At 57.6% G+C, this 81,983-nt stretch carries 85 protein-coding genes, 2 tRNA genes and 1 pseudogene (1 of these 88 running past the window's edge); 77 read left to right on the top strand and 11 right to left on the bottom strand.

The genetic code is table 11. From position 1 onward, the window contains the following. Positions 1 to 169: 169 nt before the first annotated feature. The 11 genes from H6A20_RS07090 (at position 170) to nspC (ending at position 10,668) form a co-directional block, all read left to right on the top strand. Positions 170 to 249: transfer RNA gene (locus H6A20_RS07090), tRNA-Leu, on the top strand. A 172-nt stretch (positions 250 to 421) separates the two neighbouring features. Next, entirely contained in the window at positions 422 to 832 is a 411-nt protein-coding gene (locus H6A20_RS07085; RefSeq protein WP_204906426.1) for a hypothetical protein, read from the top strand. A 28-nt stretch (positions 833 to 860) separates the two neighbouring features. Then, complete coding sequence (locus tag H6A20_RS07080) at positions 861 to 2,174, top strand: TrkH family potassium uptake protein (RefSeq protein ID WP_204906425.1); 1,314 nt, start codon at positions 861 to 863, stop codon at positions 2,172 to 2,174. Between the two features lie 15 nt (positions 2,175 to 2,189). Continuing rightward, positions 2,190 to 2,852: a potassium channel family protein gene (locus tag H6A20_RS07075; protein WP_204906424.1), complete on the top strand. Its 663-nt coding sequence runs from the start codon at positions 2,190 to 2,192 to the stop codon at positions 2,850 to 2,852. 24 nt (positions 2,853 to 2,876) lie between these two features. Then, the gene (locus H6A20_RS07070; protein WP_204906423.1) at positions 2,877 to 3,929 is read left to right on the top strand and encodes an inorganic phosphate transporter; all 1,053 of its coding nucleotides are present in this window, start codon (positions 2,877 to 2,879) and stop codon (positions 3,927 to 3,929) included. A 27-nt stretch (positions 3,930 to 3,956) separates the two neighbouring features. Beyond that, positions 3,957 to 4,580, top strand: a complete 624-nt coding sequence (locus H6A20_RS07065; RefSeq protein ID WP_204906422.1) for a DUF47 domain-containing protein — start codon at positions 3,957 to 3,959, stop codon at positions 4,578 to 4,580. Positions 4,581 to 5,069: 489 nt separating this feature from the next. Continuing rightward, positions 5,070 to 6,533: an aminotransferase class I/II-fold pyridoxal phosphate-dependent enzyme gene (locus H6A20_RS07060; RefSeq protein ID WP_204906421.1), complete on the top strand. Its 1,464-nt coding sequence runs from the start codon at positions 5,070 to 5,072 to the stop codon at positions 6,531 to 6,533. A 4-nt stretch (positions 6,534 to 6,537) separates the two neighbouring features. Continuing rightward, positions 6,538 to 7,389, top strand: a complete 852-nt coding sequence (gene speE / locus H6A20_RS07055; protein WP_204906420.1) for a polyamine aminopropyltransferase — start codon at positions 6,538 to 6,540, stop codon at positions 7,387 to 7,389. After that, complete coding sequence (gene speB, locus H6A20_RS07050; protein ID WP_204906419.1) at positions 7,379 to 8,239, top strand: agmatinase; 861 nt, start codon at positions 7,379 to 7,381, stop codon at positions 8,237 to 8,239. Before speE ends, speB begins: the two co-directional genes overlap by 11 nt. A 30-nt stretch (positions 8,240 to 8,269) precedes the next feature. Then, on the top strand, positions 8,270 to 9,472 hold the full coding sequence (locus tag H6A20_RS07045; protein ID WP_204906418.1) for a saccharopine dehydrogenase family protein: 1,203 nt from the start codon (positions 8,270 to 8,272) through the stop codon (positions 9,470 to 9,472). Positions 9,473 to 9,474: 2 nt separating this feature from the next. Beyond that, entirely contained in the window at positions 9,475 to 10,668 is a 1,194-nt protein-coding gene (gene nspC / locus H6A20_RS07040) for a carboxynorspermidine decarboxylase (protein WP_243426158.1), read from the top strand. Here nspC and H6A20_RS07035 read toward each other — a convergent pair. Next, the gene (locus tag H6A20_RS07035; RefSeq protein WP_204906417.1) at positions 10,663 to 11,907 is read right to left on the bottom strand and encodes a helix-turn-helix domain-containing protein; all 1,245 of its coding nucleotides are present in this window, start codon (positions 11,905 to 11,907) and stop codon (positions 10,663 to 10,665) included. The two genes, nspC and H6A20_RS07035, sit on opposite strands and share 6 nt — an antisense overlap. Before the next feature lie 279 nt (positions 11,908 to 12,186). Between H6A20_RS07035 and H6A20_RS07030 the strand changes: the two are divergent. The 7 genes and pseudogenes from H6A20_RS07030 to yfcE all read left to right on the top strand — a co-directional run. Next, positions 12,187 to 12,597 (top strand): annotated as a pseudogene (locus tag H6A20_RS07030) (cellulase family glycosylhydrolase); the annotation flags it as partial. A 34-nt stretch (positions 12,598 to 12,631) separates the two neighbouring features. Then, complete coding sequence (locus H6A20_RS07025) at positions 12,632 to 13,129, top strand: MFS transporter (protein WP_338106622.1); 498 nt, start codon at positions 12,632 to 12,634, stop codon at positions 13,127 to 13,129. 74 nt (positions 13,130 to 13,203) lie between these two features. Further along, positions 13,204 to 15,204: a beta-galactosidase gene (locus tag H6A20_RS07020; RefSeq protein WP_204906415.1), complete on the top strand. Its 2,001-nt coding sequence runs from the start codon at positions 13,204 to 13,206 to the stop codon at positions 15,202 to 15,204. A gap of 11 nt (positions 15,205 to 15,215) precedes the next feature. Beyond that, entirely contained in the window at positions 15,216 to 15,947 is a 732-nt protein-coding gene (locus H6A20_RS07015; protein WP_243426157.1) for a glycoside hydrolase, read from the top strand. A 436-nt stretch (positions 15,948 to 16,383) separates the two neighbouring features. Then, complete coding sequence (locus H6A20_RS13560) at positions 16,384 to 16,968, top strand: hypothetical protein (protein ID WP_243426156.1); 585 nt, start codon at positions 16,384 to 16,386, stop codon at positions 16,966 to 16,968. A 12-nt stretch (positions 16,969 to 16,980) separates the two neighbouring features. Further along, positions 16,981 to 17,295, top strand: coding sequence for a hypothetical protein (locus tag H6A20_RS13555; RefSeq protein WP_243426155.1), 315 nt, complete (start codon positions 16,981 to 16,983; stop codon positions 17,293 to 17,295). After that, positions 17,292 to 17,846 carry a phosphodiesterase gene (yfcE, locus tag H6A20_RS07005; RefSeq protein WP_204906414.1) on the top strand — a complete coding sequence of 185 codons (555 nt, stop codon included), beginning with the start codon at positions 17,292 to 17,294 and terminating at the stop codon, positions 17,844 to 17,846. Before H6A20_RS13555 ends, yfcE begins: the two co-directional genes overlap by 4 nt. A 59-nt stretch (positions 17,847 to 17,905) precedes the next feature. On the opposite strand, the gene H6A20_RS07000 is transcribed toward yfcE, so the two are convergent. Continuing rightward, positions 17,906 to 18,529, bottom strand: coding sequence for a YczE/YyaS/YitT family protein (locus tag H6A20_RS07000; RefSeq protein WP_204906413.1), 624 nt, complete (start codon positions 18,527 to 18,529; stop codon positions 17,906 to 17,908). Between the two features lie 144 nt (positions 18,530 to 18,673). Between H6A20_RS07000 and H6A20_RS06995 the strand changes: the two genes are divergently transcribed. From H6A20_RS06995 to H6A20_RS06895, 21 genes are all read left to right on the top strand, one after another. Then, entirely contained in the window at positions 18,674 to 19,642 is a 969-nt protein-coding gene (locus tag H6A20_RS06995) for a helix-turn-helix domain-containing protein (RefSeq protein ID WP_204906412.1), read from the top strand. After that, on the top strand, positions 19,635 to 20,360 hold the full coding sequence (locus tag H6A20_RS06990; RefSeq protein WP_204906411.1) for an ABC transporter ATP-binding protein: 726 nt from the start codon (positions 19,635 to 19,637) through the stop codon (positions 20,358 to 20,360). Before H6A20_RS06995 ends, H6A20_RS06990 begins: the two co-directional genes overlap by 8 nt. A gap of 33 nt (positions 20,361 to 20,393) precedes the next feature. Beyond that, a complete protein-coding gene (locus H6A20_RS06985; protein WP_204906410.1) occupies positions 20,394 to 21,326 on the top strand; it encodes a SufB/SufD family protein in 933 nt (310 codons plus the stop codon). A 21-nt stretch (positions 21,327 to 21,347) separates the two neighbouring features. Beyond that, positions 21,348 to 22,205 carry a hydroxyethylthiazole kinase gene (thiM, locus tag H6A20_RS06980; protein WP_204906409.1) on the top strand — a complete coding sequence of 286 codons (858 nt, stop codon included), beginning with the start codon at positions 21,348 to 21,350 and terminating at the stop codon, positions 22,203 to 22,205. After that, on the top strand, positions 22,192 to 22,821 hold the full coding sequence (thiE, locus tag H6A20_RS06975) for a thiamine phosphate synthase (protein WP_275952122.1): 630 nt from the start codon (positions 22,192 to 22,194) through the stop codon (positions 22,819 to 22,821). The genes thiM and thiE overlap by 14 nt, the downstream gene beginning before the upstream one ends. 13 nt (positions 22,822 to 22,834) lie before the next feature. Next, complete coding sequence (locus H6A20_RS06970) at positions 22,835 to 23,503, top strand: HAD family hydrolase (protein WP_204906408.1); 669 nt, start codon at positions 22,835 to 22,837, stop codon at positions 23,501 to 23,503. Further along, on the top strand, positions 23,500 to 24,297 hold the full coding sequence (gene thiD / locus H6A20_RS06965) for a bifunctional hydroxymethylpyrimidine kinase/phosphomethylpyrimidine kinase (RefSeq protein WP_204906407.1): 798 nt from the start codon (positions 23,500 to 23,502) through the stop codon (positions 24,295 to 24,297). The genes H6A20_RS06970 and thiD overlap by 4 nt, the downstream gene beginning before the upstream one ends. Before the next feature lie 153 nt (positions 24,298 to 24,450). After that, a complete protein-coding gene (locus H6A20_RS06960; RefSeq protein WP_204906406.1) occupies positions 24,451 to 24,762 on the top strand; it encodes a hypothetical protein in 312 nt (103 codons plus the stop codon). A gap of 3 nt (positions 24,763 to 24,765) precedes the next feature. Next, entirely contained in the window at positions 24,766 to 25,812 is a 1,047-nt protein-coding gene (locus tag H6A20_RS06955) for a V0D/AC39 family V-type ATPase subunit (RefSeq protein WP_204906405.1), read from the top strand. Then, the gene (locus H6A20_RS06950; RefSeq protein ID WP_204906404.1) at positions 25,809 to 27,743 is read left to right on the top strand and encodes a V-type ATP synthase subunit I; all 1,935 of its coding nucleotides are present in this window, start codon (positions 25,809 to 25,811) and stop codon (positions 27,741 to 27,743) included. Before H6A20_RS06955 ends, H6A20_RS06950 begins: the two co-directional genes overlap by 4 nt. A gap of 15 nt (positions 27,744 to 27,758) precedes the next feature. Further along, on the top strand, positions 27,759 to 28,196 hold the full coding sequence (locus H6A20_RS06945; protein WP_204906403.1) for an ATP synthase subunit C: 438 nt from the start codon (positions 27,759 to 27,761) through the stop codon (positions 28,194 to 28,196). Position 28,197: 1 nt separating this feature from the next. Then, the gene (locus H6A20_RS06940; RefSeq protein WP_204906402.1) at positions 28,198 to 28,506 is read left to right on the top strand and encodes a V-type ATP synthase subunit F; all 309 of its coding nucleotides are present in this window, start codon (positions 28,198 to 28,200) and stop codon (positions 28,504 to 28,506) included. 18 nt (positions 28,507 to 28,524) lie between these two features. Then, complete coding sequence (locus tag H6A20_RS06935; RefSeq protein WP_243426154.1) at positions 28,525 to 29,112, top strand: V-type ATP synthase subunit E; 588 nt, start codon at positions 28,525 to 28,527, stop codon at positions 29,110 to 29,112. Further along, positions 29,105 to 30,874, top strand: coding sequence for a V-type ATP synthase subunit A (locus H6A20_RS06930; RefSeq protein WP_338106621.1), 1,770 nt, complete (start codon positions 29,105 to 29,107; stop codon positions 30,872 to 30,874). Before H6A20_RS06935 ends, H6A20_RS06930 begins: the two co-directional genes overlap by 8 nt. An 18-nt stretch (positions 30,875 to 30,892) precedes the next feature. Next, on the top strand, positions 30,893 to 32,323 hold the full coding sequence (locus tag H6A20_RS06925; RefSeq protein WP_204906400.1) for a V-type ATP synthase subunit B: 1,431 nt from the start codon (positions 30,893 to 30,895) through the stop codon (positions 32,321 to 32,323). Positions 32,324 to 32,362: 39 nt separating this feature from the next. Next, positions 32,363 to 32,986 carry a V-type ATP synthase subunit D gene (locus tag H6A20_RS06920; protein ID WP_204906399.1) on the top strand — a complete coding sequence of 208 codons (624 nt, stop codon included), beginning with the start codon at positions 32,363 to 32,365 and terminating at the stop codon, positions 32,984 to 32,986. Between the two features lie 236 nt (positions 32,987 to 33,222). Then, on the top strand, positions 33,223 to 34,269 hold the full coding sequence (locus H6A20_RS06915) for a PD-(D/E)XK nuclease family transposase (RefSeq protein ID WP_204906398.1): 1,047 nt from the start codon (positions 33,223 to 33,225) through the stop codon (positions 34,267 to 34,269). 179 nt (positions 34,270 to 34,448) lie between these two features. Continuing rightward, positions 34,449 to 34,967, top strand: a complete 519-nt coding sequence (locus tag H6A20_RS06910; protein WP_204906397.1) for an RNA polymerase sigma factor — start codon at positions 34,449 to 34,451, stop codon at positions 34,965 to 34,967. Next, on the top strand, positions 34,964 to 35,785 hold the full coding sequence (locus tag H6A20_RS06905) for a hypothetical protein (protein WP_204906396.1): 822 nt from the start codon (positions 34,964 to 34,966) through the stop codon (positions 35,783 to 35,785). The genes H6A20_RS06910 and H6A20_RS06905 overlap by 4 nt, the downstream gene beginning before the upstream one ends. Further along, positions 35,770 to 36,660, top strand: a complete 891-nt coding sequence (locus H6A20_RS06900; RefSeq protein WP_204906395.1) for an ABC transporter ATP-binding protein — start codon at positions 35,770 to 35,772, stop codon at positions 36,658 to 36,660. The genes H6A20_RS06905 and H6A20_RS06900 overlap by 16 nt, the downstream gene beginning before the upstream one ends. Before the next feature lies 1 nt (position 36,661). Further along, a complete protein-coding gene (locus H6A20_RS06895; protein ID WP_204906394.1) occupies positions 36,662 to 37,933 on the top strand; it encodes an ABC transporter permease in 1,272 nt (423 codons plus the stop codon). Between the two features lie 3 nt (positions 37,934 to 37,936). On the opposite strand, the gene H6A20_RS06890 is transcribed toward H6A20_RS06895, so the two are convergent. Next, a complete protein-coding gene (locus tag H6A20_RS06890; RefSeq protein ID WP_204906393.1) occupies positions 37,937 to 38,845 on the bottom strand; it encodes a helix-turn-helix transcriptional regulator in 909 nt (302 codons plus the stop codon). A 149-nt stretch (positions 38,846 to 38,994) separates the two neighbouring features. Here H6A20_RS06890 and H6A20_RS06885 point away from each other — a divergent pair, with 149 nt between their 5' ends. From H6A20_RS06885 to H6A20_RS06830, 12 genes are all read left to right on the top strand, one after another. Further along, entirely contained in the window at positions 38,995 to 40,134 is a 1,140-nt protein-coding gene (locus tag H6A20_RS06885; RefSeq protein WP_204906392.1) for a Gfo/Idh/MocA family protein, read from the top strand. Between the two features lie 28 nt (positions 40,135 to 40,162). Continuing rightward, on the top strand, positions 40,163 to 41,164 hold the full coding sequence (locus tag H6A20_RS06880) for a sugar phosphate isomerase/epimerase family protein (RefSeq protein WP_204906391.1): 1,002 nt from the start codon (positions 40,163 to 40,165) through the stop codon (positions 41,162 to 41,164). A gap of 72 nt (positions 41,165 to 41,236) precedes the next feature. Beyond that, on the top strand, positions 41,237 to 42,271 hold the full coding sequence (locus tag H6A20_RS06875; protein WP_204906390.1) for a TIM barrel protein: 1,035 nt from the start codon (positions 41,237 to 41,239) through the stop codon (positions 42,269 to 42,271). A gap of 18 nt (positions 42,272 to 42,289) precedes the next feature. Beyond that, a complete protein-coding gene (locus H6A20_RS06870; protein ID WP_204906389.1) occupies positions 42,290 to 43,123 on the top strand; it encodes a class II fructose-bisphosphate aldolase in 834 nt (277 codons plus the stop codon). Positions 43,124 to 43,131: 8 nt separating this feature from the next. Continuing rightward, positions 43,132 to 44,190 carry a carbohydrate kinase family protein gene (locus tag H6A20_RS06865; protein ID WP_204906388.1) on the top strand — a complete coding sequence of 353 codons (1,059 nt, stop codon included), beginning with the start codon at positions 43,132 to 43,134 and terminating at the stop codon, positions 44,188 to 44,190. Between the two features lie 73 nt (positions 44,191 to 44,263). Next, the gene (locus H6A20_RS06860) at positions 44,264 to 44,767 is read left to right on the top strand and encodes a PH domain-containing protein (protein WP_204906387.1); all 504 of its coding nucleotides are present in this window, start codon (positions 44,264 to 44,266) and stop codon (positions 44,765 to 44,767) included. Then, on the top strand, positions 44,754 to 46,277 hold the full coding sequence (locus tag H6A20_RS06855; protein ID WP_204906386.1) for a PH domain-containing protein: 1,524 nt from the start codon (positions 44,754 to 44,756) through the stop codon (positions 46,275 to 46,277). The genes H6A20_RS06860 and H6A20_RS06855 overlap by 14 nt, the downstream gene beginning before the upstream one ends. Positions 46,278 to 46,529: 252 nt before the next feature. Continuing rightward, a complete protein-coding gene (locus tag H6A20_RS06850) occupies positions 46,530 to 48,311 on the top strand; it encodes an adenine deaminase (RefSeq protein WP_204906385.1) in 1,782 nt (593 codons plus the stop codon). Positions 48,312 to 48,326: 15 nt separating this feature from the next. After that, the gene (gene ade, locus H6A20_RS06845; RefSeq protein ID WP_204906384.1) at positions 48,327 to 50,057 is read left to right on the top strand and encodes an adenine deaminase; all 1,731 of its coding nucleotides are present in this window, start codon (positions 48,327 to 48,329) and stop codon (positions 50,055 to 50,057) included. Between the two features lie 26 nt (positions 50,058 to 50,083). Beyond that, positions 50,084 to 51,649 carry a xanthine/uracil/vitamin C permease gene (locus H6A20_RS06840; RefSeq protein WP_204906383.1) on the top strand — a complete coding sequence of 522 codons (1,566 nt, stop codon included), beginning with the start codon at positions 50,084 to 50,086 and terminating at the stop codon, positions 51,647 to 51,649. 145 nt (positions 51,650 to 51,794) lie between these two features. Continuing rightward, complete coding sequence (locus tag H6A20_RS06835; protein WP_204906382.1) at positions 51,795 to 52,058, top strand: hypothetical protein; 264 nt, start codon at positions 51,795 to 51,797, stop codon at positions 52,056 to 52,058. Positions 52,059 to 52,074: 16 nt separating this feature from the next. Beyond that, on the top strand, positions 52,075 to 52,236 hold the full coding sequence (locus tag H6A20_RS06830; protein WP_204906381.1) for a hypothetical protein: 162 nt from the start codon (positions 52,075 to 52,077) through the stop codon (positions 52,234 to 52,236). 95 nt (positions 52,237 to 52,331) lie between these two features. On the opposite strand, the gene nagB is transcribed toward H6A20_RS06830, so the two are convergent. The 3 genes from nagB to H6A20_RS06815 all read right to left on the bottom strand — a co-directional run bounded on the left by nagB (position 52,332) and on the right by H6A20_RS06815 (position 54,643). Then, on the bottom strand, positions 52,332 to 53,057 hold the full coding sequence (gene nagB, locus H6A20_RS06825; protein WP_204906380.1) for a glucosamine-6-phosphate deaminase: 726 nt from the start codon (positions 53,055 to 53,057) through the stop codon (positions 52,332 to 52,334). Between the two features lie 44 nt (positions 53,058 to 53,101). Then, the gene (locus H6A20_RS06820; protein WP_204906379.1) at positions 53,102 to 53,707 is read right to left on the bottom strand and encodes a carbohydrate-binding family 9-like protein; all 606 of its coding nucleotides are present in this window, start codon (positions 53,705 to 53,707) and stop codon (positions 53,102 to 53,104) included. A 75-nt stretch (positions 53,708 to 53,782) separates the two neighbouring features. Then, the gene (locus tag H6A20_RS06815; protein WP_204906378.1) at positions 53,783 to 54,643 is read right to left on the bottom strand and encodes a class I SAM-dependent methyltransferase; all 861 of its coding nucleotides are present in this window, start codon (positions 54,641 to 54,643) and stop codon (positions 53,783 to 53,785) included. A 152-nt stretch (positions 54,644 to 54,795) separates the two neighbouring features. On the opposite strand from H6A20_RS06815, the gene yedF reads away from it, so the two are divergent. The 10 genes from yedF (at position 54,796) to H6A20_RS06765 (ending at position 64,279) form a co-directional block, all read left to right on the top strand. Next, a complete protein-coding gene (gene yedF, locus H6A20_RS06810; protein ID WP_204906377.1) occupies positions 54,796 to 55,401 on the top strand; it encodes a sulfurtransferase-like selenium metabolism protein YedF in 606 nt (201 codons plus the stop codon). 16 nt (positions 55,402 to 55,417) lie between these two features. Next, entirely contained in the window at positions 55,418 to 56,458 is a 1,041-nt protein-coding gene (gene selD, locus H6A20_RS06805; RefSeq protein ID WP_204906376.1) for a selenide, water dikinase SelD, read from the top strand. 22 nt (positions 56,459 to 56,480) lie between these two features. Next, complete coding sequence (gene selA / locus H6A20_RS06800; RefSeq protein ID WP_204906375.1) at positions 56,481 to 57,887, top strand: L-seryl-tRNA(Sec) selenium transferase; 1,407 nt, start codon at positions 56,481 to 56,483, stop codon at positions 57,885 to 57,887. Further along, positions 57,884 to 59,797 carry a selenocysteine-specific translation elongation factor gene (selB, locus tag H6A20_RS06795; RefSeq protein ID WP_204906374.1) on the top strand — a complete coding sequence of 638 codons (1,914 nt, stop codon included), beginning with the start codon at positions 57,884 to 57,886 and terminating at the stop codon, positions 59,795 to 59,797. Before selA ends, selB begins: the two co-directional genes overlap by 4 nt. Next, positions 59,797 to 60,705 (top strand): selenium metabolism-associated LysR family transcriptional regulator, encoded by a 909-nt coding sequence (locus H6A20_RS06790; RefSeq protein WP_204906373.1) that lies wholly within the window; start codon positions 59,797 to 59,799, stop codon positions 60,703 to 60,705. The genes selB and H6A20_RS06790 overlap by 1 nt, the downstream gene beginning before the upstream one ends. 96 nt (positions 60,706 to 60,801) lie before the next feature. Next, positions 60,802 to 61,221, top strand: a complete 420-nt coding sequence (locus H6A20_RS06785) for a sugar transporter (RefSeq protein WP_204906372.1) — start codon at positions 60,802 to 60,804, stop codon at positions 61,219 to 61,221. A 256-nt stretch (positions 61,222 to 61,477) separates the two neighbouring features. Beyond that, the gene (locus H6A20_RS06780; RefSeq protein ID WP_204906371.1) at positions 61,478 to 62,620 is read left to right on the top strand and encodes an aminotransferase class V-fold PLP-dependent enzyme; all 1,143 of its coding nucleotides are present in this window, start codon (positions 61,478 to 61,480) and stop codon (positions 62,618 to 62,620) included. 77 nt (positions 62,621 to 62,697) lie between these two features. Next, entirely contained in the window at positions 62,698 to 63,801 is a 1,104-nt protein-coding gene (gene yedE, locus H6A20_RS06775; RefSeq protein WP_204906370.1) for a YedE family putative selenium transporter, read from the top strand. Between the two features lie 38 nt (positions 63,802 to 63,839). Further along, complete coding sequence (locus H6A20_RS06770; RefSeq protein ID WP_204906369.1) at positions 63,840 to 64,043, top strand: sulfurtransferase TusA family protein; 204 nt, start codon at positions 63,840 to 63,842, stop codon at positions 64,041 to 64,043. Beyond that, positions 64,043 to 64,279, top strand: a complete 237-nt coding sequence (locus H6A20_RS06765) for a putative Se/S carrier protein (RefSeq protein WP_204906368.1) — start codon at positions 64,043 to 64,045, stop codon at positions 64,277 to 64,279. The genes H6A20_RS06770 and H6A20_RS06765 overlap by 1 nt, the downstream gene beginning before the upstream one ends. A 105-nt stretch (positions 64,280 to 64,384) precedes the next feature. On the opposite strand, the gene H6A20_RS06760 is transcribed toward H6A20_RS06765, so the two are convergent. Both H6A20_RS06760 and H6A20_RS06755 read right to left on the bottom strand, forming a co-directional pair. After that, complete coding sequence (locus H6A20_RS06760; RefSeq protein ID WP_204906367.1) at positions 64,385 to 64,972, bottom strand: TetR/AcrR family transcriptional regulator; 588 nt, start codon at positions 64,970 to 64,972, stop codon at positions 64,385 to 64,387. Positions 64,973 to 65,065: 93 nt separating this feature from the next. Further along, positions 65,066 to 66,100: a proline racemase family protein gene (locus tag H6A20_RS06755; RefSeq protein ID WP_204906366.1), complete on the bottom strand. Its 1,035-nt coding sequence runs from the start codon at positions 66,098 to 66,100 to the stop codon at positions 65,066 to 65,068. Between the two features lie 301 nt (positions 66,101 to 66,401). On the opposite strand from H6A20_RS06755, the gene H6A20_RS06750 reads away from it, so the two are divergent. From H6A20_RS06750 to H6A20_RS06715, 8 genes are all read left to right on the top strand, one after another. Next, positions 66,402 to 66,499, top strand: a tRNA-Sec gene (locus H6A20_RS06750). A gap of 192 nt (positions 66,500 to 66,691) precedes the next feature. Then, a complete protein-coding gene (gene prdC, locus H6A20_RS06745) occupies positions 66,692 to 68,068 on the top strand; it encodes a proline reductase-associated electron transfer protein PrdC (RefSeq protein WP_420846594.1) in 1,377 nt (458 codons plus the stop codon). A gap of 220 nt (positions 68,069 to 68,288) precedes the next feature. Further along, positions 68,289 to 70,148: a D-proline reductase (dithiol) proprotein PrdA gene (prdA, locus tag H6A20_RS06740; protein WP_204906364.1), complete on the top strand. Its 1,860-nt coding sequence runs from the start codon at positions 68,289 to 68,291 to the stop codon at positions 70,146 to 70,148. Between the two features lie 15 nt (positions 70,149 to 70,163). After that, positions 70,164 to 70,466 carry a CBO2463/CBO2479 domain-containing protein gene (locus tag H6A20_RS06735; protein ID WP_204906363.1) on the top strand — a complete coding sequence of 101 codons (303 nt, stop codon included), beginning with the start codon at positions 70,164 to 70,166 and terminating at the stop codon, positions 70,464 to 70,466. Beyond that, positions 70,463 to 71,188 carry a D-proline reductase (dithiol) protein PrdB gene (prdB, locus tag H6A20_RS06730; protein ID WP_204906362.1) on the top strand — a complete coding sequence of 242 codons (726 nt, stop codon included), beginning with the start codon at positions 70,463 to 70,465 and terminating at the stop codon, positions 71,186 to 71,188. The genes H6A20_RS06735 and prdB overlap by 4 nt, the downstream gene beginning before the upstream one ends. A 118-nt stretch (positions 71,189 to 71,306) precedes the next feature. Beyond that, positions 71,307 to 72,077, top strand: a complete 771-nt coding sequence (gene prdD / locus H6A20_RS06725; protein WP_204906361.1) for a proline reductase cluster protein PrdD — start codon at positions 71,307 to 71,309, stop codon at positions 72,075 to 72,077. Between the two features lie 12 nt (positions 72,078 to 72,089). Beyond that, on the top strand, positions 72,090 to 72,566 hold the full coding sequence (locus H6A20_RS06720) for a glycine/sarcosine/betaine reductase component B subunit (RefSeq protein ID WP_204906360.1): 477 nt from the start codon (positions 72,090 to 72,092) through the stop codon (positions 72,564 to 72,566). 504 nt (positions 72,567 to 73,070) lie between these two features. Next, positions 73,071 to 73,718 (top strand): YcxB family protein, encoded by a 648-nt coding sequence (locus tag H6A20_RS06715; RefSeq protein ID WP_242842803.1) that lies wholly within the window; start codon positions 73,071 to 73,073, stop codon positions 73,716 to 73,718. 70 nt (positions 73,719 to 73,788) lie between these two features. On the opposite strand, the gene H6A20_RS06710 is transcribed toward H6A20_RS06715, so the two are convergent. The 3 genes from H6A20_RS06710 to H6A20_RS06700 form a co-directional block, all read right to left on the bottom strand. Then, positions 73,789 to 74,721, bottom strand: a complete 933-nt coding sequence (locus H6A20_RS06710; RefSeq protein WP_243426153.1) for a permease — start codon at positions 74,719 to 74,721, stop codon at positions 73,789 to 73,791. 200 nt (positions 74,722 to 74,921) lie between these two features. Continuing rightward, the gene (locus H6A20_RS06705; protein ID WP_204906359.1) at positions 74,922 to 76,295 is read right to left on the bottom strand and encodes a sodium-dependent transporter; all 1,374 of its coding nucleotides are present in this window, start codon (positions 76,293 to 76,295) and stop codon (positions 74,922 to 74,924) included. 223 nt (positions 76,296 to 76,518) lie between these two features. Next, positions 76,519 to 77,391, bottom strand: coding sequence for a LysR family transcriptional regulator (locus H6A20_RS06700; RefSeq protein WP_204906358.1), 873 nt, complete (start codon positions 77,389 to 77,391; stop codon positions 76,519 to 76,521). Positions 77,392 to 77,795: 404 nt separating this feature from the next. Between H6A20_RS06700 and rpsJ the strand changes: the two genes are divergently transcribed. From rpsJ to rpsC, 8 genes are all read left to right on the top strand, one after another. Then, positions 77,796 to 78,107, top strand: a complete 312-nt coding sequence (gene rpsJ / locus H6A20_RS06695; RefSeq protein ID WP_204906357.1) for a 30S ribosomal protein S10 — start codon at positions 77,796 to 77,798, stop codon at positions 78,105 to 78,107. 72 nt (positions 78,108 to 78,179) lie between these two features. Beyond that, on the top strand, positions 78,180 to 78,863 hold the full coding sequence (rplC, locus tag H6A20_RS06690; protein WP_204906356.1) for a 50S ribosomal protein L3: 684 nt from the start codon (positions 78,180 to 78,182) through the stop codon (positions 78,861 to 78,863). Between the two features lie 28 nt (positions 78,864 to 78,891). Further along, positions 78,892 to 79,512 (top strand): 50S ribosomal protein L4, encoded by a 621-nt coding sequence (gene rplD, locus H6A20_RS06685; RefSeq protein ID WP_087174179.1) that lies wholly within the window; start codon positions 78,892 to 78,894, stop codon positions 79,510 to 79,512. Beyond that, complete coding sequence (rplW, locus tag H6A20_RS06680) at positions 79,512 to 79,817, top strand: 50S ribosomal protein L23 (RefSeq protein ID WP_204906355.1); 306 nt, start codon at positions 79,512 to 79,514, stop codon at positions 79,815 to 79,817. The genes rplD and rplW overlap by 1 nt, the downstream gene beginning before the upstream one ends. 399 nt (positions 79,818 to 80,216) lie before the next feature. Next, the gene (rplB, locus tag H6A20_RS06675; protein WP_204906354.1) at positions 80,217 to 81,059 is read left to right on the top strand and encodes a 50S ribosomal protein L2; all 843 of its coding nucleotides are present in this window, start codon (positions 80,217 to 80,219) and stop codon (positions 81,057 to 81,059) included. Positions 81,060 to 81,084: 25 nt separating this feature from the next. Then, complete coding sequence (gene rpsS, locus H6A20_RS06670) at positions 81,085 to 81,366, top strand: 30S ribosomal protein S19 (RefSeq protein WP_204906353.1); 282 nt, start codon at positions 81,085 to 81,087, stop codon at positions 81,364 to 81,366. Positions 81,367 to 81,386: 20 nt separating this feature from the next. After that, positions 81,387 to 81,773, top strand: a complete 387-nt coding sequence (gene rplV / locus H6A20_RS06665; RefSeq protein ID WP_076780556.1) for a 50S ribosomal protein L22 — start codon at positions 81,387 to 81,389, stop codon at positions 81,771 to 81,773. A 10-nt stretch (positions 81,774 to 81,783) separates the two neighbouring features. Further along, positions 81,784 to 81,983, top strand: partial view of a 30S ribosomal protein S3 gene (rpsC, locus tag H6A20_RS06660; protein ID WP_204906352.1) — the 5' portion only. It continues 457 nt past the right edge of the window; the window shows 200 of its 657 coding nt (coding positions 1-200); it begins with the start codon at positions 81,784 to 81,786; its stop codon lies beyond the right edge, outside the window.

Below are 81,983 nucleotides of genomic sequence, written 5' to 3'. Positions count from 1 at the left end.
AATGTCTCACGAGGAGACGCGGAAGTACTGTAAAACAGGGCGTTGCGGGCATTTCGATACCTTGACTTTTAATCAAGTTGTCCGGGGTTCGAGCCCCCGCACGCTCATGCAAAAGAGTTCCGCACAGGAACTCTTTTCTGTTATAAAAGTCCTCCGTACGGACGACTGCGCGGATGTGGCGGAACTGGCAGACGCGCCAGACTTAGGATCTGGTACTCCGGTGTGCAGGTTCGATTCCTGTCATCCGCATAAAAAGCGGCAGAAAGCAACAGACAAGTGTGCTTTCCGCCGCTTTTTTTGTGGAATATTGCGAGCTTGACAGAGGGTATGATTAATGATATAAGAGTTAGTGTTAAATCAATGTAAACTGTTTCTTTTTTTAGAGAGGGCTGTAAAGATGCACAGCAAATCCAGAACATCCGTGTTGATCATAGCGGCTGCCATCACCTGCGTGGTACTGTCCTTTGGCCTGTTTTCCAGAGGGGAGCTTCTGGCGGCCGGCGCTGCCGGGAGCGGGCAGACTGTGTGCGGCATGGAGGGGAGCTCCAGGATCGACCTGCACGACGCGTACCCGGATGCGGGTATGAGGCAGGCGCCCCGCGGGACGAGGCTGTGCGGCGCGCGTCCCCTGAAGGCGGGAGCTGACAGGGAAGTGTGTCCGGTGTGGGCCTGGCTTGCCGGTGCCGCTGCCTTTTGGGCGCACTGCACCGGGAACGGGAACGGCCAGGCGGAGCATCCGCAGCGCTCTCATCCCGCGCGGTATCTGCGCGACCTTTTCACCCTGTACCGGAAAGACGGCAAGAAGAGAAGACTTGCCTTTGTGACGATCTGACATCATCTGCAGAAGACGGGAGAGAACTATGAAAAACAGAATAACTACTATAGGGTTTTTTAAGCGGCAGCCTGCGGGCAGACTGATCGCCCTCGGCTTCGCGGCTGTGATCCTTCTCGGGGCGGTGCTCCTGTGCCTTCCGGTGTCCGTGAAGGAGGGAGCCCACGTGTCCTTTATCGACGCGCTCTTCACATCCACGAGCGCTGTCTGTGTGACGGGGCTCATCGCCATCGACACGGCGGATCATTTCACAGCCTTCGGGCAGGGGCTGGTGGCGGTCCTCATTCAGATCGGCGGCCTGGGCGTGACGTCTGTGGGCGTGGGCCTGATGCTGGCGGCCGGCAGGCGCGTGAGCATCAAGACGCGGCTCCTTGTCAAGGAAGCCCTGAATGTGGACACGTACAAGGGGATCGTGCGCCTGATCCGGGCGGTGCTCTTCATGACGCTTCTTTTTGAGGCGGCGGGCGCCATCCTGAGCTACCCGGTGTTCAGCCGGGACCATGAACCGCTGCACGCGGTGGGGATCAGCCTGTTCCATTCCGTGGCTGCGTTCAACAACTCGGGATTCGACATCCTGGGAGGCCTGCGCAACCTGACCATCTACCAGGACAGCGTGCTCCTCAACCTGACCACGGCGGGCCTGATCATCTTCGGCGGCCTTGGCTTCCTGGTCATCCTGGATGTGGCAAAGAAGAAGAGCTTTAAAAAACTGGCGTTCCACTCCAAGGTGGTCATCTCCACCAGCATCGTGCTGACGGTTGCCGGCACGCTGCTTTTGAAGGGAACCGAGGACATTACATGGCTGGGGGCGTTTTTCCAGAGCGTGTCCGCCAGAACGGCGGGATTTTCCACCTACGCCATCGGCGATTTTACAAATGCGGGCCTGTTCGTCCTGTGCGTGCTCATGTTCATCGGCGCGTCGCCGGGATCCACCGGAGGCGGCATCAAGACGAGCACCTTCTTCGTGCTGCTGCAGGCGGCCAGAAGCGCGTGCGTGAAGCGCAATGCGAGCGCGTTCAAACGGGGCATATCCAGGGAAAATATTGCCAAGGCGAGCATGATCACGGTGCTGTCCATGACCGTGGTGTGTGTGGCGACCTTCCTTCTGTGCGTGCTGGAGCCGGACCGCACCTTTATCCAGGTGTTCTTTGAAGTGGTGTCCGCGTTCGGCACGGTGGGGCTGTCCACCGGCATCACGCCCACGTTAGGCGCGGCGGCCAAGATCGTGATCATCTGCGTCATGTATATCGGGAGACTGGGGGCGTTCACCCTGCTGACGATCTGGATCAGCCATCCGGAGCCGAAGCTGCGCTACTCAGAAGAAAATATCGCTATCGGATAGAGAGGAAACTATAATATGAAGAAAAAAGAGAAACTGACATACGGCGTTATCGGACTGGGGCGCTTCGGCAAAGCCCTGGCAGTGACGCTGGCGGAATCGGACAACGACGTGATCGTCATGGACCAGGAGGAGAGCACCATCCGGGAGATGCGCAATTATACGGACTATGCGTTCATTACAAGCGACCTGAGCATGGAGGCCCTGCGGGAGGCCGGGATCCACAACTGCGACGTGGTCATCGTATGCATCGGCGAGAAGGTGGACGTGAGCGTGCTCACCACCATGAGCGTCATCGAGATGGGTGTGCCCCGGGTGATCGCCAAGGCCCTGTCCCCGGAGCAGGGGGCGGTCCTTCGCAAGCTGGGGGCGGAGGTCGTATACCCGGAGCGGGATATGGCGCTGCGCCTTGGCAGAAGGCTCCTGTCGGGCAACTTCCTTGACTCCATCTCGCTGGACCACAGCGTGGAGATCCGGCAGATCCAGGTGCCGGAGAAGCTGACCGGGAAGACGGTGGAGCAGATCCAGCTTCGCCAGAAGCACGGCCTCAATATCATTGCCATTGAGAGCGGCATGGACACGACCATCGAAGTGCGGCCGGACTATCAGCTGAAGCGGGACGACATCCTGGTGGTGATCGGAAAGACCGGCAATATCAATATATTTGAGGAGAGCCTGTAAAGGCGGACAGGAGGAAACGATCGTATGGATGTATCATTCAGTTATTTCCTGGACGCCATGGCGGGCAGCCCGGTGCTTGTCATCACCCTGCTGCTGACGCTGGGGGTGATTTTTGTCAACGGGTGGACGGACGCGCCCAACGCCATCGCCACCTGTGTGACGACCAGGTGTCTGCCGGCCAGGACGGCGATCCTGATGAGCGCGGCCTTCAACTTCCTGGGCGTGTTCGTCATGACGCAGATCAACAGCTCGGTGGCTTCCACCATCAGCAATATGGTGGACTTCGGGGACAACACCCAGGAGGCGCTGGTGGCGCTGTGCGCCGCCCTCATCTCCATCGTCGTATACAGCGTGGCTGCTTCCGTGTTCGGGATCCCCACCAGTGAGAGCCACAGCCTGATCGCCGGCATATCCGGCGCAGCCATCGCCATCCAGGGCGGTGTCGGCGGCATCAACGGGGCGGAGTGGGTGAAGGTGCTCTACGGCCTTGTGCTCAGCCTTGCCCTCGGATTTATCACGGGATGGGTCATCTGCAGGCTCATCACCATCCTGTGCCGGAATATGGAGCGGCGCAGCGCCAACCGCTTCTTCGGCGGGGCCCAGATCGTGGGCGCGGCGGCCATGAGCTTCATGCACGGAGCCCAGGACGGCCAGAAGTTCATCGGCGTGCTCTTCCTTGGCATCGCATTCTGCAATGGCCAGAACTCGGTGTCCGGCATGGAGATCCCGGTATGGCTCATGCTCCTGTGCAGTATCGTCATGGGACTTGGCACGAGCGTGGGCGGCGAGAAGATCATCAAGTCCGTAGGCATGGACATGGTGAAGCTGGAGCGGTACCAGGGCTTTTCCGCGGACCTGGCAGGCGCCTTCTGCCTTCTTTTGTCCAGTGTGTTCGGCATCCCGGTGTCGACCACCCACACAAAGACAAGCGCCATCATGGGCGTGGGGGCGGTCAAGCGGATCACTGCCATCAACTTCAATGTCGTGAAGGACATGATGCTGACCTGGATCTTTACGTTCCCGGGGTGTGGCATCATCAGCTACGTGATGGCCAGGATCTTCATGGCTGTGTTTTAAAAATACATAGAAACAGGAGAATATATCATGTCGAAAAAACAGGATGCATTTTATTATGATAATTTTATCGCGTGTGCGGAACTTGCCGGGCAGGCGGCCCATTTCCTGAAGGAGAAGCTGACGGATTTTGATCCGGCGCAGATGGAGGAGAACATGGAGGCGATCCACCGGATCGAGCACGCGGCGGATGAGAAGAAACACCAGCTCACGGATGTGCTGGCAAAGGCCTTCATCACGCCCATCGAGCGGGAGGACATCGTGTCCCTGAGCTTTAACATTGACGAGCTGGCGGACAAGGCGGAGGAAGTCTTTATCCGCATCTACATGAACAATGTGCAGACGATCCGGCCGGACGCGCTGGATATGCTGGACATCGTCATCCGGTGTACGGAAGAGGTGTGCACGCTCATGCGGGAGTTCGCGGATTTCCGCCGCTCCAGAAAGCTGAACGAGAGCATCATCCGGATCAACTCCCTGGAGGAGCAGGCGGACAAGATCTATCTGGCCAGCATGCGCGCCCTCCACACGCAGTGCGACGACCTGCGGGAGGTCCTGGCGTGGCGGGAGATCTACACGTACCTGGAGAAATGCGCGGACGCCTGCGAGCACGTGGCGGACGTGGTGGAAGAGGTTGTCATGAAGAATTCCTAGGGAGTTTTTCAGCAGAGAGTTTTTCTGGAGAGATTTTTAAAAATATTTCTTGCATGTTTACAAAAAAAATGATATAAGTAAACACGTATGGAAAACAGATATGGCTTCCATGCAAATATTTTTCCGGCAGCAGGGAATGGCTGCCTTATTGATTGAGTTAGAAGCTCAAATTTTATAAGTTGGTTACTTTATAACCGGTGTGCGAAGAGGCACGCAAAACTTGTGAAACGGTCAATAAGAGTAGTAAAAGTAAAAATATTTGCTATATAGACTCTCAAAGGTCCCATATCTGTCCATAGTACAGCGAAGAGCGCGGCGAAAAGGCTGTGCCTGTCTGCGCCCGCGTCTGTGCGCCAGGAAAAAACAGAAATGATAAAACGCAAGTGGAAGAGCCCCTTCTGCCTGCGTTTTTTTGCGCTATAAGCCCGGCGGGGCGGGCCGCGCCCGCACAAGGCGGCCGCCTGCCGGGGAGAGAGGAGTTGCTGGAGGATGAAGAAGAGAACACAGAATGACGCGCCCATCTACGAGGCGCTGGAGGAGTTCCGGAGGATGCGGATCGTGCCCTTTGACGTGCCGGGACACAAGCGGGGGAGGGGGAACCCGGAGCTGGCCAGGCTGCTGGGGGAGAGGTGCGTCAGCATTGACGTCAATTCCATGAAGCCCCTGGACAACCTGTGCCACCCGGTCTCCGTGATCCGGGAGGCGGAGGAGCTGGCCGCGGAGGCCTTCGGGGCGGCCCACGCCTTTCTCGTGGTGGGGGGCACCACCTCGGCGGTCCAGAGCATGGCCCTGGCCTGCTGCAAGAAGGGGGACAAGATCATCATGCCAAGGAACGTCCACAGGAGCATCATCAACGCCCTGGTTCTGTGCGGAGCCAGGCCCGTGTACGTGAACCCGGACGTGGACCAGAACCTGGGGATCTCCCTGGGGATGAAGGTGGAGCAGGTGGAGCAGGCCATCCGGGACAACCCGGACGCGGTGGCCGTGTTCGTGAACAATCCCACCTACTACGGCATCTGCTCGGACCTTGCGACCATCGTGGAGGCGGCCCACAGCCGGGGCATGAAGGTGCTCGTGGACGAGGCCCACGGGACCCACTTCTACTTCGGGGAGGATTTCCCGGTCTCCGCCATGGCGGCGGGGGCGGACATGGCCTCCGTGAGCATGCACAAGTCCGGGGGCAGCCTGACCCAGAGTTCCCTCCTTCTTGTGGGGGAGGGGATGCACCCCGGCTACGTGCGCCAGATCATCAACCTGACCCAGACAACCAGCGCCTCCTACCTGCTCCTTGCAAGCCTGGACATCTCCAGGAGGAACCTGGCCCTGCGGGGGCGGGAGGCCTTCGCCAGGGTGGCGGACCTGGCCGGGTACGCCAGGGAGGAGATCAACCGGATCGGCGGCTACTACGCCTTCGGGGAGGAGCTGGTGAACCGGGACAGCATCTTCGCCTTTGACCCCACGAAGCTCTCCGTCCACACCCTGGAGATCGGGCTGGCGGGCATCGAGGTGTACGACATCCTGCGGGACGAGTACGACATCCAGATCGAGTTCGGGGATTTGGGGAACATGCTGGCCTACCTGTCCATCGGGGACAGGAAACAGGAGGTGGAGCGTCTCGTCAGCGCCCTGGCGGACATCAAGCGCCGATACCAGAAGGACAAGACGGGTATGCTCTCCCAGGAGTACATCCCGCCCCGGGTGGTGATGACGCCCCAGGAGTCCTTCTACGCGCCAAAGGAACAGCTCCCCATCCGGGAGGCGAAGGGCCGGATCTGCAGTGAGTTCGTCATGTGCTACCCGCCTGGCATCCCCATCCTGGCGCCGGGGGAGGAGATCACGGACGAGATCATCGAGTACATCCTCTACGCCAAGGAGAAGGGCTGCTCCATGACCGGGCCGGAGGATGAGAAGATCGAGAATTTGAACGTAGTGACGGAAGGGAAGGAGGAGTAGAGAGATGGAAATGTGGTTTTCGGACGAGCACACAGAGGATGTGAAGCTGTCCATCCGCATCAATGAGCAGCTCTTCAGCGCCCAGAGCGAGTTCCAGCGGATCGACGTGCTGGACTCCCGGGAGTTCGGACGCATCCTCGTGGCGGACGGGGATCTGATGCTGACGGAGAAGGACGAGTTCATCTACCACGAGATGATCACCCACGTGCCCATGGCGGTGCACCCCGATGTGAAGGACGTGCTGGTCATCGGCGGGGGAGACGGCGGAGTGGTGCGGGAGCTGATCAAGTACGAGGACATCCGCCACATCGACGTGGTGGAGATGGATCCCCTGCTTGTGGAGGTGTGCCGCAAGTACATCCCCCAGATCGCCTGCAGCTTGAACGACGAGAGGGTGGAGATCTTCCACGAGGACGGGCTGCGCTTTATCCGGTCAAAGACGGATAAGTACGACCTCATCATCATCGACTCGCCCAACCCCTTCGGGCCGGGGGAGGGGCTGTTCACAAAGGAGTTCTACGGGAACTGCTACAACGCCCTCCGGGAGGACGGCATCATGGTCAACCAGAACGAGAGCCCCTTCTACACGGAGGAGGCCTTCCAGTGCCAGCGGATGCACAAGCGGATCGTGGAGACCTTCCCCATCTGCCGGGTCTACCAGGCCCACCTGCCCTCCTACCCGTCCGGCCACTGGCTTTTCGGTTTCGCGTCGAAGAAGTACCATCCCCTGGAGGATCTGAACGGCGTGGCCTGGAAACTGAAGGGGATACGGACGAGATACTATGAACCGAGACTGCACGCGGGGGTGTTTGCCCTGCCTGTCTATGTGGAGGAGCTGCTGGAAGATGTTGAATAAAAATATTGTAGATTACATGGGATGTGACTGTACATACGAGGAGGCGGACATTGTCCTTTACGGGGCGCCCTTTGACTCCACCACCTCCTTCCGGCCGGGGACCCGCTTTGCCGGTGGCGCCATCCGGACGGACTCCTACGGGCTGGAGACTTACAGCCCTTACCAGGACAGAAGCCTGGAGGAGTGCCGGGTCTTTGACATGGGAGATTTGGAGCTGGCCATCGGAAGTTCGGAGAAGGTGCTGGATCAGATCGAGGAGACGGCCGGGGAGATCTTCCGGGACGGGAAGCTGCCCTTCCTCATCGGGGGAGAGCACCTGGTGACCCTGGGAAGTGTCCGGGCGGCGGCCCGGAAATATCCGGATCTTCACATCCTGCACTTTGACGCCCACACGGACCTGCGGGAGGATTACCTGGGGGTGGAGCTGTCCCACGCCTGCGTCCTTCGGCGGTGCTGGGAGCTGCTGGGGGATGGCCGCATCCACCAGTTCGGCATCCGCTCTGGGGAGAGGGCGGAGTTTGGCTGGGCCCGGGAGGGACACACGGATCTTCATCCTTTCACCCTGGAGGGGCTGGGGGAGACGCTGGAGGAGCTGAAGGGCGTCCCGGTGTACTTCACCGTGGACCTGGATGTGATGGACCCTTCCGTCTTTCCCGGGACGGGGACGCCGGAGCCGGGAGGCGTAAGTTATATGGAACTGCAGAGAGCCGTGACGGAAGTGTGCCGGAAGGCAGAGGTCATCGGGTGCGACGTGACGGAGCTCTGCCCGCCCTTTGACCCCACAGGGGCTTCCACGGCCGCGGCATGCAAGATCACAAGGGAGATGCTCATCGCCCTTGGAACAAAATAGAAAAGAGAGAAGAAAAGGAGGATATTAGAAATGGGAAAAGTACTGATCATCGGATGCGGAGGAGTGGCCAGCGTAGCTATCCAGAAATGCTGCCAGAACAGCGAGGTGTTTTCAGAGATCTGCATCGCCAGCCGCACCGTGTCCAAGTGTGACGCGCTGAAGGAGAAGCTGGAGGGAACTACAAAGACAAAGATCACCACCGCCCAGGTGGATGCGGACAATGTGGAGGAGCTGAAGGCGCTCATCAGAAAAGTGGAGCCGGAGGTGGTGCTGAACCTGGCTCTTCCCTACCAGGACCTTCACATCATGGACGCCTGCCTGGCCTGCGGCGTACACTATGTGGACACGGCCAACTACGAGCCCGAGGACACGGCAAAATTTGAGTACAAATGGCAGTGGGCCTACCGGGACGCCTACGAGAAGGCAGGCCTTACAGCCCTTCTTGGAAGCGGTTTTGACCCGGGAGTGACCAGTGTGTTCTCCGCCTATGCGCTGAAGCACTATTTTGACGAGATCAACTATATCGACATCCTGGACTGCAATGCGGGAGACCACGGCTATCCCTTTGCCACCAACTTCAACCCGGAGATCAACATCCGGGAGGTGTCCGCCAAGGGCTCCTACTGGGAGGACGGACACTGGGTGGAGACAGAGCCCATGGAGATCAAGCGGGTCTACAACTTCCCGGAGATCGGCCCGAAGGATATGTATCTTCTCCACCACGAGGAGATCGAGTCGCTGGCTCTCAATATCCCTGGCATCAAAAGGATCCGCTTCTTTATGACATTCGGGGAGAGCTATCTCACTCACCTGCGGTGCCTGGAGAATGTGGGGATGACCTCCATTGAACCCATTATGTTTGAGGGGAAAGAGATCGTGCCCCTGCAGTTCTTAAAGGCCGTGCTGCCGGATCCCTCCTCCCTGGGACCGCGGACAAAGGGAAAGACAAACATCGGCTGCATCTTTGTGGGAAAGAAGGATGGAAAAGAGAAGAAGATCTACATCTACAATACCTGTGATCACCAGGAGTGCTACAAAGAGGTGGGCTCCCAGGCAGTGGCTTACACCACAGGCGTGCCGGCCATGATCGGCGCCATGATGATCTTAAACGGCACATGGAGAAAGCCGGGCGTCTATAATATGGAAGAGTTTGACCCGGATCCGTTCATGGAAGCGCTGAACAAGTGGGGACTTCCCTGGAAGGTCAGCGAGGACCCGGAGCTGGTGGACTAGAGATGAGAGAGACAAGAGAAGAGCGCGCGCGGATGGGCGGCGCGGACCTGTCCACGCCCTGCTATGTGGTGAGGGAGAGGGCGCTAAGGGACAATCTGGAGCAGCTCGCCTCCCTGGCCCGGGAGACGGGGGCAAAGATCCTGCTGGCACAGAAGGCCTTCTCCATGTTCCGGGTCTATCCCCTGATCGGGCAGTACCTGGCGGGCACTGCGGCCAGCGGGCTCTACGAGGCCATGCTGGGGGCGGAGTGCATGGGGAAGGAGAACCACATCTTCTCCCCTGCCTACCGGCCGGAGGAGATGGAGGAGATCCTCTCCCTGTGCGACCACGTGATCCTCAACTCGCCGCAGCAGATCCGGCGCTACAAAGCGCAGATCCTGGCCGCGGGGCGAAGCCCGGGGCTCCGGGTCAACCCGCAGCACTCCACCCAGGAGGGACATGCCATCTACGATCCCTGCGCCCCCGGCTCCCGCCTTGGCACTACCCTGGCCCAGCTGGAGGCGGCCCTTGAGGAGACGCCGGACCTGCTGGAGGGGATCGAGGGACTCCACTTCCACACCCTCTGCGAGCAGGACGCGGACGCCCTGGCGGAGACGCTGGAGGCAGTGGAGGAGAAGTTCGGCAGATACATGAGGAATATGAAGTGGATCAATCTGGGCGGCGGCCACCACATCACCCGGCCCGGCTACCACCGGGAGACGCTGGCGCGGTGCATCCGCCATGTGCGGGAGACTTACGGGGCGGAGGTCTATCTGGAGCCGGGGGAGGCGGTGGCGCTGAACGCCGGCGTGCTCCTGACCCGGGTGCTGGAGATCATGCCCGGCGGGGGCGGCGTGCCCTGCGAAGGGAGCCACGCCATCCTGGACGCCTCCGCCGCCTGCCACATGCCGGACGTGCTGGAGATGCCCTACCGGCCGCCCCTCAAGGGCGGCGGCCTGCCCGGGGAGAAGCCCTTCACCTACCGCCTGGCAGGCCCCACCTGCCTGGCGGGGGACGTGATCGGGGACTACTCCTTTGACCGGCCTTTAGAGCCGGGGGACGTGCTGGAATTTCAGGATATGGCCATCTATTCTATGGTGAAGAACAATACCTTCAACGGCATGGCGCTGCCGGACATCGTCCTCGAGAGGGAGGACGGAAGTCTGGAGCTGGTGCGCAGATTTGGATACGAAGATTTTAAAGGCAGGCTGTCATAGGCCTGCCTTTTTTATGCGGAACTCCCGGACGCCGTACCGGTCCCGGTACTGCTTGAGGGTCAGGCCGGTGAGCCGCCTGAATGTCTTTCCCAGGTGGCTCTGGGAGGAGAAGCCCAGGTAGGCGGCGATCTCGCTGTAGGTGTAGGGGGAGTAGGTCAGCAGGTTCTTCGTCAGACCCACCTTCTCCTGGAGGATGAACTCCGTGATGGTGACGCCCTCGTGCTGATGGAAGATCTCCGACAGGTAATTCGCGTTCAGGTACAGCTCGTCCGCTATGTCCTGGATGCGGATTTTTTCATGCAGGTGTTTGAAAATGTAGTCCTTGCACTGGTCCACCCGGGGGTTCTGGTCCTTCCTTGGCCGCCCCGCCTTCTGGGAATTTAAGTCCGCCACCATCTCCGCGTACCTGAACTCGAACTGATGCATCATGTTGAGGAGCACCGCCGTGTCCGACTCCGCCTCGATACTCTGGATGAAGACGTCGCTCATGGAGAAGGAGATCTCGGGCAGCAGGCCGCCCCGGATGGCCGCGCGGCTGGCCAGGGTGATGACTACGATGGCCCGGTTGCGCATCTGGCGCACCTCGTCTTTGGCCAGCGTCCCGATCTTCCCGGTGTAGTCCTCCTGCAGGCTGCGGCGCAGCATGTCCACATCCCCCAGCTCGATGCTGGTGAACTCCCGCAGTTCCTGGTCGTAGGGATTGTGGGGCTGCTCCTGCTCCCTCCGGTCGAAGACGAGGGTGGAGTAGTCTTCCATGATCGCGTCCTCCATGGAGCTGTCCATGCAGTTGGCCGCGACCAGGTCGTCCAGGGAGAGAAAGCTGGTGTGCAGCAGGTTATAGACGAGAAGTACATGGGAGGTAAAGTCGGAGAACTCGCACTCCGGGGCGGCAGCCGCCGTCTCCTCCGGGGGATGCGGCTCGTCAATGTCCCGGTTCATGCGGACCGGGGAGGAGAAGCGGACCGGGCCGATGAGGAAGTCCTGCTCCGGCGAGGGGATATAGGCGTAGTACAACTTTCTACTGGCGGAGAAAAGAGCGGGCAGGGAGGGGGAGGAGCCGGTCTGTTCCCACTCGTCCAGAGCCCGGCACAGGATCTCCGCGGTCAGGAAAGTATCCTGCAGGTCCCGCCTCCCGCAGAAGACCTCGGGGGCGGTGCCCGGGCGGACGGGGTGGGGCCAGGTTTTTACAATGGTGTGAAGGCCGTAGGATACGTGGCGCATCAGGTAGGCAGTGTTCATCGTCTTCTCTCCTTTCTCCCCGGGCCGGGCATGAGAAAAGGTCCGGCAATGTAAGATTGACCCGGGTTGTAAGCTATGCTCCTATCATACCACGGAAGTTTTTCCGTGAAAAGTGTCAAAATGCCGAGAATAATAATATAAAATCCTCTGGCCGGGGGATAAAATAGGCGTCAGAAAGCAGCAGTAAAGAATGACTTCAAAAAAAAGAAAGAAAGGAAAGTGAAAGTCACGCAGGTAAAAGGAGTAAATCTTGGCAACTGGCTTGTCCTGGAGAAGTGGATGAGTCCCGGACTGTTCGAGGGAACGACGGCGGAGGATGAGCACAACCTCCCCCTCCAGCTCCCGAAGGAGGTGTACGAGGCGCGCATGAAGATGCACAGGGCCGAGTACATCACGGAGAGGGACTTTACAAGGATCAGATCCATCGGGATGAATGCAGTCCGCATCCCGGTTCCCTACTTCATCTTCGGGGACAGGGAGTCCTTCATCGGATGCATCGAAGAACTGGACAAGGCGTTCAACTGGGCGGAGAAGTACGGCCTTCAGATCCTCATCGACCTCCACACCGCGCCGGGCAGCCAGAACGGATTTGACAATGGCGGCGAGAGCGGCGTGTGCATCTGGTCCCAGGATCCGGACGAGGTAGAGTTTGAGCTCAGCGTCCTGGAGCGGCTGGCGCAGCGCTACGGCACAAGGAAAGGGCTGTGGGGCATCGAGATCATCAATGAGCCGGTGCTGGAGGACATGTGGGAAGAGAAACCTGTTCATGGTCGGAATGGTGATCGCGACAGTCGGCTTCGTGCTGTCCGGCGTGACGACAAACTATTCCCTGATCTGCGTGTCCTCCGTCATCAAGGGCATCGGATTTGGATGCGGCGGAGCCACCATGTTCGGCTGCCTGCAGGATGCAATCACCTACGGAGAGTGGTATAATGGATACGGCACAGCCGGTATGGGAAACGCCGCCTCCTCTTTCTGCATGAAGGTAGGCTCCGGCGTCGGCACAGCGGCTCTCGGATGGATCCTGGACGCCGGCGGCTTTGACGCTGCGCTGGAGGTACAGAGCGCGTCCGCACTTACTTCCATCACAGTCGCCTTTGCCTGGGTGCCGGTGATCACATCCGTGATCTGTGTCATCTGCATGGCTCTGTTCAACCTGGACAAGTACTATCCCCAGGTTGTGGCAGACCTGGAGCAGGGAAAACACAGGATGGACAAATAAGATAAAACAGTATTTAAGTGCAGAAGAAGGATGGCGTCTATGCGGCATCCTTCCTCTGGTATACAGGAGGACGTATGAACAGACAGGAACTGCTTTTGGGCGTGGCGTATTACCCGGAATATATGCCTTACGACCGGATAGACAAAGATTTTGACATGATGAGACAGGCCGGGATCAATGTGGTGCGCATTGCGGAGTCCACCTGGAGCACGCTGGAACCTGTGGAGGGGACCTTCGACTTTTTCTGCATCGACCGGGTGCTTGCGAAGGCGCAGGAGACAGGCATGCAGGTGATCGTGGGCACGCCCACCTACGCGGTGCCGGCCTGGCTCGTGCGGAAGGATCCGGATGTGCTGGTGACGACAAAGGAGGGCAGGGCTTTCTACGGCCACCGCCAGCTCATCAACATCCTGAACCCCACCTACCTGCGCTGCGGGGAGCGGGTGATCCGGGCTCTCATGGAGCACACGGCGGGGCATCCCCGGGTCATCGGTTTCCAGATCGACAATGAGACGAAGCACTACGGCAACGACGGGGAGGAGATGCAGCGGCGTTTCCGGGCGTACCTGCAGGAGAAATTCGGGAGTACGGAGGCGCTGAACAGAGCTTTCTATCTCCCCTTCTGGAGCAACTCCATCCACGACTGGGACGACCTGCCGGATATGCGGGGCTGCATCAACGGCGGCCTGGCCGGTGAGTACGAGGCCTTCAGGCGCACGCAGGCCGCGGAGTTTCTGGCCTGGCAGGCGCGGATCATCGAGGAGTACCGCCGCCCGGACCAGTTCATCACCCACAACTTTGACTTTGAGTGGAAGAAGTTCGGGGCGGACATCGCCCAGGACGGCCTGTCCTATGGCGTGCAGCCGGACATGAACCACTATGAGGCGTCCGCCTGCGTGGATCTGGCGGGGACGGATATCTACTTCCACACCCAGGACCGGCTGACCGGGGCGGAGGCCGCCTTCGGGGGCGACTCCATCCGCTGTCTGAAGGACGATAACTACCTGGTGCTGGAGAGCCAGGCCCAGGCTTTCAAGTACTGGACCCCCTACCCGGGGCAGCTTAAGCTCCACGCCTACAGCCATCTGGCCAGCGGCGCCCTGGGAGAACTCTTCTGGAACTGGCACTCCATCCACAACGGGTACGAGACCTACTGGCGGGGCGTCTTGAGCCACGACCTTTTGCCAAACCGGGCCTACGAGGAGATCGGCGTCATCGGCCGGGAGTGGCGGGAGCACGGCCGGGAGATGGCGGGGCTTGTCAAGAAGAACCGCATTGCCCTGCTCACGGACAACCGCTCCCTCACCGCCCTTACGTGGTTCCCCATTGACCGCGACGTAAGTTACAATGACGTGGTTCGCTGGATGTATGACAGCCTCTATGAGATGAACCTGGAGTGCGATGTGGTGGATGTCCACGCCCTGGAGGAGGACCGGTACGACATGATCGTAGTTCCCGCCCTCTACTGCGCACAGGAGGACCTGATCCGCCGGCTTAGGGCCTTCGCGCAGCGGGGCGGCGTGCTGGTGAGCTCTTTCCGCTCCTTTGTGGCGGACGGGTGCGCCAGCGTGTATCCGGACGCCCTGCCCCACGGCCTGACGGACTGCTTCGGCGTGACCTACAACGAATTTACTGAGCCGGGCAGGGCCTGCCTGCGGGGGGAGAAGCTCTCGTACTACATGGAACTGCTCAGGACTCAGGGTGCGGAGAGCCTGGCGGACTATGAACATCCCTACTGGGGGGCGTACGCGGCCGTCACCCGCAATGGTTTCGGGAAAGGCGCGGCCTACTATGTGGGATGCTATACATCCAAAGCGTTTTTAAAAGAGATATACAGACAGGCGGCCGGGGACGCCGGCATTCCGGTTCCCGCGCTGCAGTGGCCGGTGACGGTGCGGAGCGGACGGACGCCGGACGGGCGCACCCTGCACTTTTTCCTGCACTACAGTGAGGAGACGCGGCAGATCTCCTGCCCGTACCCCAGAGTGCGGGATGTCCTGACAGGGGAGGAACTGCGGGAAGGAGATGCGATCCGGCTGCATGACTGGGACGTGCGCGTCCTGGAGGAAAGATGAGGAGGAATTTTATGCGTTTATATATGACAGAAAGTCAGGAGAAACTCTATCCGGAGAAAAAAGAGGAGATGTTTTCTTTTATCCCGGATGACGGGACGGAGAACGAAGTGGTCAACCTCTATCCGTCCGTGACATACCAGACCATGGAGGGGTTCGGCGGGGCCGTCACCGACGCGGCCGGGTATGTGTTTTCCCGGATGGACGAGGACCAGCAGGAGGAGATGCTCTCCATGTATTTCGGGCCGGACGGCATGCACTACAATCGGGTGCGCCTGCACATGGACAGTTGTGATTTCGCCACCCGGCTCTACTCCGCCGTGGAGGACGAAGAGGACGGGGATCTTGCGTCCTTTGACTTCAGCTACACGGAGAAGTACATGATCCCCCTTCTTGAGGCCGCCCAGAAGAAGGCGGGCAGGAAGCTGAAGGTCATGCTCTCCGTCTGGTCCCCGCCGGCATTCATGAAGACGAACGGCAGCCGTCTGGGCGGCGGCTCCCTGAAGAAGGAGTATTATGGCTGGTGGGCCCGGTACCTGTGCCGGTATATCGAGGAATTTGAAAAGAGGGGGTACGAGGTGGAGCGCATGTCCCTTCAGAACGAGCCGGCCGCTGTGCAGACGTGGGATTCCTGCGTCTTTATGAACAAGTCTGACGAGAGGACGCCGGCGGTGATCCGCATGGATGGGGAGCTTTGCCGCATCTGCCTGGAGCCCCGGGCCATAGCAAGCTGCATCATACGATAACGGAAAAGGAGAGACCTGCTATGATTACAAATCCGATCATTCCCGGATTCAATCCGGATCCCTGCATCAGCACAGCGCGGGGCTCATCCTCTACTATGACAATATGAACTACATCAACCTGCGGAAATACTACAGTGAGACGCTGGGCGGCAGCGCCCCGTTTTTTCTTTTGGGAATTTCAGATGATAAATTTTATGTCGCATGTTCTTGCGGCGGCGGTGGAAGTGTGCTATGCTGTTTTCAGGCATTAATTTTCTTATACTTTCATGTGGCATATGCCGTGTCAAAGAAGAGCCGGGTCTGTCTCCGGCATTCCTGTCAGAAATCTTAATGCTTATTTTCACAATCAGAGTAAGCAGAGAGGTTTCAAAGGAAGGAGAGAAATGTTTCGGAATGTCTTCTGGGACCTCCTGCAAACAGTAAAGGAGGAGGGCCTGTGGAACAGAAGATAAGGCTGCAGTGGCATCCGGGATTTGTATCCGTTCTCAGGATAGAGCTGGAGAAGGAGCTTGGCCGGCTGGAAATCGAAGAAGAAGTCCAGTTGACGAAAAAGCCGTTGCAGATGGATGTACTGCTCATCAAAAAGAATGGAGAGGAACCAATCGAAAAGAATATTGGTCGCATTTTCAGGAAACACAACATCATCGAGTACAAATCGCCGGGAGACAGCCTGAGCGTCAATGATTTCTATAAAGTGTACGGCTATGCCTGTATCTACCAGTCTGATACGGATAAGGTGATGGAGATCCGGCCTCAGGAGATGACGCTGACCTTTGTGTGTAGCCGTTTTCCTAGAAAGCTGCTGAGTCATCTGGAGAAGGTGAGACGGATGAGCGTGAGGGAAGTGGAGAAGGGCATCTATTATCTGGAGGGAGATCCCATCCCCATGCAACTGATCATTGTGCCGCGGCTGTCAGCGAAAAATAACTATTGGCTGCAGCATCTGCGGAGCAATCTGCGAAGGGGCAGGGAGATCGAGGAACTGATGGAGCGGTATGAAAAGCACAGTCAGTCCCGGTAGTATCAGTCGGCGATGGATCTGATTGTCCGGGCCAACTGGGAGAACATGAAGGAGGAGAAGAATATGTGCGAAGCATTGCGGGAATTGTTTGCGGATGAGCTGCGTGAAACAAGAGAGAGGGGCGCGGCCGTCGGAGCCAGAAAGCAGATCATTTCTGTTGTGTGCAAGAAGCTGAGTAAAAACAAAGGGGTGTCTGAGATCGCAGAGGCTCTGGAGGAACCGAAGGAGAAGATCCGTCTCATCTGTGAGGCTGCTGCGGAGTATGCGCCGGATTACGATGTGGACAGGATCTATGACAAACTGACAGAAAGAGAGGAAAGACAATGAAGATACTGATCGCGTCAGACATTCACGGGAGCGCCTGGTACTGCCGGCGGCTCCTGGACAGATACCGGGAGGAAAAGCCGGATAAACTGCTGCTTCTGGGGGACATCCTCTATCACGGACCGAGGAATGACCTGCCAAGGGAGTATGCGCCAAAAGAAGTGCTGGCCATGCTGAATGCCGTGAAGGAGGAGATCCTGTGTGTGCGGGGGAACTGCGACACGGAGGTGGATCAGATGGTGCTGGAATTTCCCATTATGGCAGACTACTGCATTCTGTATGTGGGGGGAAGGATGATCTTTGCCACCCACGGGCATCAGTACAACATGGCGAACCCGCCCATGCTGAAGCAGGGCGATATCCTGCTGCACGGACATACCCATGTACCCGCGATGAAGAAGTTTGAGGGGAAATACTATCTCAATCCCGGCTCTGTGTCCATCCCGAAGGAAGACAGCGCCCCGGGATATATGATGCTGGAAGACGGCGTGTTCACATGGAAGAATGTGGAGACGGGATGTGCCTACCAGATGTGGGACGGTACGAGCGTCTAGGAAATGATAAAAAGTCCGGCGCGGTGAGGAAGAGTCACTGCAGCCGGACTTTTTTGAAGTCAGACAGTCTGCTTTTTTCCGTACCGGAGCGGCTCCGCCACGTGCCTGCGGAAGAAGGCGATGACCGGGCCCATGAAGAAGGCCGTGATCACCGTGCCGATCCCGACTGTGGCGCGGAGGGAAAAACCGATAGCCACGCAGATGAAATCCGTGCCGATCCGCAGATACTGAAAGGGAATGCGGGTGTGGGCGTCCAGATACAGCGCGACCGCATCGTAGGTGGAGACGCCCAGATCCGCCGTGAAGTAGAGGGCGGCTGCCAGGCTGGTGATCACGATGGCCGCCAGAAGGAACACAATCTTCAGAGCCAGCCCGGGATCCGGGAACAGCCTGTCGCACACCCAGCCGGAGAACTCCGCCACATACCCCAGCAGGAACAGGTTGATGAATGTGCCGAGGCCGATCTTTGTCCGGTCCATGAAAAACACGGCGACGAGGAGGATCAGATTCAGGATCATATAGAAGGTGCCGTATCCGATGGAGGTCAGGTTCCAAAGCCCGTGGGCAAGGACCTGGAAGGGGTCCATGCCGAAATCCGAGAAATTGAACATGCCGACGGCGATCCCGTTCAGCGTGATGCCAAAGACGGTCATGCAGATCCGTCTTGTTTTTTCGTCAGTCATTTGAAAATCACCTTTCTTCCCGCACCCCACTTGACATACCGGGTGCCTGTTTTATAATTATAATGCCGGTCAAAACCGGCGTCTGTCAGAAACAGACCATCTGATGTAATATTCGTACCATATAGAAAAGGGGAGGGAGCTTTTGTGGGGTATCTGTACAGGCAGGACCAGATCCTGGTGGACCAGAGCATGTATGAGCTGCAGAAGCACGGGACAAAAGAATTTCCCTTCCAGGTGTATCTCAATGATTTTTCCCGCTTCCGCGGACATCTGGAGGACTGGCACTGCCACTTAGAGATGGAGTTTACCGTTGCCCTGAAAGGAGAGTTTGAGTGCGGGATGAATGAGCGGCGCTGCAGGATACGGCCGGGCGAGGGCGTGTTCGTCAATTCCGGCGTCCTGCACATGCACCGCGCGCTCGGCAGATATGAGGACAGCGAGAGCATCTCGATCGTATTTCTGCCCCAGTTTGTCTCCGGAGGAACAGACAATCTGATCTTCCGCAAGTTTGTGGAACCTGTCATGCAGGACACGGGTCTTCGCGGCGAGCCCCTGCGCAGGGACGTCAGGTGGCAGGAGGATGCGCTGGACTGTCTTCTGGATATCTACCGGCTCAGCCGGAAGGACAGCTGGATCGCGGAGATGAAGATCCGGGACAGGATGTGCGAAGCGTGGGAGCTCCTTGTCGAGAACCGGCGGGAGGAGGGCGCGCGCAAAGAGACGGCCCCGGCAGATATGGTCTACGAGGAGAGGGCAAAACAGATCCTGCGCTATATACAGTCCCATTATCAGGAGGACATTTCGATAGAAGATATGGCGCGCCAGGTCCACATCAGCCGGACGGAATGCTTCCGGTGCTTCCAGAGGATCACAGGGAAAAGCCCCAAGAATTATCTGAACAGCTACCGGATCCGGCAGGCCATGCGCCGCCTGGAGACGACGCAGGACAGCGTGACGGATATCTGTTTTTCCTGCGGGTTCAATCATATGAGTTACTTTGTCAAACGGTTCCGGGAGAGCGTGGGCATGTCGCCCGGAAAATACAGGGACATGATGCGGGGGCGGGAAGATCTTCCCGCAACAGAAGCAGAGAAAGGAGAGCAGCATGCTTGAAGTAAAAAACCTGACTTTTAAAGTAAACGAGAACGGTGTGGAGAGAAGCATCGTAAAGGACATCAGCTTTTCCATGGAAAACGGCGAGATGCTTGTCATCACAGGGCCGAACGGGGGAGGGAAATCCACGCTGGCCAAGGTGCTGATGGGGATCGAGAAGGCGGATGCCGGACAGATCCTGCTGGACGGCGCGGACATCTCGGACTTTGACATCGACCACAGGGCCAAGGCAGGCATTGGATTTGCCTTCCAGCAGCCGCCCCGGTTCAAGGGGATGACGGTGGACCGCCTCCTTGGCCTGGCTGCGGGGGAGCACCTTCCGGAGCAGGAGGCCTGCCGGATGCTGAGCGCGGTGGGGCTCTGTGCAAAGGAGTACCTGAAAAGAGAGATCGACGGCACGCTCTCCGGCGGGGAAATGAAGCGCCTGGAGATCGCCACTGTACTGGCGAAGCCTCACAAACTGTGTATCTTCGACGAGCCGGAAGCGGGCATCGACCTGTGGAGCTTTTCCATGCTGATCCAGCAGTTTGAGCGGATCCACAGGAAAAAGGACCAGATGCTGATGCTGATCTCCCATCAGGAGCGCATCATCCGCATGGCGGACCGGATCATGGTCATCGACGACGGGAAGATCAAGCATATCGGGCCGCGGGAGGAGATCCTCCCCGCCCTTCTCACGGATGAACCGTCCTGCACATGTATGGACAGGGAACAGTAGGAAGACGGATGGAAGAGAAAGGAGCCGGTGAAGATGGCAGAGTTATTGGATCAGATCACAGAGCAGGTGCTCAGGCAGATTGACAGCAGCGCGGGATTTAAGCAGGAGGGCGCCTTCAACCTGCGGCAGAACGGCATTTCCCTGTGCCACGGGAACACGGAGCACATTAAGATAAAGAAAAAGGAAGATAAGCAGGGGATCGACGTCTACATCGACGGGGACACGAAGGGGGAGGAGGTCCACATCCCGGTCGTGGTGAGCGCGTCCGGCATGGTGGATATCGTCTACAATGACTTCTATATCGCCGACGGCGCGGACGTCACCATCGTGGCGGGCTGCGGGATCCACAACAGCGGCTGCAACGAGAGCCGCCATGACGGCATCCACGCCTTCCATGTGGGAAAGGGAGCCAATGTCCGCTATGAGGAGAAGCATTACGGCGAAGGGGAAGGGACCGGCGCCAGAGTGCTGAACCCGGTGACGAAGATCTACATGGAGGACGACGCGGTGTTCACCCTGGATACAGTCCAGATCAAAGGGGTGGACTCCACGGTGCGGGAGACGGAAGTGACCATGGGAGCCGGGGCAAAGCTCTATGTCGTGGAGAAGCTGATGACCCACGACAGCCAGACGGCAGAGTCCAACATGGCGGTGTACATGCAGGGCGAGGACAGCTCCGCCCAGATCATTTCCCGGTCTGTGGCCAAGGGACAGTCCACCCAGATCTTTCACCCCCGCGCGATCGGGGAGGCAAAGTGCCATGCCCACATCCAGTGCGATTCCATCATCATGGATGAGGCCCGGGTGCGCTCTATCCCGGAGATCGACGCACGGCATCTGGACGCAGCCATCATCCATGAGGCGGCCATCGGCAGGATCAACAATGAGCAGCTCATCAAGCTGCGCACCTTTGGCATGACGGAGGAGGAAGCAGAGAACGTGATCGTGGAGGCGTTCCTGAATTAGAGAAGGAAGAGGGAGAGCAGGATGAACGAGGCAGACAGAACAAAAGAAAGCGGGCTGCCCCTGGCGGAGCAGGCTGCCCGCCTCCTCGGAGAGCTGCAAAGGAAAAGGCCCCTTGTCCACTGTATCACCAACTATGTGACAGCCAACGACTGCGCCAATATCCTCCTGGCCATAGGGGCTTCCCCCATCATGGCGGACGACCCGGAAGAGACGGGGGAGATCGCGGCCGCGGCCCGCGCCCTTGTCCTCAACATGGGCACCCCCTCCAGGCGGAAGCTGGAGGCCATGGTCCGCGCCGGAAAGAGGGCCAACGAAAGGGGGATCCCGGTGATCCTGGACCCGGTGGGGGCGGGCGCTTCCGCCCTCCGCCGGGAGATGGCGGAGCGGCTCGTCCGGGAGGTCCGGGTGGACATCCTGCGGGGCAATGTGTCGGAAGTCTCCTTTGCGGCGGGGCTGTCTTCCCGCGAAAAGGGTGTGGATGTGTCCGAGGCGGACCGGGGGATCGACCGGACAGAGGCCGCCATGGCAGCGGCCAGGAGGCTTGGATGCACTGTGGCGGTGACCGGTGAGGTGGACGTGGTGACAGACGGAAGACGGACAGCCAGGATCCGGGGCGGCAGCTCCCTGATGGCCAGGGTGACCGGGACCGGCTGCATGACCAGCGCCCTTGCAGGGGCTTTTGCAGGAGCCGGAAGAGACAGGAAAGATGCCTTCCCCGCCGCCGTGGCCGCGCTGGCGTCCATGGGGATCGCCGGGGAGACGGCCTTTGAGAAGGCGGGGCACCTGGGATGCGGCAGCTTCCACATGGCCCTTTTGGACGCTGTGGGAGGCCTGAACGAAAAAACCATAAGGGAGAGAGCAGACATTGAAGAAGGATAAAACCGACTATACATTATATCTGTGCACAGACAGGGAGCTCATGAGCACGGACACGCTGGAGGAAGCGGTGGAGCAGGCGGTCCGGGGCGGCTGCACGGTGGTGCAGCTGCGGGAGAAGGACTGCACGTCCCTGGAATTTTACGAGACGGCGAAAAAGGTAAAGGAGATCACGGACCGCTATCAGGTCCCCCTCATCATCAACGACCGGGTGGACATCGCCCTGGCCGTCGGGGCGGACGGCGTCCACGTAGGGCAGGACGATCTCCCGGCGGGGGAAGTCCGGAGGATCCTGGGGCCGGATAAGATCGTGGGCGTCTCCGCCGGTTCTGTCGCAGAGGCCGTGAAGGCAGAGGAAGACGGAGCGGACTATCTGGGTGTGGGAGCCATGTACGCCACCAGCACCAAGGAAGATGCGGATGTTACATCCCGGGAGGAGCTTCTCCGGATCCGGGAGGCGGTGGATCTGCCCATCGTGGTCATCGGGGGGATCAACCGGAGCAATTACAGGAACTTTAAGGGCATCGGCGTGAACGGGCTGGCAGTGGTGTCCGCGGTGATCGCCGCGGACGATATCGAGGCGGCTGCCCGGGAGCTGTCAGAAGGGTTCCGGAGCTGAGAGAGGATGCGGGATGATACAATACAATGGAAAAATGTGGGAGGGAGCCGTCTTTGACCTGGACGGGACGATCCTCGATTCCATGTGGATCTGGGAGAGCGTGGACGGCCGGTTCCTCGCCAATCACGGACTTCCGGTGGAGGAGAGCTATCTGCGGGCCCTCGTCAACCTGAATTTCCCGCAGGCGGCAGCCTACACGAAGGAGCGGTACGCCATGGCCGAGAGCGAGGCGGCTATCATGGAGGAGTGGTTCGCCCTTGCAAAGGGCATGTACGCGCAGGAAGTAGGGCTTAAGCCCCACGCGGCGGAGTACCTGAAGTATCTGCACGATGCCGGGGTAAAGATCGCAGCGGCCACCTCCTCGGAGCGGGTGCTCTTTGAGGCGGCGCTGAAGCACAATGGGATATATGAGTATTTCCACGCCTTTGCCCTCTCGTCGGAGACGCCTCATGGAAAGGACACGCCGGAGGTGTACCATCTGGCGGCACAGCGGATCGGGACGCGGCCGGGGAACAGCATTGTGTTCGAGGACATTCTGAGAGGGATACGCAATGCGAGGCAGGCCGGGTTTTATACGGTGGCCGTGGAGGACGCCTCCGCGGCGCGGGAGAAGGAGCAGATCCGCGCGGCGGCGGACCTGTATATCAGGGACTACATAGAGATGAAGGAGATAGAAGGATGAAGTGTGTACTTACCATAGCCGGGAGCGACTGCAGCGGGGGAGCCGGCATCCAGGCTGATATTAAGACAATGCAGGCCAACGGGGTGTACGCTATGAGCGCGGTCACGGCCCTCACGGCCCAGAACACGACGGGTGTGTACGGGATCATGGAGGCGTCCCCGGAATTTCTCGAAAAGCAGCTGGACTGCGTGTTCTCCGATATTTTTCCGGACGCGGTGAAGATCGGCATGGTCTCCTCCGCCCCGCTGATCGGGGTGATCGCGGACAGCCTGAAGAAATGGAAGGCCCGGAACATCGTAGCGGACCCGGTCATGGTAGCCACCAGCGGCAGCCGGCTCCTGGAGCCGGAGGCGCAGGATGCCCTTGTGACGAAGCTTCTGCCCCTGGCGGATGTGATCACCCCCAACATCCCGGAGGCGGAAGTGCTGGCGGGACGGAAGATCACAGGGGAGAAGGAGATGGAGGAGGCGGCGCGCCAGCTTGGAGAGCGGTACAGAGGCGTGCTTGTCAAGGGCGGCCACCAGGTCAGCGACGCCAACGACCTTCTGTATTATGAAGGAAAACTGACCTGGCTGCGCGGGAAGAGGATCGACAATCCCAACACCCACGGGACAGGCTGCACCCTCTCCTCGGCCATTGCCAGCAACCTGGCAAAGGGCTTCCCCATGGAGGAGAGCATCCGCAGGGCAAAGGCCTACATCTCAGGCGCGCTTGGCGCGGGGCTTGACCTGGGACAGGGGAGCGGCCCCATGAACCACGGGTACGCGATCCCGGAGACGGACTTCACGAAATAGAGTCAATAAAAAATATCAAAAAGACGCTGATTTCAGACAAGATTTCAGCGTCTTTTTTTATGTGCCGAAATCTTACTTTAAACAATTGATTTTTTTGAAAAAAGGTGTATCATAAGAGTAAATTGGCATTTTCCTACAAAAAGGAGGCTTTTTATGGACTCTGTTATCAACAAATTGACTGAAATAGAGGATGCCGCATCTGCCATCGTCGAGCATGCACAGGAGCAGAAGGCTGTCCTCGACAGAGAGTACGAAGAGAAAAGAAAGGCCTTTGACGCGGAGCTGGAGGAGAAGACCCAGGCACAGATCCAGGCCATCCGGGACGGACTGGAGGAGGAGAAGGAGCGGCTTATGAAAGGGCAGGCGGACGGGAACGCAGGCCTGACGGCACAGCTCCGTCAGGAGTACGAGGCGAACCACACCAGGTATGCCAGGGAGATACTGGCCCGGATCACAGAGGTGTAGCCTATGGGGAATCTACTTGCTTACAGCGGGCTCACCACAAAGGTGCGGGCCATGGAGGCAAAGCTCCTGAAAGAGAAAGACTTTGAGGAGATCAGCGCCATGAAGAGCGTGCCGGAGATCGTCTCCTTCCTGATCGCGAACACGACGTACCGGAATGTGCTGGAGAACCTGGATCCGGAGCTGATCCACAGGGGAAACATCGAGAAGCTCCTGCAGTTGTCGCTCTTCCACGACTACACGAAGATCTACCGCTTCTGCAATCTGGAGCAGCGGAAGATGCTGCGGCTCTATCTGAAGCGGTACGAGGTGGACCTGATCAACTACTGCCTGCGCATTGTCATCAACCGCTACCGGGAGCCCTTTGATATCAACTACAAGAGGACCTTCTTCGACCGGTATTCCCAGGTCTCCATCGAGCGGATGATCCGCTGTCGGACGACAGATGAAGTGATCGAGAACCTGCGGGATACCGAGTACTACGATACGCTCAGGAAACTGCGGGATGGCCGGGCGGCGACCCTGTTCGACTATGACCTGGCCCTGAACCTGTACTACTTCACATCCATGTGGAGAGGGAGGAAGAAGGCGCTTCGGAAGAAGGAGCTGGAGATCTTTACGCGGGAATGCGGATCTAAGATCAACCTGCTGAATATCCAGTGGATCTACCGGGCGAAGAAATATTTCAGCCTGGAGCCGGCGGATATATACGCGCTGCTGATCCCGATCCACTATAAAATGAAGACAGACCTCATCCGCGAGATGGTGGAGGCCGGCTCCCTGGAGGAGTTCGGACAGGCGGTGGCGAAGACGTCGTATGCAAGGCACTATACCTTCGGGAGCGAGTATACCGTGGAGAAGATGTACGCGGACTGCCTGTATCACCTGTACCTGGCAGACCGGCGGAGCGATCCCTACTCCATCGCCTCTGTCAATACGTACCTCTTTCTGAAGGAGCAGGAGCTGGAGAAGCTGACGACCGCCATGGAGTGCGTGCGCTACGGCGTATCTCCGGCTGAGACACTAGAGTATGTGGGAGGGCGCAAGATATGATCGTTAAGATGAAATTTGTCAATATATCCGGGCCCAGAGACGACATTGACCGGGTCATGGACCTCTACCTCTCCCGGTATGAGATCCAGTTGGAATCAGCCCTGTCTGAGCTGAAGACGGTGGAGAACCTGCGGCCTTTTGTGGAGATCAATCCCTACCGGGATGCGCTTCTGAAGGCTCAGCAGTATGTGGGGCTCTTACATGAGCCGGAGGCGGTCCGCCCGGATCCGTCCATGGGACTGGACGAGATCTTTGAGCTGATCCGGGAAACAAACGAGAAGTACCTGACATTCCAGTCCAGGAAGGATGTCCTGAAGCGGCAGCAGGAGGAACTCCAGGCAAAGCAGAAGGTGATCGAACCTTTCCGTCCCATGGAGGGGGATCTGGGGCGGCTCCTCTCGTTCCGCTACATCACCTGCCGCTTCGGCAAACTGCCGGTGGAGCAGTATCAGAAGCTGGAAAGATACCTGCTCAGCGACCTGGGTGCTATCTTTGTGAAGGGGCAGCAGACCGAGTCGGAGGTGTACGGCGCGTACTTCGTCTCCCCCGGGGAGGCCCAGAAGGTGGAAGCCGTGCTGCGCTCCCTGCATTTCGAGCGGATCGAGGTTCCCAACCAGTACAGCGGCACGCCGGAGCAGGCCTGCCAGGAGATGGCAAAGCAGGTCTTTGACCTCCAGAAGCAGATGGACGACATCGACCGGGAGGCGGCGGAAGCGCTCGCAAAGAACGCGCCCCGGCTGGTGGCTGCCAGGAACCGGCTGGAGGAGCTTGCCCACAATTTTGACGCCCGCAAGATGGCGGCCAGAGTGGAGGATAAAAAAGAAGACTACTACATCCTGTGCGGCTGGATGGCGGACGATGACGTGGAGAAATTCATGGAGGAGGCAAAGGACGACGACAAGGTGTTCATCGTGGTGGAAGACGACCACGACAGTTACTTCGGGGAGCCGCCCACCAAGCTGGACAACCCGAAGGTGTTCCGCCCCTTTGAGATGTTCGTGCGGATGTACGGACTTCCGGCCCACGGGGAGATCGACCCCACTGTGTTCGTCGGGATCACCTACTCCTTCATCTTCGGGGTCATGTTCGGGGACGTGGGGCAGGGCCTTCTGCTGGTGATCGGCGGCGCGCTGATCTACCACTTTAAGAAGGCGGCCCTGGCGGGCATCATCGCCACGGCGGGTATCTTCTCCACGATCTTCGGGTTCATGTTCGGAAGCATCTTCGGGTTTGAAGATATCATAGAGCCGCTGTGGCTGCGGCCCATAGATCATATGACCACACTGCCCTTTGTGGGCAAGCTGAATACCGTGTTCATCGTGTCCGTGGCCTTCGGCATGGGGATCATCCTCATCGCCATGGTCCTGCACATCGTCAACGGGCTGCGGGAGCACGACATACAGGCGACCTGGTTTGACGCCAACGGCGTGGCGGGGCTTGTGTTCTACGGCTCTGCCGTGGCGGTGATCGTCCTGTTTATGACAGGGCATGCGGTGCCGGCCGGCGTCGTGCTGGCGGTCATGTTCGGGGCGCCGCTGCTTCTGATCCTATTCGGCCGTCCGCTGACAAACCGGATCAGAAAGCGGAAGGAGAAGGAAAAGGAGAGCAAAGTCATGTTTCTCGTGGAAGGGTTCTTTGAGCTCTTTGAGACCCTTCTCAGCTACTTTTCCAACACCCTGTCCTTTGTCCGTATCGGCGCGTTTGCCGTGAGCCACGCAGCCATGATGGAGGTGGTGCTCATGCTGGCCGGCGCCGAGGAGGGGAGCCCCAACTGGGCGGTCATTGTCTTCGGAAACCTGTTCGTGTGCCTGATGGAAGGCCTGGTGGTCGGCATCCAGGTGCTCCGTCTGGAATACTACGAGATGTTCAGCCGTTTCTATAAAGGGAGCGGCCGGGCGTTTGATCCATATACGAAAAAGAACAAATCATAAAGGAGGAGCTTCACTATGACTCTTGCACCGAGACTCATTCTCATCGCAGCACTGATCTTAAGCATCATCATCCCCTTCGGGTACTACCTGCTGGGAGAAAAGAAAAAGGGCCGCTACAAGGCAGCCCTGGCGTCGAACGTGTTTTTCTTCTTCGGCGCGTGCATCATCGGAAGCATCATGATGTTCCAGGGCGCGGACGCGCAGGCGGCTGAGGCGGCGGCTGAGACGGCGGCGTCCAGCGCGACGGGACTTGGCTATATCGCGGCTGCTCTGGTTACCGGTCTTTCCTGTATCGGCGGCGGTATCGCCGTGGCGAGCGCGGCAAGCGCCGCCCTTGGCGCCATCAGCGAGGATTCCAGCGTGCTCGGCAAATCGCTGATCTTCGTGGGACTGGCAGAGGGCGTCTGCCTGTACGGGCTGATCATCTCTTTCATGATCCTGGGGCAGTTGTAAGATGAAGATGTATCTCATCAGCGACAACGTGGATACCTACACGGGCATGCGCCTGGCAGGGGTGGACGGCATTGTCGTCCACGAGAGGGAGGAGCTCTACGACGCGCTCCAGAACGTACTGCAGGACAAGACGGTGGGGATCGTGCTCCTGACGGAAAAACTGGGGAGGGAGTTCCCGGACATGATCGACAAGTTCCGCCTGGAGAGAAAGATGCCCCTGCTCGTGGAGATACCGGACAGGCACGGGACCGGCCGGAGCAAGGATTTTATCACTTCCTATATCACGGAAGCCATCGGACTGAAATTATAGCAGAAGGAGGGATCCCTCTTGACATTAGAAGAAAAGATCAGCCATATACAGACTGTCTCCATGGAGGCGGCCCGGGCGGAGGGAAATGAGATCATCCGCTCCTACAGGGCAGCGCTGGAGAAGGTGTTCGAGGATCACAAAAGAGAGGCCATGCACCAGAGCGAGACCCGCGTGCGGGCGGAGAGCACCAACGCCCGGCTGCAGAGGAACCAGGCCATGGCGAAAGCCCAGCTGGATCTGAAGCGGGAGATGGGCAGGGTGCAGCAGGAACTCAAGGACAAGGTGTTTGCGGAAGCCGCGGAGCTGGTGCAGGCGTTCATGCGGACGCCGGACTATGATGCCTTTCTCGAGAACTGCATCCGGAGCGCCCTGGACTATGCAAAGTGGGAGGAGATGACCATCTATATCAATCCCTCCGACGAGGGGAAGAAGGAGGAACTGGAGCGCAGGACAGGCACGCGCCTCACGGTCAGCGCGGAGGATTTCACAGGCGGCATGCGTGCTGTCATCCGCGGGCGGAACGTTCTGATCGACCACTCCTTCAAGACATCCCTCGCCAATGAGTATGACCAGTTTATATTCCCGGGAGGTGACGAGGTTGGTTAACAGGACAGGAAAGATATACGGGATCAACGGCCCGGTCATCTATCTGAAGGGGAACACGGGATTTGCCATGTCGGAGATGGTCTATGTGGGCGGCGAGCGCCTTGTGGGAGAAGTCATCGCCCTGGACAAGGACCGGACGACCATCCAGGTGTATGAGGAGACCAGCGGCCTGCGCCCCGGCGAGACGGTGGAGGCCTCCGGCGGACCTGTGTCCGTTCTTCTGGCCCCCGGCATCCTGGACAACATCTTTGACGGCATTGAGCGGCCCCTGGAAAAGATCTCCGAGAGCGGCGGCGCCTTTATCACAAAGGGCGTGTCTGTGGACTCCCTGGATGAGATGAAGCGCTGGGAGACGCATATCACCGTGCGGGAGGGGGACTATCTCCACGGCGGCGACATTTTTGCGGAGGTGCCGGAGACGCGCGCCATCGTGCATAAATGCATGGTGCCGCCGGATCTGGAGGGGACGGTGGTCTCCGTGGTCCCGGACGGGAGCTACACGATCACGGAGCCTCTCCTTACGCTTCGGACCGGCAGCGGGGAGGAGCGCGGGATCCCCATGGCCCAGCGCTGGCCGATCCGGAAGGCGAGGCCGGTAAGCCAGCGGTTTGCCGCGTCTGTCCCCCTTGTGACGGGACAGCGCATCATAGATACCATGTTCCCCATCGCCAAGGGCGGCACAGCGGCCATCCCCGGCGGGTTCGGGACAGGCAAGACCATGACCCAGCACCAGATCGCCAAGTGGTCTGACGCGGACATCATCATCTACATCGGCTGCGGCGAGCGGGGCAATGAAATGACCCAGGTGCTGGAAGAATTCGGCGAACTGACAGACCCGCGGACCGGCAATCCCCTGATGGACCGGACCACCCTCATTGCCAACACGTCCAACATGCCGGTGGCGGCCCGCGAGGCCAGCATCTATACCGGCCTGACGCTGGCGGAGTACTACCGGGATATGGGCTACGACGTGGCTATCATGGCGGACTCCACGTCCCGCTGGGCAGAGGCCCTGCGGGAACTGTCCGGGCGCCTGGAGGAGATGCCTGCAGAGGAAGGATTTCCGGCCTACCTGGCCTCCCGCCTCTCGGCGTTCTACGAGCGGGCGGGCATGATGCACAACTTAAACGGAACGGACGGCTCGGTCAGCATCATCGGCGCCGTGTCGCCCCAGGGCGGGGATTTCTCCGAGCCTGTGACCCAGAATACGAAGCGTTTCGTGCGCTGCTTCTGGGGGCTGGACAAGAGCCTTGCCTACGCCCGGCATTTCCCGGCCATCCACTGGCTGTCCAGCTACAGCGAGTACCTGACGGATCTGGCGCCCTGGTATCAGGACAACGTGTCGCCCAAATTCATCGATTACCGGAACCGGCTCATGGCGCTCCTCAACCAGGAGAGCAGCCTTCTGGAGATCGTGAAGCTGATCGGCAGCGACGTGCTGCCGGACGACCAGAAGCTGATCCTGGAGATCGCCCGGGTCATCCGGCTCGGATTCCTGCAGCAGAACGCCTTCCACAAGGACGACACCTGCGTGTCCATGGAGAAGCAGTTCCTCATGATGGATACGATCCTCTACCTGTACAAGCAGGCGCGGGCCCTTGTGACTATGGGGCATCCCATGTCCGTGCTGAAATCCGAGAATATATTTGAGCGGGTCATCGCCATCAAGTACGATGTGCCAAACGACCGGCTGGAGATGTTCGCCCAGTACCGGCGGGACATTGACAGCTTCTACCAGCGCGTGCTGGAGAAAAATGCGTAAAAAGGGGGAAGAACAGACATGCCAATAGAATATCTGGGACTGAGCAGCATAAACGGCCCCCTCATCGCACTGGAAGGCATCCAGGGCGCCTTCTTTGACGAGATCGTGGAATTTGTCCTGAACGGGAACGAGCGGCGGATCGGCCGCATCATCGAGCTGTACGAGGACAGGGCCGTGATCCAGGTGTTTGAAGGGTCGGAGAATATGTCCCTCAAGAACACCCACACCCGCCTTACCGGGCATCCCATGGAGATCGCCCTGTCAAAAGAGATGCTGGGGCGCACCTTCAACGGCATCGGACAGCCCATCGACGACCTGGGCCCTCTCGGATCCAAGCTGAAGCGGGATGTGAACGGCCTGCCCCTCAACCCGGTCAAACGGGAATACCCGAGAAACTACATCCGCACCGGCATCTCCGCCATCGACGGCCTGACCACCCTGATCCGCGGACAGAAGCTGCCCATCTTCTCGGGCAACGGTCTGCCCCACGACCAGTTGGCGGCCCAGATTGTGAAGCAGGCCTCCCTGGGGGAGGACTCGGACGAGGAATTCGCCATCGTCTTCGCCGCCATGGGCGTCAAGCATGACGTGGCGGATTTCTTCCGCCGGACCTTTGAAGAGAGCGGCGTGGCGGACCACGTGGCCATGTTCCTCAACCTGGCCAACGACCCGGTGGTGGAGAGGCTCATCACGCCCAAGGTGGCGCTCACAGTGGCCGAGTACCTGGCCTTTGAACAGAACATGCACATCCTGGTCATCCTGACGGACATGACCTCCTTTGCGGAGGCCATGCGCGAGGTCTCCTCCTCCAAGGGGGAGATCCCAAGCCGGAAGGGGTATCCGGGCTACCTGTACAGCGAACTTGCGGCCATCTATGAGCGGGCCGGCATCGTCCAGGGGGTGAACGGGTCCGTGACCCAGATCCCCATCCTCACCATGCCGAATGACGACATCACCCACCCGATCCCGGACCTGACCGGGTATATCACAGAGGGACAGATCGTGCTGGACCGGAACTTGAACGGCCAGTCCATCTACCCGCCTGTCAGCGTGCTGCCATCCCTGTCCCGTCTCATGAAGGACGGCATCGGGGAGGGCTACACGAGGGAGGATCACCAGGATCTGGCCAACCAGCTTTTCTCCGCCTACGCCAAGGTGGGGGATGCCCGGAACCTGGCCTCCGTCATCGGCGAGGACGAGCTGTCGCCCATCGACAAGGAGTACCTGGCTTTCGGGAAAGAATTTGAAGAGACATACATCGGGCAGGGGCCGGAGGAGAACCGGTCCATCGAGGAGACGCTGAACCTGGGATGGGAGCTTTTGGGCCGGCTGCCGAAAGAGGAACTGGACCGTGTGGACACGAAGATCCTGGAGAAATACTACCATCCCACAAAGCGGGGCGAGGGCGTGACGACCAGCGCAGCCCCGGGCTCCATCGCAAACCGGTAACAGCAGGATCTGCTTTCACGACAGGAAAGGAGGGGTCAGATGGATCCGCGCACATTTCCCACAAAGGGTAATCTGATGCTGGCCAAGAACTCGCTTGCGCTGGCCAGGCAGGGCTATGAGCTGATGGACAAGAAGCGGAACATCCTCATCCGGGAGCTGATGGAGCTGATCGACCAGGCCCGCAGCATCCAGGAGGAGATCGACAGCACCTTCACCTACGCCTACCAGTGCCTGCAGAAAGCCAATATTGAGAACGGGATCAGCCTGGTTTCCCAGGTCGCCTACACCGTGCCCATCGAGGACTCCGTCGTTATCCAGACACGGAGCATCATGGGGACGGAGATCCCCCATGTGAAATACACGCCGCAGACGCCGGCGCCCACCTACGCCTTCAGCAACACGAGGGAGTCCGTGGACCGGGCGGCGGACGCCTTCCGCAAGGTGAAGGACCTAACCGTGAAGCTCTCCATGGTGGAGAACGCGGCCTACCGCCTTGCCACCAACATCAAGAAGACACAGAAGAGGGCCAACGCCCTCCAGAATATCACGATCCCCATGTACACCACTCTCGTGCACGACATCACCAACGCCCTGGAGGAGAAAGAGAGAGAAGAGTTCACCAGGCTGAAGGTGATCAAGCGGCGCAAGCAGAAGGCGGGGTAGCAGGTAAGACCGGGAGACGGTAAGAGCTTTGTAGAAAAGCCCTTGCCGTCTTCTTCGCTTTATGTTATTCTTATCATATCCCGGCGGAGTTCTTCTGCCGGGGACATCTCTCAAAGAAGAGATCATCTATACGCCGCAGGGCGTTCTCATTTTCGGAACTTCCGCATCGGAAAACGTACCCGTGAATGAATGGAACCAAAAGACGAAACACGAAGGAAAAGTATGGAGGGAAACAGATGGCTGGCATTTTGCAGAAGTATTTTCCCACGATACGCACGCGCAGGGAATTGCTGGAAGAGATCTTCGAGGATGAGAGGCTTTCCGCTGTGTATCTGGGGTGGAGTGAAGAGCAGAGACAGGAATTTTTGGATTTCTGTACCGGGAATAAGGGGGTTAAGATCTTATATGACTCTTTTTTTAAAGAGATCATGAACCCTGAGAACACGCCGGAGAGGTTGGAAGAATTCCTGTCGCTGGTGCTGGGGCAGACGGTGAAGATCCTGAAGGTTATCCCGAATGACTCTGTCAGGATCGCAGATGAGTGCTCTCTTGTAGTTATGGACATTGTCATTGAACTGGAAGATCACAGTATAGCGAATGTGGAGGTGCAAAAGATGGGCTACCGGTTCCCGGGCCAGAGAAGCGCCTGCTATTCCTCAGACCTTCTTCTGAGGCAGTATAAGAGAGTGAGGGGAGAGCGGGGAAAAGGTTTCAGCTACCGGGATATACAGAAGGTGTACACGATCGTCCTGTATGAGAAGAGTCCGGCAGAATTCCGGGATTTTCCGTGCGACTATATCCATCATTTTTCCCAGCGCTCTGACACTGGTCTGGAGGTGGACCTTCTCCAGGAATACTGCTTTATCGCACTTGACATATTTGCCGGGATTGTGCAGAATAAAGGTATCAGAAACAAGCTGGAAGCATGGCTTTTATTTTTCAGTACAGACGATCCTGCCAGGATAGAGGCTCTCCTGGAGTCCTACCCGGATTTCAAGGAGCTGTACGGGGAGATCTACGAGCTGTGCTGCAATGTGGAGAAGGTGATGGAGATGTTCTCAAAGGAACTGAAGGAGCTGGACCGGAATACAGTCCAGTATATGATCGATGAGATGCAGGAAGAGATCAACGGGATGAGGCGGGAGCTCTCGGATAAAAATATTGTACTTGAGGAACGCAAGTGTACTATTGACACACAGAAAGAAATGCTGGACAGGCGGGACGAGGAGATTGCCCGGCTAAAGCGGCAGCTTGAGGAACTGCAGAACACATCCCGGAAGTGAGAAGTTAAGATGCCCTGAGCAGAGAAAGCAGACCAGAGAAAGCGGATAAAATATCAGCACCCATAACGTAAAGAGGAGTTTCACGAAAGGAATTCCTCTTTTTTTGTGAAATATTAATCCTTTTATCCCCCTTAAAACGTTATAAACTATAGGTACGTAAAAGCAGGAGGGTTTCATACTTGACGCGGGAAGATGAACTGTTTGAGAAACTGAAGAGAGGCGATCCGGACGCCGCGGGAGAACTGGCCAGGCTCTACTACGACGACATACTCAGATACTGCCTGTTCCACGTGCCGGACCGGTCCCTGGCCCAGGACGCCGTGCAGGAGACTTTCCTGAAGGTGTTCCGGTATTTTAGGGATTACAGGCACCGGGGACATTTCCGGGCCTTTCTCTACCGGGTGGCCGCCAACGTGTGCGCGGACATCCGCAGGAGACGGACATGGGATCCCATGCCGGAGCAGGTATCCTTCGAGGAGAAGGGGCTGCGGGAGGGGGAGGACCGGGAGGATTTCAGAAGACTTGTGGAACTCCTCCCGGAGGAGCTGCGAGAGATCGTCATCCTGCGGTTCGCCCAGGAGCTGAAGCTGGGGGAGATCGCAAAGGCGGCGGACCTTCCGATGCGGACCGTGCAGTCCAGGCTGAGGAGGGCGCTGAAGATATTGAAAACCGAACTGGAAGGGAGAGAGGAGCAATGAAGACAGGGCAGGTGAAAAGAGAGCTGAGCAGGCTGGCGGATGAGGAGCGGGTGAGGGAAAGGACGCTGACAGATGAGCGTCACGTGGATCGGACGGCGGCCCTGGCCGCCGGCGCCTGCCGGGTGGCCGCAAGGAGAAGGGGCATGAGTTTCCCCGCCTTTGTGGCGCGGCAGGTCCGGTACACAGGCAGGCACGTCTGGGTCTGGCAGGGGCTGCTGCTTGTTTTGATCCTGTCGGCCTTTCATCAGGTGGGTGTGCTGCTGGTCATCCGGGACCCGGAATCCGGCCTGTTCTTTTACAGGCGGCTGCCCCTGCTCCTGTGCGGCGCGGGCGTCCTGTCGGCCTGGAGCTGCGTGCCTTTCTTTGCCAGATCCGGTATCTGGCGGATGGCGGAGGTGGAGGCGGCGTCCGCGTCCTGGCCCCGGCTGCGGACGGCGCAGCTCCTCATCGCAGGGGGGAGCGCTGTCCTGATGGAGCTGGGGGTTACCGCAGCTGCGTGCCTGCTCTGGGCAGTGGATGCGGGGAGCCTTGCGGCCTGGCTTTTCCTTCCCTTCCTCCTGGCCTGGGATCTGATCCTGTTCCTTCTGGACAGAGGGCGGGGGAGACATTTCGCTGTCAGGAGCAGCGCTGTGCTGGGGGCAGGATTTCTCCTCTTTGCCTTTGTGTGGAAGTATGTGAGCCGGGGAGCGGCCGGGCCGCAGGATCATACAGTGACTTCCGGGTATGTGTGGGTCCTCTGCGGGGCGGCGGCCCTTCTGTGGATCCTCCAGATACGGAGAATTGGAAGAAAGGAGACAGACAGATGGAGTTGTGCATAAATGATCTGACAAAGCAGTTTAAAGACAAGCTGGCGGTGGACCATGCCAGCCTGACCATCACCCCCGGCGTGTGGGGACTTCTGGGGGCCAACGGAGCCGGGAAGACGACCCTCATGCGGATGGCGGCGGGACTTCTTTGGCCCACGGAAGGGGAGGTGAGGTACGACGGAGTGCCCATCCAGGCGCTTGGAAAGAGCTACCGGGATATCTTCGGCTACCTGCCCCAGGAGTTCGGCTTTTACCCGGAGTTCACGGTGTACGACTACCTGGACTATGTGGCGGCCCTGAAGGGGCTTCCCAGGAAAAAGGCAGAGGAGAAGATCGACCGGCTTTTAGAGACATTTTCCCTGGCAGATGTGAGGAAAAAGAAGATCACAAAACTCTCCGGCGGGATGAAGCGGCGGGTGGGCATTGCCCAGGCCCTCTTAAATGACCCGGAGGTGCTGATCCTGGATGAGCCCACCAGCGGGCTGGACCCGGGGGAGAGGGTGCGTTTCCGAAACCTTCTGTCCGAATTCGCCTCAGACCGGATCGTGCTCATCTCCACCCACATCGTGTCTGACGTGGAGTACATTGCCTCCAGGAATGCGGTTATGAAGGAAGGGCGGATCATCGCCCAGGGGACTACAGACGAGCTGCTCTGGGAGATGGAGGGGAAGGTGTGGTCCGCCCTGATCGAGGAGCGGGACCTCCACAGATACGAGCAGAAGGTACGGGTGGTGAGCATCCGGAACGAGGAGAGAGGAGCCGTGTCCATCCGGTATCTGGCGGACGCGCCCGCGGTTCCGGACTCCCGGCCCAGGGAGCCCCGGCTGGAGGATCTGTACCTCTGGCTCTTTCCCCAGGAGCACACAGGCGGAAAGGAGAGTGCGTGAGATGAGAGTATTTACAGCGGAGATCAAAAGGCTTCTGAAGACCAGGTCTGTCCTTATCCTGATGCTGGCGGCCCTCTTGCTGGCGCCGGTCCTGGCGTATTTCCCGGTCTCCTTTGAGACATGGACCTACCGGGGCGAAAGCGATCAGGAAGTGACAGTGAAGGGCCGGGAGGCTCTTGACAGAGAGGCGGAGAACCAGGGACAGTTCCAGGGAGAGATAACGGAAGAGAAGCTGCTGGCGGCCCTCCAGAGATGGAAGGATTTTGCAGCAGGCTACGAGGGCGGACTGCCCGACGGCATCTACGACGAGCGGGTGACGGCCAGCGATTACTGTGAGAATGTATCCAATGTGAGCGGGATCCTGAACCGGATGTGCGAGGCATGGGCGGACCCGGATACAGGCATAGCCCCCGGGCGGGACGATCTGACAGAGGAGCAGGTGACAGGCTTTTATGACCAGTGCAGGCAGCATATTAAGGACCTCATCTATCTGGAGGGCGGAGGGGAGAGCGCCCGCACAGACAGCGCCGTCCGGCAGGCGCTGGCCCTCTACAGCCGGGCGGAGATGCCCTTTACCTACGAGCCCGGCCTGACGGCAAATGCCATCGAGTACGTGGGCATCTATGTGTTCCTGCTGGTGCTGATCTGTACCTTTATCCTGGTGCCGGTCTTTGCCAGCGACTGCCAGACCAGGGCGGACCAGATCCTGCGGTGCGCCAGGGACGGGAGGGGGCGTCTGGCCGTGAGCCGGATCCTTGCGGGACTCCTCCTTGCGGGCGTCCTGTATGTGGTCTGCATGGCCCTGTTCCTTTTGCTCCTCAACGCATCCTTCGGCTTCCGGGGACTTGATACCTCCCTGCAGCTTCTGGTGTCGGTGTCCGTGTTCCTGCCCCTGACTGTGGGACAGATGGAGCTGCTCATCGGGGCGGCGGGCTTTCTCTCCCTGCTGGCCACGGCCGCCTTCACCCTCTTCCTGTCGGGAAGAATGAAGACAGTGGCCTCAGCCAGCATCGCTGCCTTCGCCTTTCTCATCCTGCCCATGGTGGTGTACATGATCCTTGGTGGAAATATAGGGAGCTGGGTCCGCTGCCTGCTGCCCTCCGGCGGCGTGGGGCTCATGAACAGCTTCACCTACGCGGCCATGGACACAGGCTTTGCCTATCTGGGAAACGCGGCCATCTGGCTCCCGTACCTGATGCTGGGAGCGGCGGCAGCGGAGTGCATCCTCCTTGCGGTGCTGGCGGGAGTGAGCTGGTGCCGGAGGGAAGGGTAGAGGTTACGCCAGATATTTCTCCAGTATGATCCGGCTCGTGGAGGCCGAGAGCACCTCCTGGGTGGAGAGCATGGACCGCTGCTGCAGGGCCAGGTCCTCGCTCTCAAAGTGCAGCCGGTACTGCCGCGGCGAGCAGCCGAACTGCCGCGCAAACCCTTTATTTAAATATTTGATGTCAGAGAAGCCGCAGGCGATGCTGATATCCAGAAGCGTGAAGTCCGTCAGCAGGAGAAGCTGGCGGGCTTTTTCGCACCGGATCTTCATCAGGTAGGCCTGGAAGGACATGCCGAAGGCGTCCTTGAAGAAGTGGGACAGCCAGCTCATGGTCAGCCCCAGCTTGTCCGCGATGTCCGTGAGGAGCAGTTTCTCCGAATAGTGCTCGTCGATGTAGTCGCTGATGGTCCGGATCCGGCGCGCCTTGGTGGCGGTCATCTGCCGCTCCTTCTCCGGCAGGCGGACGTGGGGGATGGCGGACAGGAGCCGGTCGAAGAAAAGGAAAATAAGGCCCGCAAGCCGCAGGGAAGCGTCCTCCCCTTCTTTTTGGAAGTAAGCGGACGCGATCTCCAGGAGGGAGGCGAGGAGCACCCGGGGATCCGCCGGGGCTTCCAGGGAAAATTCCAGATTTTCCATCTGCGGGAACACGGGCGCGAAAAAGGAGGGGGAGATCTGCAGGGAGAGGATGAGGGCCGGCTGAGAGGCCGCCAGCTCATGGCTCTCAAAGGGATTGACCACCCACAGGTCGCCTTTCTTATAAGTGAATGTGCGCCCCCTGGACAGGAGGGAGAGGCTCCCGTCCAGCAGGAGGCAGACCTCGAAGTCCTTGTGCACGTGGGGCGTCCGGTACAGCATGTTGACAACAAACATTTTATAGTTTCCCGCCTCGTGGGAAATCACTTCAAATTCATCTCTCATCGCAGTTTCACCTCATTTCCAGTATATAAGACAGACAGGAGCCTGTAAATAAAAAAGCTAATTTGTCATAGTCTGAACCTGAACTTGTCAGGGCCGGGACGCGCCGGTTGTCTTATAGTGAAGACAGAATGAAAAAGGAGGTTGACAGCATGAGCAGTACATTAACCTACGGTATGGTGGGCGGAGGCCCCGGCGCGTTTATCGGGGACGCCCACAGGAAAGCGATCGCAGTGGATGGCTCCGCAAAGCTTGTGGCGGGATGCTTCTCCAGAAGCCCGGAGAAGACGAAGGCGCAGGGCGAGGCGCTGGGCCTGGAGGCGGCACGGTGCTATGCGGACTATAAGGAGATGGCAGCGGCGGAGAGCCAGAGGGAGGACGGCATTGACTTTGTGGTCGTGGTGACGCCGAACGCCACCCACTACGAGATCTGCAAGGCCTTCCTGGAGGCGGGCATCCATGTGGCCTGCGACAAGCCCCTGGCCACAGACAGCGCTCAGGCCCGGGAGCTGGCGGACCTGGCAGAGGAGAAGGGCCTTCTCTTCATGGTGACCTATACCTACATGGGCCACGTGACGGCCAAGTACATCCGGGATCTCATCAGGGCGGGAGAGATCGGCACCGTCCGCACCGTCATGGCCGAGTATCCCCAGGGGTGGCTCTACAATGAGAACGACTGGGGCGGCAAGCAGGGCGAGTGGAGATGCGATCCGGCCCGCTCCGGCAGGGTGAACTGCCTGGGAGACCTGGGCACTCATGTGGAGAACGCGGTGGCGACCATGACAGGCCTGAAGGTCAAGCGGGTCTTGGCCAAGATGGACGTGGTCGTGCCGGGCAGAAAGCTGGACGACAACGACCAGATCCTGGTGGAGTACGAGGGCGGCGCCACAGGCGTGAACTGGACCTCCCAGTTCGCCATCGGCTGTGACAACAGCCTGCGGGTGCGCATCTACGGGTCCAGGGGGACGATCCTCTGGTTCCAGGAGAACCCGGAGGAGATGACCCTGATCGGGGAGGACGGTATCGCCCGCACCATCAAGCGGGGCTACGGGGCTGTGACGCCGGGAGCCGCGAAGTACGGACGCCTTCCGGCAGGCCACACAGAGGGATGGATCGAGGCCATGGGCAACCTGTACGACAGCTTTGCGGAGTGCGTGGCCGCGAAGAAGGCAGGCAGCTTTACAGACGATATGATCGACTACCCGACAGTGGAGGACGGAGTGAACGGCCTGCGGTACGTGGAGGCGTGCCTGGAGAGCAATGAGAAGGGAAATATCTGGGTGGAACTGTAAGACCCGGACGTGAAAGGAGAGAAACGATATGGCAAGACCGGTAACGATATTTACAGGACAGTGGGCGGATCTTCCGATGGAGGAGATGTGCCAGACTGCGCAGAAGATGGGATATGAGGGGCTGGAGATCGCGTCCTGGGGACAGATCGACGTGGAGAAGGCTGCGAAAGACGAAAACTATGTGAAGGAGCTCAAAGACACGCTGGCGAAGTATGACCTGGGCTGCTGGGCCATCGGCATGCACCTGCCGGGACAGTGCGTGGGCGATGCGGAGCAGTGGGCTTACGACCCGAGACTGGACAACTTCGCCCCCTCCGCCCTGGCAGGGAAGCCGGAGGAGATCCGCGCCTGGGGCACGCAGCAGATGAAGTACGCGGCCCGGGCGGCGAAGAACATGGGCGTGGACACGGTCACCTTCTTCATGGGTTCCCCCATCTGGAAGATGTGGTACTCCTTCCCCCAGACAAGCGAGGAGCAGGTGGAGGCAGGCTACCAGAGGATCAGGGAGCTCTGGTCCCCCATCATGGACGTCTATGACGAGTGCGGCGTGAAGCTGGCCCTGGAAGTGCATCCCACGGAGATCGCCTACGACTACTGGAGCACGAAGAAGCTGCTGGAGACCTTTGACTACAGGCCGACCTTGGGCATCAACTTTGATCCCAGCCACCTGATCTGGCAGGGTCTGGACCCGGCTATGTTCCTCTATGACTTCGCGGACCGCGTGTACCATGTACATATCAAGGACGCCAAGCTGAACCTGAACGGCCGCAACGGCATCCTGGGCTCCCACATCACCTTCGGAGACCAGAGGAGAGGCTGGAATTTCGTCTCTCCCGGACACGGGGATGTGGACTTCGACAACATCATCCGGGTGCTGAACCAGATCGGCTACGACGGCCCCCTGTCCATCGAGTGGGAGGACAGCGGCATGGAGCGCGTCTTCGGCGGCACGGAGGCCTGCGAGTTCACGAAGCAGATCAACTTCTCGCCCTCCGACGTGGCCTTTGACGACGCCTTGAAGACAGACTAGATACACCTGGTACGGGCGGGGCATTTCCCTGCCTCCGCCCGGTAAATAAAAAGAAAAAAAGGAGATAAGACAATGACAAAATTCAAATTTTCCGTAGGACCCTGGAACGTGCACGAGGGGGCAGACTCCTACGGCCCGGCTACAAGACAGACCATTCCCGTTGAGGAAAAATTCAAAAAATTCGCTGAGCTTGGCTTCTCCGCCGTGCAGTTCCACGACGACGACGCGGTGCCGAACATCAATGACTATACAGAAGAAGAGATCAAAGAAAAGGCAAGAGAGCTGAAGAAGACGCTGGACAAGTACAACCTGAAGGCGGAGTTCGTGGCGCCCCGCCTCTGGATGGACGAGCACACCATGGACGGCGGCTTCATGAGCACCTCCGCTGAGGACAGGGAGTACGCCATGTGGAGAGCCTACCGCTCCATCGACATCGCGGGCGAGCTGGGAACAGACCTGGTCGTTCTCTGGCTGGCGAGGGAGGGCACCCTCTGCGCGGAGAGCAAATCCCCGGTGTGGGCCACGAAGATGCTCATCGAGGCCATCAACAAGATGCTGGAGTATGACCCGAAGATCCGCATCTGCATCGAGCCCAAGCCAAACGAGCCCATCGACCGGAGCATCTGCGGCACCATGGGCCATGTGATAGCCATCTCCGCCGCGACCATCGATCCCTCCCGCGTGGGCGGCAACCTGGAGAGCGCCCACGCCATCCTGGCAGGCCTGGATCCGGCCCACGAGATCGGGTTCGCCATGGCCATGGGCAAGCTCATGACCGTGCACCTCAATGACCAGAACGGCATCCGCTACGACCAGGACAAGAGCTTCGGCGTGGAGAACCTGCGGGCCGCCTTCAACCAGGTAAAAGTGCTCAAGGAGAACGGCTACGGCAGCCACGGCGAGTACGTGGGCCTGGATGTAAAGGCCATGCGCACCACGAAAGATGAGGACAGCTACAAGCACCTGGAGAACAGCCTGAACATCTTCAAGGCCCTGGAGGAGAAGGTGGAGAGATTTGACTACGACTTCCAGAAGAAATGCGTGGAGAACCGCGACTTCGAGGCGCTGGAGATGTATGTCATGAACCTGCTGATGGGTCTCGCGTAGACAGGGGGCGGAAACGATATGTTAGTGACATTACGGGAAGTTTTAAAAGACGCCCGCGAGAAGAAATACGGCGTGGGGCTTTTCAACACGGTCAGCCTGGAGATGGCAAAGGGCGTCCTGGCGGCGGCTGAGGAGCTGAAAAGCCCGGTCATCATCGGCACGGCGGAGGTGCTCCTGCCCTACGCCAGCCTGGAGGAGCTCTCTTACTTCCTCCGGCCCATGGCCAGGAAGGCGTCCGTGCCGGTGGTGCTCCACTTTGACCACGGCCTGACGGAGGAGAAGATCGGGGAGGCCCTGCGGCTTGGCTTCTCCTCCATCATGTACGACTGCTCCACAGATACGTACGAGAACAACATCGCCCGGGTGGCTCAGATGACGAAGACAGCCCACCTTCTGGGTGTGTCCGTGGAGGCGGAACTGGGACATGTGGGGGCCAACGACGAGGGCGCCGGCGACGACAACATCTACACCGAGCCGGAGCAGGCGCTGGACTTTGCGCAGCGCACCGGCGTGGACGCCCTGGCGGTGGCCATCGGCACAGCCCACGGGGCCTACAAGGAGAAGCCGAAGCTGGACATCAGCCGGCTGGCCCGGATCGCGCAGATCGTCCCCGCCCCCCTGGTGCTCCACGGCGGCAGCGGCCTGACGGATGAGGATTTCAGGAACTGTGTGGCAAACGGGATCAGCAAGGTCAACATCTTCACGGACATCAACTGCGCGGCCGCAAAGGCGGCTCACGACGGGTATAAGGAGGGCTTTGGCCTTACGGATGTTCAGAACCAGATCACGGAGGCCGTGAAGCAGGAGACCATGAAGAAGATACGCGTCTTCGGAAGCGCGGGAAGAGGGTAGGTGAGACTATGGCGGGAAAGATCATTGTGGCAGGGCACATCTGCCTGGATATCACCCCTGTTTTCTCCTCGGAGACGGCCCAGCCTCTCTCCAGCGTCCTGATCCCCGGGAAACTGGTCCAGATGAGGGATGTGAACATCAGCACCGGCGGCGCCGTGGCCAACACAGGGCTGGGCCTCAAGGTGCTTGGCGCGGACGTGGAGCTGATGGGCAAGGTGGGGGACGACGAGTTCGGGCAGATCGTCCTGGACCGCCTGAAAAGATACGGGGCGGCGGAGGGCATGATCGTCTCGAAGGACAGCAGCACCTCCTACTCCATCGTCATCGCGCCGCCGGGCACGGACCGGATCTTCCTCCATAACCCGGGGGCCAACGACACCTTCCGGGCGGCGGACCTGGATTTTGACCGGATCGCGGGGGCGTCCCACTTCCACTTCGGCTACCCGCCCATCATGCGGCACATGTACGAGGCGGAGGGAGCACAGCTGGAGGAGATCTTCCGGCGGGTGAAGGGGCTTGGCCTTACGACCTCTCTTGACATGGCGGCCGTGGATCCCGACTCGGATGCGGGCCGGGCGGACTGGGAGAAGATCCTGCGCCGCGTCCTCCCCTGTGTGGACTACTTTGTGCCCAGCGTGGAGGAGCTCTGCTTCATGGCGGACAGACCCCGCTATGAGGCGTGGATGACCCGGGCGGCCGGGGCGGATGTGACCTCTGTCATCGGGGTGGAGGCGGACATCCGGCCCCTGGCGCAGAAGGTGCTTGCCATGGGGGCCAGGAGCCTTCTCATCAAGTGCGGCGCGCCGGGTATGTACTACACGGACGGCAGCAGGGAGATCTTTGAGAGGAGCTACAAGCCTGCGAAGGTGCTCTCCGGCACAGGGGCAGGCGACACAAGCATTGCAGCTTTTCTGAAAGCGCAGCTTGACGGGTGCTCCATCGAAGAAAGCCTCCATCTGGCAGCGGCCACGGGGGCAAGCTGCGTGGAGGCCTATGACGCCCTCGGGGGACTTAGGTCCTTTGAGGAGCTCAGACAGATGATAAAAGAAGGATGGGAGAAGCAGTAGGAGAAAGGATTGACCTGTCTGTATTATTGTGATAGTATAAAATCACAAGAACAGTACAGATGGAGGAAACAAGATGGTATACGAAAAGCTGTCGAAAAACGCGCTGCGCTGCATGTACACAGCGGATCTGCTCGCGGGGGTGCTCATTCTGGCCGTCATAGGCGCGGCGGATTTGCTCTGGATCTTTCCGAAGGATCTTGCCGTGGGGAAGTGGATCTCCCTGGCGCTTGCCGTCCTCACCCTGTTTGACGCATGCGTCAGCCCCTGGTTCCGGTACAACCGGTACCGCTACGGGATCGATGAGGAATGCATTGATATCCGGGAGGGGTATCTTTTTATCAAGCGGCAGATCGTTCCCATCGAGAGGCTCCACAAGCTGCAGATCAGGACCGGCCCCATCGACCGGGCCTTCCATGTGGCGAAGGTGATCGTTACGACGGCCGGCGGGGATGTGACCATCTCTTTCCTTGAGAGGGAGCGGGCCGAGGAGATCGCAGGCAGCCTGCGCCGGCGCATCAATGAGATCGCGGCGCAGCAGAAGAGGGAGCAGGGGGAAAGGGAAGATGGAAGAGCGTAAGAGATTCCGAAATCATATATCCGTGATCGCAGAGAAAATCGGGACGGGCACCTATGCGCTGCTGGCGGTCCTGGCAGGCATTTTTCTCCGGGATGCGGAAGAATTCCTGGAGTTTGGCAGTGCGGCAGCCTCCGACAGGAGAGCCCTTCTTGGCATGGGTCTTGTCCTGGTGGTGATCCTTATGATGATTGTAAAGACAGCCTGGACCTGGTCGAAGACGTGGATCTCCATCCAGGACCAGGCGATCGTGATCGAGAAGAATACGGTCAACGGTTCCGTCCACACCATCGGCATCCGCAGCATCTCCAACATCAACCTGGAGCAGAACCTGTTTGAGCGCCTTATGGGGACATACAAGGTGAAGATCGACACGGCCAGCCTCTCCACAGCCAACGCAACGGATGTGACGATCGTGCTGAAGAAGGAGAAAGCGGAGGCCTTCAAGGCGCAGATCGCCGGCCTGCTCTGGGAGACAGAGGAGGCCCCGGCCGGCCCCGCTGCAGCCGGCACGAGGGAGACGGCGCCGGAGCAGTGGGATTTCGTCGCGACGGGCCGGGACATCGTCCGCCACGGCCTCTGTTCCATGAGCATCTTTTCCATCGTGATCGTGGTGCTGGCCTTTATCGGTTCCCTCGTCATGGCGTGGGAGAGTCTGCGCGAGGGGGACCTTGCCGGCTCCATCCTGCAGAGCGCGGCGGGGATCCTCGCCGCATCGGCCATCGTCCTGTCCGCCGTATGGGACATCGTCAAGGACTTTGTCCGCTACATGGACTTCCGCGCCAGGAGGGAGGGGGACCGGATCTTTATCCGGTACGGGGTGCTTAAGAAGATCGAGTACACCGTCCCGGTCCGGCAGATCCAGGCGCTGAAGATCCGGCAGACCTTCATCGCGCGCCTGTCCCGGAAATACATGGCGCGGATCATCAACGTGGGCATGGGGGATGACGCGGCGGAGAAGGATTCCTTCCTTGTTCTCTACGGATCCCAGGCAGAGCTGGAGGAAAAGCTCCGCATCCTCCTGCCGGAGTTCGCCGGGATCGCCGGGCGGGAAGAAAGGCGGCAGCCAGCCTCCTCCTGGGCGGCCGGCGCGCTCCCTCTGGCGGGAGGGGAGGCGGTGATCCTGGGAGCCGGAGCGCTTGCGTACACCGGCCTGTGCGGGTATTTCCCGGTGGGATCCCTGCCGGCTTTCTACGGGCCGGCCGTCCTTGCAGCCACGGCTGTCCTGGCTGCGGCGGCCCTGCTGGCCTGGATCCTTTGCTGTCTGACTGCCGGCATGGCGGCGGACGACGGGTTCATCAAAGTGACAAACGGGCGGCTCGGACGCGTTTCCGTGGCGGTCCGCTGGGGCGATGTGCAGTACGTTGTCCTGCGGCAGAATGTGATCGCCCGGGGATGCGGGATCTGCCGCGGGGAACTGCACCTGCTGGCGGGAGCCGGGGATACGACCCACAGGATCCCTTATTTTCCCGCCCCGGAGGCGGAAGCGCTCCGGGAGAAGCTGCTTGCTTAAATATTAGAAGAAATGATAAATGATGATAGGAAAATATAATATACTAATATATTCCCAGTGCGCCGCGGCCATGCTATGATAAAGACACATGGAAGCGGCGCTTCCGGGACAACTGAATATAGTTGAAAAATTCTTCAAGATACATTCGCAGGACGGGAAACCTGTTTAGCCTCTGGCCGATGTATCTTTTTTATTTCCCTTTTCCGGGGAAATAAGGATGCGAAAAAAAGAAAACGCAAGGAGGAATTTGCAATGGAAAGAACAGTCGAGAACCTGAAGGAAATGATCCGCGCGGGCCGCGGCAAGATCCCGGCCCACAAAGTGATCCGCGGCGGTCAGCTTGTCAACGTCATGTCAAGCGAGATCTATCCGGCGGACGTTGCCGTGTACAACGACATGATCGCGGCAGTGGGCGATGTGGAGGACTACATCGGACCGGACACGGAGATCATCGACGCCCGGGGCAGCTACCTGGTGCCCGGCATGATCGACGGACACATTCACAGCGAGTGCAGCAAGCTGAGCATCACCAGCTATGCAAAGGCAGTCGTGCCCAGGGGGACGACGAGCATGATCTCAGGGCTGGATGAGTACATCTCCGTCTCCGGCCTGGAAGGCCTGCGGGAGATCCAGGCAGAGGTGAAGAAGAGCCCGCTGAAGGTGTTCTGGGGCGCGCCGTACAAGACGCCGTACACGATCCCTGAGTCTACAGTGGCCTTCAACTTTACAAAGGAAGTGCACAAAGAGGTGCAGAAGTGGCCGGAGTGCTTCGGCGTGTGGGAGACCGTCCGCGAGTTCCTGCAGGAGGAGGACGAGGATACTCTGGGAGCCATCGCGGAGGCATTCAGGAACCGTCTTCCCGTGTTCGGCTGCGCGCCCATGGCGAGAGGCAATGACCTGAACGGCTACCTGTGCGGCGGCGTCCGCCTGGACCATGAGAGCTACACCCACGAGGAAGTGGTGGAGAAGATGCGCAAGGGAATGCATATGCTGATCCGCGAGTCCTCCGTGACCCACTTCCTGGAGGAGAATATCCGCGCCGTGACAGAGGTCAATCCCGCCTTCGCGCGCCGCGTCAGCTTCTGTACAGATGATGTAACGGCCAGCGACATTCTGGAGAAGGGACATCTGGACAATGTAGTGCGCCTCGCCATCCGCGCAGGCGTAGAGCCCATGACGGCCATTCAGATGGCGACGATCAACAGCGCGGAGGCATACCGGATCGATCACCTGGTGGGATCCATCTGCCCGGGCAGGATCGCGGATATCCTCTTCGTGGATGACCTCCATGCGTTCAACGTGGAGAAAGTCATGACAAACGGCCGCATGGTGGCGGAAAACCACAGGCTGACGTATGAACTGCAGGCTCCGGAGCGCAGCTCTGTGTTAAAGGGCGAACTGAAATGCCGCAGGACGACGAAGGAAGATTTCGAGTACAGGACAACCATTGACCACGGCGAGGCAAAGGTGCTGGCCATGGACGTCAAGGGTCCCTTTGTCCGCAAGAGAAGAGACGTGGTGCTCAAGGTGGAGAACGGGATCGTGCAGCCGGATCCGCAGCAGGATGTGGCCATGGTGTCTGTTCTGGAGCGGTTCGGAAGAAACGGAAACAGGTCTCTTGCCTTCTGCTCCGGCTGGAAGCTGAAAAAGGGCGCTATGGCATCCTCCGCAGCGCCGGATGACAACAATCTCGTGGTGATGGGCGTGAGCGCAGAGGACATGTCCATCGCAGCCAACTATGTGATCGAGCAGGGCGGCGGCCAGGTCGTTGTCGCAGACGGCCAGATCCTGGAGTTCCTGCCGCTTCCGGTGGGCGGCATCGTGAGCGACCTGGAACCGGAAGAGATCGCTGCGCAGGAGAAGAAGATCGACCAGGCGGCCAGAAGCCTCGGCTCCGACCTGCCGGATCCCATGATGTACATGTTCTTCCTGCCCATCACGGCGATCCCGGACTACGCCATCACGGATGCGGGCCCGGTGGACTACACGGCGCTCACCACGTTTGAACCTGTTCTGGAAGTTATCGAGAAGTAAAGGGGGATCCGGATCATGAAAAAAGAAGAGCTGAAAAAGCTGATCGACACCGCGGCAGGGCGCATCCCTGCCGATGTGGTGATCAGGAACTGCAAGATCGTCAATGTGTTTTCCGGCGAGATCACAGAGGGAGACATCGCTCTGTGCGGCAGCCAGATCGCGGGCATCGGGGACTACGAGGGAAAGGAAGTGGTGGATGCCCAGGGCCGCTACGCGGCGCCGGGATTCATTGACAGCCACATCCACATCGAGTCCGCCTATGTGAGCCCGGAGGAGATCGGGCGCCTGCTCGTGCCCCACGGCGGGACGACGATCATCGCCGATCCCCACGAGATCGTAAACGTGTGCGGGATCCGCGGCCTGGACTATATGATGGAAGCGGCGGAGGAGACGAAGCTGGATATCCGGTACGTCCTTCCGTCCTGCGTGCCTGCCACCCCCTTTGAGCATGCGGGAGCCCAGATCGATGCGCCTGAGATGGCGGAGCCGATCACCCGCGAGGGGATCCTGGGCCTGGGCGAATTCATGAACTTCCCGGGGGTGATCCAGGCGGATGACAGCGTGCTCGACAAGCTGATGACGGCGAAGGAGGCCGGCAAGATCATTGACGGACACGGCCCGGGCATCGCGGGGAAGGACCTGAATGCCTACGCTGCCGCCAGGATCCTGGCGGACCATGAGTGCTCCACCGTGGAGGAGATGAAGGACCGCCTGGAGAGGGGGATGTACATCCTTCTGCGGCAGGGATCCGCCTGCCACAACCTGCGCACGCTCCTCAAAGGTGTGACGCCGGAGAACAGCAGGAGATGCCTGCTCTGCTCGGACGACCGGCAGCCGAAGACGATCCTGCACGAGGGGCACCTGGACAACCATCTGCGGATCTGCGTGGAGGAGGGACTGGATCCCGTCACCGCCATCCGCATGGCGACGCTGAACGCAGCCGAGTGCTTCCGCCTCTATGACAGGGGCGCGATCGCGCCCGGATACAGAGCGGATATCGTGCTGCTGGACGATCTGAAAGAGTTCCATGTGAACCGGGTGTGGACGGCCGGCAAACTGACGGCGGAGGAGGGGAGATATCTCCCGGAGATCCGGTTCCACGATATCTCTTCCGTCAAGGGAAGCGTGGTCGTGAAGGATTTCTCAAAAGAAAAGTTTAAGATGCACCTGAAGTCCGGCCATGTCCATGTCATCGGCATCCTGCCGGGGGGCGTGGTGACAAAGAAGGAGACGGCGGACATCCGTCTGGATGAAAACGGTGAATTCGTCCGCGACCCGCAGACGGACATCGTGAAAGTGGCTGTTGTGGAACGCCACCAGGGCACGGGCAACGTGGCCTGCGGTTTCCTGAAAGGATACGGGATCAGGGAGGGGGCTGTGGCACTCTCTGTGGCGCATGATTCCCACAACATCATTGTCGTGGGCGTCAGCGACGAGGAGATGGAAGCTGCCGTCAACGCGCTGATCCGTCAGGAGGGCGGCATCGTCCTTGTAAAGGACGGACAGGTGATCGAGAGCATGCCCATGCCGATCGCCGGGCTTATGAGCGATAAGAGCGGGGAGTGGGTGGACCGGAAGCTCACAGACATCCATGAGAAGGCCTATGCGCAGCTTGGTATCAGCGGCGACGTGGAGCCGGTCATGACGCTGTGCTTCATGTCCCTGGCAGTCATCCCGGAGGTGAAACTCACGGATATGGGACTGTTTGATGTGACCACATTTTCATTTATCCCGACGGAAGCATAAGAAATAAAGGAAGAGAGAAAGTAAAGATGAGTAGACAGAAGACACTTGTGCCATGGTTCCAGCGTGGCGATATCGGTGGGATGACATATTCCATCACAAATAACATTGTAAACTATCTGATCGTGATCTCTACGCTCTCCGGCGTGCTCGGATGGCCGGATGAGATCGTGTTCGGATCCGTTATACCGGGCATGTCCGTCGGACTGATGCTGAGCGGCATCTATTACGCGTTCATGGGCTACCGGCTCTCCAAGAAGGAGGGCAGGGCGGATGTGACTGCGCTCCCCTCAGGTGTGTCCACACCAGCCATGTTTGTCATGCTTTACGGGGTGATCATGCCGCTCCACTATTCCCTCAATGATCCGGAGCTTGCCTGGTCGGCGGCTGTCGCTGCCTGCTTTATCGGCGGCGGCGTAGAGGCGCTGGGCGGCTTTATCGGTCCCTGGATGAAGCGGAAGCTGCCGAGGGCGGCTCTTCTCGGGACGGTCGCAGGCATCGGGTTCATCTGGATGGCAACCCAGGGCGTATTCGACGTGTTCGGCGACCCGCTGGTAGGCCTTCCGATCCTCTTTGTGGCCTTTGTGGGCATCTTCGGCGGCTACCTGTTCCCCAGGAAGATCCCGCCCCTTGTGGTGGCGATCGTGGGCGGCATCATCTACGCTTTCTGCCTCGGCCGCACCTCCGTGGACTTTACGGGGATCGGCTTCTATATCCCGGACCCGGTCAACAGCGTGCAGCACCTGATCAACGGCTTTGCCGTGGTGGCGCCCTACCTGACGATCGTCATCCCGGTGGAGATCTACAACTTCATCGAGACGATGGACAATGTAGAGGGGGCCAATGCGGCAGGGGACAACTACGATGTGCGTGAGACCCAGTTTGCGGACGGCATCTGCACGATGCTCTCCGCTGTCTGCGGCGGCGTCATCCCGAACACCGTGTGGCTCGGCCATGCGGGGCTGAAGAAATCCCACGCCGGCATCGGCTATTCCCTTGTGTCCGGACTCGTGCTGGGCGCAGCCGGCATCTTCGGACTGTTTACCTTCCTGAGCAATATGGTGCCGCCGGCTGTGTGCGCGGTTACCTTCCTCTGGTGCGCGGTCGTTATGGTGGCCCAGGCCTTCAAGGACTGCCCGGTGAAGCACTATGCGGCGATCGGCATCGCCATGGTCCCGCCGGTGGCGGATTACCTGTTCACGCAGATCACCGGCGCGGTCGGCCTTGCGGGATACAGCACGGAGGTGCTGCCGTCCGGGCTGTCGGGCTACAATGAGGAGGTCACGCAGATGATCCTGGATGCGGGCGTCATGTGGAACGGCGTGCCGGGCGTGAAGGCGGGTGCGATCATCATCGGGATCCTGCTGGGAACAATGACGGTGTTCGTCATTGAGAAACAGCTCAACAAGGCCGGCTTTACAGCGCTGGCAGGGTATGTCCTGGCCTGCTTCGGCTTCATCCACAGTGCGCAGCTCGGCTTCTACCCGGTGTCTCCCTATGCCATCGGTTATCTGATCATCGCCGCCCTGGCCTTCCTTCTGCATCTGGGACGGAAGAGCTGGTTCAAAGGGCCGGATCATTTTGAGTATGTATAAGATATGACAGAACGGGCGTGTCCTGCCTCTTTGTTGCAGGGCGCGCCCGTTTCTTATTGGAGGATAAATTATCAGATAAAAGATTGACTTACACCTAAAAACGAACTACAATTAAAGAAGAAATCAAAGAAGGGAGGCGGAAGCTATGACGAGTGAGATTTTTTTGATCCTTCTTTTCGCGGCGGCGCTCATTGCGGTATGCTGGATGCTCACAGAGTACTGGCTGGGCGTGCAGAGCGCGGGCGGCAATGAAGAGATCGGGCGGCTGCGTTTCGGCAGCAGGACGGCATTTGCCCTCACGCATTTCTGGAAGAGAGTGGACGGGGCGAGGCAGATCCCCGGCGAGACTCTGAAAAAAGAGATGGGGCTTGCGGACAATGGTCTTCCGTCAAAAGCCCGGGAACGGTAAAGGAGAAAAAACAGCTATGACAGAAGAACTGATCCGAGAACTGAAACATGTAAAGAACGCGCTTGTGAACAAGGAGATGCAGGGTGAGGCCTGGGAGGAGAAGCAGGAGATGGTCCAGAAACTGGAGGAAGTCACCAGCTACCTGAAGGACGCCCTGGGGCAGGGAATCGAATTCTAGAGGGATGGATGCTATGCCGGAGAAAAGAAAAAAGAGGGGCTGATATGCCATGATCTATGCATATCAGCCCCTCCTGTTTTTTTGGCTGTGAAAACCTACAGAAGGGATCCGGCCTCCGCGTCCACGACAACAGTCACATCCGGGTGAAGCTGCAGGATGGATGCGGGCACCTGCGGGCAGACGGGACCGGTGAAGGCGCGCTTCACGATTTCAGCTTTGTCTTTTCCGCTGGCTACGAGCAGGATCTTCTTTGCCCGCATGATCGTGCCGATGCCCATGGTGTAGGCCTGGCGGGGCACATCGTCGGCGGAGGCGAAGAAGCGCTTGTTTGCCTCGATGGTGCTCTCCTGCAGATCCACGCAGTGGGTCTCGTTGTCAAATGCGTCGGCAGGCTCGTTGAAGCCGATATGGCCGTTGTGGCCAAGGCCGAGAAGCTGCAGGTCCGCACCGCCCAGGGAGCGGATCAGCCCTTCGTAGCGGGCGCATTCCTTTTTGCTGTCAGGCTCTGTGCCGTCCGGCAGGTTGATGTTCTCTGCCGGGATATTTACATGGTCAAAGAGATTGTGGTGCATGAAATAGTAGTAACTCTGGTCGTTGTCCTTTGTCAGCCCCTTGTACTCGTCCAGGTTCACCGTGGTGACTGCGGAGAAGTCCAGGTCGCCTTTGTTGTACCGCTCCACGAGCTCCTCGTATGTGCCGATGGGGGTGGAACCGGTGGCCAGGCCAAGGACGCAGTCCGGCTTCAGGATGATCTGGGCGGAGATGATGTTCGCCGCGATGCGGCTCATGCCGCGGTAGTCGTCAGCTTTGTAGATTTTCATAGAAGTATCCTCCTCAAAAAATGATATATGTACATGCGCGCGGCTCACACGAGGACCGCGTCGGCAAAATACTCCGGCATATGGAAGGACGGCGTGTCCGAAGTGATGGGGGAGTAGGCGGCATAGTGCTCGATGTCCGCTGTCTCCGAGATCTTGTAAAAATTGCAGTACAGACGGCTTCCCGCCTGCAGGTCAAGGGGACCGTAGATCTGTTCCAGGATGGAGACGGGGATGCAGAAGGAAATGCTCCAGTGGTCTTCCTCCACCTGGGCCGTTGGGCGGAACTGCTCGTACTCCTCCGCGGAGAAGTAGGAGCGGTACATGCGGGACGGCCCGTAGGCGGCCAGCAGCGCCCCGTTGGCATTCATCTCAAAATTCACATAGGTCTCCATGTCGCCCTGGGTCGGGTCAAACAGGAAAAAGGCCTCCATGGCGCTGTCCCGGTACACCGGATCCCGGTGGGCGGTGTAGGTCCGCAGGGGGTCCTTCTCCTCGCACACCATGCGCACGTAGAAGGCATCCCCCGGCACGAAGCCGACGGAAAAGAAGGTGCAAGGCGCGCTCTTTGTCCCCCAGAGGAGATGCCGGATCTCCTGGGGCTCTACGGTATTCAGTTCTTCAGGGTTTTGTATGATCTTTATATTCAACATAGTTTTAATGTAGCAGACTTGGAAAAGAAAAACAACAGGTTACAGGATAAAAAACGGCCGGGCCGGACGGGGGGATCATCTTGCCTCCCACCGGCCGGATGCGCCGCAGGGCAGGTACAGCCCGGACTCCGTCACCGGGAGGGCGATCTCCTGGGAATCCACCTGCCCGCCGAAGGCCTTCAGCTCCGTGCGGATCATGTAGGTGAGGACGGCGGGGGCGAGCCCGGTTGTGTAGGAATTGACAAGGAAGAACAGGGGCTCTTCCGACAGCACTTTCGTGCACAGCCTGATGAAGGGATGGATGGACTCCTCGATCTTCCAGATCTCCCCCTTGGGGCCGCGCCCGTAGGACGGCGGATCCATGATGATGGCGTCGTAGTGGTTGCCCCGGCGGATCTCCCGCTCCACGAACTTGGTGCAGTCGTCCACCAGCCAGCGGATGGGGGCGTCCTTGAGGCCGGAGGAGACAGCGTTCTCCTTCGCCCAGGTCACCATCCCCCTGGAGGCGTCCACGTGGGTCACGGAGGCGCCGGCGGCAGCGGCGGCCAGGGTGGCGCCGCCCGTGTAGGCGAAGAGGTTCAGGACCTTCACCGGGCGGCCGGCGCTGCGGATCTTCTCAGAGAACCAGTCCCAGTTGGCGGCCTGCTCCGGGAAGAGGCCGGTGTGCTTGAAACTGAAGGGCTTCAGATTAAAAGTGAGATCCCGGTAGCGGATCGTCCACTGGGGCGGCAGGTCGAAAAACTCCCACTCCCCGCCGCCCTTTTTGCTGCGGTGGTAGTGGGCGTTGCACTTTCTCCAGCCCCGGTGCGTCCGCGGCGTATCCCAGATGACCTGGGGGTCCGGGCGGATGAGGAGATAGTCCCCCCAGCGCTCCAGCTTCTCGCCCCGGCTGCAGTCCAGCACTTCATAATCCTTCCAGTTTTCAGCTATCCACATATATCGCACCCCGTTTTTCATAAACTCTGGCGAAAATTATAGCATACCTTGCGGCAGGCTTCAATCTTCTCTTTACCTTTTGCACAATCGGTGATAGAATGTTTCTATAAGTGGCAGGTGACAAAATCTGCCTGAGAAAGGGGATAAAACATATGATCACAGTAAATGCCATGGGCGATAAGTGCCCGGTACCGGTCATCAAGACAAAGAAGGCCATGCAGGCCCTCACAGGACCGGAGACCATCGAGGTCCTGGTGGACAATGAGATCTCCGTACAGAACGTGACAAAGATGGCGTCTTCCAGCGGCGGCCAGGTGACGTCCGAGAAGCTCGGAGAGCAGGAGTTCAAGGTGACGATCCGCATGGAGGGCGCGCCGGAGAACGCGCAGAGCGGGGAGGAGGCCTGCATCCCGGATGCGAGAGGGAACCTGGTGGTAGTCATGGCATCCGACCGCATGGGCGAGGGCAACGACGAGCTCGGCAAGGTGCTGGCCAAGAGCTTTATCTTTGCGGTGACCCAGCTCGAGGAGCTGCCGAAGACCATGCTGTTCTACAACGGCGGCGCCACGCTGACCTGCGAGGGCTCCGACTGCCTGCAGGATCTGAAATCGCTGGAGGCCCAGGGCGTGGAGATCCAGACATGCGGCACCTGCCTGGACTACTACGGTCTGAAGGAGAAGCTGGCAGTGGGATCTGTCACAAACATGTACAGCATTGTAGAGACGATGGCGGGGGCGTCGAAGATCCTGCGTCCATAAGGAGGAAGCGTTTTTTATGAAAAAAGATGTCAGACTGACCTCGCTCAGCAAAACGGCGGGCTGAGCGGCCAAGATAGGTCCGGAGACCCTTGCCCAGGTTCTGGGCAAGCTGCCGAAATTCCAGGATGACAACCTGATCGTCGGGATTGAGACGTCCGACGATGCGGCCATCTACAAAGTGACGGACGAGATCGCCATGATCCAGACCGTGGATTTCTTCACGCCTATCGTGGACGATCCCTACATGTTCGGCCAGATCGCGGCGGCCAACTCCTTAAGCGATGTGTGGGCCATGGGCGGCGAGCCTGCGGTGGCCCTGAATATCGTGGGCTTCCCCAACTGTCTGGACCCCGCGATCCTGGGGGATATCCTGGCGGGGGGAGCCGACAAGGTGAAGGAGGCCGGCGCCGTGCTGGTGGGCGGACACTCTGTCCAGGACGATGAGCCCAAGTACGGGCTGTGCGTGTCCGGGTTCGTGCACCCCCAGAAGATCTTCAAGAACTACGGGTGCCGTCCGGGGGACGTGCTCGTCCTTACCAAGCAGATCGGGAGCGGCATCGTCAACACCGCGGTGAAGGCCGAGATGGCCTCCCCGTCCGCCGTGAAAGAGACGCAGACAGTCATGGCATCCCTGAACAAAAAGGCAAAGAAGGTGGCGGAGCGGTACAACGTCTCCGCCTGCACAGACATCACAGGCTTCGGTCTTCTGGGGCACTGCGTGGAGATGGCCCAGGCAAGCGAGGTGACGTTCGAGATCCATGTGAAGGATATCGCCTATATGGCCGATGCCATCGACTACGCCAGGATGGGGCTTGTGCCCGCCGGGGCCTACAAGAACCGGGGCTACTCCATCGGCAAGGTGGAGACGGGCGGCGTGGAGGAGCACTACCTGGATCTCCTCTATGACCCGCAGACGTCGGGAGGACTCCTCCTGTCTGTGGCGCCGGAGGACCTGGCGGATGTCATGCGCGATTTCGCGCACATACAGATGGACACGGAGGTGTCCGTCATCGGGAAGGTAGGGCCAAAGAGCGACAGGCTCATCGTCCTGCAGTAGAAAGAGATACGAGGAAGGGAATATGGATAAGAGCAGATTATACCGGGGCATCCCCAAAGTGGACGTGCTGCTGGCAGACAAACGGATACAGGAGCTGGAGGAGACCTACAGCCGGGAGACCCTGATGGAGGCGATCCGCACGGAGACGGACGCGTTGCGCGCGTTCATCGGCAGTTGTGAGGAGGAAGAGGCTGCCGTCAGGCAGACCGGCCTTCTTGTGCCGCACATCGCGAAGCGGGTGCAGGCCATCAATACGCCGAATATGAGGAAGGTCATCAACGGGACGGGGACCATCCTGCATACGAACCTGGGCAGGGCGCCCATTTCGCCGGAGCACATGCAGCGGGCCGCCCGGCTTGTGAGCGGCTACTCCAACCTGGAGTACAACCTGGAGGAAGGGCACAGGGGGGAGCGCTACTCCCACTTTGAAAAACTGCTCTGCCGGCTGACGGGCGCGGAGGCGGCCATGGCGGTCAACAACAACGCGGCCGCGGTCATGCTGATCTTAAGCTCCCTGGCAAAAGGCGGCGAGGTCGTCGTCTCCAGGGGCGAGCTGGTGGAGATCGGCGGGAAATTCCGTATTCCCGACGTGATGGAGCAAAGCGGCGCCACGCTGGTGGAGGTGGGAACGACCAACAAGACCCATCTCGCGGACTACGAGGAGGCCGTGACGGAGGAGACAAAGGCGCTCCTCAAAGTACACACAAGCAACTACCGGATCGTTGGATTTACCGAGAGCGTGGGGATCGACGAGCTGATCCCCCTCGCGAAGGAGAAGGGGATCCCGGTGATCGAGGACCTGGGAAGCGGCGTCCTCGTAGACCTGAGCAGATACGGCATCACCTACGAGCCGACCGTGCAGGAGTCCATCCGCAAGGGGGCGGACGTGGTCTGCTTCAGCGGAGACAAGCTGCTGGGCGGTCCCCAGGCAGGCATCATCATCGGGAAAAAGGAATACATTGACCGGATGAAGAAGAACCAGCTCACCCGCGCCCTGCGCATTGATAAGTTCACAGCAGCGGCGCTGGAGCTGACACTGCACGAGTACCTGTCTGAGGAGCAGGCAATGCGCAAGATCCCGGTGCTCTCCATGATCACCATGCCTGCGCAGGACGTGAAGCGCAGGGCGGACGCCTTTGCCCGCAGGCTGCGGCGCCTGGGGCTTCCGGCCAGGGTGGAGGTGCAGCCGTGCCAGTCCCAGATCGGAGGCGGCTCCCTGCCCCTGGAGCGGATTGACAGCTACGCGGTGGCCATCCATCCGGAGAAGATCTCCGTGCCGGAACTGGAGGAGAGGCTGCGCCGGCTGGATGTTCCCATCATCCCCCGCACGGTCAACGACACGATCCTTCTCGACATGCGCACTGTGCCGGAGGAGGACGCAGCCCTCGCTGCGCGGGAGCTGAAGGAAGGGGAGGTGCTGGAGCCGTGAAACACATCATCATAGGAACGGCGGGCCACATCGACCACGGGAAGACGACCCTGATCAAAGCCCTCACGGGCCGCAACACGGACCGTTGGGAGGAGGAGCAGCGCCGCGGCATCACCATCGACCTTGGCTTTACCTGGTTTGACCTGCCGGGCGGGGACCGGGCCGGCATCATCGACGTGCCGGGCCACGAGAAATTCATCAACAACATGGTGGCCGGCGTCGTGGGCATGGATATGGTGCTCCTTGTGGTGGCGGCGGACGAAGGCATCATGCCCCAGACAAGGGAGCATATGGACATCCTGAACCTGCTCGGCATCGAGAAGAGCATCATCGTCCTCAACAAATGCGACCTGGTGGACGAGGAATGGACGGAGCTTGTGGAGGAGGAGATCCGGGAGGAGCTCTCCGGGACATTCCTGGAGAAAGCGCCTGTCGTCCGGGTCTCTGCGGCCACGGGGGAGGGGCTTCCCCACCTCATCGAAGTCATTGAGAAGATGGCCCGGGAGGAAGTGGAGGAGAAGGATACATCCACGATCCCCCGGCTTCCCATTGACAGGGCTTTCTCCCTGTCCGGTTTTGGCACCATCATCACCGGCACGCTCCTGAGCGGCACGATCACGAAGGAGGACACGCTGGAGATGTATCCCATCGGGAAGACGAGCAAGATCCGCAGCATCCAGGTCCACGGCCAGGATGTGGACCGGTGCTTTGCCGGCCAGCGCGTGGCCATCAACCTGTCGAACATCAAAAAGCGCGAGATCGGCAGGGGCTGCGTCCTTGCCCCGCCGGACAGCATGAAGAACACGGATCTTCTGGACGTGAAGATGAACATCCTGGATTCCTCCATGCGGGTGCTGACGAACCACACCCGCCTTCATCTCTTTACCGGGACGAGCGAGATCCTCTGCAGGGCGGTCCTGCTGGATCAGGATGAGCTGGGGCCGGGCGAGAGCGGCTATGTGCAGCTCCGCCTGGAGGAGGAGATCGCCGTAAAGAAGGGGGACAAGTTCGTCGTGCGCTTCTACTCCCCCATGGAGACCATCGGGGGCGGCGTGATCCTGGAGCCCAACCCATCTGTTCACAGGCGGCATCAGCAGCAGGTCATCGAGGACCTGGAGCGCAGGGAGTCCGGCTCCTCGGCAGACGTGGTGGAGCTCCACGTGAAAAGCCACGCAGAGACCATGGTCACCCTGTCAGAGATCGCCAGGCTGACCGCCCTCTCGGCGGAAGAGGTCGAAGCGGACGCGGCGCAGCTTGCGGCGGAGGGGACCGTCCTTCTCTTCCCCATGAAGAAGGAGACCTGGGCCTGGCACAGGCAGGATGCGGCCAGAGCCAGGGAGACGATCCTTGCGGCCCTCACAGAGTACGAGAAGAAATATCCCTACCGGTACGGCATGAAAAAGGCGGAGGTGCACAGCAACTGCTTCCGCCGGATCCGGCCCAATGTGTTTGACCTGTTCCTCGCATACCTGGAGGAGGAGGGCGCCCTGAAGCGGGTGGACGAGTTCCTGTGCACCCCGGACTACCAGGTGAGAAAAGACGCCCTGTACGAGCGGGTGTCTGCGGCGCTCCTTGGCGCCATGGAGAAGGCGGGCTTTGACTTTGTGCGCTACGGCGAGATCCCTGTGAAGGATGTAAAGCAGGAGGTGAAAGATGACATCCTCAACATCCTTCTGGAGGAGAAGAAGATCGTGAAGGTGACGGATGAGATGTACACCCTGTCGGCCTACATGGACGAGGCAAAGGAGAAGATACGGGCCAGCCTTGCAGAGGATCCGGTCATCACCATCGCGCAGGTGCGGGACATGTTCCAGACGAGCCGGAAGAGCGCCAAGCCGATCCTGGAGTACATGGACAGCATCAAGGTGACAAAGAAGACGGGCGCGGAAAGTGAGAGGGTGGCATACTGATGAATCTGAAACAACTGGAAGCATTCGTGGAGGTGGCACAGTCCGGCAGCTTTTCCAAGGCGGCCAGGAAGCTCTTCCTGACCCAGCCGACCATAAGCGCCCACATCGCGGCGCTGGAGAAAGAGCTGGACGTGCGCCTCTTCGTGCGGAATACAAAGGAAGTGGCCCTGTCCCCGGACGGGCAGAAACTGTACACATACGCCAGGCAGATCCTGGATATGACGGACCGGATCCGCATGGAGTTCGGCAGACACGCGCAGGAGGAGAAGACGTGCATCACCATTGCGGCGTCCACCATCCCCTCCCAGTACCTCCTGCCGGAGATCCTGGCCCGGTTCAACGAGAAGTACCCGGGAGAACAACTGCGGATCCTGGAGTCCGACAGCGCCCAGGTGGCGGAGCAGGTGGCGGAGGGGGCCGTGGACATCGGCTTTACCGGCACTGTGCTGGAGAAGAAATACTGTACCTACATCCCCTTCTATAAGGACCAGCTTGTGGTGATCACCCCGGATCAGCCGAAATACCGGGAGTACCAGCAGATGGGGAAGGATATATACTGGATCCAGGAGGAGAACGTGATCATGCGGGAGGAGGGATCCGGCACCCGCAAGGAGGCGGAAAAGCAGCTCCGCCATCTGGGGATCCGCGCGGAGCGGCTGCATATCATTGCCAGTATCGCCAACCAGGAGACCATCAAGAAATCCGTCATCCAGGGCATGGGCGTCTCGATCCTGTCCCGGCTGGCGGCAAAAAATGAGGTGGAGAGCGGCCAGGTGCTGCAGTTCCCGATCCCGGATTCGGACGAGGGGCGGGATCTCAATCTCGTGTTCAACAAGAACCACCCCCTCTCCCGGTCTGTGCAGCGCTTTATCAGGACTGTGCGGGAGATGTACGGCATTGAGAAATAGAAACGCTCTATAAGTATATCTGGAAAAACAATTGGCTTTTGCCGGAACCTGTCATTATACTATGAAGTATAGAAAGAAAGACAGGAGGTAATGGACATGTCAATCACAGCGGAAACCGCCAAACAGCATGCGAATGATCCTGCAGTCCTGTGCTGCCGCGCAGAGGCAGGCATCACCATCGAGGCGGCCAACCTGGAAGACCCGGCGATCTTTGACGAGCTGGTTGATTCAGGGCTCCTTACACTGGACGGATGCCTGAAGATCAAACAGGTGCTGGGGGCAAAGCTCACCAAGACATGCGACTCCTTAAGTCCTCTTACAGTGGACAATGTAGAGGGATGGAAGGACGACGCAGGTGAGGAGGCACCGGCTCAGGAGCCGGGCGGGGAAGCAGAGGCGCCCGCAGCCGTGGAGGCTGCCGCTTCCGTAGAGGGCGCAGTCACGACGATCCGGAATGGGAAAGTTGTGATCTCGATCAAGGAAGGGAAGGATATCTACCTGGAACTTCCGATCTGATGGTCAGGCGGCGGAGGAAAAACGGGGTAAAGAATCCGCTGCGGGACAGCATGCGTGAGAGCTGTAAACGTTTTGTTGCTTTATAATTTCAATGAAAAGAAGGACATGCATATGGCGGCATGTCCTTCTTTTTTGTGGAGTTTGACTATAGATGTAATCTATAAATAAATTCCACTTATTGCCTTTTGCAATTAGACGGTCAGCCATTATGGAAGTATACTAGAGGGGAACCAGGAGATTGGGGGTAAGACAGAGTATGATCTATTTGGACAATGCGGCGACGACCATGCAGAAGCCAAAGGAAGTGATCGACGCGGTAGTGCAGGCCATGCAGTCCATGGGCAATGCGGGCCGGGGCGCGCACGCGGCATCCCTGCAGGCGTCCAGAACGATATATGATACACGGGAGAAGCTGTGCTCCTTCTTCGGGGGCAGCGATCCGAGAAGACTGGTGTTCACCAGCAATTCGACCGAGAGTCTCAACACGGCCATCAAGGGGATCCTGGATCCCGGCGACCATGTTGTTACCACCATGCTGGAGCACAATTCTGTGCTCCGGCCTCTCTATGAGAAGGAGGAGAAGGGTGTGCGCCTGACCATCCTGGAGAGCGACAGGAAAGGCTGCATCAGCTATGATGATTTTGAGAAAGCCATCTGCCCGGAGACGAAAGCCATCGTCTGTACCCACGGCTCTAACCTCACGGGCAACCTTGTAGATATAGAGCGGGTAGGTGAGATCGCCCGCCGGCACGGCGTCCTTCTTATCGTGGACGCGTCCCAGACAGCGGGCGTGTTCCCCATCGATGTGGAGAAGATGCACATTGACGTGCTGTGCTTTACCGGCCACAAGGGCCTTCTGGGCCCCCAGGGGACCGGCGGCATGTACGTGCGGGAAGGCGTGCACATCCGTCCTTTAAAGAGCGGCGGAAGCGGCGTCCAGACCTACAGCAGGACCCACCCGGCCGAGATGCCCACAGCCCTCGAGGCGGGCACTATGAACGGCCACGGCATTGCCGGCCTGCACGCGGCGGTGGAATACATCGAGCGGACAGGCATGGACAAGATCCGGGAAAGGGAGCAGGCGTGCATGTGGAACTTTTACAACGGTGTAAAAGACATCCCGGGCGTGACCGTGTACGGAGATTTCTCCGGCGGCGGGAGATGCCCCATCGTCGCCCTCAACATCGGTGATTATGACTCTTCGGAAGTTGGAGATGAACTTCTTACAGAATATGGTATATCCACGAGGCCGGGAGCGCACTGCGCACCCCTCATGCACAAGGCGCTCGGGACGGTGGATCAGGGGGCTGTGAGGTTCAGCTTTTCCCACTACACAACAGACGAAGAGGTGGAGACGGCCATCAGGGCCATCCGGGAGCTGGCGCAGGAGGAGGCGTAAGCCGCCCCGCACCGCAAGCCGGAAAACCTGAGTTTCAGATCTGAGTTCTGAAGGAGAGAGAAAAGGAGGAACTACAAATGAATTTTAACTTGTCAGACTCAAAGAAAAAGCTTGCCTTAGCAGGCGTTGTCTGCGGTCTTGTGGCGGCGGTCCTCGCATATTTCGGGAACCCGGCCAACATGGCGATCTGTATCGCCTGCTTTATCCGCGACACGGCCGGGGCCCTCGGCCTGCACCAGGCAGCAGTCGTACAGTACGCAAGGCCGGAGATCATCGGCATCGTGATCGGCGCTTTCGCCATCTCCGTGGCGACAAAGGAGTACCGCTCCACAGCCGGATCTTCCCCGATGATCCGTTTTGTCCTGGGCATGGTCATCATGATCGGCTCCCTCGTATTCCTGGGCTGCCCGCTCCGTATGGTGATCCGTATGTCCGCCGGCGACCTGAACGCATGGGTCGCGCTGATCGGCTTTATCCTCGGCGTATCCACAGGCGCGATCGCTCTGAAGAACGGCTTCAGCCTCGGCAGGGCCCACGAGACGCAGAAGGAGAGCGGCGCTGTCCTTCCGGTGCTCATGGCGGGCATCCTCGTGCTCCTGCTGTGCACGTCCCTGCTTAAGTTCAGCGAGAGCGGCCCGGGCAGCATGCACGCACCGATTATCGTATCCCTGATCGGCGGTCTCGTGTTCGGCGCGTTTGCCCAGAAGTCCAGAATGTGCTTCGCCGGCAGCATCCGCGACATCGTGCTTATGCGGAACTTTGACCTGATCACAGTGATCGGCGGCCTGTTCGTCGTGATGCTGATCTACAACATCGCCACAGGAAACTTTACTCCGGCGTTTGACACACCGGGCGTGGTGGCTCACTCCGAGCATCTGTGGAACATCCTCGGCATGTACGCGGTAGGTTTCGCGGCCGTGCTGGCAGGCGGATGCCCCCTTCGTCAGCTCGTGCTGGCGGGCCAGGGCTCTTCCGACTCCGCGGTGACAGTTGCAGGCATGCTCGTGGCGGCTGCCCTGTGCCACAACTTCGGACTTGCGTCCAGCGGCACAGCCCTTGACGCCGAGACGGGCGAGCTGGTGGCAGGCGCTGTTACGCCGGCCGGAAAGGTGGCCTGCGTCATCTGTATCGTTGTCTGCTTTATCATCGCATTCACGAACAAAAGAGAGAGTGCAAAATAATTCAGGATATGGTATTCTAAGAAGGAAGGTAAAATAGTATGAAGGAAGTAGATGCAAGAGGTCTTTCCTGCCCGGAGCCTTTGATGCTGACAGCCGAGGCGCTTAAGAACGCTGACGGCCCCGTGAAAGTGATCGTGAGCGAACCACACCAGAAGATGAACGTGGAGAAGTACGCGAAGGATCACGGGAAGAAGGCAGTGTCAACAGAGAAAGACGGATGCTTTGAAGTTGTGATCGAGTAATGAGAAAGAAAGAACTGAAGCTGGTCGTTACATTTCATACAACGGCGGATGCCATGGCCATGGAGAAGGCGTGCAGACAGAAAGATGTCCCGGGACGCCTGATCCCGGTGCCCCGCTCCATCTCGGCCGGATGCGGCCTCTCCTGGTGCGCGGACCTGTGCGACAGGGAGGGGATCGTCGCCATGATGGAGGAGTCCGGCATTGAGAGCGAAGCGCTCCACGAGTGCATGGTGTAACAACCCGCAGATCCCGCGCGGGCGGGAACGAAGCAAAGAAAAGAAAGACCGCAAAAGTGACGCCTGTCGCTTCTGCGGTCTTTTATGGTGCCGGATCTTTCATAATCAGACTCCTTTTTGAAATGTGTCAAGTACGTGGGGCAGCAGCCGGTCGCTCCGTTCGGTGAGGGAGACTTTCCCCTTGAACAGCGCCCAGTCATAGAGGAGGGCCCGCTCGTACATGGCATAGATGCCCATCAGGTCCTCGGCGGATGACGTGGCGGCGAACTCGCCGTTTTTCAGTCCTTCCTCCAGGATCTCAGTGATCCACTTGAAGTAGAACCGCTTCCTGTCGGACAGGGACTTCTTGTCCTTGGTGATGAGCTGTGAGGAGTAGAGATACGCCAGCAGATGGATATCCACACTCGTCTCGATCATGTGGAACAGCTCATGATTCAGGAAGAGCAGCTTGTCCCGGGCAGACATGTCCGGATCGATGGTGCCGGCCAGCTCTTCGTACTTCTGGTCAAAGAGATAGGAAAGGCTGTTGAGCAGCGATTCTTTTCCCTTGAAATAATGGTAGAACGTCCCCTTGGACGTCTTGGAGGCATTGATGATGTCCTCCACGGTTGTGTTGTCGTAGCCTTTCCTGTAAAAAAGGCTCCAGGCCGCTTTCACGATGCGGCTTTTGGTTGACTGGCGTCTCTTTGGCATCGGATCTCATTCCCTTCTGTGCCTGCTGCGAAATGAAAAAGAAGCGGATTTTGCAATCCGCTTCTTTTGTGAACCTGTGTCAACGAAAGGCGATTAGCCTACCTGGAAACCGTATTTCAGCGGATCCTCGGGATCGATCAGGTATGTAGCAACGCCTGTCAGATATGCGCTTCCTGTGATCATCGGGATAACAGCGTCGTAATCGCCAACCTTTGTGGTCTCTTTGATCACGCCCTTGAAGATGCTTCCCATGAAGCTCTCGTATCTGAACTCCTGGCCAACTTCGATCTCGCCCCAGTGATGCAGGGTGGCCAGCTTCGCGCTTGTACCTGTTCCGCAGGGGGAACGGTCAGCCATAGCGTCGCCGAAGATAACAACGTTACGAAGGTCAGCCTTGTCCGGATTCGGAGTCGGGCCGTAGAACTCAACCAGGTCAACGGAGTCGATGTCGAGCTCCGGATGCTTTACAGGGATCTCCTTGCTGATCGCATCCAGGATCTTCATGCCCAGAGCGGAGTAAGCGGGAACGCTCTTTCCGTTGATCTCGCCGATGTCAAGCTGTGCTGTGTCAACGAGTGCGAAGAAGCTTCCGCCAAAGGAGATCGTGAATTTGATCTCTTTGCCGTCGATCGTAACGGACTGGTTCTCTTTGTAAACGAAAGCGGGAACGTTTGTAAGAGTTACGCTCTCAACCTTGCCGTTCTTTACGATAGCCTTTGTGCGGATCAGTCCTGCGGGAGCCTCGAGAACAACGTCGTTCTCACCCTCGTGGGACTCAACCAGGCCGGCCTCAACAGCTACGGTAACAGCGCCGATGGTGCAGTGTCCGCACATGTTCAGGTATCCGCCTGTATCCATGAACATAACGCCGTAGGAAGCCTCGGGGTTAACAGGCTTGCAGAGGAAAGCGCCGAACATGTCGTGGTGTCCTCTGGGCTCGAACATAAGAGCTGTACGAACCTGGTCGTAGTTCTTCTCCATCCATTTCTTCTTCTCGATCATTGTGTTGCCTTCCGGCTCTGGGAATCCGCCGTACACTACGCGGCAGAACTCGCCTTCGGTGTGAGCGTCCACTACCTGAAGCGCAGCCTCAAAGCGGTCGAAGTTAACATTCGCTTTTAACTCCATAGTTACTACCTCCTTATAATGAAGAAATATTTGTTTTCTTATAGAAGATTTCTATAAGATTTTTATAAAAACACATCGAAAACCCCCATGTTTCCTCCGTGTCTTATACGAAACACCGGTCAAAAATGACAGGAAATTAACGATTAGACCGTATTCTAGTACGATGTTCATTTGCTTATTCACTATTATGGGGGAAAAGCCTTGAAAAGTCAATGCTTTTTTGCTAATATAAAAGAGACCAGAAAAGGCTTGAAATCTGCGAAAACCTGTGCTATTGTATAGGAGCACGTAAGAGAAACGGGGGGGTAGATGGGTGACTGGTGTGCCTCCTAGTCTTCAAAACTAGTGTGGGGCGTTAAGAGCGTCCTGGGTGGGTTCGATTCCCACATGCCTCCGCCAAAAAGAAGCTGATTTCTGTTAAAAAAATGGCAGAGTTGATTTATAGAGACGATTTATAGATAAAACCTATTGATTTGAGCCTGCTGATCTTCTTTATGTGTGATAAGTAAATGGAAACGGAGCGTTCCGGTTCTGTTTTTGCTTAAAAAAATAATGAAAAAAAGGAGAAGAAAAGTCATGGGAAATGTACAGATGTTGTTACGTCAGCATGTGGGCGCACCCTGCCAGGCCGTTGTAAAGGCCGGCGACAGAGTGGAGAAGGGTACGCTGATCGCTGCGCCGACCGGACTTGGGGCCAATATTTTTTCCAGTGTATACGGCGTGGTTGAAGAAGTGACAGATGACAGGATCATCATCAAGCCCGACGAGGAACAGAAGGACGAGTTCGTTCCGATCAAAGAGGGAACGAAGCTGGAGATGGTGAAGGAAGCCGGCATCGTCGGAATGGGAGGCGCCGGATTCCCGACAGGCATCAAGCTCGGCATCAACCTGGCTGAGACGCCGATGGGAGAGCTGGATCCGGAGATCAACCCGGAGCTCCCGGCGGATTTCAAGCTGGAGCACAGCTACATCCTTATCAACGCGGCTGAGTGTGAGCCGGGTCTGGAGCACAACATCCAGCAGCTTGAGACACAGACGGACAAAGTGATCCGCGGCGTGAAGTACTGCATGGAGATCACCAATGCAGACAAGGCCATCTTCGCAATTAAGAAGAAACACCACAACGCCATCAAGATCCTGGATGCGGCTCTCAAGAGCGAGCCGGACATCTCCATGCACTTCCTGGCGGATATCTACCCGATGGGAGAGGAGCGCGCAGTCGTGAGAGAGTGCCTCGGCGTGAACCTGACGACGACACAGCTTCCGTCCGCTGCGAGAAGCGTGGTTGTGAACCTGGAGACAGTGGCCAAGATCGCAGAGGCCATTGACGAGAGAAAGCCCTGCATCACGAAGAACGTGACAGTGCGCGGCAAACTGGTGGGCGGCAATGAGGCCCACGTATTTATGGATGTGCCGGTTGGCGTCAGCGTAGGAGAGCTGATCGAGAAGGCCGGCGGCATTGACGGCGAGTACGGCGAGATCATCATGGGAGGCGCCTTCACAGGCAAATCCACAAATATGGACGAGCCGATCACAAAGACGACAGGTGGTATCCTGGTGACAGTAGAGTTCCCGGATCTGCACGGCGCGAAGACAGGACTTCTTGTCTGTGCCTGCGGCGGCAGCGAGGAGCGCATGCGCGAGATCGCTTCCAAGATGAACGCCAACGTCGTATCTGTATGCAGATGTAAGCAGGCCATCGAGAACAAGCCGGGCGCACCGCTCAAGTGCTTACGCCCGGGCAACTGTCCGGGACAGGTTAAGAACAACCTGCAGTTCAAGAAGGACGGCTGCGAGTACATCATCATCGGCAACTGCTCTGACTGCTCCAACACAGTTATGGCATCCGGCCCGAAGATGGGACTGAAAGTCTTCCATCAGACAGACCATGTGATGAGGACCATCGGACATCCTCTTTACAGAACGCTGAAGATCTCCAAGGAAGTAAGCCAGGACATCGATTTCTAAGAAGCGTTCATCCGTCCGTGGACAAGGTATTTCTGCTGCGGGCAGAATCCGGGAAGGACCCCCGATTCTTTCCTGCGATATGAAAAGTGAGAGGTATTTTCTTATTTTGCCTGCAGCTGAAAATATACACCCCTTATCCGTGCAAATACAGTGTGCGGATAAAGAAAACGGCGTCCGGTTACGGGCGCTCCCAAGCAACAAAACAAGGAGGGAAAACAATATGTCAATCACAGCTGAAACAGCTAAGGCACATGCTCATGATCCTGCGGTACTTTGTTGTAGAGCCGAGGGCGGCATTACAATTGAGCCGGCGAATCTGGAAGATCCCGCCATCTTTGACGATCTTGTAGATTCAGGATTACTGAACCTCGATGGATGCCTTACCATCGAAGAAGTTTTAGGTGCAAAACTCAAAGAGACCTGCGATTCACTTTGCCCGCTTACAGCAGACAAGGTTGAGGGCGCGAAGGCTCCGACCACAGAGGCAGAGGAAGCACCTGCAGAGGCAGAGGCTCCGGCAGCACCGGCAGCAGCTCCCGCGGCAGCACCGGTTGCAGCAGCAGGCGGCACACTGAGGATCCACATCGGAGAGGGCAAGGACATCAACCTTGAGATCCCGGTTGGAGCACTCGGCAACGGCGGCGCAGCAGTAGCAGAGGTTCCCGCAGCAGCAGTTGCAGCAGGCGCAGCAGCACCGGCGGCAGCAGAGGCTGGCGAGGAGAAGGTAGTAGGAACCTTAACAAGAAAGCACTTCAAGATCACAGAGGTTAAGAGAGGACCTGAGACAAAGATCGAGGGAACGACTCTTTACATCCGTGAGGGCATCGAGCAGGAAGTTATCGACAACCAGGAGCTCGTTAAAGACTTCCACCTGGAGATCATTACTCCTGAGAACTATCACACATATTCCGAGACGATCATGGACGTACAGCCCATCGCTACAAAAGAGGGCGACGCTGACCTCGGTACAGGTGTGACAAGAGTACTGGACGGCGTTGTTATGATGCTGACAGGTACAGACGAGGGCGGAGTTCAGATCGGTGAGTTCGGTTCCTCCGAGGGTTACCTGGATGAGAACATCATGTGGGGACGTCCGGGCTGCCCGGATAAAGGCGAGATCTTCATCAAGGGTAACATCGTGATCCAGGAGAAGACCAACATGGAGCGTCGTGGACCTATGGCTGCCCACACAGCGTTCGATGTGATCACACAGGAGATCCGTGAGGTCATGAAGGAACTCGATGAGAGCCTTGTTGCTGAGACGCAGGAACTGAAACAGGTTCGTCGTCCCGGCAAGAAGAAAGTCGTTATCGTAAAAGAGATCATGGGTCAGGGCGCTATGCACGACAACTTCATCCTTCCGGTAGAGCCGGTCGGCATCCTTGGCGCGAGAGCAAACGTTGACTTAGGAAACGTTCCGGTATGCGTATCTCCGCTTGAGGTTCTGGATGGATGTATCCATGCTCTTACATGTATCGGACCTGCATCCAAGGAGATGTCCAGACATTACTGGAGAGAGCCGCTCGTAATCGAGACTCTTCATGATCCGGAAGTTGACCTCTGCGGCGTTGTATTCGTAGGAAGCCCGCAGATCAACGCTGAGAAGTTCTACGTATCCAAACGTGTAGGCCACACAGTTGAGATGATGGACGTTGACGGAGCATTCGTTACAACAGAGGGCTTCGGAAACAACCACATTGACTTCGCAAGCCATATCGAGCAGATCGGTATGAGAGGCGTTCCGACAGTTGGCATGTCCTACTGCGCAGTACAGGGCGCACTCGTTGTTGGTAACAAGTACATGACATACATGGTTGACAACAACAAGTCTGAGTCCGGTATCGAGAACGAGGTTCTCGGATGTAACACCCTCTGCGAGGAGGATGCGATCCGTGCACTGGCTATGCTGAAGACAGCTATGGCAGGCGAGGAAGTGAAAGCTGCTGAGAGAAAGTGGAATCCGAACGTTAAGTCTACAAACGTTGAGCTGATCGAGGGCGCTTACGGCAAGAAAGTTGATCTTGTTGAGAACGAGCAGTCCCTGCCGATGAGCCAGAAGCGTAAGGAAAAATACGACTAATCTGAGGCGGTTTTAATGAACAACGAGCGTTTGCACTATGGCGACAGGATCATTTACATGGAAGGGATCGTGGTTGATGTTGACGACTGCAGCATCAGCGTGGATCTGAAAGGGCGCCTGGGATTTTTCAAAGCGCCGAAGCGGATGTTCATCTGTGACACGGAACCGAAAGTGGGGCAGGAGATCGGATGGAACATGAGCTTTCCGGAGCAGCTCGGGCCTGAAGTAAATGAGAAATATGTCAGCAATATAGAGAAAGAACGACGCAATCAGGAAAAGATGCGTAGGCAAATGGAAAATAAGGAGGTTTCAAAATGAGTTTAACGGTTGTTAAAGGTTTACAATCTGAGATTTTTGTTCCGATTACACCTCCTCCGGTATGGACGCCTGTTAAAAAAGAGCTGAAGGACATGTCCATCGCTCTTGCTACGGCTGCTGGTGTTCATAAGAAATCACAGGAGAGATTCAATCTTGCCGGTGACTTCACATGGAGAAAGATCGAGAACACAACGCCATCCAGCGAACTGATGGTATCCCACGGCGGATATGACAACAGTGATGTTAACAAGGACATCAACTGCATGTTCCCCATCGACAGAATTCATGAGCTTGCAGCAGAGGGCTTCATCAGAGCATGTGCTCCTGTACACGCAGGATTCATGGGCGGCGGCGGAAACCAGGAGAAGTTCAAAAACGAGACTGGTCCGGCTGTTGCAAAGATGTTCACAGAAGAGGATGTAGACGCAGTTATCCTCACCGCTGGCTGAGGAACCTGCCACCGCTCTGCAGTATTGGTGCAGAGAGCGATTGAAGAGGCTGGAATTCCTACAATCATTATTGCAGCTCTTCCTCCGGTTGTACGTCAGACCGGTACTCCTCGTGCGGTAGCTCCGTTAGTACCTATGGGTGCCAACGCGGGTGGTCCTCACAACGTAGAACAGCAGACACAGATCGTAAAAGCTACTCTTGAGCAGCTTGTTAAGATCCAGACACCTGGAACGATCGTACCGCTGCCGTTTGAGTACGTTGCGAAGATCTAATGTCTACAGATATTAGAGAAAAGCACTAAACAGGATTTAAAGGGCAGATGTAATATGCATCTGCCCTTTTTGTAAAAAAAGAAGGATAAAAAAATAACAAATAAGCGGAGGTGGAAAAATGGCTGATCAGGTGAAAGACTTACGCCGTCTTGTGATCAAGGCGTTCCACATGACAGATGTGGAGTGGGGCGACCACAACGACATCACAACAGACGGACACATGACTGTCAGCAAGGAGATGCTGGACCAGCTCGTGGAGCAGGAGAAGGATTACATCGAGAAGATCGATATCCAGATCATTAAGCCCGGCGATCATGACCGCTGGACAAACACGATCATGGACATCATTCCGATCTCTACAAAGGTGCTCGGAAAGATCGGAGAGGGCATCACACATACGGTCACGGGCGTGTACGTGATCCTGACGGGTGTGGACACAGTCGGAAAGCAGTGCCACGAGTTCGGCTCCTCTGAGGGCAACCTGAAGGAGCAGCTTGTCCTGAACCGCGCCGGTACGCCGGGTGACGATGACTACATCATCTCCTTCGACGTAACCCTCAAGGAGGGCATGGGACAGGAGCGCCCGGGCCCGACAGCAGCGCACAGGGCCTGCGACGAGTTCATCCAGACATACAGGGACAAGATGAAGAAATTTAAGGGCGAGAAGTGCACGGAGCGGCACGAGTATCATGATATCGTGCGCCCGGGCAAGAAGAGAGTCCTGATCGTGAAGCAGGTGGCCGGACAGGGCGCCATGTACGACACGCATCTCTTCGCAAAAGAGCCATCAGGCGTGGAAGGCGGACGCTCCATCATCGATATGGGGAACATGCCGATCCTTGTAACTCCAAATGAATACAGAGACGGTATCATCCGTTCCATGCAGTAGGAGGTGAATGGTATGGGTATTGGACCTTCAACAAAGGAAACATCACTGCATCATTTCAGGGATCCCCTTCTCGACGTGGTATCCCAGGATACAGACGTGGATCTGATGGGTATCGTTATCGTAGGTACGCCGGATGACAATGTGGACAAGATGCTCGTCGGCACAAGAACTGCTGTGTGGGCAGAAGCCATGCGGGCGGACGGTGTGATCATCTCCTCCGACGGCTGGGGCAACAGCGATGTGGACTTCACGAACACATGCGAGCAGCTCGGCACAAGAGGGATCGCAGTGACCGGACTCAACTTCAGCGGCACGGTGGCCCAGTTTGTTGTGACCAACAACTATCTGGACGGCATCATTGATATCAATAAGAGCGCAGACGGCACGGAGACGAACGTAGTCGGCGAGAACAACGTGGTAGAGCTGGACTGCAAGAAGGCACTTGCGCTTCTGAAACTGAAAATGAGAAAGATGGAGCAGGACAGATAAGCGGATCTCTCCTGCGGTGCAAAGAAAAGGCACGACATCTGAACATGTCGTGCCCTTTCTTTTTGGTATGTCATTGAGAGGTTTTTCCTCGTTGCATTTGCAGTTTTGTATATATATACAAAGCTGGGGAAAAATCTCCACGAATGGAGAAAGTATATATAATAAATTGTAGTTCACCGGTGCAGGACTGCTCTTGGGGAAAACAATCGGCATCGGATCAACTGCAACTGCAACCTTTTTTAAGATTGGGTTAACTATAGCACAAGATGGCACGGGTGTCAAGACACCTGGAGAAGGTAGGGAAAAACTGTATGTTTATACAAATAAAGTGTATTAACTGATGCTGAATTTGTATAAATTCAATAAAGTGACGTATTATCACTTTATCAGACAAAAGCGCTGACGGACTACACTTTCTGTAGGCATATGCCCGGAGATGTGGTATAATATCCACGAGACGCAATCCTGTCGAAACGAAAGGGAGGAATGGAGAAATTGGAAGAAGTGAAAATGGAGCAGCAGACGGCGGCCGATCCGCGGAAGAACCGGTATGTGGTGGACATCCGGCGGGATAAGGCCATGATGATGAAATATATCAAATTCTATAACCGGGTGAAACACCCGCGTGTCACCTTCAACCTGGTTATGACAGGCATCCTGCTGGCGCTTGTGCCGACTCTGGTAAAGAATATGGCGCTGCCCGGCGTGATCGTCTGCTACGGCGTGGGCGCCCTGCTCGTTGCGACGGGACTGTTCCGGCAGTACCTGGCGCTTGGCACGATGAGAGGGGACCCGGCGGTGAAGGAAAACGAGGAGCTCACCTACCTGTTCGGCAATACCGGCGTGCGGGTGCGGCAGAACGGATCCGTGGACAATATGGGCTACTACAAGACGATCTACCGGATCTGGGAGGATGAGAAGACATACTACGTAGGTATGAACGAGGACGATCTGCTGATCCTGCCAAAGGCAAACTTTACCGAAGGTGAGGAGAGGGACTTTAAGGAGTTTATCCTTGAGAAGAGCGGCGCGGATTACCGCTGGCTGCCTGTGGGGCTCTGGAACCGGTTTAAGAACTTTGGAATGCAGATACGCGGCCACATCACACGGATGCGGATCGAGGCGCAGGAGAGAGAAAAAGAGAGAAGATAAGAAAAAGGTTCTGTGTGGGATGACCACGCAGAACCTTTTTAATCTCATTATGAAGTTTTTATGAGTCTGCTTACGCTGCAGAACCTTTCTTGATAGCGTCGTGCAGGTACAGGAATGCTGTGATGTAAACGATAACAGCGATAACCTTTGTAAGCACGTCAAGCGGCAGACTGGATACGAAAGCGTATGCGCAGTAAACACCGATGGCTCCAAAGATAGCCTGTGTCCAGCATGCAACCATGTCGTATCTTCCCTGAGCGATGAACTTCGGGCCATTGCCGAATGCCATCAGGTATGCGCAGGAACCCATCATAGCGGGGAACGCGCATCCGGCATCCATACCAAGAGCCAGAACCATAGCCATACAAGGAGCGTACAGACCAACGCCGATGCTCATCAGAGCGCCGAAGATGAAGTTGCCGACAACAGCGATCACGAGCTTCACGCCGCGAAGTCCGAGTTCTGTACCGATCGTACCGAACGGACCAACTGCGAAAACCTTCATCAGGATCACGGTAGCCAGGATGAACAGACCAACGAACAGTGCGTAACGAACTTTCTTTCTGTCGAACTTTGTTACGATGTCGGCCATTACGAAGGATCCGACTACAGAAGCTACAATCATCAGTACCAGTGTCAGGATATCCATATCTACGAAACCGAAGAACAGGAACGCCTCCACACATACAGGAACAGTGTCGCCTACGTTCAGCGTGCCGGGAACCAGGATATCGTCTACAGACTTCGTCAGCTTAAAGGAAGCAGATGACGGAGCGAAGGAACCGATTCCAAGGGTATCCAGGAAGTTCGCTACAAAACCGGTGATGATCGTTGCGACAAGGTTCTTCGGCTGTTTACCTCTCTGCCACAGTTCCTCGCCGGTTAAACCGATTTCAGGGTCTTTCTCAGGGTTGGCGCGGAGCTCTTTGTTCTTGCGGATCATCAGAACAACGTTCAGGATGATACCGATCACGCATAACCCTTTCATGATGTACATTGCCATAAAAACATCCCTCCAGATTATGAATAAAAATTGTTTCAGAGCCCGCCCCCCTAAAGCTACCCCCGATTATAGCGGAGGCGAACCCGGTTATCACTGCTATTGTATCATCAAAAAATTAACAAGTCAACTGAAACTGAGCATTCTGTCTAATTTGAGCGATAAAAACAAACGCCTGATTGTTCAAATTACTGCTTCCGCTCTTATTTGATGAAGCCGAACACGGTCAGCAGGATGATGATCATGAAGAAGGGAACCACGAAGACGGTCAGGAACTTCTCATAGGCGTTCACATGGCCGAACTTTCCGTCGTTGGTGGCCTCCTTCTCGTAGTTCTTAAAGCCCCATACTTTCGCGATGAAGATGCAGACGAGGATGCAGCCGATGGGCATTAGGAGGTAGGCTGTGAAGGTGTCCAGCCAGTCGTAGATGCCCAGGGTCTTGAAGCCGCCTGCATCGATCCAGGGAAGCTTCACACCGCTTAAGAGCCCAAAACCGAGGGAGGCGAAGATGTTGCCGATGCCGACGATGACAGCCGTCGTGACGGAGGCCTTCAGCCGTCCCATGTGCAGGTTATCCTCAAAGGTGCGCACAGAGATCTCGAAGAAGCTGAACAGCGAGGAGATCACGGCGAAGAGGATGGCCAGGAAGAAGCAGAAGCCGATGATCCGGCCGCCCGGCAGTTTCTCAAAGATGTCCGTCATGACATTGAACACAAGACTGGGGCCTGCGGACTCGATGTCCACGCCGCCGGAAAAGGCGGAGGGAACGATGACGAAGCCGGCCAGGATCGCGGCGGCCGTGTCAAAGACGGAGACCATGACTGCGTCGCTCTTCAGGTTGTTCTGCTTGGGGATGTTGGCGCCCAGGGTCACATAGAGGCCCCAGCCGATGCCCACGGAGAACAGCACCTGTGTCGCCGCCTGGGCGAAGGTGGTGAAGCTGAACTTGCTGAAATCAGGAAGCAGGTAATACTTCACGCCCTCGATGGCGTTCTCATTTACAAAGAAGGCCCAGATGCCGCAGATGATGAGCAGGGCAAAGAGGAGCGGCAGCATGACCTTGGAGATCTTCTCCACAATGTTGGTGATGCCGAAATACAGAAGCACCGAGACGAACAGAAGGAGGATCATGGCCCAGACGATGGGCTCTACGGTCGAGGAGGTGAAGCTGTCGAAATAGGCCTGCTTGTCAGCGCCGAAGTCGCCGCCTGTGAGATACTGGAACGCGTACTTGGCGACCCAGCCGCCCACGACGACGTAGTACATGTTGATCATCAGGGTACAGATGTTGGCCATCCAGCCTGCGAATCCCCATTTCTTACTGATGCGCTGGAAGGCTGTGACTGTATCCTTGCCGGTGTAGCGGCCGATGGCGGTCTCCATCTGCACCATGGGATGCCCGATCAGGGCAACGACGATGATGTAGACGACAAGGAAGACGCCGCCGCCTCCCTGGTAGGCGAGATAAGGGAAGCGCCAGATATTTCCGAGGCCGATGGCCGCGCCCGCCGCCACCATCAGATAGCCGAACCTGGATCCCCATTGACGAGTTTCTCCATTTGTCTGATTACTCATAGTATCATCCTTTCCTGTCGGGCAGACATGTCAGACTTCCTATTATATATGTGCGCTGCCCCCTTGATATGCAGGAGATGAAAAGGACAAAGGCGCCCTCAGCTGTTGTGAGAGCGCCTTTGCAATTCAAACCTCTATTACAGTATAGCCTGTTGAGGGATAGGTGTCAATGAAAATATTAAGATTTGTAATGCTGGCATTACAAATACTAATGCATATGCGTTCAGTCATCCAGGAGAAAATCCTTGGCGTATTCAAGAAACACCCTGGAAGCGGGGGAGAGGTCCTCCTGGGAGGCGTAGGCAAGCCCCAGCTCCCGGTATACGTGGGGGCTGATCCTGCGGATCTCGAAATTCCCGCTCTGGCCGCGCAGGATGAGGCCGGGCAGGATGGAGATGCCGAGCCCCTGGTCCACCATGGACAGGACGGAGAATTCATTGATCGAGACATAGCGGATGTCCGGGTGGATATGGTATTCCCGGAGCGTGCGGTGCAGGTCGCTGGAGGGGGCGTACTCTGTGGAGACAAAGGGGATCCCGTTGAACTGCGCGATGGGGATCTCGTCAAAAGAGGCGAGGGGATGTCCTTTTGGGATCACAGCGTACAGCTCATCGTCCATCACGGAGAGGAACTGGTAATCCTTTCCTTTCTGCCGGCTGACAAATCCGATGTCCACGCGTCGCTCCCGGATCCAGTCAGGCAGCTCGTCCTCCAGCCCCTCGATGATCCGGAAGTGGATGTCCGGGTGGCTGCGGCAGAATTCCCGGATGATCCGGGGGATCCAGTGGATGGAGCAGCTTAAGTAGGTGCCGATCCGGATCGTGCCGGTCTGCAGTCCCTTGAGGGAGGCGATCTGCTGGCGCACGACTTCATCGGCGTTCAGGAAGGCGCGGACGGAAGGGATCAGCGTTTTTGCCTCGTCCGTGAGGACCATGCCGTGTTTGTCCTTGGCAAAGAGGGAGAATCCGACTTCCTTTTCCAGGGCCTTCATCATCTGGGTGATCCCGGACTGGGTGTACCCGAGTATCTGGCCGGCCCGCGTAAAGCTTCCATAGTCGTTTACGGCCAGCATCACATTCCAGCGCTTTGTATCCATTGCATCACTTCCTTATATAATAGCATCGTTTTGTGGTTGGTTTTACAGTTCCATAGTAGCGGCTGGAGAAGGAAAATACAAGAAAAACCGATTGTACGAAAAAAAATACATGAAATAACAGAAAGTTCTTGAAAAAAAACGTGCCATCAGATATACTAATAAAGCTGTGACATGATAGCTGTGAAGCGCGAGGTTGCTGCCGGAGCAAAAACATAAGCAAAGGCAGGTTTTCCGTGGAGCGAATGTCAAGTTAGGAAACTGGCGACAAGTCACTGTACGAAACTACTATAACGGCTGCTGAGATGCAGTAACAACGTGGGTGTTTCTCACGACACACACGGGAGAGTGTACAGTCACCGCTTGTCGTACTAAAGCAAAAGTACGAAAAGGAGGCGACTTTTTTTATGGCAAGTCAAGTAATGAGAATCACACTGAAAGCGTATGATCATCAGCTTGTTGATGCATCCGCGAAGAAGATCATCGAAACTGTAAAGAAGAACGGAGCAAAGGTGAGCGGACCTGTACCGCTTCCGACAAAGAAGGAAGTGGTTACGATCCTGCGCGCTGTACACAAGTACAAAGACTCCAGAGAGCAGTTCGAGCAGAGAACTCATAAGAGACTGATCGATATCATCACACCGACCCAGAAGACGGTTGATGCCCTTTCCAGACTGGAAATGCCGGCTGGTGTGTACATTGATATCAAAATGAAATAAGAAAGCAGTAATTCCTAAAATTTAGGATGAACGCGAGAGCGTTCCGCTGTAAATCACAGGAGGTATTTTATAATGAAGAAAGCTATCTTAGCTACAAAAGTCGGAATGACACAGATCTTCAACGAAGACGGTGTGCTGACGCCCGTAACAGTTCTTCAGGCCGGCCCCTGCGTGGTAACACAGGTCAAGACGGTTGAGAACGACGGATACAGCGCAGTACAGGTTGGCTTCGTTGACAAGAAGGACAAGATCATCAACAAGGATAAGAGCGGCAAGAAAGAGATCGTTCACCGCCACGGACTGACAAAGGCCGAGCAGGGACATTTCGCAAAGGCCGGCGTTTCCGGAAAGAGATATGTAAAAGAGTTCAGATTTGAGAACGCTGAGGAGTACGCTCCGGCGCAGGAGATCAAAGCTGACATCTTCGAGGCCGGCGACAAGGTAGACGCTACGGCGATCTCCAAAGGTAAAGGCTTCCAGGGCGCCATCAAGAGACATGGCCAGCACAGAGGACCCATGGCTCACGGCTCCAAGTTCCACCGTCATGCAGGTTCCAATGGCGCTGCATCTGATCCGAGCAAGGTGTTCAAGGGCAAGAAGATGCCCGGACAGATGGGCAACAAGAAGATCACCATCCAGAATCTGGAAGTGGTGCGCGTAGACGCAGAGAACAATCTGCTTCTTGTCAAGGGTTCAGTACCGGGACCGAAGAAATGTCTGGTAACTATCAAAGAAACAGTGAAAGCTGCTAACTAGTTTTTGCGAGGAAGGAGGAACGCTTAAGATGGCAAACGTATCTGTTTACAATATCGAAGGCAAGGAAGTTGGTACGATCGACTTAAACGATGCTGTATTCGGCGTGGAAGTAAACGACCACCTGGTACACATGGCAGTTGTGAGCCAGCTTGCAAATAATCGTCAGGGAACACAGAAGGCAAAGACACGCTCCGAGGTTTCCGGCGGCGGAAGAAAACCGTGGAGACAGAAGGGAACAGGTCATGCGAGACAGGGTTCCACGAGAGCTCCCCAGTGGACGGGCGGCGGCGTCGTGTTCGCACCGGTTCCGAGAGACTACTCTTTTAAGATGAACAAGAAGGAGAAGAGGGCTGCCCTGAAGTCCGCTCTTTCTGCAAAGGTTGCGGAGAACAAGTTCATCGTCATCGACGAGATCGCGTTCGCGGACCACAAGACAAAGAACTTTGCAAATGTTCTGAAGAACCTGGATGTGAAGAAAGCATTAGTCGTATTAGAGGACGGCAATACAAACGCTGAGATTTCTGCAAAGAATATCGCTGATGTAAAGACCACAAAGACAAATACAATTAATGTGTACGACATCTTAAAATACAACACAGTCATCACAACGAAGGCTGCTGTTGCAAGCATTGAGGAGGTGTACGCATAATGGCAGATATCAAATATTATGATGTGATCCTTAAGCCGGTCGTAACTGAGAAGAGCATGGGCCTGATGGCTGACAAGAAATACACATTCCTTGTTCACACAGAGGCTACAAAATCCCAGATCAAAGAGGCCGTTGAGAAGATGTTCGCGGGCGCCAAGGTTGCGAAGGTGAACACAATGAACAACGAGGGCAAGAGCAAGAGAGTGCGCGGCACCATGCAGTTCGGCAAGACAGCCAAGACAAAGAAGGCTGTTGTGCAGCTGACAGAGGACAGCGCTGATATCGAGATCTTTGAAGGCCTGTAGGCTTGACGAGGGCGAGACGTAAGGCGAAGGCCGAGTCTTAGCCGGGGCCTGGTCCCAAGCGTTAGCGATGCATTGAGCACTTGGCGAGGTTTTTTCGAGCCTAGTGCGAAAGCAGATACTCCGAGCAAAGCGAGGATGTATCTACTATGCGAGCTTAGGCGCACGGACCGGGGAATCCATTGGAATGTTTTTGGCATATCCATTGGGACAGCGAATGCGATAAGCAGCGCACCTCGGGACCTTCGGTCCCTCGGTCGCGTTACACGCTCAGCTAACCGCATATAAGCCTGCTCACGCGAGCGTGGCAGTCTTATCCGCGTTTACCTTCACTCTGCTTATCGCGCATATACGGTGCAATTCCGTGACACTAATAATTAGCATTCGAAAGGAGAAGCAATCATGGGAATCAAAACCTATAACCCATATACGCCTTCCAGAAGACAGATGACCGGATCTGATTTCTCTGAAATCACAAAGAAGACTCCGGAGAAATCTCTGCTTGTATCCAAGAGCAGCCAGGCAGGCCGTAATAACCAGGGAAAGATTACAGTAAGACACCGCGGAGGCGGCGTTAAGAGAAAATACAGAGTCGTTGACTTCAAGAGAAGGAAAGACGGCATCCAGGCAACCGTGCTTGGCATTGAGTACGATCCGAACAGATCCGCGAACATCGCGCTGATCTGCTACGAGGATGGAGAGAAAGCTTACATCCTTGCGCCCCAGGGACTGACAGACGGCATGAAGGTCATGAACGGACCTGAGGCCGAGGTGAGAGTCGGCAACTGCCTTCCTCTTGCGCAGATCCCGGTTGGTACGCAGATCCACAACATTGAGCTTTATCCGGGCAAGGGCGGACAGCTTGTTCGTTCCGCCGGCAACAGCGCACAGTTGATGGCTAAAGAAGGAAAATATGCAACCCTCAGACTTCCGTCTGGTGAAATGAGAATGGTTCCGATCGAGTGCCGCGCTTCCATCGGTGTCGTAGGAAACGGCGATCACAACCTGATCAACATCGGTAAGGCGGGCCGCAAGCGCTACATGGGCATCCGCCCGACAGTACGCGGTTCTGTTATGAACCCCAACGACCATCCGCACGGCGGTGGTGAAGGCAAGACCGGTATCGGACGTCCGGGTCCGTGCACGCCCTGGGGCAAGCCGGCTCTTGGTCTTAAGACCCGCAAGAAGAACAAGCATTCTAACAAGCTGATCGTAAGAAGACGCGACGGTAAAGGAATCAAATAGGTAATTTCACAAGGAGGTAGAACAAATGGCTCGTTCACTTAAAAAAGGACCATTCGCAGACGCAAGCCTGCTTAAAAAGATCGATGCGATGAACGCATCCGGCGACAAGTCCGTCATCAAGACATGGTCTCGTCGTTCTACGATCTTCCCGAGCATGGTGGGACACACCATCGCCGTTCACGACGGAAGAAAGCATGTTCCGGTATATGTGACGGAGGATATGGTTGGTCACAAGCTCGGTGAGTTCGTGGCAACCAGGACATACAGAGGACATGGAAAAGACGAAAAGAAATCAAGAGTGAGATAATTTGAAAGGAGGCTTCATCCATGGCAAAAGGACATAGATCCCAGATCAAGAGAGAGAGAAATGCTAACAAGGACACAAGACCTTCAGCAAAGTTATCCTATGCAAGGGTTTCTGTTCAGAAAGCATGCTTCGTACTCGACGCCATCAGAGGCAAGGATGTAACAACAGCACTTGGAATCTTAACTTACAATCCAAGATATGCTTCAAGTATCATAAAGAAACTGTTAGAGTCAGCAATCGCGAACGCCGAGAACAACAACGGAATGAATGCTGAGAACCTTTATATTGCAGAGGCTTATGCAAATAAGGGACCAACGATGAAACGAATCAGACCTAGAGCACAGGGCAGGGCTTACAGGATCGAGAAGAGAATGAGCCACATCACACTTGTGCTTGATGAAAGATAAGGAGGGCATTATGGGACAGAAAGTGAATCCTCATGGTTTAAGAGTCGGCATTATCAAAGATTGGGACTCCAGATGGTACGCTGAGAAAGATTTCGCTGACAATCTTGTAGAGGACCATGAAATCAGAACATTCCTGAAGAAGAGATTATATAACGCTGGAATCTCCAGAGTCGAGATCGAGAGAGCGTCTGACCGTGTAAAGATCATCGT

The sequence above is a fragment of the Mordavella massiliensis genome, from assembly GCF_016901695.1.
GTDB lineage: Bacteria > Bacillota > Clostridia > Lachnospirales > Lachnospiraceae > Claveliimonas > Claveliimonas massiliensis_A.
The sequence above is the reverse complement of the archived record's forward strand: the minus strand, read 5'-3'. Positions and strand labels throughout refer to the sequence as shown.

What these genes read in the sequence shown, in the direction of transcription:
- H6A20_RS07080 (WP_204906425.1), top strand. Translation starts at nt 861, where the DNA reads ATGAAAAACAGAATAACTACTATAGGGTTTTTTAAGCGGCAGCCTGCG.
- H6A20_RS07075 (WP_204906424.1), top strand. Translation starts at nt 2,190, where the DNA reads ATGAAGAAAAAAGAGAAACTGACATACGGCGTTATCGGACTGGGGCGC.
- H6A20_RS07070 (WP_204906423.1), top strand. Translation starts at nt 2,877, where the DNA reads ATGGATGTATCATTCAGTTATTTCCTGGACGCCATGGCGGGCAGCCCG.
- H6A20_RS07065 (WP_204906422.1), top strand. Translation starts at nt 3,957, where the DNA reads ATGTCGAAAAAACAGGATGCATTTTATTATGATAATTTTATCGCGTGT.
- H6A20_RS07060 (WP_204906421.1), top strand. Translation starts at nt 5,070, where the DNA reads ATGAAGAAGAGAACACAGAATGACGCGCCCATCTACGAGGCGCTGGAG.
- speE (WP_204906420.1), top strand. Translation starts at nt 6,538, where the DNA reads ATGGAAATGTGGTTTTCGGACGAGCACACAGAGGATGTGAAGCTGTCC.
- speB (WP_204906419.1), top strand. Translation starts at nt 7,379, where the DNA reads ATGTTGAATAAAAATATTGTAGATTACATGGGATGTGACTGTACATAC.
- H6A20_RS07045 (WP_204906418.1), top strand. Translation starts at nt 8,270, where the DNA reads ATGGGAAAAGTACTGATCATCGGATGCGGAGGAGTGGCCAGCGTAGCT.
- nspC (WP_243426158.1), top strand. Translation starts at nt 9,475, where the DNA reads ATGAGAGAGACAAGAGAAGAGCGCGCGCGGATGGGCGGCGCGGACCTG.
- H6A20_RS07035 (WP_204906417.1), bottom strand. Translation starts at nt 11,907, where the DNA reads ATGAACACTGCCTACCTGATGCGCCACGTATCCTACGGCCTTCACACC.
- H6A20_RS07025 (WP_338106622.1), top strand. Translation starts at nt 12,632, where the DNA reads ATGAGCCGGTGCTGGAGGACATGTGGGAAGAGAAACCTGTTCATGGTC.
- H6A20_RS07020 (WP_204906415.1), top strand. Translation starts at nt 13,204, where the DNA reads ATGAACAGACAGGAACTGCTTTTGGGCGTGGCGTATTACCCGGAATAT.
- H6A20_RS07015 (WP_243426157.1), top strand. Translation starts at nt 15,216, where the DNA reads ATGCGTTTATATATGACAGAAAGTCAGGAGAAACTCTATCCGGAGAAA.
- H6A20_RS13555 (WP_243426155.1), top strand. Translation starts at nt 16,981, where the DNA reads ATGGATCTGATTGTCCGGGCCAACTGGGAGAACATGAAGGAGGAGAAG.
- yfcE (WP_204906414.1), top strand. Translation starts at nt 17,292, where the DNA reads ATGAAGATACTGATCGCGTCAGACATTCACGGGAGCGCCTGGTACTGC.
- H6A20_RS07000 (WP_204906413.1), bottom strand. Translation starts at nt 18,529, where the DNA reads ATGACTGACGAAAAAACAAGACGGATCTGCATGACCGTCTTTGGCATC.
- H6A20_RS06990 (WP_204906411.1), top strand. Translation starts at nt 19,635, where the DNA reads ATGCTTGAAGTAAAAAACCTGACTTTTAAAGTAAACGAGAACGGTGTG.
- H6A20_RS06985 (WP_204906410.1), top strand. Translation starts at nt 20,394, where the DNA reads ATGGCAGAGTTATTGGATCAGATCACAGAGCAGGTGCTCAGGCAGATT.
- thiM (WP_204906409.1), top strand. Translation starts at nt 21,348, where the DNA reads ATGAACGAGGCAGACAGAACAAAAGAAAGCGGGCTGCCCCTGGCGGAG.
- H6A20_RS06970 (WP_204906408.1), top strand. Translation starts at nt 22,835, where the DNA reads ATGATACAATACAATGGAAAAATGTGGGAGGGAGCCGTCTTTGACCTG.
- thiD (WP_204906407.1), top strand. Translation starts at nt 23,500, where the DNA reads ATGAAGTGTGTACTTACCATAGCCGGGAGCGACTGCAGCGGGGGAGCC.
- H6A20_RS06960 (WP_204906406.1), top strand. Translation starts at nt 24,451, where the DNA reads ATGGACTCTGTTATCAACAAATTGACTGAAATAGAGGATGCCGCATCT.
- H6A20_RS06955 (WP_204906405.1), top strand. Translation starts at nt 24,766, where the DNA reads ATGGGGAATCTACTTGCTTACAGCGGGCTCACCACAAAGGTGCGGGCC.
- H6A20_RS06950 (WP_204906404.1), top strand. Translation starts at nt 25,809, where the DNA reads ATGATCGTTAAGATGAAATTTGTCAATATATCCGGGCCCAGAGACGAC.
- H6A20_RS06945 (WP_204906403.1), top strand. Translation starts at nt 27,759, where the DNA reads ATGACTCTTGCACCGAGACTCATTCTCATCGCAGCACTGATCTTAAGC.
- H6A20_RS06940 (WP_204906402.1), top strand. Translation starts at nt 28,198, where the DNA reads ATGAAGATGTATCTCATCAGCGACAACGTGGATACCTACACGGGCATG.
- H6A20_RS06925 (WP_204906400.1), top strand. Translation starts at nt 30,893, where the DNA reads ATGCCAATAGAATATCTGGGACTGAGCAGCATAAACGGCCCCCTCATC.
- H6A20_RS06920 (WP_204906399.1), top strand. Translation starts at nt 32,363, where the DNA reads ATGGATCCGCGCACATTTCCCACAAAGGGTAATCTGATGCTGGCCAAG.
- H6A20_RS06915 (WP_204906398.1), top strand. Translation starts at nt 33,223, where the DNA reads ATGGCTGGCATTTTGCAGAAGTATTTTCCCACGATACGCACGCGCAGG.
- H6A20_RS06905 (WP_204906396.1), top strand. Translation starts at nt 34,964, where the DNA reads ATGAAGACAGGGCAGGTGAAAAGAGAGCTGAGCAGGCTGGCGGATGAG.
- H6A20_RS06900 (WP_204906395.1), top strand. Translation starts at nt 35,770, where the DNA reads ATGGAGTTGTGCATAAATGATCTGACAAAGCAGTTTAAAGACAAGCTG.
- H6A20_RS06895 (WP_204906394.1), top strand. Translation starts at nt 36,662, where the DNA reads ATGAGAGTATTTACAGCGGAGATCAAAAGGCTTCTGAAGACCAGGTCT.
- H6A20_RS06890 (WP_204906393.1), bottom strand. Translation starts at nt 38,845, where the DNA reads ATGAGAGATGAATTTGAAGTGATTTCCCACGAGGCGGGAAACTATAAA.
- H6A20_RS06885 (WP_204906392.1), top strand. Translation starts at nt 38,995, where the DNA reads ATGAGCAGTACATTAACCTACGGTATGGTGGGCGGAGGCCCCGGCGCG.
- H6A20_RS06880 (WP_204906391.1), top strand. Translation starts at nt 40,163, where the DNA reads ATGGCAAGACCGGTAACGATATTTACAGGACAGTGGGCGGATCTTCCG.
- H6A20_RS06875 (WP_204906390.1), top strand. Translation starts at nt 41,237, where the DNA reads ATGACAAAATTCAAATTTTCCGTAGGACCCTGGAACGTGCACGAGGGG.
- H6A20_RS06870 (WP_204906389.1), top strand. Translation starts at nt 42,290, where the DNA reads ATGTTAGTGACATTACGGGAAGTTTTAAAAGACGCCCGCGAGAAGAAA.
- H6A20_RS06865 (WP_204906388.1), top strand. Translation starts at nt 43,132, where the DNA reads ATGGCGGGAAAGATCATTGTGGCAGGGCACATCTGCCTGGATATCACC.
- H6A20_RS06860 (WP_204906387.1), top strand. Translation starts at nt 44,264, where the DNA reads ATGGTATACGAAAAGCTGTCGAAAAACGCGCTGCGCTGCATGTACACA.
- H6A20_RS06855 (WP_204906386.1), top strand. Translation starts at nt 44,754, where the DNA reads ATGGAAGAGCGTAAGAGATTCCGAAATCATATATCCGTGATCGCAGAG.
- H6A20_RS06850 (WP_204906385.1), top strand. Translation starts at nt 46,530, where the DNA reads ATGGAAAGAACAGTCGAGAACCTGAAGGAAATGATCCGCGCGGGCCGC.
- ade (WP_204906384.1), top strand. Translation starts at nt 48,327, where the DNA reads ATGAAAAAAGAAGAGCTGAAAAAGCTGATCGACACCGCGGCAGGGCGC.
- H6A20_RS06840 (WP_204906383.1), top strand. Translation starts at nt 50,084, where the DNA reads ATGAGTAGACAGAAGACACTTGTGCCATGGTTCCAGCGTGGCGATATC.
- H6A20_RS06835 (WP_204906382.1), top strand. Translation starts at nt 51,795, where the DNA reads ATGACGAGTGAGATTTTTTTGATCCTTCTTTTCGCGGCGGCGCTCATT.
- H6A20_RS06830 (WP_204906381.1), top strand. Translation starts at nt 52,075, where the DNA reads ATGACAGAAGAACTGATCCGAGAACTGAAACATGTAAAGAACGCGCTT.
- nagB (WP_204906380.1), bottom strand. Translation starts at nt 53,057, where the DNA reads ATGAAAATCTACAAAGCTGACGACTACCGCGGCATGAGCCGCATCGCG.
- H6A20_RS06820 (WP_204906379.1), bottom strand. Translation starts at nt 53,707, where the DNA reads ATGTTGAATATAAAGATCATACAAAACCCTGAAGAACTGAATACCGTA.
- H6A20_RS06815 (WP_204906378.1), bottom strand. Translation starts at nt 54,643, where the DNA reads ATGTGGATAGCTGAAAACTGGAAGGATTATGAAGTGCTGGACTGCAGC.
- yedF (WP_204906377.1), top strand. Translation starts at nt 54,796, where the DNA reads ATGATCACAGTAAATGCCATGGGCGATAAGTGCCCGGTACCGGTCATC.
- selA (WP_204906375.1), top strand. Translation starts at nt 56,481, where the DNA reads ATGGATAAGAGCAGATTATACCGGGGCATCCCCAAAGTGGACGTGCTG.
- H6A20_RS06790 (WP_204906373.1), top strand. Translation starts at nt 59,797, where the DNA reads ATGAATCTGAAACAACTGGAAGCATTCGTGGAGGTGGCACAGTCCGGC.
- H6A20_RS06785 (WP_204906372.1), top strand. Translation starts at nt 60,802, where the DNA reads ATGTCAATCACAGCGGAAACCGCCAAACAGCATGCGAATGATCCTGCA.
- H6A20_RS06780 (WP_204906371.1), top strand. Translation starts at nt 61,478, where the DNA reads ATGATCTATTTGGACAATGCGGCGACGACCATGCAGAAGCCAAAGGAA.
- yedE (WP_204906370.1), top strand. Translation starts at nt 62,698, where the DNA reads ATGAATTTTAACTTGTCAGACTCAAAGAAAAAGCTTGCCTTAGCAGGC.
- H6A20_RS06770 (WP_204906369.1), top strand. Translation starts at nt 63,840, where the DNA reads ATGAAGGAAGTAGATGCAAGAGGTCTTTCCTGCCCGGAGCCTTTGATG.
- H6A20_RS06765 (WP_204906368.1), top strand. Translation starts at nt 64,043, where the DNA reads ATGAGAAAGAAAGAACTGAAGCTGGTCGTTACATTTCATACAACGGCG.
- H6A20_RS06760 (WP_204906367.1), bottom strand. Translation starts at nt 64,972, where the DNA reads ATGCCAAAGAGACGCCAGTCAACCAAAAGCCGCATCGTGAAAGCGGCC.
- H6A20_RS06755 (WP_204906366.1), bottom strand. Translation starts at nt 66,100, where the DNA reads ATGGAGTTAAAAGCGAATGTTAACTTCGACCGCTTTGAGGCTGCGCTT.
- prdC (WP_420846594.1), top strand. Translation starts at nt 66,692, where the DNA reads ATGTTGTTACGTCAGCATGTGGGCGCACCCTGCCAGGCCGTTGTAAAG.
- prdA (WP_204906364.1), top strand. Translation starts at nt 68,289, where the DNA reads ATGTCAATCACAGCTGAAACAGCTAAGGCACATGCTCATGATCCTGCG.
- H6A20_RS06735 (WP_204906363.1), top strand. Translation starts at nt 70,164, where the DNA reads ATGAACAACGAGCGTTTGCACTATGGCGACAGGATCATTTACATGGAA.
- prdD (WP_204906361.1), top strand. Translation starts at nt 71,307, where the DNA reads ATGGCTGATCAGGTGAAAGACTTACGCCGTCTTGTGATCAAGGCGTTC.
- H6A20_RS06720 (WP_204906360.1), top strand. Translation starts at nt 72,090, where the DNA reads ATGGGTATTGGACCTTCAACAAAGGAAACATCACTGCATCATTTCAGG.
- H6A20_RS06710 (WP_243426153.1), bottom strand. Translation starts at nt 74,721, where the DNA reads ATGGCAATGTACATCATGAAAGGGTTATGCGTGATCGGTATCATCCTG.
- H6A20_RS06705 (WP_204906359.1), bottom strand. Translation starts at nt 76,295, where the DNA reads ATGAGTAATCAGACAAATGGAGAAACTCGTCAATGGGGATCCAGGTTC.
- H6A20_RS06700 (WP_204906358.1), bottom strand. Translation starts at nt 77,391, where the DNA reads ATGGATACAAAGCGCTGGAATGTGATGCTGGCCGTAAACGACTATGGA.
- rpsJ (WP_204906357.1), top strand. Translation starts at nt 77,796, where the DNA reads ATGGCAAGTCAAGTAATGAGAATCACACTGAAAGCGTATGATCATCAG.
- rplC (WP_204906356.1), top strand. Translation starts at nt 78,180, where the DNA reads ATGAAGAAAGCTATCTTAGCTACAAAAGTCGGAATGACACAGATCTTC.
- rplD (WP_087174179.1), top strand. Translation starts at nt 78,892, where the DNA reads ATGGCAAACGTATCTGTTTACAATATCGAAGGCAAGGAAGTTGGTACG.
- rplW (WP_204906355.1), top strand. Translation starts at nt 79,512, where the DNA reads ATGGCAGATATCAAATATTATGATGTGATCCTTAAGCCGGTCGTAACT.
- rplB (WP_204906354.1), top strand. Translation starts at nt 80,217, where the DNA reads ATGGGAATCAAAACCTATAACCCATATACGCCTTCCAGAAGACAGATG.
- rpsS (WP_204906353.1), top strand. Translation starts at nt 81,085, where the DNA reads ATGGCTCGTTCACTTAAAAAAGGACCATTCGCAGACGCAAGCCTGCTT.
- rplV (WP_076780556.1), top strand. Translation starts at nt 81,387, where the DNA reads ATGGCAAAAGGACATAGATCCCAGATCAAGAGAGAGAGAAATGCTAAC.